The following is a 90,108-nucleotide window of genomic DNA, read 5'->3' on the forward strand; positions in this document are numbered from 1 at the left end:
CGTCGCAAGCAAAGCCCCCAGACGGACTCGCTATATGAGGGCGGTCCGCCTGGGGGCTTTGTCACTCCAGAGGTGGGTCAAAATTAAACGCTGAAACGGGGTCAGTTTTAAACGCTCATTGACATCTATGGCAAAAGCGGACCGTTTGGTGCATCCTCCAAAATCACGATCTTGCAAGTTATTGATTTCAATAATGAATTACCCATGCCTGAAATTCATTGCGGAAAGTTTATGTGGCAGATGTCAGTTGTTGAAACACCCCGGTCGCCCGTCAGCCGCGCCCGCCGCCATCCCATCTGCGCCACGCAAGGTAGGCCAGACCGCCAAGCGCGGCAACGCCGGCGATGAGGGTCAGGTGGCGCGGCCGCACCCCCTGCCCCGAGGTCGACACCTCGCCGGGATGATAGCGCGGATCAAGCAGGCGGGTATCGGCCAGAAACCCGCCGATGATGCCGGGCGCGCGCGGATCAATGGGGCGCAAGCCCCGGCCCTGTCCGGTGTTCAGCCTGTAGATGGCCCCGATCAGCGAGCCTTCTTCTTGCAACTTGTCATTAAAAACCTGTTCCTCAACGCCCAGATGCTCGGACAACAGCCGCACCCGGAAGGCGGTGATCAATGCCTCTGGCCCCTCGATGGCGACATCGCATTCGGTGTCAAACCCCATGGATCTGTCGTTCAGGTTGCTGGACCCGATGCGCAGCACGCTGGCGTCGGCGATCATGATCTTGGCGTGGACATAAATCGGATCACCTTCGGAGGTGACGGGGTAATAGATGCGAAAGCGGTCCTCGTGATCGGCGGCGCGAAGGCTGTCGATCATGCGGGCCCGCAAGACATGCATGGCGTCATCTTCAAATTGCGACAGGGCCGCCTTGGGATTGATCACGATGATCTCGGGACCGCCCTGCTCGCGCAGCCGGGCTTCCAGCGCGGCGCAAACAGTTTCTGACGCAAAGTATTGCGATTCGATGTAAATCGCGTGCTCAGCTGCCTTGATACTGTCAATATAAAGGTGCTCAATCTCGTTGATGAGCGGCGCGCCGTCATAGGGCGGCTCGGTCCGGGCGATGGCGACGTCCACATCGGTGGCATCGACGCCCAGATCATCGGGCCAAATATCCTCGGCCTTTCTGTCCGGACGCTCCAGCGTGTCGCCCGTAGCGCGCTGCCAGCGCATGCGCGACAGCTCGGCCAGCGCGGTCGCAGCGGGTCCGGTCAGCGCGGACGTTGCGTCATGCCACGGCTCGGACGGGGAGCCATCCTTGCGCACGCGGCGCGGGTCACTGGGCAGATGTTCGGACGTATCCCAGCGATCCTCGGTGGCGTCGATCCCGCCGCAAAAGGCCAGCTTGTCATCGGCGACGACGATCTTCTGGTGATGGCACGCGCCAAACGGATGATGCCCGTCGAGCGCGAAGTGAATGCGGTCGGAGCCGAAAACGCTGAGCGCGATGGTCGGCACCCAGCGTCCCGGCGCGGCCAGAGCCGCGCCGTTCCACTTGAGCAGATACACGTTCAGATCCGGCGCCCGCTCGACCGCCGCCTCAAGAAACGCGCCCAGCTGGTTGGGAAACCCATCAGGGGCCAGCCCGTCCTCGTCACTGTCGCCGGGCAGCATTTCGATTTCAAAGTCGAAATCCCAGCCGATCAGCAACAGCTCGTGCTTGACGTTCAGGATGATCTTGCGCAGCACGCGAAAGTAATCCGCCGCATCGACGATCAGCGCCATCTTGTCCGCCCGTGCCACGCGCCAGCAGTTTTCATCGCTGCGAAAGATCGACTTGAGTGACTGTGAACGTTGCATGTGGGTCTGTCCCTGCCTTGTTACGCGCGCCAATAGTGAACTAGGCTTTTATTCCGTCCCTATTGCAATGCGGTATATCCCGGCAGGTTCCGGAAAATCGGCAGCCCGGCGGTTATTTGTGACGCGCGGCGACACTTGGCGCATTTGCAGTGCAGGTGATTTGGGGTGCGGCACTGTCCCATTGGATGCGCCGCTTTTTCGCCCTGCTGAACATGCAGGGGTCATGCAGCGCCGCTTCGGGGTCAGGCGCGCATCTTACGCCTTGCGCAGCAGATAGGTGTCCATGATCCAGCCATGCCGGGCGCGCGCCGCGGTGCGGATTGCCTCGATGGGCTGCGCTGCATCGGCCAGCGGGCCGTCATAAAGCACCTGCTGGGGCATGCCCAGAAAGGCCCCCCACCAGATGGTGACGCCCGCCGGGTCCAGCCTGCGAAAGCTGCATTCGCCGTCCAGCATGACCGCGACAGTTTCGGCGCCCATCGGCCAGCCGTGATCGCGCAGGCGGCGGCCGGTCGTGATCTGAACGGGGCCGTTCACGGTGTTCAGCGGAATGGCGTGGGCCGCCGTCAGCGCCTGAATGGCGGTGATCCCCGGCACAACGCGGATGCGCGGCGGCACGGGCAGGCGCGCCGCAATGCGCAAGGTGCTGTCGTAAAGGGAGGGATCGCCCCACACCAAAAGCGCGACAGGCCCGGCAGAGCCACCTTTGCCCATCGCCGCGTGCCAGCGTTCGGCAATCTGGTCGTGCCAAGCGTCCACGCGCTCCAGATATGGCAGGCCGGGATCGCGCACCGGATAGTCAAACGGAACGATCCGCGCAGTGGTGCCGCTGGCTGCAATGATCCGGCGGCGCAACTCGGCCAGATCATCCTTGCCCGCGCCCTTTTGCGGCACAAGGATCGTTGCGGCATCGCGCAGCGCCTGCATCCCCTCGCCCGTCACATGGACGGGGCTGCCCGTGCCGATCCCGATCAACCACAGATCCTGCATCACTGAAATTCCTGCCTGAATGTCCGGGCCCGATATCGGGCCCGGAACAGTGCCGCGATCAGCTTGCGTGATACAAACGGTGCGTGAACAACCCGCGGAGACCGCCGCCGCGCAGCGCCTTGGCACCCGCCAGGACAGCCAGATCGGCAATCGGCTCGATCACCACGACCAGCATGTAGGCCGCGCCAAATGTCCAGACCGCGTTCAGATTGTCCGCGCCAAAGCCCTGACCATAGAACGCCCAGAACGCGACCCAGGCAACCACGCCGCCCTGATAGGCGACCGACAGCTTGAACACATCCGCATAGGCCAGATCGACATAGGCCCGGTCCTGCGGAATGATGCGCCGCGCCAGCGCGTCGATGGCAAAGAGCGGCACCAGCAGCGTTGTGACATTGACAAAGAACATCGGCATGTCGCTGGGCGCAAAGAACATGCCCTGAATCAGCAGGCCCGCCGCCAACCCGATGGCGGACGGGGCCGCACCCAGTAGCAAAAACAGCGTCGTGCCAAGGATGAAATGCACCTCGGACACGCCGACGGCAAAATGCGGCAGCAGTTCAAAGAAGATGAAAACGCCGATCGTGGCCAGCACGGTACGCACGGCAAAGGAGGCGATATTATGCCCCGCCAGATCATCCACGATCAGCTTGACGGAATAGCCGGCAGCGGCTGCGGCGGTGCCATAGGCAAACACCATCTTGGCGCCGTCAACGACGCCAGGTTCGATATGCATGAGTATAGTCCCTTGTTAAGTCGCCCCTCCGGCGACGCCAGTTATGATGAAGGCACGAACGGCCTTCGGTTTCACGGCAGGTCTCCTGACTTGCGGGTCAATGCGCGCGGGCCCTTCCCAGCCGTTTGGCCAGTGGTTTTGCCTTTGCGCTCACCGCTTACAGTTGCGGGGGCAGTCCGGGTCTTTCACCCGATTCCCTTTGAAGCCACAGATGTGGCACCGTATCCCGACGCTACGTCAAACAGCCGCGGCGCGCAAAGGATTCTTCACCCCTCGGCCAGTGGGCCGTAGAGAATTAGGGCAGGCGCATCGCCGATTCCCGCGCGCAGATGATCGGCCAGATCGGCAACCGTCAGGCGCGTCAGGCGCTGATGCGGGCCGCTCACATCCTCGGCCAGCAGCGCGGGCGTATCACCGGGCAGGCCATGGGCATGCAGCGCCTCGTACAGCTTGGGAAACGTGCGTTTGCCCATGAAAACAACGGTTGACGCCATGGGATCAGCCAGCGCGAGCAGGTTCATATCCTCGGGCAGCTGGCCGCTGATGTCATGCCCGGTGACGAACTGCACCCGCCGCGCGCTCAGCCGCCGGGTCAGCGGAATACCGGCGGCGGCAGCGGCGGCAATGGCCGATGGCACGCCGGGAATGATCTCGTAGGGGATGCCCGCCTCGCGCAGTGCGATCAGCTCCTCCTCCAGCCGGCCAAAGAGGCCGCTATCGCCGGATTTCAGCCGCACAATGCGCTGATTGCTCTGCGCATACTCAACCAGAAGACGACTGACGTGATGCTGGCGCGGCGATGCGCGCCCGGCGCGTTTGCCCACGCCGATCAGGTCCGCACCGCTGCGCGCATGGCCCAGTATCGGGCCTGACGACAGATCGTCAAACAGCACCGCATCGGCGCGGCGCAGACGGTCCACCGCCTTCAGCGTCAACAGCTCCGGGTCGCCTGGGCCGGACCCGACAAAGCTGACGAAGCCGCTCATGCCTCCTGCCCCGTGATCAGATGAAAAAACGTGCCGGTGACGTTGCCGCGCAGCGATCCGGTTTCAGGCACCGCGTTGCCATCGGCATCGGCCACCTTGGCCAGCGGCGCATCGGGCTGCTCCAGAATGGTCGAATAATGGTACTCATGCCCGCGCAGCCGCGCGCCCGGCGCATGCGCCGGCATCGGCGCTCGCAGTTCTGCCTGCCGATAGCCCAGATGAAACTTGCGTTTCTCATAGCTGGTCACAAGGCCCAGCAGCCCGGCCATCGCGTGGCGCTGCCCTTCCTTGTCGATCAGCCCCGCGCCCAGCGCCATGTAGCCGCCGCATTCGCCATGCACGGGCCGCGTTTCGGCATGGCGCCGCAGCCCGGCGCGGAATGTATCCGCCGCCGCCAAACGGCCTGCGTGCAGTTCGGGGTAACCGCCGGGCAGCCAAACCAGATCGGCGGTGGCGTCCGGCGCCTCATCGGCCAGCGGCGAGAACGGCAGCACCTCGGCGCCCGCCGCGCGCCAGCCCTCCACCAGATGCGGATAGGTGAACGAAAACGCCGCATCCTGCGCCAGCGCGATCCGCTGCGCGGGCGGCGCAGGCAGCGCGCCGCCCTGCGCCAGAGGCTTGCCACGCGCCGCCGCCTTGATCGCCTCCAGATCGACATGTGTCCGCAGGAACGCCGCATAGCCGGCGATGGCGGCCTCCAGATCGGGATGCTCGACCGCCTGTATCAGGCCCAGATGCCGCTCCGGCAGGGTCAGATCACCGCGCCGGGGCAGCGCGCCCAGCACCTTCAGCCCTGCCTTTTCCATGCCCAGCGCCGTCAGGCGTTCATGCCGGGGCGATGCGACGCGGTTCAGGATCACGCCCGCAAAGGGTAGATCGGGGTTATACATCCGAAACCCCAGCGCCGCCGCCGCCGCCGATTGCGCCTGTCCGCTGACATCGACCACCAGCACCACAGGCCAGCCCATACGCTGCGCCGTCTCGGCACTGGTGCCAAAACCGCTCTGCCCGCGCGTGGCGACCCCGTCATAAAGGCCCATCGACCCCTCGGCGACGCAGATTTCCGCGCCTTTCGCCTGCGCCGCAATGGCGCTCAGCAGCCCCTCGCCCATCGCCCAGGTGTCAAGGTTGAAGGACGCGCGCCCCGCAGCGGCCAGATGAAAGGCCGGGTCGATGTAATCGGGCCCCGATTTGAACGGCTGCACGCGCATCCCGTCCTCGGCCAGCGCCCGCAGAAGGCCCAGCATAACGGTGGTCTTGCCGGTCCCCGAGGAGGGCGCCGAAATCATGATCCCCGGTGCATTATTCATCCTTGTCACTCCAATCTGCCCAAGGGCTGCCCGCGCTTTGCGGGCGGTAGCGGCGGTCGTAATCCCTGGCATAAAGGCAGCTTTCGTCGAACCCCTCGCCACCCAGCGCAGGCCCGACAAGGATCAGCGCGGTGCGGGTGATCCCCGCGTCCATCCGCCCGGCGATATCGGCCAGCGTGCCGCGAATGATCCGCTCATCGGGCCATGAGGCCCGGAACACGATGGCGACCGGGCAATCGGCGCCATAGGCGGGCGTCAGGGCCGCCGTCACATGATCCAGATTCTGGATCGACAGGTGGATCGCCAGCGTGGCCCCTGTCGCGGCGAAATTCGCCAGCGTCTCGCCCTCCGGCATCGAGGACGCGCGCCCCGGCGTGCGCGTCAGTACCACCGATTGCGCCAGCCCCGGCAGCGTCAGCTCGGCGCCCAGCGACGCGGCGGCGGCGGCAAAGGACGGCACGCCCGGCGTGACAGTCACCGGAATATCCAGATCGCGCAGGCGGCGCATCTGCTCGCCCATCGCGGACCAGACCGACAGATCACCGGAATGGAGCCGCGCAACGTCCTGACCGGCCTCATGCGCGCGCTGCATTTCGGCGATGATCGCGTCCAGATCCATCGGCGCGGTGTTGATGATATGCGCGCCCTCAGGGCAGTGGCGCAGGATCTCCTCCGGCACCAGCGATCCGGCATAAAGGCACACCGGGCAGGCCGCGATCAGATCGCGCCCCCGCAGCGTCAACAGGTCCGGCGCGCCGGGGCCTGCGCCGATGAAGTGAATGGTCATGGTCCGTCTCCTTCTGCCATGGCGCAGGTGGCCATGCGATCGGGTGAAATCTGCCGCGCCGCGATCAGTCGCGCGCCGTGGCCGGCCGCTGCCAGCGCCGCCGCCTCGGCCACGCTGCCGGTGCCGTGGGCGGCTTGTGATGCGGGGGAATGGGTGCAGGTTTCCTGCGCCTTCAATAACGCAGGCGGCACGGCATGGATCGGCACGCCCAGTTCCCCGGCCAAACCTCGCAATCCCGCGCTGTTCTCTTTGCCCGCTGCCGTTGCCAGCAGATCAGGCGCCGCGCCGCAGGCGGCCAGCGCCGCGCGCAGGCTGGCCGCGTCGGCACCTGTGCGAAATCCGAAGCCCGCAACAATCATGAAACCGCGCTCCACTGCACCACCGGATAGCTGGCCCTCCAGCCGGTCCTGCCCCCTAGCGGCGCCGCCTGCGCCAATTCGATCCGCAGCAGATCACCGCCCAGCCGCGCCTGCGCGCGGGTCAGAAGCGCCTCGGATTCCAGCGTGACGGCATTGGCGACGATGCGCGTGCCGGGGGCCAGATGCGCGGCCAGCCAGTCCAGCAGCTCCTGCGATAGCCCGCCGCCGATGAATACCGCATCGGGCGGCGCCAGCCCCGCCAGCGCCTCTGGCGCTGCGCCCTGCACCACCTTCAGCCGGTCCATCCCTAGCCGCGCCGCGTTCTGCAAAATCTGCGCCGCGCGATCCTCGCGCGGCTCGACCGTGGTGGCGCGCATTGTGGGATGGGCCAGCAGCCATTCGATGCCGATCGAGCCGGAGCCGCCGCCGATATCCCACAGATGCTGCCCCGGACAGGGCGCCAGTGCCGACAGGGTCAGCGCGCGCACGGGCCGCTTGGTCATCTGCCCGTCGCTTTCGAACCATGCGTCAGGTCGGCCACTGGCCAGCGGCAGCGCCGCGCCATCGCCTTTGACCTGAACGGCGGCGCAGACGGGATGCGCAAATGCGGCGTCCGGCATAGCGCCGGCCGCGCCGTCGCTGCGCCGCTCAGCCGGGCCGCCCACGGATTCAAACACCGTCACCCGCGACGCGCCGAAACCCGCATCGCGCAGATACTCGGCCAGTCCCCGCACCGCATCGCCATCGCGCAGCAGCACGATCATGCGCCCCCCTGCCGCCAGCGCAGGGCGCAGCCGGGCCAGCGGCGCGGCATGCAGGCCGTGGCACGCCGTATGCTCCAGCGGCCAGCCCATCCGCGCCGCCACCAGCGAAAAGGTCGACGGGCCGGGCAGCGCCGTCCATTCCCCGGCGCGCAGATGGCGCGCGATGCTGGTGCCCGCCCCGAACCAGAACGGATCGCCCGAGGCCAGCATGACCACCCGCCGCCCGCGCAGCGCCAGCAGCCGCGCGATACCATCCGCAAAGGGCACCGGCCATTCCACCAGATCCGCTCCCAGCGGCGGCAGCAGCGCCAGATGCCGCGGCGCGCCCATCACGATTTCCGCCGCCTCCAGCGCGGCGCGGCTTGCGGGGGGCAGGCCCGCCGGTGCATCCTCGCCAATGCCAACGATGGTCAACCACGGAGCGTCAGACATGCACCTGAACCCCCTCATTCTGGGCGGCACGACCGAGGCAACCGCGCTGTGCGCGGCGCTGGACGCGGCAGGGATTTCCGGCACAGTGTCCTTTGCCGGACGGGTGCGGCGCCCGGTGCGCCAGCCGCTGCCGCAGCGTGTCGGCGGGTTTGGCGGTGCGGCCGGGCTGGCCGCGTATCTGGCCGCGCAGCGCATCAGCCACGTGATCGACGCCACCCATCCCTTTGCCGCGCGGATGAGCGCCAATGCCGTGGCCGCGTGCACCGCCGCAAATGTGCCGCTGATCGCGCTGACACGCGCGCCATGGCAGGCCGGGCCGGGCGACGACTGGACCCATGTGCCCGATATCGCGGGCGCGGTGGCGGCGCTGGACCGCCCTGCCCTGCGCGTCATGCTGGCGGTGGGGCGGATGCATCTGGCCGAATTTGCGCCAAATCCGCAGCATTTCTACCTGCTGCGCCTGATTGATGCACCGGATACGCCCCTGCCCCTGCCCGAGTGCACCATCGTGCAGGACCGCGGCCCGTTCAGCGTGGCGGGCGATCTGGCGCTGATGCGGCGCCACCGGATTGATCTGGTGGTGTCCAAGAATTCCGGCGGCACCGGCGCGGCGGCCAAGATTACCGCCGCCCGCCAGCTGGGCCTGCCGGTGCTGATGATAGACCGCCCCGCGATCCCGCCGCGCGCCGAGGCGCACAGCCCTGCCGAAGTGCTGGACTGGTTGCGTCATTCGGGCACCGCGCGCGGCGTATAGACAAACGGCGCGCCATCCCGCGCGATGATCCGCGTTGCCGAATTGCCAACCAGAACAACGGTGCGCATATCGGCCATATCAGGGCGCGCATCGGGCAGCGCAATGACGCGAAGCGACTCTTCCGGGGTGCTGACGGCGCGGGCAAAGATGACGGGGCGCGCGTCACCGCATGCCTCGTTCAGCACGGCCAGAACGCGGGCGAACCCTTCGGGCCGCGCGCGCGAGCGGGGGTTGTAAAAGGCCATCGCAAAATCGGCCTCAGCCGCCAGCCGCAACCGCTTTTCGATCAGCGCCCAGGGTTTCAGATTGTCGCTGAGGTTGATCGCGCAGAAATCATGCCCCAGCGGCGCACCCGCCCGCGCCGCCGCCGCCAGCATGGCGGTGATGCCGGGCAGCACGGCGATATCCAGATCGCGCCAGTGCGGCGGGCCGGCCTCCACCGCCTCGAACACCGCCGAGGCCATGGCGAAAACCCCCGGATCGCCGGACGAGACGATGACAACATGGCGCCCGTCGCAGGCCATTTGCAGCGCGTGGCGGGCGCGGTCCAGCTCGACCCGGTTGTCGCTGGGATGCAGCACCAGACCGGGGCGCGGCGCCACCCGCGCGACATAAGGGATATAGCCGACGATATCGGTGGCGCGGTCCAGCGCGCCGCGCACCTCGGGCGTCTCCATTGCATCCGCGCCCGGCCCCAGCCCGGCAATGACCAGCGATCCGGTCATGGCCGCCGTCCCTGCCCATGCACGATCACGATGGAAAAATAAGGCGTCACGCGCCCCTCTGCCCCGGCCAGCGGTTGTACGGTCTGCCCCTCCATGCTGGCATATTCGACCAGCCATGCGGCGTCATATTTGCCCGCGCTGCGCAGCGCGCGGCGCACCTTTTCGATGTTGCGCCCGATCTTCATCACAACCAGCGCATCGGCAGCGGCCATGTGGCGCGCCAGATCATCCTCGGGCAAGGTGGCCATCAGCACGGACAACACATCATCGCCCCATGTGACCGGCTGGCCCGTCGCCGTCCATGCCGCCGACATGCCGGTAATGGCAGGCACCACCGCGACCGGCACGTCATCCTTCAGCCGCTGATAAAGATGCATGAACGATCCGTAGAAAAACGGATCGCCCTCGCACAAGACCACCACATCGGCGCCGCCGCGCGCCAGATCGCGCAGATGCGCGGTGCAGCCCTCGTAGAACGCCGACAGCGCCGCGTTATAGCCCGGATCGGTCAGCGGGATTTCGGTGGTGACGGGATATTCCATTGCGTATTCCACCGCATCGGGGTGCAGCAGCTCCTCGACAATGGCGCGCGCGCGGCCTGCCCGCCCTTCCTTGCGAAAATAGGCTATATGGCGCGCGCCGGCCAGCAGGCGGTGGGCGCGCACGCTCATCAGATCGGCGTCGCCGGGGCCAAGGCCGACGCCGTGGATCGTGCCGGGCGCCACCGCGGGGCCGGTCATTCCGCGCGGCTCGCGATGGCGTTGATCGCGGCCACGGTGATGGCGCTGCCGCCCAGACGCCCCTCGACAATGCAGCAGGGCACGGGCGGCGCGGCCCACAGCGCGTCCTTGCTTTCGCGCGCCCCGACGAACCCGACGGGGCAGCCGATGATCGCCGCGGGGCGCGGACAATCCGGGTCCGCCAGCATGTTCAGCAGGTGAAACAGCGCGGTCGGCGCGTTGCCGATCGCCACCAGCGCGCCCTCCAGATGCGGGCGCCACAGCTCCAGCGCGGCGGCAGAGCGGGTGTTGGACATTTGCGCCGCCAGCCCCGGCACGGCGGGATCGCGCAGGGTGCAGATCACCTGGTTATCCTTTGGCAGGCGGGTGCGCGTCACGCCTTCGCTGACCATATGCGCGTCGCACAGGATCGGCGCACCGGCGGCCAGCGCGGCGCGGGCGGCGGTGGCAAAACCGGGCGACATGCGGATGTGACGCTCCAGCCCGACCATGCCGGCGGCGTGGATCATGCGCACGGCAATCGGCTCCTCGCTTGCGTCAAAGCGGGCCAGATCGGCCTCGGCGCGGATCATCGCAAAGGATTGCGCATAAATCGCGGCGCCGTTCGTCTCATACGTGTGGATCATGGTGTTTTGCTCAATGTGTTATGCTCAAATTCGGCCAGAATGTCATCGGGGTGACGCCCGCATCGCTCAGGTGTATCGCCAGCACTGCCGCGCCGCAGCATGTCAAACCGGCCATCGCGGCCAATCAGCGTCACATCCGCAGGCGCCTGCCGCGCACAGCCTTTGGCGCAGCCCGACACATGCAGCGTGCCGGATATGTGCGGCGCGAGGGCGCGCGCAAGGACGCGCGTCTCGACACTGGCCGAGGGGCAAAGGGGCGCGCCGGGGCAGGCATCGGCCCGCATCAGCGGATCGTCCGCGTCTGTGACAAACGCCGCGTCACCCGGTGGCGCGCCGCCCTCCAGCAGCAGCATCCGCCACGGTGTCAGGCGGATGCCGGGCAAGTCTTGCGCGGCGATCACGCGGCAGAGGGCGGCGGCATCCACATGCCCGAACGCCGCGCCGATCAGCGCGCCGCCATGATGCGCGCCGATGCGGGGCGCGGGCGCGGGCGCCAGCGCGGGCGCATCGCACCATTCGGGCGGCAAGGGCATCTGCGCAAGGACGCGCGCCATCCGCCGCCGCTCGGACGTGATGCGCGCGGCCAGCCAGTGGGCCATGTCGATCAGCGCCGGAAGGGCGGTTTCTTCGATCACGGCGCGCCCGGCCGCCGCGCCATCCGCGCGCAGGATCAGGCCATGCGCGCTCCGCTCGATCCGTATATCGGCGCTGGCGGCATCCAGGCAGGGCTGCGGCCCGCAATCGACGGCAAAGCCGACCTTGGCGGGCAGATCCGGCAGATCGCCCAGCCGGTCCAGCAGCGCCAGCGATAGGCCGTGCGTCACATCGCCCGCCTGCCAGAACGGCGCCACCAGAATATTGCGCCGCGCCTCCAGCGCCGGGTCCGTGTCCAGCAGGCCCAGCCCCGCCAGCGCGGCCAGCAGCGCGTCGTGATCCCCCGGCGGCACGCCGCGGATCTGCACATTCGCCCGGCTGGTCAGGTCCAGATAGCCCTGCCCGTACCGCTGCGCCAGATCGCATAGGCTAAGAGCCTGCTGCGCGCTCAGCCGCGCCAGCGCCGGGCGGATGCGCACCACCAGACCGTCGGCGGCCATCATCGGGCGATGCGCGCCGGGGCACCAGCCCTTGACCCCGCTCATGCGCCCGCCCCCGGCTGCGCCATCACCGAATTGCGCCGCGTCTGCCACAGCCCCGCCTCCAGCAGCGCGGCAAAGCGGGCGCGCATGGCGCGGTGCGCGTCGGGGTTGGCATCGCGCAGGAACGCATCGGTTTCGGGATCGCCCAGCGTGGCATCATGGTAGAGGTCGAACAGATGCGGCGGCACCGCGCCCGCCAGATGCGCGAAACTGGCCATGTGATCCAGCGTGGCGGCGATTTCGGCGGCGCCGCGAAACCCGTGCTGCTTCATGCCATTGATCCAGCCGGGATTGGCGGCGCGGGCGCGCACGACGCGCCCGATTTCCTCGGGCAGCGCGCGGGCGCGGGGGCGCGCGGGGTCGGTGTTGTCCAGATGATAAAGCGCGGCGCGCCCGCCCGTCACGGCCTGCGCGGCGGCAAAGCCCGCCTCGTGCGCGGCGTAATCGCCCGCCAGCAGCAGATCGGTTTCGGGCAGGTCCTGCGCATGGACGAAACTGCCCGCACCGGCGACGCGGGCGCGAATGCCGGGCGCATCATGTGTGGCCGCCTCGCCGTCCAGCGCCCATGCGCTGGCGTTCAGCCATGCCTGCCCGGCGCGCGCGCGGCCCGCATCGCTATAGTCGTCCAGCGCGGTGCCCATCCCCAGCCCGAAGGACCCCGGCGCGGGGCCGTACACGCGCGCCAGATCGGCCTGCCCGGCATAGGGGTTCCACTCGGGCGCCTCGTCCCGCGCGGCAAGCGCGCGCACGGCTTGCCCGAACAGCGCCGACAGGGTCGGGAACACATCACGAAACAGGCCCGAGACGCGCAAGGTGACGTCGATGCGCGGGCGGTCCAGCTCGGCCAGCGGCAGCACCTCGATACCCGACACCCGCTCGGACCCGGCATCCCAGACGGGCCGCACCCCCAGAAGGTGCAGCGCCATGGCGAAATCCTCGCCCGCTGTGCGCATGGTGGCCGACCCCCACAGATCGACGACCACGCCGCGCGGCCAGTCGCCCTCGTCCTGCAGGTGGCGGCGCGTCAGCTCGGCCGCCAGCCGGATGCCTTGCGCGTGCGCGGCGCGGGTCGGCACCGCGCGCGGATCGGTGGTATAGAGGTTGCGCCCGGTCGGCAGCACATCGCGCCGCCCCCGGTAGGGCGATCCCGAAGGCCCCGCCGCAATGCGCCGCCCGTCCAGCGCATCCAAGAGCGCCTGCCGCTCGCCCGCGACGGAAATAGCGGTGTCAAACGGCGCCGCGGCGCGCGGCGCGCGGCCCCAGATATGCAGCCCCTCGCCGAACTGGCTTTCCTTGATGTCGCAAACGAAACGGTCGATCCGGGTGATCGCCTCGGCGCTACACGCCGCGAGGTCCAGACCCAGATCCTGCTCGACCCCCTGCGCCTGCGCCTCCTCGCGGATATCGCCTTGCAGCCGGTCTCGGCGGCGCGGGTCCAGCCCGTCGGCGTTGGAAAACTCGTCCAAGAGCGCCTCAAGCCGGGCCAGACGGTCGGGCGTGCCGCTGGCGCGCTGGGGCGGCGGGATATGGCCCAGCGTGACCGCGCCGATGCGCCGCTTGGCCTGCGCCGCCTCGCCGGGGTCGTTGACGATGAAGGGGTATATCACCGGCAGCGCGCCGGTCAGAACCTCGGGCCAGCATGTCTCCGACAGGGCCACCGATTTGCCCGGCAGCCATTCCAGCGTGCCATGCGCGCCGATATGCACCATGGCATCCGCGCGGCCTTGCAGCCACAGATAGAACGCCACATAGGCATGGCGCGGCGTGCGGGCCATGTCGTGATAGCTGTCCTCGCGACCCTTGGGCGTATCCCGTTCAGGCTGTAGCGCGATCCATGCGGTGCCGCGCTGGATGGCGGCGAAGTGAAAGGCACCGCCTTGGCAATCGGGGTCATCCTCGGGCGCGCCCCAGACGTCGGCCAGCGTTTTTCGCAATTCTTCGGGCAGATGCGCCAATGCCGCCTTGTACTCCGCCAGCGGCCACGCGGTGCTGCGCTCCGAAAGCGCCTCCTGCAAGGGCGCATCATCCGAACCGATATCATATCCGGCAGCGCCCAGATCATTCAGGATCGCGCCCGCCGATTGCGGCGCGTCAAGGCCGACGGCGTGGCCCATGTTCCAGTCCTTGCCGGGATAGGTGGACAGGATCAGCGCCACGCGCCGCTGCGCGGGCGGGGTCGCGGCCAGCCGGGTCCAGCCCTGAACGCGCCTCGCAATCGCCGCGATCCGGCCCGTATCGGCGCGGTGGGCAAAGCGCGAATATTGCAGATGCGCGTCCTCTTTGCCCGGATCCTTGAAGCTGGCGACGCCGCCCATGATGCGCCCGTCCACCTCGGGCAGGACGACATGCATCGCCAGATCGGCAGGCGACAGCCCCCGCTCGGCCCCCGCCCACGCCTTGCGGGTGGAGGTGGCCAGCGCCACCTGAAACACCGGCACGCCGCCTGCGTCCAGCGGCGACGCGCCGCCCGCCCCCTTGCCGGAGAACGCGGTGGCGTTGACGATGGCGGCAGGCGCCAGATGCGCCACCTGCCGCGCCAGCCAGCCCGCCGCCTCGGGTGCCTTCAGCGACGGGGCAAAGAGCGCGATCACGTCAAAGCCGCGCGCGCGAAAGGCGGCAAACAGCGCCGCGATGGGCGCCAGATCGGCAGCCACAAGGTAGGACCGGTAGAACACCACCGCGATGCGCGGCGCGCCCGCCAGCGCGTCTTCGGCCCCCAGCGCCAGAACCGGGCAACAGGCCCCCTCCTCCGGCGTCCAGGCGCCGACGGCGGGCAGCGATTTGGCGCCGCGCACCGGCCCGGCATAGAGCCCCGCGGCCAGCGCCATCTGCGCCAGCGCGGCCTGCGCCGCCACCGCGCCGCCCGCATCGCATAAATGCGCCAGCCGCCGCAGCGTTGACGTGGGCAATGTCGAGATTTCGTCCAGCCGCGCATCGGGCCGCCCGTCGGCGGGCAGAACGGCCAGCGCGATGCCCTTTTGCTGCGCCAGCGCGCGGATGCTTTGCAGCCCGTAGGGCCAGTAGGGCACGCCGCCGATCAGCCGGATCAGGATGCCGCGCGCGCCGCTCAGCGTCTGTTCGATATAGGTATCGACCGACAGGGGATGTTTCAGCGCCACGATATTGGCCAGCCGCAGCGACGGCATCCGCCCGTCCGGCCCGCCGCCGCGGTGCCAGCCTTCCGCAAAGGCGCCAAGGTCGGAATCCGACAGCGACAGCACCACCAGATCGGCGGCATCCTGCCCAAGATCCATCGGCGTGTCGGCCTCGTCCAGCCCGTGACTTTCGCGGAAGATGACGTGCATGGCGCTACTCGGCGGCCTGCGCGCGCGCGGCGCCCAGTGCGGCGCGGATCACGTCCGCGTTGATGTCGTCATGCTCGGCGATCACCACCAGACGGCCCTGCCGCGCCTCATTCGGCGCCCACGGGCGGTCGAACTGGTGACGCACCCGCGCGCCCACGGCCTGCACCAGCAGGCGCATCGGTTTGCCGGTCACGGCGGCGTGGCCCTTGATGCGCAGGATGTTGTGATCGCGCGCCAGCCCTTCGATGACGCGGACCAGATCGGCGGGATCGGCGAGTTCGGGGATGTCCACGACGATGCTTTCAAAATCGTCATGCTCGTGATCGTCCGCGCCGTCGTGATGGGACGGGCGCGCATCAAGGTCATCCTCGGCGGCCGCCTCAAGCCCCAGAATGATGCGCGGGTCGATCATGCCCTCGGCCACTTCGATCACCGGGATCGGGCGCGGGGATTCGGCGGCGACGATTTCCTTGGCGCGGGCCACGCCCTCCGGTCCGGCCAGATCGGGCTTGGTCAGCAGGATGATGTCGGCGCATGAAATCTGGTCGCCGAACACTTCCGATAGCGGCGTTTCGTGGTCGATGCTGTCATCGGCCAGCCGCTGCGCATCGACGCGGGCGACGTCGGTGGCAAACCGGCCCGCCGCCACGGCCTCGGCATCGGCCAGCGCGATCACGCCGTCCACGGTGATTTTCGAGCGGATGTCGGGCCAGTCGAACGCCTTCAGCAGCGGTTTGGGCAGCGCAAGGCCCGACGTTTCGATCAGGATGTGATCGGGGCGCGGATCCAGCGCCATCAGCGCCTCGATCGTGGGGATGAAATCATCGGCCACGGTGCAGCAGATGCAGCCATTGGCCAGCTCCATGATGTTTTCTGCCGGGCAATCGGGGATCGCGCAGGATTTCAGGATCTCGCCATCGACGCCCACATCGCCGAATTCATTGACGATCACCGCCAGCCGCTTGCCGCCCGGATTCTGCATCAGCTGGCGCACCAGCGTGGTTTTGCCCGACCCGAGAAAGCCGGTGATGACGGTGACGGGAAGTTTTGACAGATCAGACATTTTCAGCCTCCAGTGGGGGAATACGCGCAACGCAGTTACGCTTGAAATGCTCGGGCCGCGCGCGCCAGGGGATCAGCCCATCGGGCTGCGCATGATACTGCGCGGCGCCGTCCATGATCGTGGCGGCGCCTGCCACCTCATCGACATTGCCGAACACATAGGTCCAGCGCGCGCCGCCGCGCAGCGCGACGGTGCAGCCGTGATCGCAGTTTTGCAGACATTCCACCGGCGTCAGGCGCACACCCTCGGGCCGGGGCAGCGCGGCCAGCGCATCGAACAGCACCTGGCCCGGCCAGCGGTCATCGACGCCGGTATCGGCGCGCCCGCGGCGGCATTTGATGCAGACCAGCAATTCGGCAGGCGCGTCAGCGCAATCTTTCATGGCCATCGGCCCCATATATCATGGGACGCGGGCATGAAATGGCGAGAGGATACCGACAGCCGGAATCGCCCCGACACCGACACACCCCGTCCGGTTTCGTCCTTTGCGTGCTGGCAGGTCTCCCGGCTTGCGGATTTCGGGCGCTTGGCCCTGCGGTTGATCGGCCTTCCCGGCGGTTGCCAGTGGCGGTGATCAACCTTTCCGGTCACGGTCGCGGGGGCGGCTGTGCTTGACCGCGACGTCGCGCGGCTGCACATTCCCTTTTCACCTGCCGAGGCAGGCACCAACATCACGTGCAGCTTTCGCCCAAACCCTACAGCCTGTCAAGCCGAAGGAAACCCCATGTCCGATGACCTGAACACCCGCCACAACGAAAAGATGCGCAAGATCAAGGCCGCGCGCGACAAGATGATGCAGACCAAGACCGAGGAAAAGGGCCTGATCATGGTGCATACCGGGTCCGGCAAGGGCAAATCATCGTCCGGTTTCGGTATGATCATGCGCTGCATCGCGCATAAAATGCCCTGCGCCGTGGTGCAGTTCATCAAGGGTAACTGGGAGACGGGCGAAAAGACGTTCCTGCGCGAACGTCATGCCGATGAGTGCCGGTTTTTCGTCTCGGGCGAGGGGTTTACGTGGGAAACGCAGGACCGCGAGCGCGATATTGCCGCCGCGCAAAACGGCTGGAAGATCGCGCAGGAGCAGATCCTTGACCCCGACATCCGGTTCGTGCTGCTGGACGAGATCAACATCGCGCTGCGCTATGATTATCTGGACATTGACGAGGTGGTCGATTTCCTGCTGCACCAGAAACCCCACATGACGCATGTGTGCCTGACGGGCCGCAACGCCAAGCCCGAGCTGATCGAGGCCGCCGATCTGGTCACGGAGATGACCCTGATCAAGCATCCCTTCCGCGACGGCATCAAGGCGCAGAACGGGATCGAGATGTAGCCGACATGGCGCGCGCGCTGATGGTTCAGGGCACAGGCTCGAACGTGGGCAAATCCATGCTGGTGGCGGGACTGTGCCGCGCGGCGCGCCTGCGCGGGCTGTCCGTGGCGCCGTTCAAGCCGCAAAACATGTCCAACAACGCCGCCGTGACGGCGGACGGCGGCGAGATCGGCCGCGCGCAGGCGCTTCAGGCGATGGCCTGCGGGCTGGCAGCCCATACCGATATGAACCCCGTTCTGCTGAAACCCGAATCGGAGCGCGGCGCGCAGGTGGTGGTGCAAGGCAAGCGGCTGACCACCACCCGCGCCGCAGATTACGCGGCGCTGAAGCCTACGCTGATGGGTGCGGTGCTGGACAGCTTCAACCGACTGCGCGCGCAGCATGATCTGGTGATCGTCGAGGGTGCCGGCAGCCCGGCCGAGATTAACCTGCGCCCCGGCGACATCGCCAATATGGGCTTTGCCGAGGCGGCGGATGTGCCGGTGGTATTGTGCGGCGATATCGACCGGGGCGGCGTGATTGCGCAAATCGTCGGTACGCAGGCGGTGATGCCAGCAGCGGATGCGGGCCGGATAAAAGGCTTTGTCATCAACAAGTTTCGCGGCGATCCCGCCCTGTTCGATGATGGTTATGCCGCGATCGCGCGCATGACCGGCTGGCGCGGTTACGGCGTGGCGCCATGGTTCGCCGATGCCTGGCGCCTGCCCGCCGAGGATGCGCTGGATATCGCCAGCGCGCCGGGTGCGGCGGGACATCATATCGTCTGCCTGCGCCTGTCGCGCATCGCCAATTTTGACGATCTCGATCCGCTCAGCCAAGAGCCGGACGTTCGCGTCACCATGCTGCCGCCCGGCCAGCCCATTCCGGCGGATGCGGATCTGGTCATTCTGCCCGGCACGAAATCGACACGCGGCGATCTGGATTTTCTGCGCAGCCAAGGCTGGGATATCGACCTGATCGCGCATCACCGGCGCGGCGGGCGCGTTCTGGGCATCTGCGGCGGATACCAGATGCTGGGTCACTCGGTGTCGGACCCGATGGGGATCGAGGGACCGCCGGGGGACACACAGGGCCTTGGCCTGCTGAATATCCGCACCGTCATGGGCGATGATAAACGTCTGACCGAAACGCGCGCGCAGCACTGCGCGCTGGACCTGCCGTTCACAGGCTACGAAATTCATATCGGCCGCAGCACCGGCCCCGATTGCGCCCGCCCCTTTGCCCGGCTGGACGGGCGCCCGGAGGGGGCCACATCCGCCGACGGGCGCGTTACAGGCAGCTATCTGCACGGAATGTTCGCGGATGACGCGTTTCGCCGCGCGTGGCTGGCCGCGCTGGGTGCGCAGCCGTCGCAGACGGCCTATGCCTCCGGCGTGGACAGCACGCTTGACGCGCTGGCCGCGCATGTGGAGCGGCATCTGGACGTGGCCGGCCTGCTGGCACTGGCCAGTTGAAATTCCCGACCGGGCCGGACTGCATGTCTGTGCGGTCCATTCAACAGGGCAGCATCAAGGTCTGAAGAACGAAGACAGCGGCGATGACGCCGCTGTCAATGTTTGCAAGGCCAAGATGATCCTCAGAACTTCTTGGACAGCTCCAGCGACAAGCTGTGGCTGTTGAAGTCTTTGCCAAAGCTGCCGCCATATTCAACCTGCGCCTGGAAACCAGCGGTATCGGACAGGATCACCCCAAGGCCGATATTCCCAACCCGGTCCGGAATCGGCACCGAGGAAGAGAAGCGCCCGGCACCCGGCGCCCCGGCAAAGCCGGCGCTCACGGTCCAGTCATCATCGCTCAGGAAGCTGACGCCGACATTGGCATACCCATCAAGGTTCCAGCCGTTTTGCAGCTTCATGTTCCCGCCGAACTCAATCGACGGGGTCGCCGCAAAGGATGTCTGCGCCTGGCTGCCGACAGTCAGATCGAACAGGCCGGCCCCCGTTTCGGTATAGCCCGATACATCCGTATGGATAACGGCAAGGTCAAACGCGGGCCGCACATATCCTGCGTCAGAGCCAAACGTATAGGCGGCCCGCACGCGCGCGCCATAGGTCAGCACGTCAGTATCGCCCGTCGCGGCCCGCTGAAAGCCGGGAATGGCTGTCAGGCGGGTCAGGTCGTAATCACCGTAGCTGGCCATCAGCGCGCCCGAGATCTCCAACCGGTCAAAGCTGCGGCCAAGCCCGGCCACGACGTATCCGCTGGTGCCTTCGGCGCTGGATTGGCCGCTGTCCGAATCGTAGTCCCCCTGCCCGATGCCCGCGGCAAAGCCCGCGGCCCAGTCATCGCCGAACCGGAACCGCACACCGCCGCCGATACCGTATTGCGTGCCGTCATATCCGCCCGTGCCGTCCTGATCGATCCGGGTCGCATCGGCCTGCAACCAGCCACAGCTGCCGGGATCGCCAAGGGAAATGACGTTCTTGCCGTTACGGCAGGCCATGACACTGCCCATCCGCGCCTGCGACAGCGCCACCTGCGCGGCCGCGATACCCTGCGCCCCGCCCGGCGTCAGCGAGGACAGCGCCTCGCTGTAGGCCAGCCGCCCCTTTTCGGCGGACAGATTGCTGATCGCGCCCAGGGCCGCGCCATATTCGCGCGTCCCGCTTTGGAAAATGCCGTCCAGATGACGCCCGACCGCGCGCTGATTGGCGTTGAGCGTGCCAAACGCGGCGCCAAAGCGCGTCTTGTTGACGGAAAGCCGCGTGGTGTCGCCCACCCTGTTCAGCTCGAAATCAACCGCCGGCGCATCCTTGACCTTGAATTCGCCCCGGACGACGCCCTCACCGCGGAATACGGCGATGTCGCCGCCCGGCAGCAAGGACAGCACATTCGGCACGATCCAGCCGCGCAGATCGGAGGCCCCCGCGACCACCAGCTGGCTGCCGGTGCCGGTTTCGAAATCAACCGGCGCGATCAGGCGCCCGTCGATACCTTGGGTAAAATCGCCCAGGATGCGCGTTGTTGCCGCAGGGGGCGCGGCCCTCGCAGCCGCAGGTGCCGCAGGCGGCGTGGCAGCCAGAACCAGAGCGCCGGTGTTGACCACGCTCGCGCCAACCAGCGCGCCTGTCTCAAACGTGCCGCCCGACAGGTTGTTGACCGTTCCGGCCGCATCGCCATCGGCATTCTTCAGCGATACATCGCCCACCAGGCGGCCAGCGTTGTTGATGGTCAGCTCCGACTCGCTTCGCGCGTCGTAGTTGGAAAAGTAGGACACAGCCAAGCCGCGGTTCCCCGCCTCTGCCGAACCGCCGGCCATGACGGATGCGCCTGCCGCGATGTCCAGCACGTTTCCGCTGCCTTCCGAAATGTAGACACCTGCGCCCTTGTCGGTGCCGCCGCGCACATTGCCATTCACGGCAACCGATATCTTGCCAGAGTTGGAAAAGGCGATGCTTTGCGCAAAAATGCCGATCGAATTTTTTCCGTTTACGGTAATGCTCTCGCTTTGTGTGATATTCACGGCGCTGCTGATGGTGTCCTTCATGTCGCCAAAATTGCCGGCGTAAAGAACGCCATCTTTGCCATAAAGACCACCGCCACCACCGATGGATTGCGCAATGATGCCGTAGGCGGCATCGCCCGTCGTCAGAATGTTGGCATCGGCGACAACATCGACGCCGCCGCCATTGCCACCGGGTGCATCTGCATTGGAGTTATCCGGAGCAAGCAAGGTCGATATCGCCAGCTCTTCGCCGGACAGATCGCCGGCGATTCCGCCGCCGCCACCGATGGATTGCGCAATGATGCCATGCGCGCCCTTGCCTGCGGTGGTCAGTGCGCCGCTCGCCAGCCTGACCTTGACTGAACCGCCATTACCGGAGGCACCGGCGCCGCCGCCCACCCTGATACTGGCGTGGCTGTCGGTATCGCCGGTTCCGCCAACACCGCCGCCGCCGCCGATCGACTGTGCCAATATGCCAAATGACCGTGCGCCTGACGTCGTCATGTTGATGCCGGTGTCGATGCTGACCGCGCCGCCATTGCCGGTTGCGCCGCCACTGCCGCCAACCGCGATCTCGTAATTCAGATCCAGCAGCTTGTCCGACTGGACCGAGCTGCCGTTGCCGGCAATACCGCCGCCGCCGCCAATCGACTGCGCCATCAGGCCATAGGCATCGTCGCCCTTTGTGGTGACAAAGCTGAAGCTGTACGGATTGATGGTCACGCTGCCGCCATTGCCCGCCGCGCCGCCGCTGCCGCCCATGCCGCCGCCGACAGTGATGCGGCCGCCCGAATTGGTCGATCCGTCGGACGCCTGACCGCCGCCGCCGCCAATGGATTGCAGCAAGGCACCATGCGCGCCGTAACCTTCTGTGTTCAGTGACATCCTGTAATCGTTGCCGAGTAGTGTCGCCTCGACCGCACCGCCGTCACCGCCCGCGCCGCCGCTGCCGCCCAGCGCCAGCGCAACCGTGGCCACCGCCGGCGTGTTTGACGCGGCCGCAGTGCCGCCAATGCCGCCGCCGCCGCCAATGGACTGCGCGACAAATGCGTCGGACCAGTCCCCCTTGGTGGTGATCGGCGCGTTCAGGCTGACCTTGACACCGCCGCCATGCCCGCCTGAGCCACCCTTGCCGCCGATTGCGGCTGACAGGGATACACTGGCATCTGCGTCATTATCGCCGTTGCTGGCGGTGCCTGTGTCCGCGCCGGCAGAGCCTGCCAGACCGCCGCCGCCGCCGATGGATTGCAGCAGGACACCGTCGGCATCACCGCCGAAGGTTGTCACATCGCCGTAGACGGTTGCGTTGACCGCGCCGCCCGAATTGCCCGAACCGCCGCGTGCGCCCACGTCCAGCCGGGTGTTGATCGACACCGATGTCTTGACCGGCTCTTCGCCTTCCGGGACGGAGCCACTGCCGCCGCCGACGGAAAATCCGGCCGCAACCGACACCGTGCCGCCCTGCCCGGTGCCGCCGCCGCCGCCGATGGACTGGGCGATGATGCCCCGCGCGCCCGAGCCGTGAGTGACGAGCTTGGTGCCACCATCCAGCGTCGCCTTGGTCTCGCCCCCGGTTCCGCCGCTGCCACCGCCGCCGCCCAAACCGATGTCAATCGCAACCGTCGTGCCGCCGCCGATCTGCTTGCTATCGGCGTTGCCGATGCCGCCGTCGCCGCCGCCGCCGCCGACCGACTGGATCAACAGGGCGTTCGCACCGTCGCCAAATGTCTCGACCTTTGCTGTGTCCTTCATATTGACCAGCGCCGCGCCGCCCTTTCCGCCCGAGCCACCCTCGGCCCCGATGGAGGTGCCCAGCGTGACGCCGACAGTATTCGAGATGCCGATGGTCCCCGACAGCGTCGACGCCGACCCGCCGTCACCGCCGCCCCCGCCGATGGATTGCACCAGCGCGCCATGCGCGCCGTCCCCGCCCGTGCGCACAACCGACGCGCCGTTCAGGTCCACCTCGGCATTGCCTGCAATGCCGCCCGCGCCCGGCGCGCCGCCCAGCGCAACGGTCGAGGTGATGGCAAAGGATTCGCCCTCGCCCGTCGGTGCCGCCACTGTCAGCGCTTCGGCGGTGGACGATCCCCCGGTGCCGCCGCCGCCCGCGATGGACTGCACCGAAATCCCGTGGGAGGAGGCGCCGGCCTCACTCTCGGGCGCGCCGTCGTCGTCAATTCCGGTTGTGATGACCGTGTCCGAAACCCTGGCCCGTGCTATCGCCGAATTTCCGCCCCCGGCGCCGGAGCCGCCCAGCGCCGTCTCAATCGTCAGCCCGACCGAGGCCGCATAGCCCGCCGCCGATCCGCCCGTGCCGCCGCCGCCGCCGATGGACTGCACCAGCAGGGCGCCCGCATTGGCGCCGCGCGTGGTGACGCGGCTGCCAGCCAGCGTGATGTCCGCCAGCAGGTTCGTCGGGCCAGTCCCGGTTGACGCCCCGGTGCCGCCGCTGCCGCCGATCTGCATCGACACAGGCGACAGGCCAGAGGCGGACACAGCGTTGCCGCCATTGCCGCCACCGCCGCCGATGGACTGCGAAATGATGCCCTTGGCATTGTTGCCGCTGGTGCCCAGCGTCAGATTCTTGAAGTTGACAAAAGCCGCGCCGCTGCCCACGCCGGAGCCTGCCGATCCGCCAATCTGAAGCGATAGCGCGCTGACCACAGATGCGCCCGCGACCGAGCCGCCATTGCCGCCACCGCCGCCAATCGACTGGACCAGCATGCCGTGCGAGAATTCGCCAGAGGTCTTGATGGTGTTGCCACCGCCTTGGGGTGCCTTGGATGCGTCGGTGATGTCAGGCTGGCAACTGCCGTAATAGTTGGTCGCGCAGGCATAGCCGCCGGTGCCACCACCGCTGCCGCTGCCGCCCACGCCCAGACCGGCGCCAACCGATATGTCCAGAACATCGCCGCCATTGCCGCCGCCGCCGCCGATGGATTGCGCAACCAGCCCATAAGAATGACCGCCCGAGGTGCTGACCGTGCCATCCACGACAAAGGCATTGGCCGTGCCGCCATTACCGCCGACATTCCCCTTGCCGCCGACGGCAAACATGCCCGCGGCGCCGCCGCCATTGCCGCCACCGCCGCCGACAGACTGAACGATGATGCCCGCCGCGCCGTTTCCGGTGGTTGTGATCGCGCCGCTGCTGGTGACCTGCGCCGTCGCAGAGTTGTGCCCGATGCCCGCACTGCCGCCAACCGACAAAAGCCCACCGGCCGCGCCGGCCGCGCCGCCACCGCCCGACAGCGATTGCGCCAGAATACCCGTGGAATAATTGCCCGCCGTTTGGATCACGCCGGTATTGTTGATCTCGACATTTGCCGCCGTACCACCGCCACCGCCATCGCCGCCAAGCCCAATCTCCAGCCCGGCGCCGATCCCGCCGGTGCCGCCGCCACCGCCGATGGACTGGCCCAGAACGCCAAAGGAATGGTTGCCCTGCGTGGTGATTGCCGCGCCGGTGGTCAGCGTCACCTTCTTGGCGTTGCCCCCGTCGCCACCATCACCGCCGGCACCGGCCAGAACGCGCACAAAGTCGCCCCCGGTGCCGCCTCCGCCGCCCAGCGAATGGAAGGTCAGGCCGGCGCTGTAATCGCTTTTCGTTTTGATGGATGTGCCTTGCGTTGCATAAACGCCGACATTGCCGGCATCGCCGCCCCGTCCCGCGGTCTTGGCGTTGCTGCCACCAAGGCCGCCGACGGACTGCGCCAGAACCCCATATCCGTCGCGACCGTAGGTTTCGATCCCGGCTCCGTTTTCAAGGTTAACCTGAATACTGCCGCCTGTGCCGCCATTGCCTGCCCTGGATTTGGAGTCTCCGTTGCCATTTCCGCCCCGGCCGCCTTCGCTGCGGGCAACGATGCCGCGCATGTTGTCACCGTTCGTCTTGATAAGACCGCCAAGATGGCCGAGCGTCGTGACAGCCGAGGCGTTGTTTTCGTCAACGCCAGCATTGCCGCCGACGCCCCCGGTATTCCTGTTGGGTGATGTGCCGCCGTCACCGCCGCGCGACAGCGCCAGAATACCGGCCGATTCGCCCGGAATGGCGTTACCGCTTGTGGCGATGGTGATGTCGGCCCGGTTCTGGATCAAGATCTGGCCGCCTGCGGCGCCGCTTCCGCCTTCGTCGCTGTTGTCCTTGGACGCCGAGCCGCTTCCGCCGATGCTTTTGCCGAGGATGCCGTGAACGCCTTCGCTGGCGGTGCCGATTTCCTGATAATAGACGCCCAGTGCGCCGCTGTTGTTGATGTCGATCACACCGCCCCGGCCGCCGTTGCCGTTCTCGTTTCCGCCGGAATTGCCAAAGGATTCCGCGTTGATCGCGCGCCCGGCGTTTGCCGCACGTATCGACGTGCTGCTGTCGCCCAGTTGGATCGCTGCGGTGTTCGTTATCTCTATTTTTCTGGCTGTGCCGCCGTCGCCGCCCTTCTGGTTTCCGACCCCGGTGTTGAATACCCCGCCCGCACCCGAGCTGGCACGCGCATTGATACCGTACGCCTTTGCCGTCCGGCCATCCATGGCAGAGGCCGCTATAATGATCGCTGCATTATTGGTGATGCCGATGGTGCCGGTGTTGCCACCACGCCCGCCGTCGCCTGTCTTTTTGGGCTTGGCCCCGGCGCCGCCGCTGTTTCGGACAAAAATCCCGCCAAGGTCGGCATTCTCCCCCTTGCCGTTCCCCAGTCCGACAAGCTCAAGGCGACTTGCGTTGTTGACGGTGACATCGGCGCCGCTCGACCCGTTCGGCACGCTGCTGCTTCCCGCTTTGCCGTTCAGATCAAGATACAGTGCGTAATTCGTCAGGCCAGAGGACGTGTCCATGACGCGATCACCCGTGCTGCTCAACGCGTATCGGACACCGGAATCCACCGACGCCCAGTAGCCATAGGCAAAATTCCCGTAATCCGAGGTCAGAGCGCAGCTATACGATCCGGCCGATTCAACCCGGTCGCCACACGCTGCTGCCGCAGATCCGGCGATCAGCATTCCCGCCGCGGATAACGGCATCAACAGCGCCAGCGTCGAGACGGACGACCTGAAGTTACGGTTTGATCTCGGGCGGCGCGGCGCAATGGTAGGATGACTGACCATAGTTGAATGTCTCCGGATAAAGGGGATGCACGGCACAGCATGGTTTCGCCGCAAGGGTATTCAAAAAGCTTACGGTGGTGCGACTTTCAGTCAAGAAATGCATGGTCTGGCGTATGAATTAGGGCCAATGACCCCAATATCCTCCACTGATCCATAGACAGCACAAGTGATCGGGCGCCGCCCGGATGACAACGGCACGCCGTTTCACAACGGCACGGCGATAGGAAAGCGCGCCCGGATTGCAGTTGCAGGATCATGCAATTTGCGCCGGCACACTGGCCGCCGACGCAGACCGCGGCGCGCGTCCGGCGGGTGCGCGCCGCCAAGATGCGCTTGCGCTCGCCCCGGCGCCAGAGTAAACTCGGCGGTATTGCGGATGTAGCTCAGGGGTAGAGCTTCTGCTTCCCAAGCAGACGGTCGCGCGTTCGAATCGCGTCATCCGCTCCACCATCCTTCGATAGTCAGGTTTGCCGGCTATTACTGACCAGCAGTGCGGTATCGGGATGTTGTATCAGCGTCGATCAGCTGCCGGGCGCGTCAGCTACCCGCCTTTTCCTCAAGCGTCATCCACTCGGTTTCCGCATCAGTCAGGGCGCTTTGGCGCTGGGTCAGCGCCTCGGTCGCCTTGCGGAATTTCACCGGCTCGCGGGTGAACAGCTCGGGGTCGGCCATCAGCCCTTCCAGCTTGGCAATTTCCGCCTCAAGGCGGGCGATCACGTCGGGCAATTCTTCAAGGCGATGCCGTTCGGTAAAACTGAGCGCGCTGGATTTCTCCTTTTTCGCGCTGCCGCCTGATTTGGGTTTCGCGGCAGGCTTGCGCCCTGCATCGGCCCATTCCGCCGTCGATTTGCGCTGCGAGCGGTAGTCGGTCCAGCCGCCGGCATAGACGGTTGCGCGCCCGTCCCCCTCCATCGCGATGGTGGTGGCGGCGACGCGGTCCAGAAAATCGCGGTCGTGGCTGACCAGAATGATGGTGCCGTCGTAATCGTCCAGCAGCTCCTGAAGCAGGTCCAGCGTTTCGATGTCCAGATCGTTGGTCGGCTCGTCCAGCACCAGAATGTTGGACTCGCGCGCCATCAGCTTGGCCAGCAGCAGCCGCGCCTTTTCCCCGCCCGAGAGCGACCGGACCGGCGCGCGTGCCTGCGCCTCGTCAAACAGGAACTCTTTGAGATAACCGATCACATGGCGCGGCATGCCGCGCACCAGGATCTGGTCGGCCTTGCCCGATACGCGCATATCCGGATCACCGGTCAGGCTGTCCCACAGGGTCATGTCCGGGTCCAGCTGCGCGCGCGACTGATCGAAAATCGCCGGCAGCAGGTTGGTGCCCAATGTGACCGTGCCGCTATCGGGCGCCTCGGTGCCCATCAGCATGTTCAGCAGCGTCGTCTTGCCCACGCCATTGGGGCCGACCAGTGCCACGCGGTCCCCGCGCTGGATGCGGATGGAGAAGTCCGTCAGCAACACCTTGTCGCCATACGCCTTGGAAATGCCGACAGCCTCGATCACCTTCTTGCCGGATTTCGGCCCCGAATCCAGCGCCATCGCGGCGGTACCCTGCCGGGTGATCTGGCTGGAGCGTTCGGCGCGCAATTCCTGAAGCGCGCGCACACGGCCCTGATTGCGCTTGCGGCGGGCGCTGATGCCCTCGACGGCCCAGCGGGCCTCGGACTTGATCTTGCGGTTCAGCTTGTGACGGGCCTGATCCTCGTCTTCCCAAACCTTGTCGCGCCATTCCTCGAAATGGGTGAAACCCTTTTCCTGGCGCCGCACCATTCCCCTGTCAATCCAAAGGGTTGCGCGTGTAAGCTCACGCAGGAATGCGCGGTCGTGGCTGATGAGGACAAAGGCGCTGCGCGTCTCTTTCAGCGTGGTTTCCAGCCAGGCGATCGCCTCGATGTCCAGATGGTTCGTCGGCTCGTCCAGCAGCATCAGCTCGGGCGCCTCGGCCATCAGCTTGGCCAGTGCAGCGCGGCGCCGCTCACCGCCCGATGCCGTTTCCACCGCGCGCGCGGGGTCGAATTTCAGCCCCTCGCCTGCCATTTCCACCCGATAGGCCTCCGACGGGTCCAGCTGGCTGGCGGCAAAGTCGCCCAAGGTGGCGAAACCGGCCATGTCCGGGTCCTGCTCCATATACCCGACCGACGCGGCGGGGGCGAGCGTGCGCGCGCCGCTGTCAGCCTCGACCAGACCGGCCATCACCTTCATCAAGGTGGACTTGCCCGAGCCGTTGCGCCCGACCAGCGCGACGCGGTCGCCCGGCTGAACGACCAGCGACAGGTCGGAAAATATCGGATCGCCCCCGAAAGTCAGGGAGATATCGTTGAGTTGCAAAAGGGGGGGACGTGCTGCCATGGCCGCGAGCTATCCCGCCGCAGGGCTGGCGTCAAGCCTCGCTGTCCGGCGCCCCGGCGGGCATCGCGGCATCCGCGCGCAACACCCGTTTGCGCGCCGCCGGGATGGCCGCGATGTCCACCCCGGTAAACACATGCAGCGTGTTCATCACCGGATCAATCACCGCATGATCGCTGACCTTGCCGCCCATCGCCAGATAGCTGCGCAGCAGCGGCGGCAGCGCCTGCACCGCGCGGCGCGTGTCAATCGCGCCCTGCCCCGGCGCCAGCGTTACCGTGCGCGGCGCCCGGCGCTGCGGCGCCCAGTCCGGCGGCGCAAGGTGGTGCTGTGCCAACAGGGCAAATGCGCCGACATAGGGCGCGGGGTCCGTGCCGCGAAAGGATGTGCAGCCAAACAGCATCTGAACGCCCGTCGCATCGACATGCGCCGTAATCGCGCCCCATGCGGCGCGCAGGATATCAGGATCGCGCGCGCCCGGCTGGACGCAAAAGCGGCCGAGTTCGGTCATCGGCCCGGCGCGGCGGCCCAGCTGCGCAAGGTCGTAAAACGTGGCCGAATAGCTGCGCCCCACCTCTGCACCGCTGGCAAGCGGCAGCATGCGAAAACACCCCACGGCACGTCCGGCGCGCCGGTCCTCGATCAGGATATGTATGCAGGCCGCATCAAACGGGTCGCGATCGGGCGCCGGCAGCCCGAATGCCGCGGCGCGCAGCGCGTGCGCCACCGTCATGTCGGCGGCCCCCCGCGCGATCCGCGCCACATGGCGCCGCGCGCCCGAGGGGGTCATGGTGCGGCCCCGTGGCCTAGAAGAACTGGCTTGGGTCGATATTGCCGAAATTGCTCATGATCGACTGAAGGAATCCTTTGCCCGCAACCGAACTGTCGGTGACACGGCGCGACAGCGGCACCGCGCGCCCGTCGCGCAAACCGAATCGTTCGATATTGGCGATCACGTCCTGCGCGTCAAAGCTGATGGCCAGCACCTGCCGCTCGATCACTTCGGGGCGGCGCATGCCGAATGTTTTGACCCGGCTGCGGACATAGTAATAGTCGCCGCCACTCAGCACACCCGATACCGAGGGCGCGCCGATCACGTCATCCACCGTGGCACGGGTGTCGACGCCCGGAACCAGCTGCATCAGATCCTCTTCGGGGGGGACATACCCGTGATTCTCGTAAAGTGACGTGCAGCCGGCCAATGCCGTCATTACGGCAAGGACAATTGCCATGCAGGCGATTTTAGGCGAATATGCGGTCCCGAACATGACTGTCCTCTTGATATTGGCCCGGCGGACCTTTTATCCCGCTTATATCAACCCACCCCCCTTGTTCAAGAAAGGAAGCGCCCGCCCATGGCCAAGCCGCTGACCCAAGCCGCCGCATTGCGCGTGGCAGACCTGCCCAAGGGGCGCACGCAGTCCTTTGATATTGCGCCCGATGCAGACACCCGCGCCGCAATGGCCGAGGCGCTGGGGATCGTGGCGCTGCGCAAGCTGACCTTTCGCGGCACGCTCGCGCCCCTGGGGCGCCGCGACTGGCGCCTGACCGCCGATCTGGGCGCAACCGCCGTACAGTCCTGCGTGGCCACGCTGGCGCCCGTCACCACGCGCATCGACACAAGCGTCGAGCGGCGCTTCTTGTCGGATATGCCCGCCCCGTCGGACCTGGAGCCGACGCCCGAGGACGGCGTTGAAATGCCCGAGGACGACAGCGAGGAGCCACTGGGCGATATCATCGACCTTGCCCGCGTCCTGCACGAGGCGCTGGCACTGGCGCTGCCCGATTACCCCCGCGCCGAAGGCGCAGGCACGGCCGAGGCGCAGGCGGCCCCGCCCGGCGCGGCGCCGCTTCAGGATGCGGATCTGAAACCGTTTGCCGGGCTGGCCGGGCTCAAGGCCAGGATGGAACAGGGCGACTGAACGCCCGCCCGCCGCACTTGCCCCTGCGGCAACCTGCGGCGGCGGGGTGTTGCGTGCGAAATATAGCTTGCAGCGCCGGTTTTTCGCTGTATTTTCGCGCTTTCACATCATTTGGGGTTGAACCGGCGCCGCAAGGCGGACTAAGAGCCGCGTGACCTCACAGAAACTGGGCCAGTCCGGCCCCACAGGAATCGGGATCGCGACATGGCCGTCCAGCAGAACAAAGTATCTAAATCGCGCCGCAACAACCGCCGCGCACATGACGCCCTCAGCGGCGCCAATCCTAACGAATGCCCCAACTGCGGCGAGTTGAAGCGCCCGCATCACGTATGCTCCGCATGCGGCCACTATGCCGATCGCGAGATCGTCGCGATGGCGGACGAAGTTGACCTGGACGACGACGCGGCCTGACGTTCCTCGGCCCGGTCCATCCAATGGGCCGGGACCACATACAAGGAAAGACAGCCCGCATGACTGCGCGTCCAGATAAAACTCCGGCGGAGGCAGGCCGGCCCGGCCTGCCCGCAGGACAGGCGGGCGCAGCTGCCGCCAGGCGCAGGACGGTGATTTCCGTCGATGCGATGGGCGGCGATATGGGCCCCGCAACCGTCGTTGCGGGCATTGCGGCCAGCGCACAGAAAAACCCCGACATCGCCTTTATCCTGCACGGCCCGAAGGCCGAGTTGCAGCCGCTTGTCGCCCGTCACAAGGCGCTGGCGAATTGCTGCGAATTGCGCGACGCGCCCGGCATCGTCACGATGGATGACAAACCCGGCCACGTGGCCCGCCACGGTAAGGACACGTCGATGTGGTCGGCGCTGGATTCGGTACGCGCCGGGGAGGCGACCGTGTGCGTGTCTTGCGGCAATACCGGCGCGCTGATGCTGATGTCCGTGCTGCGTCTGCGCCGTCTGCCCGGCATCTACCGCCCTGCCATCGCCGTCATGTGGCCCTCGCGCAATCCGCAGGGGTTCAACCTGCTGATGGATGGCGGCGCCGATATCAGCGCCGATGCCAAGGATCTGATGCAATATGCACTCATGGGCGCCTCTTATGCGCGCAGCGGTCTGGGCGTGGCGCGCCCGCGCATCGGCCTGCTGAATGTCGGCACCGAGGAGCACAAGGGCCGGTCCGAACTGCGCGAGGCGCATGACCTGATCCGCGCCCATGCGCGCGGCGCCGATTTCGATTTCGTCGGTTTTGTCGAAGGGCGCGATCTGCCCGGCGATACGGTCGATGTGATCGTCACCGACGGATTTACCGGCAACGTCGCGCTGAAAACCGGCGAAGGCACTGCCAACCTGATCGCCGAATTGCTGCGCGAGGCGTTTCAATATTCGATCCTGTCGCGCATTGCCGCCCTTCTGGCCTACCCGTCCCTGCGCCGACTGAAGAAGCGAATCGATCCGCGCCGCGTCAATGGCGGCGTTTTTCTGGGCCTGAACGGAACGGTCGTCAAATCGCACGGCGCAGCGGATGCCACCGGTGTTTCGGCCGCCGTCAAGCTGGCATTCAAGCTGGCGCAGACCGGATTTTCCGAAAAACTGGCCGACCGCGTTGCCAAGGCAACGCTCATGGCGCAGGACAGCGCCGCCGATGATGATGCACCGGACAAGCCGGGCACGCCGAACGGAGCCAAAACATGACAATACGCGCCGTCCCCCTTGGCATCGGCCATTACCTGCCCGACCGCATCGTGCCGAACTCCTATTTCGAGACGTTGATTGATACGTCCGACGAATGGATTCGCACCCGCTCGGGCATCAAGCGGCGCCATTTTGCCGCCGAGGACCAGACCACGTCGGAGCTGGCGACCAACGCCGCGCGCGCCGCGCTGGACAATGCCGGGATGGGGCCGGACGATCTGGACGCGATCATCGTGGCCACCTCCACCCCCGATCTGACCTTTCCGTCCGTCGGCACGATGGTACAGGCCAATCTGGGCATGACCCAGGGCTTTGCCTATGATGTGCAGGCGGTTTGCGCCGGGTTCATCTTTGCGCTGTGCAATGCCAATGCGATGATCATTTCGGGTCAGGCGCGCCGCGTCATGGTGATCGGCGCCGAGACCTTCAGCCGCATCATGGACTGGACCGACCGCAGCACCTGCGTGCTGTTCGGCGACGGTGCCGGGGCCCTGATCCTGGGGGCTGAGGATGGCGCCGGCACCCCGCAGGATCGCGGCATCCTGGCCACGGATATGCATTCGGACGGGCGTCACCGCGAGATGCTGTATGTCGATGGCGGCGTATCGTCGACCGGCACGGTCGGCAAACTGCGCATGCAGGGCAACCCGCTGTTCCGCCAGGCGGTGGAGAAGCTGGCCTCGACCGCCGACGCGGCGCTGGTCCGGGCCGGGCTGACGGCGGATGACGTCGCGTGGATCGTCCCGCACCAGGCCAATATCCGCATCATCCAAGGCACCGCCAAGAAGATGGGCGTCGGCATGGATCGCGTCATTCTGACGGTTCAGGATCACGGCAATACCTCGGCGGCGTCTATCCCGCTGGCGATGTCCGTCGGCGCCGCTGACGGGCGCATCAAACGCGGCGATCTGCTGCTGAGCGAGGCGATTGGCGGGGGTCTGGCGTGGGGTTCGGTCGCGCTACGCTGGTAAACTGCGGAAATTCTGCCCGGATTCCGCTTAAACCGCCTAATCCAAGTCATTGGAATTGACTCGCAATTTTCTTCCACCCTATTGTTGTCAAAACGCAATCGGGGGATGGCCATGAGTGACAAGACATTGACGCGTATGGATTTGAGCGAGGCGATCTTTCGCGAGGTCGGGCTGTCGCGCAACGATTCTGCCCAGTTGGTCGAAAGCGTGCTGGAGCATATGTCCGACGCGCTGGTGCGCGGCGAGCAGGTAAAAATCTCGTCCTTCGGGACGTTTTCGGTGCGCGAGAAATCGGCGCGCGTGGGCCGCAATCCAAAGACCGGCGAAGAGGTGCCGATCAACCCGCGCCGCGTCCTGACCTTTCGCCCCTCGCATCTGATGAAGGATCGCGTGGCCGCGGGCAACAAACGCTAGGCAGCCCCATGTCAAAATCCGCAGACGCCTTTCGTACCATCAGCGAAGTCGCAGACTGGCTGGGGATCCCCGCCCATGTCCTGCGATTCTGGGAGAGTAAATTCACCCAAGTGAAGCCGGTCAAGCGTGCCGGCGGCCGGCGCTATTACCGGCCCGCGGACATGCGCCTGCTGGGCGGTATTCGCAAGCTGCTGCATGATGACGGCATGACCATCAAGGGCGTGCAAAAGGTAATGCGCGATCATGGCGTGCGCCACGTCGCCGCCATGTCGCCCCCGCTCGACGACGATCTGGAAGAGGTGATCGCCGAAATCGCGCTGGACGTCACCGACACGGAAGAGCCGCGCGGCACCGTCCTGAATTTCGACCGCACCCGCCCCGACCCCGAGCAGCGCACGCAGGATGCGGCGCCGTCCGACATGGCCGCGCCCGAGGCAGAGACAATCCCGCCAGAACCGTCAAGCAGTGCATCGGCACAGGGCGCGCCTGCGCCTGAACAGAACGCAACCGGCACCCCGGAGAAGGCCGCAACGCCGCCCGAGCCGCAAGACGCAGCGCCAGAACCGGAAACTGCCGCCGAGGATCGTCAGCCTCCTGAAACTGCACGTAAAGTTGAGGATACCGAGGATGCGGCAGATGCAACTCCTGCCGCCGACCTCCCGCCAGAGGATGACGCCCCAGACCCCGAAACGCTTGAGGCTGGCGCGGCTGCCTGTGAAACTGGCGACACCTCCCCCCTGCCCATCAACGTTGCGGAGACACCCGATGCCCCGCGCGTGGCCGTGATCAGCGTACCGGACGATCCCGATGATGACGTGCCCGCCGGCACCTCTGCCATGGCCCAGTTGTCTGCGGCAGATCCCACGCACCTCGCCGCGCAGCAACCCGCGCTGACAGGCCTTGCCGACCGCATTTCAGTACTGCGCGCACGCATGACGACGAGTGCAGACTCTTTGTAACGCCGGGTGGCACATATCGGCGGTAAAAAACCGATTTACCTCTTGTCCCTGCTCAGAAAACAGGTATGAGAACCCCATCGTCGGGCTATGGCGCAGTCTGGTAGCGCGTCCGTCTGGGGGACGGAAGGTCGCAGGTTCGAGTCCTGCTAGCCCGACCATATAAACCCTCCCCAGCACATCTTTAGACGCAGCCACCATTTGCAAAACCCGGCCAGCGGGGGTAAATCGGCGCAACTTGCAAAAGGGCGTAGCGATGACCGGAGTTCTTTCCAGCCAGCAAATTCAGGGCCTCATCGACAGCGGCGCCATTGCCGCCGACGATGCCGTCCTGCCCGCCCAGATTCAGCCCGCCAGCCTTGATTTGCGGCTGGGGCATGTCGCCTACCGGGTGCGCGCGTCCTTTCTGGCTGGCGCCGGGCGCAGCGTTGCGGACAGGCTGAGTGAGTTCGAGATGCACCGCATCGACCTGACCGCTGGTGCGGTTCTGGAAAAGGGCTGTGTTTACGTGGTTCCGCTGATGGAATCGCTTGCACTGCCGCCGGGCATCCACGCCACGGCCAATGCCAAATCCTCCACCGGGCGGCTGGACCTGCTGACGCGGGCGGTGACCGATGGTGGCGCCGAATTTGACCGTATTCCGGCAGGCTACACCGGCCCGCTTTATGCCGAAATTTGCCCGCGTTCGTTTTCTGTGCTGGTGCGTCCGGGGATGCGGCTGAACCAGATCCGGTTCGGCACCGGCGACGCGGTATTAACCGACGCCGATCTGGCCGCCCTGCACGCGTCTGACCGGCTGGTGGACTGCGATCCCGTCATCAGCGACGGCCTTGGCTTTTCGGTCGATCTGCGCCCTGCCACGGGCACGCTGGTCGGCTACCGCGCCAAGCCGCATACCGGTGTGATCGATCTGGACAATATCAACCACTACCAGCCGCAGGATTTCTGGGAGGAAGTGCACAGCAGCGCGGGACAGATCATTCTGGACCCCGGCGCGTTCTACATCCTTGTCAGCCGCGAGGCGGTGCATATCCCGCCACAATATGCAGCGGAGATGGCACCCTATCTGGCGATGGTCGGCGAATTTCGCGTGCATTACGCGGGCTTTTTCGATCCGGGTTTCGGCCATGATGCCGCTGGCGGCACCGGCTCTCGCGGCGTTCTGGAGGTTCGCTGCCACGAGGCGCCGTTTGTGCTGGAACACGGCCAGACGGTCGGCCGCCTGATTTACGAGCGGATGGATAAGGTGCCGGACACGCTTTACGGCGCGGGCCTCAGCTCGAACTACCAGGGTCAGGGCCTGAAATTATCCAAACATTTCAAGTCTATCTAGGCATTTCTTCACCCGGATCGCGCATTACATGCGGCCAATGCGGCGCGCGATCTTCATCGTGTCGCGGGCGCGTTTCTGGGTGGCCTTGCTATCGGGCGCAGCCCCGCCGCCTGACCCCTTGCCCGATCGTTTGGACAGCGCGCCGATCCCTGCGTTGACACCGCCGCGCATCATGCGGCGCATGACCATGCGCAGTATCATCGTGACCAATCTGTTGGCGTTCATATCGCGTCTCCCGTGTATGTCTTCAGCCACATATAGCAGCTAATTGCGAAGATTTCAGGGCATCCCTTACTATTCTTCGAAAAGTTCGCTCTGATCGCCGGGTTTGAGCGGCAAATCATCTTCGTCATCATCCTGCGGGGCGGCGCCGGGCATCGACATCGGCGGCAGGCGGTTGTCCAGCAGGCCGGCGGCGCGCAATTCTGCCAGCCCCGGCAGATCGCGCGCCGCCTCCAGCCCGAAATGGCCCAGAAAAATATCGGTGACGACGAACGTGACAGGCCGGCCCGGTGTCATTTTCCGCCTGCCAAAGCGGATCCACTCCATCTCCAACAGCTGGTCCACCGTTCCACGGCTGACCGACACGCCGCGAATCTCCTCGATTTCCGCGCGGGTGACCGGCTGATGATAGGCAATGATGGCCAGCGTCTCGATCGCGGCGCGGCTGAGTTTGCGCGTCTCGACCGTTTCGCGCTGCATCAGGTGGCCCAGATCCGGCGCCGTGCGCAGCGCGTATCCATCCCCGACCCGCACCAGCGTCACCCCGCGCCCCTCGTAGCGGCGGCGCACATGCGCCAGCGCCTCGGCCGCGTCGCAGCCATGCGGCAGGCGCGCCTCCAGCTCGCGCGTGCTGACAGGCTCTGCCGTGGCGAACAAGATCGCCTCCACCATACGTTCCTGTTCCGCCATGGGCGGCACATCAAACAGAGGTTTCATTTCCTTATCAGAAGCTTGCGACACGCTGTTAATCCCGGCTCCGAATTTCTACGGGGGCGAATGCCTCCGATTGGCGCAGCTCGATCCGCCCCTCTTTGGCCAGCTCCAGCGAGGCCGCGAAGGTTGACGCCGTGGCCGAGCGGCGCCGTGCCGGATCAGTGCCGAACCCCTCGGGCAGATAGGCCGAAATATCGGTCCAGCCGCCCGAAAACCCGATCAGGCTGCGCAGCCTGTCCAGCGCCTGCTCCAGCGAGAAGATCGAGTCGCGGTCCATCGCATAGGAGCGAAATTCGTCGCGCGTGCGGGTGCGCGCGTAGGCCTGCATCAGATCCAGCAGGGACGCGGTGTAGATCACCTTGCGCTGCCGCGTCACCGTTTCAGGCTGGCCGCGCGCAAAGAAATCGCGCCCCAGCCGATCGCGTGCCATCAGCCGCGCTGCAACGTCACGCATCGCTGCCAGCCGCTCCAGCTGGAAGGCCAGACGCGCGGCGAGTTCCTCGCCTGTCGGGCCGTCCTCCTCGGGGTCGGGCGGCAATAGCAGGCGGGACTTGAGAAAGGCCAGCCACGCGGCCATGACCAGGTAATCGGCCGCCAGCTCCAGCCGCAGGGCGCGGGCTTCTTCAACGAAATCAAGATATTGGCGCGCCAGTTCCAGCACGCTGATCTTGCGCAGATCCACCTTTTGACTGCGCCCAAGTGTCAATAGCAGATCCAGCGGCCCCTCGAACCCGTCAACGTCGACGATCAGCGCCTCGGCGGCCAGCCTGCCTGCGACGGCGCTTTGCGTGCTGCCAATGTCATCTGCCATAGGTCAGGCCGCCGCACATGGCCGAAAGGCGGGCCTCAAGCGCGGGGATATCGATATCTGTCGGTGTCCGCCGCGCCGCCAGCGCCGAAATCGCGCGGCGCTGGCCCGCGTCATCCAGCCTGCCCGCGGCGGCCGCCACCGCGCGCCGGTCCTCCAGGGACGCGTTGCAAAGCAGCGCAACATCACAGCCCGCCTCAAGCGACGCGCGCGTGATATCCGTCAGGCTGCCCTCGAGCGCCTTCATCGAAATGTCATCGGTCATGATCAGCCCGTCAAAGCCAATCTCGTCCCGGATCAGCCGCATCATGACGGGCGACACGGTGGCCGGGCGCTCGTCAATCGCCGCATATACCAGATGGGCGGTCATACCCATCGGCAGGTCATTCAGCGCCTTGAACGGGGCAAAATCGGTGGCTGTCAGCGCCTCCCTGCCCTCGGCGACAACGGGCAAGTCCAGATGGCTGTCTGCCTGCGCGCGTCCATGGCCGGGAATGTGTTTCAGCACAGGCAGCACGCCGCCATCCAGCAGCCCCTCCGCCACGGCGCGGCCCAGCAGCGCGACGCGCGCGGGGTCCGTGCCATAGCAGCGATCGCGCAGGAAATCATGGGTTTGCGCGCCTGCGACATCGACCAGCGGCGCGCAGTTGCTGTCAATTCCCAGCTCATGCAGCTCTGCTGCGATCAGGCGATACCGCAGATACATCGCCTCGGCGGCCTGTTCCCCGGCCATGTCGACATGGTTCAGTGGCGCGGGCCATTTGCGCCAGAGCGGCGGGCGCAGGCGCTGCACGCGTCCGCCCTCCTGATCGATGGTGATGGGTGCATCGCGGCCAACCGCATCGCGCATGTCGGCGCAAAGGTTGCGCACCTGATCGGCGCTGTCGATATTGCGCGCAAACAGGATGAAGCCAAAGGGATCGGCCGCAGCGAAAAACCGCTTTTCCTCTGCGGTCAGGCGGTGCCCTTCGGCATCCAGTATAGTGGCGCCAAAATGGGTCATGTGATCTTAATCTTATACATCAGGATTATCGCGTAACGACAGGGATACACTCAGCTTTCTCAGATACCAGCGCCGAGCAGAAGCGGCGCGCATCGGCAAGGTCATCAAACCCGACCGCGCGCAAACGGTAGAAGGTGCGCCCGCCACTGGTGGCGCGCTGAATGACGCGGTCCTTGCCGACAAGGTATTCCGAGAACCGCTTGGCAAGGCGGTCCCATTCCTCGCGGGCGATTTCCTCGCTGGAGAAGGCGCCCAGTTGCGCAAGGCGGGTGCCCACGGGGATTGCATCGGGGTCGATATCACGCACGCCTTGCGTGGTCGGCGCCACGGCGACCACCTCGCGGATGTTGCTCAGGTCGGCGGGCCGGGCCTTGGGGCGCAATGATGCCGCGACTGCAATCTCGTTGCTGGCCTCTGGCACGTTGTCGGCCTCCGGTGCCTCGGCGGCGTCTGGCAGATCCTCAAGCGGTGTCAGCCCGTCGCTGATGGCCTCTGCAAGGGCGAGCATATCCGGCTCTGCATCGGGCGCTGGTGTGGTTGGTTCGGTCTCGGCCATCTGGGGCGTGGCAGGTGCGGCGACGCTGTCTGTCAGCGGCTCGATCGGTCCTGCCGCGTCCTCATCGCTCAGGTCCAGCGGGGCGGGCGCAAGGATCAGCTGGTCAGGCGCGGCGGCGGCAGAGCCGACAGCGGCCACGTCATTGACCGACAGGCCCTGATTAAGCGCCTGCCGCCCGCCCGGATCCTCGGGTTGGATACGCATCGGGCCTTCGGCGGCGCGGATGACAGGCACGCCCGACACGTCGCGCACCAGCAGTTTGTAGCCCCAGACCCCCAGACCAATGACCAGACCAACCGACAAGATGGACCCCAGCGCATAGGTGGCACGCGACAGTGGATGCGCCTGCGCAGGCGTCTCCGGCGCGTCCGAAGACCGGGATGTATCCTCTTGGAATCGTGACATTTATTGCCTCTTATGTGCCGATGGGGCGTCGCCCCGCCGACCTGACTGCTCTGCCTCGTATCTGCGCCGGGCTGTGTGCGCTTTAGCGCATCTCTTGGGCCGGGGTGACGCCCAAGATACCCAAACCTGCGGAAATAACAACGCTTGCGGCCTTGACCAGCGCGATTTTCGCCTGTGTCGCGGCCGGATCATCCTCCTGAAGGAAGCGCAGCTCGGGCGCATCATGGCCGCGATTCCACAGCGTATGCACCTCGGACGCCAGATCATAGAGGTAGAAGGCCACGCGGTGCGGCTCGTTCGTGCGGCCAGCGATTTCCACCAGACGCGGCCATTCGGCGATCTTGCGCGCCAGCGTCAGCTCGGCCTCGTGCGCAAGCAGATCCAGATCCGCAGCCGCAAGCGCGGCGTCCGAGACGTCAATGCCCGCGTCGCCCGCCTTGCGCATGACCGAGCAGACGCGCGCATGGGCGTATTGCACGTAGAACACCGGATTGTCCTTGGATTGCTCCAGCACCTTGTCGAAATCGAAATCCAGCGGCGCGTCGTTTTTCCGCGTCAGCATGACAAAGCGGGTGACATCGGCGCCGACCAGTTCGACCACATCGCGCAGCGTGACGAACGTGCCGGCACGTTTGGACATCTTGAACGGCTCGCCATCCTTCCACAGCTTGACCAGCTGGGTCAGCTTTATCTCCAGCGGAACCTTGCCGTCCGACAGGGCAGAAACGGCGGCCTTCATGCGTTTGACATAGCCGCCATGATCGGCGCCGAACACGTCGATCAGCAGATCGAAACCGCGCGTCACCTTGTCGTAATGATAGGCGATATCGGGGGCGAAATAGGTCCAGGCGCCATCGGATTTCTTTACCGGACGGTCCACGTCATCGCCATGCGCGGTGGAGCGGAACAGGGTTTGTTCGCGCGGCTCCCAATCCTCGGGCAGCTTGCCCTTGGGCGGCTCCAGCACGCCCTCGTAGATCAGGCCCTTGTCGTCCAGCGCCTGAATGGATTTCTCAATCAGACCCGTGCCGTAGAAGGATTTTTCCGATGAAAACTTGTCCATCTCGACGCCGAGCGATTTCAGATCGGCGCGGATCAGGTCCATCATGGCGGCGGTGGCGTAGTCGCGCAGCTCTTCCAGCCAGACCTCTTCGGGCTGGCCGACCCAGGCATCGCCGACCTTGTCCTTCAGCGCCTCGCCCACGGCGATCAGGTAGTCGCCCGGATAGGTGCCGTCAGGAAAATCGACAGCGCGGCCATGCGCCTCAAGATAGCGCAGGTAGACGGAGCGCGCCAAGGTATCGACCTGCGCGCCGCCATCGTTGATGTAGTATTCGCGCGTGACGTCATGGCCGGTGAAGTCCAGCAGGCTGGCCAGTGCATCGCCGAAAACCGCGCCGCGTGTGTGGCCCACATGCAAGGGGCCGGTGGGGTTGGCGCTGACATATTCGACGTTGACGCGCCGCCCCTGCCCCATGTCGGAGCGGCCGAAATCAATGCCCTTGGCCAGCACTGTGCCGACCACTGCGCGCCAGCTGGACGGTGCAAGGCGCAGGTTCAAAAATCCCGGTCCAGCCACGTCGGCGCTGGAGATGCGCGGATCAAGGACCAGCTCGGCCGCCAGCGCGTCGGCGATGTCGCGTGGCTTCAACCCCGCGGGCTTTGCCAGGACCATCGCGGCGTTGGTCGCCATGTCGCCATGCGCCGGATCGCGCGGCGGCTCCACCGTGACGTTGGCGCGGTCCAGTTCGGCGGGCAGCGTGCCTGCCCCCTCCATTGCGGTCAAAGCGTCCATTACGGCGGCGCGGATATCGGTAAAAAGGTTCATAGCGTGGCTTCCTTGCATTCCCGGCCCGGTTTAACACCAAGGCGGCGCGCGTCAATCCGCAGCGGCGCTGCCGGGCTTGACCGTTTTCAGATCCGCGCCCCTTTCCCTGGCTTTTTGATCCGCCTCCCGCTCTGCCTGATCGTCGGCGTCTGCCTCGGCCTTGTCGGCGGCCTTTTGCACCGTGTCTGCCTGATCTTCGCTTGCGCCCTTGCGCTCGGCAGCTTCGGCGGCGCGTTCGCGGCGGGCGGACAAGGCCAGAAGACGCATGCCCGGACCGGCCTTGATACTGGCATCACCCGCGATGATGCGCATGCTGCGGCCCGGCGTCAGTTCGGCCAGCGGGATCGAATCGGGGTTGTCGGCGGTCCAATCCTCCACGGTGTATTCTTCGGTGATGTTGGTGGCGCGCACTTCCCACCCCTCTTGCATCAGGCGGGCCAGTTCCAGATAGCGGCGCCCCCCTGCAACGGTGCGCCCGCCCAATGTGGGGGGCAGTGCATGGCGCGTCTGCTCCTGCTTGGCGCGTTTCAGCTGATAGACATGTTCGCGGCCAAATTCGGGGCCAAGGTCGGTAGCCACCAGCGTGTTGTAGGCGTCATTGTCGGACGTCGCCACGATGCGGCCAAAGCTGATGAACTCGACCCCGTGTTCGGCGCCGTCTGACAGGATATCGCCAACATAGATCGGCAATCCCTGCTCTCGCGCCGCGCGAAGCCGCGCGCGGTTGGCATCCGCGATCAGGACGGGGATCTCTTCCTTTTGCAGCGCATCGGCGAAGGCGGCAGAGAATTGCGAGCCGCCGACGAATATCACGCCCGGCACCTGCGCCCCGGCCAGCCCCAGCGCCTGCGCCATGGGCCGCAAGGTGAAGCCGTGCAGCACAACCGTCGCTGCAACCAACGCAAAGGCCAGCGGCGTCAGCAGCGCGGCATCGTCGACACCCGCGCTGACCAGCCGTTCGGAGAACAGCCCCGCCACGGCCACCAGAACCACCCCGCGCGGGCCGGTAAAGGCGACCAGCAGCCGCTCTTTCATCGGAATATTGGTGGAGGCAAGCGACAGCATGACCGTCGCCGGGCGCACGACCAGAATGACCACGACGACGAAGGCAAGCGCAGGCCATCCCAGCAGGCTGAGCCGTTCGATATTCATGGATGCCGCCAGCAGGATGAATACCCCCGACACCAGCAGGATCGTCGCATGTTCCTTGAAACGGCGCAGCTCGGTATAGCTGGGCAGTTTGGCGTTGGCGATGTAGAATCCCATGATCGTCACGGCCAGAAGGCCGCTTTCGTGCAGCACGCTGTCGGCCAGCGCAAAGACCAGAAGCAGCGACGCAAACAGCACCGGCACCTTCATGTATTCCGGCACGCGGCCCCGGCGGAACCCCTCGGACAGCAGCCAGCCTGCGGCGATGCCCATGACGATGGCGCCGATGATGCCCACGCTCATGTCCCAGATCGCGGCGCCCACCTGTTCACTGGCATAGACGACCAGCACGACCTCGAACGCCAGAACGGCGGCCAGCGCGCCGATGGGATCGTTTACGATCGCCTCCCATTGCAGCAGTTGCGCCGGGCGCTTGGCCAGCCGCGCGGTGCGCAGGAGCGGGGCGATCACGGTGGGGCCGGTCACGATCATGATCCCGCCGAACACCGCCGAGCTGGACCAGCTGAGGCCGGCCACATAATGCAGCGCCAGTGCCGAGCCCAGCCAGCCGACAGGCGCACCGATGATCACCAGTCGCCGCACGCCCTTGGCCGCCTCGCGCAGACCGTGCAGGTCCAGTGTCATGCCGCCCTCGAACAGGATAATCGCAACCGCGATACTGATCATCGGTGTCATCAGCGGGCCGATGTCCCGTTCGGGGTCAAAAATGCCCAGCACCGGCCCGATAATCAGGCCCGCAAGCAGCATCAGAACAATGGCAGGCAGGCGCAGCTTCCACGCGACCCATTGCGACCCGACGCCGATAGCCCCTACCAGCGCGAACGCCATGACTGGCGACATCGCGCCCGCTGTCTCAACTGCCATCGCCTATCCTTCTATATCTTCGGGCCAGGACCCGGCGCCGCCGCGTCCGCCCAGATGCCGCGCGTGCTGCGACAGCGCAAACCGGTCGGTCATCCCGGCAATGTAATCGCTGACAAGCCGTGCAAGTTCCGTCGTTGTTTGTGCCGCCTGCACATCGCCCTGCCAGCGGCGCGGCAAATGATCCGGCTGCGCCATGTAGAACGGGAACAATCCATCGACAACTTCGGCCGCTTGCGCACGCTGCACCATAACCATGGGCGCGCGGTACATGCGCGTAAAGAGAAAGTTGCGCACGCCCTTCAGATCCTGCCACAGTTGCGGTGAAAACCGGATGATCGGCCTCCCCAGATGGCGCACGGCCTGCGCATCGGGCAGATCCGCCGCCGAAATCAGCCCGCGCGATGTGTCGATCACATCGCCCACCATCACCCCGAACACCCGGCGCAGCGCCTCGTGGCGGCGCCGGTAGCTGTCAAGACCGGGGTAGAGTCGGCCCACTTCCGCGTAGCACGGGCCGACGATGGGCAGCGCCGCAACCTCGTCTTCGGTGAACAGCCCGGCGCGCAGGCCGTCGTGCAAATCGTGGTTGTTATAGGCAATATCGTCGGCCAGCGCGGCCACCTGCGCCTCGGCGCTGGCATGGGTGTGCAGCTCCAGATCATGGCGGGCATCATACTCGGCCAGCGCATAGGGCAGATCGCCGGTGACGGGGCCGTTATGCTTGGCCAGACCCTCCAGCGTTTCCCAGCTGAGGTTGAGGCCGTCAAACTCGGCGTAATGCCGCTCCAGCGCGGTGACGATACGGATCGCCTGCGCGTTATGATCGAAACCGCCATAGGGCTGCATCAGCCGGTGCAGCGCATCCTCGCCGGTATGGCCAAACGGGGTGTGCCCCAGATCATGCGCCAGCGCGACCGCCTCGGTCAACTCGCCGTTCAGGCCAAGCGCGCCCGATATGGTGCGCGCCACCTGCGCCACCTCGATCGAATGCGACAGGCGGGTGCGGAAATAATCCCCCTCATGGGCGACAAACACCTGCGTCTTATGCTTGAGCCTGCGAAACGCGCTGGAGTGGATGATCCTGTCCCGGTCGCGTTGAAAACACGAACGAAAGGTGCTTTCATCCTCGGGCACCAGCCGCCCGCGCGACTGGTCTGGCTGTGCGGCGATGCAGGATGGCGCGGGCGCAGTGGGCGCAGTCATGGGCAGGCTCCTTGCCGGGTGGACGTGGCGCCCATATATTGCATTTGAAACCGGTGCGAAACTGCCCGCAGAACGACCTTCGGAGATGATGATGAACCTGCCGCCCAAAGTGACCGACCGCGCGTTTGAACGCCTCAGTGAAATTGGTGCCGGGGATCAGGGCCAGGCCCTGCGCGTCGCCGTCGAGGGCGGCGGCTGCTCGGGCTTTCAGTACGAGATCAAGCTGGACAATCCGGCAGGTGACGATCTGGTGCTGGAAGGTCAGGGCCAGAAGGTGGTGATCGACGCGGTATCCCTGCCATTCCTGACCGGCGCCGTCATTGATTTCAGCGAAGAGCTGATCGGCGCGCGGTTCGTGATCGAGAATCCGAACGCCAGCAGCAGCTGCGGCTGCGGTACGTCTTTTTCGATGTAATATAATGCCTTACAGACCGATATTAATGCATCACATTACTCTGCCGGGACCACTTTGCGCGCCGCGGGCGCCGGGAATGCCTGATCGAAAATCAGCCACGCCCCGGCTGTGATCACAAGCGCCGCGCCGAGGTACAGCGCCGCGCCCGGCACCTCGCCGAACACGGCGGCGCCAATGGCGACCATCCACAAGAACTGCAAGTTCATCAGCGGTGTGATCACATAGGCAGGCAGCGCCCGAAACGCCCCCACGAGCAGCCAACGCGCCGCGAATAACAGCGCCGAATAAAGGCACACCCAGCCCAGATCGCCCAGCCCCATCGGCGCCCAGACAAAGGGCAGCACGCAGGCCATGATCCCCGCCAGCGACAGATTGGGCCAGAACACCTGCGCCAAAAGATTGCCATCGCGCGTCCCGATATAGCGCGACGCCATCATCGAAACGGTGCCCAGCATGACCGCGGCCAACGCCACCGCATGCCCCGCGCCAAGGCTGCTGATCCCGCCCGGCGCAAGGCACAGCAACCCGACCAGCCCCAGCATCAGCGCGCCCCATGCCTGCAGGCGCACAGCCTCGCCCAGAACAGGGCCGGACAAAAGCGCGGTAAAGAGCGGTATCATCGCGATGAACAGAAAAACCTCGGCAAAGGGCAGCAGGCGAAACGCATAGAAAAAGGCGGCCGCGCCCAGAACTGTCGCAATGCTGCGGACCGCCATGGCGCGTGGACATGCCGTGCGCAAACCGCGTGGCGCCCCCCTCGCGCGATCCGCCAGCACCGCAAACAGCGCCACGATTCCACCAGACAGCGCAAACAGCTGCGGCGCGGCGTAGCTGGCCGCGAACATCTTGGTAATGGCATCGGCGCCGGATATCAGCGCCGTGTAGCCCACGGTCAGGCTGATCCCCGCCAGAATGGCAGCGCCGCCGGCGCGCAGGGCCGTCATGCGCGCACCGGCATGGCAGGGCGCAATCCGACACGGGCGAACCCCTCGAAAAACGCGCCGAATTGATCGGTCGATGCCTCTGCCGCGATCAGGGCCGCCTGCGCCTCGTCCGACAGCTGGCTGCACACATCGCCGCGCATCGCCTCCCAATCGGCGGAACGGCCCGCGCCCATCGAATAAATGCAATGCGACAGCTCGCGCAGCGGCGCAGAAGTAGGCCGGGTGCGCGCAAAGGTCAGCCGCCCGCCCGGCACATGATCGCCAAAACCGCCCTGCCCCGCGCGGGACATGAACCAGTTCAGCATCAGGTATTCGTGGTAGTCATCCGCCAGCCCGTCGGCATCATCCAGCGTAAAGGTGCGCACCTGCTGCGTCAGCCAGATTTCCCAAACCTGCGGCGGCACCTGCCCGGCAAAGCGCAGGGAAAGGCAGATTTCCGACAACAGATCGGCGTTGAAGTCCAGAAACGCCAGCGTGCCGGCAAACATAAGGCTGGTCCGGGTCGCGGCGCAGATCGCCGGATCCTTGCGGCCATATTCGGACAGGTAGAACACGATATGCGTCAGCTCATACGCCGCCTTTTTATTCGGCAGCGCAAAGGTTTGCGAACGGGCTGCAAAGCGGCGCAGCCGCGCATCCAGACCGTCATCATCGGGCAGCGGGTCAATGCCGCGGCGCGCGCACAGGCGCCGCGCCTCGGCGCGTTGCAAATCCGAAAGCTCGGCTTCCGGCAAACCTTGCTGCGCGACCCATTCAGCCAATGCCGCCCCCTTGGTGCCGGGCATCCCCAGATCCTCCAGATCCAGGCACAGCGACAACAAAAATCTGTAATATTGCGGAAAGAATTCCATCCGCTGTTCGATATCGTCGTAGAAAGCTGCGTACACGTCAAGCGCGCCGGGCATCATCTCGGCGCCCGTCGATTCAAGAATGTTTAAAATCTCGGCGTTTTCCTTCAGCCAAAACACATCTTCTTGTGTGCGGCGCCCGCTTGCGAAGGTTTTGAGCAAGGCCGACTGGCGCGCGGCCTTGCTGTGTTGCCGGAACGGGACGTTGAGCTGGACGATGGTCGTCATGGTGGTGATCTCCATTGGATGGGTCCGGGCCCAAGGCCCCGTTCAGGTGTCTGGCTTAGAGGCTGGACGTAAACATTTCGACAGCGTCGCCCTCGCGAGCCTCAAGTGCGGGTGCCAGCGACGAAGTGAATGCGCCGACCGCATCGCCCGATGTCGCGCGCGGTGCCAGCGATGAGGTGAACATCTGCACGGCATCGCCCGATGTGGCATCAGCCGTAACCGATGGGCTAAGCGAGGAGGTGAACATCTCGACATTGTCGCCGGCGGACGCGTCAGCGCGGGCAGCGGGGCTGAGCGAGGATGTGAACATCTCAAGACCCTCACCCAGGCCGGCGTCGGCGGTGGCGACGGGGCCCAGCGACGATGTGAACGCGCCAGTTGCGGCGCCGTCATGCAGGCTCATCGCGCCGCTTGTGCGAGCGGCGTTGATTGCGATGGATGCTTCTACTTTGCGTTGTGCAGTCATTTTTGAAAATCCCCAGATGTTGTGTTGCAGATGCCTCAAAGCTTGCAGCAGATCCGTGTTCTGCCAAGACATTTTTCAACCTAAAGGAGAGTGCAGAAGGGATATCCACATCAACTTCGCCGTGTAAGCAGTGCAGTGGGAAACCGAAAACATACTGGTAAAAAACTTATCCACAGCCTGCATTTACGGCGATTTTAACGCCGGGATTTCACATAATAGGACGAGGGCGACTGCAACTTTAGCGTGTATGTCGAGAATCATCTGCCCGCCGGTCCGGTAAATGGCGGCGATACTAGATATGCGATTCGCATCAACAGCCGCGCTTTGCTTGCCCCCGCCGCATTGCTGGGCGATAGATGGCGCAGCCCTGCCGCAGCGAGGACCGCACATGAAGATCGCATCATTCAACATCAACGGGATCAAAGCCCGCATAAATGCCCTGCCCGACTGGCTGGACGAGGCGCAGCCGGATGTCGCGCTGCTGCAAGAAATCAAGTCGGTGGACGAGGCTTTCCCGCGCGAGATTTTCGAGGATCGCGGATATACCGTCGAAACCCACGGTCAAAAGGGCTTTAACGGGGTGGCGATCCTGTCCAAGCTGCCGCTGGAGGATGTCACGCGCGGCCTGCCCGGTGACGAGAGTGACGAACAGGCCCGCTGGATCGAGGCGACGGTGATGGGCGACACGGCCATTCGCGTCTGCGGGTTGTACCTGCCCAATGGCAATCCGGCGCCGGGGCCGAAATACGATTACAAGCTGGCGTGGATGGACCGGATGCAGGCCCGCGCCGCCGAGCTGCTGACACTGGAAGAGCCGTTTCTGATGGCCGGCGATTACAACATCATCCCCCAGGACGAGGACGCCAAGCGCCCCGAGGCATGGCAGGACGATGCGCTGGCCCGCCCCGAAAGCCGCGCCGCGTACCGCAGGATCCTGAACATGGGCTTTACCGAGGCGTTCCGCGCGCGTCAAAACGGCCCCGGCCACTATACGTTCTGGGATTATCAGGCCGGCGCGTGGAATCGCAACGACGGGATCCGCATTGACCATTTCCTGCTCAGCCCCGAATGTGCCGATCTGCTGGAGGATTGCCAGATCGACGCCGCGATTCGCGGCCGCGAGAAGCCCTCTGATCACGTTCCTATCTGGGTGCGCCTGCGCGCCTGAGGCTGACCCGGAAAGGGCAAACCCATGGATAACCTGCGCGGCAGCGCGCTGATGGTTCTGGCAATGGCCGGATTCGCGCTGGAAGATTACTTTGTCAAACTGCTGTCGGTGCAGCTGCCGGTCGGGCAGATCCTGATGATGCTGGGCACATCGGGCTGTCTGGTCTTTGCCGTGTTTACCAAGATGGGCCGGGGCAAGCTGTTTACCCGCGTTCTGTGGACCCGCGCCGTCATGCTGCGCAATCTGGGCGAGATCATTGCCGCTGTCTGCTATGTCACCGCGCTGGCGCTGGCGGATCTGTCCACCGTGTCGGCGATCCTTCAGGCCACTCCTCTGGCGGTGACGATCGGCGCGGCGCTGTTCATGGGCGCGCAGGTTGGCTGGCGCCGCTGGTCGGCTATTCTGGTCGGTATGGCGGGCGTCATGATGATCGTGCGGCCCGGTCTGGACGCGTTCGACGCCTCATCCATCTTTGCCATCGTATCGGTCATTGGTCTGGCCATCCGCGATCTGGCAACGCGGGCAATCCCGCCGTCGGTGTCGTCCATCCAGCTGTCCTGCTACGCGTTCGGGACCATGGTGCCGACGGGTGCGATCATGCTGCTGTTTCACGGCGATCTGACCCCGTTGGAGCCGGCCAACTGGGCGCATCTGTTCGGCGCGATGGTATTCGGCGTCGTCGCCTATTACTTCATCGTCGGCGCAATGCGTGTCGGCGAGGTCGCCGCTGTCACACCCTTTCGCTATGCCCGCCTGATTTTTGCGCTGATCCTGGGCATGACATTTCTGGGCGAGCGGCCCGATCTGTGGACGCTGGTTGGCGCGGCGATCATCATCGCCTCGGGCCTGTATACCCTGATCCGCGAGCAGCGTCTGGCGCGGGCGCATCGGCGGGCGCGGCCCGTCGGGCCGCTGTGATCGCGGCAATTCCATTCACCGCGCCGTTTTGATAAGTCGGCGCCAGCATATTTCATCAAAGGGTTCCCCATATGAGCAGCATCATCGAAATCCACGCGCGCGAAATCCTCGACAGTCGCGGCAACCCCACGGTCGAGGTGGACGTTCTGCTGGAGGACGGCACACTGGGCCGCGCCGCCGTTCCTTCGGGTGCGTCCACCGGCGCGCATGAGGCGGTCGAGCGGCGCGATGGCGACAAGGCGCGCTATCTGGGCAAGGGCGTGCTGGACGCGGTCGAGGCGGTGAACGGAGAGATTGCCGATGCGCTGGAAGGGTTCGACGCGACCGAGCAGGTCGCGCTGGACATGGCGATGATCGAAATGGACGGCACCGACAACAAATCGCGCCTTGGCGCCAATGCGATCCTTGGCGTGTCGCTGGCAGCGGCCAAGGCGGCAGCGGATTACACCGGCCAGCCGCTTTACCGCTATGTCGGCGGCACGTCGGCGCGCATCCTGCCGGTGCCGATGATGAATATCATCAACGGCGGCGAGCATGCCGACAACCCCATCGACATTCAGGAATTCATGATCATGCCGGTGGCCGCGGACAACATCCGCGAGGCGGTGCGCATGGGCGCCGAGGTGTTCCACACGCTGAAAGCGGAATTGTCGGCGGCGGGCCTCAGCACCGGGATCGGTGACGAGGGCGGCTTTGCCCCCAATATTGGCAGCTCCCGCGAGGCGCTGGATTTCATTCTGAAAAGCATTGAAAAGGCAGGCTACAAGCCCGGCGAGGATATCTATCTGGCCCTCGATTGCGCCGCGACCGAGTATTTCAAGGGCGGCAAGTATGAGATGACCGGCGAAGGCAAATCGCTGACCTCTGCCGAGAACGCCGATTATCTCACCGCTTTGGTGGCCGATTACCCGATCATCTCGATCGAGGATGGCATGGCCGAGGATGACTGGGACGGCTGGAAAGCGTTGACAGACAAGCTGGGCGGCAAGGTGCAGCTGGTCGGGGACGATCTGTTTGTGACCAACCCCGACCGTCTGGCGACCGGCATCACGCGCGGTTGCGCCAATTCGATGCTGGTCAAGGTCAACCAGATCGGCACGCTGACCGAAACGCTGCGCGCCGTCGATATGGCGCATCGTGCGGGCTTTACCAACGTGATGTCGCACCGCTCGGGCGAGACGGAAGATGCGACCATTGCGGATCTGGCCGTGGCCACGAATTGCGGGCAGATCAAGACCGGATCGCTGGCGCGTTCGGACCGGCTGGCCAAATACAACCAGCTGATCCGGATCGAGGAACTGCTGGGCGAGACGGCGGAATATGCAGGTCGCAGCATCCTGCGCGGCTGACACGGCACGAATTCGGCCCAGCGTGGCCACCAGAACGAAAAAGAGGCGCGGCAAATCTGCCGCGCCTCATTCAATTCGCCGTCACCGCGAACGGTGGGGCGTTGCCTGTTACGGGCAAGGCGCCTCGTAGTAGGTGCCATCACCGCGCGAATACGCGCAAACCTTGCGGTTCTGGTTCTGCGCAACAACCGTACCAGCCGCCGCACCGCCCAGAGCAGAGATCAGGCGCCAGTTGCTGTTTGCGCCCAAGGCTTCGGCGGTCAGCAGACCGGCAGCCGCGCCGCCGGCAACGCCTGCAACGGTACGCTGGTTGGATGTCATGTTATCGCATGCAGACACGCCCAGGATGGCGGTGCAGGCCATTGCGGATATCCATGTTTTCATTCTGATCTCCAATTTCTATCTTTCACTGTCGCCAACGCGCGGCATCCCTCGTGGATGTGCCAATCTTGGAAGGCGCTCATCGTTGAACGCACCGATGCGGCGTTGGTTCCTTAACCTGACACGTGAAATTGAAAAAATGTTAAATAGTTTTCGTCCCGGCGAAACTTTGCCCGGATTGTCTGCGTGTATGCTTGTGCCCGACGCGACAGGGCAGCGGTCAAAGCTACAGGGCGCCCCGGTGGTGCCAGTGGTCAAAAGGGCGGATCACCCACGGTTCGATTGTACGAAGGTTATGAGTTGCCGGGTCGATCCGTCCTTGCCGTTCAGCGGCGCAGTTCCATCCAGCACCGGCTGAAGCGCCTTGGCCAGTTCCTTGCCCAACTCGACCCCCCACTGGTCGAACGAATTGACGCCCAGAATCACGCCCTCGACGAACACGCGGTGTTCATAGAGGGCAATGATCTGCCCCAGACGGTATGGCGACATCATGTCAAAGATCAGCGTTGTGGACGGGCGTGCGCCCGGAAACACCCGGTGGCGCGCCTGCCGCTCCAGTTCGGCGCCGCGATACCCCGCCTCGCGCATCAGGGCGCGCGCCGTTTCCAGATCGCGGCCCCGCATCAATGCCTCGGACTGGGCCAGGCAGTTGGCCACCAGCAGCTCGTGGTGATGGGCCAGATCGTCCTCGTGGCCGCGCGCCGCAACCAGAAATTCGCAGGGGATGACGGCGGTGCCCTGATGGATCAGCTGATAAAACGCATGCTGGCCGTTTGTGCCGGGCTCGCCCCACACCACCGGACCCGACGGATAGGCCAGGCTACGCCCGTCCATCGCCACACTCTTGCCGTTCGATTCCATCTCGAGCTGTTGCAGATACGCGGGCAATCGGCCCAGCCGCTGATCATAGGGCAGCACCGCACGCGTGGCGTGGCCGCAGGCGTGGCTGTGCCACAGACCGACCAGCGCCAGCATCAAGGGCATGTTTTCCGTCGGAGGCGCAGTGCGGAAATGGGTATCCATCGCCTCGGCGCCGCGCAGAAAATCAGTGAACCCGTCTGCGCCGATGGCGATCATCAGCGACAAACCTATCGGCCCCCAGATGGAATACCGCCCGCCAACCCAATCCTCGAACCCGAAAACGCGGCTGGCATCAATGCCCCACTCCGCCGCCTTGTCCGCCTCACATGACAGCGCAACAAACTGTGCGCCGGGTGTATCGACGGCATCTTCCAGCCATCTAAAGGCCGTGGCGGCGTTGGTCATGGTTTCGGTGGTGGTAAAGGTTTTTGACGCGACCAGTATCAGCGTGCGCGCCGGGTCCAGCCGCGCCAGCGTGTCGGCAATATCGGCGCCGTCCACGTTGGAGACGAAATGACACCGCGGCCCGTCCGCATAAGGTGCCAGTGCCCGGACCGCCATTTCCGGTCCCAGATGCGAGCCGCCAATGCCGATATTGATCACATCCGTGAATGCCCCGCCTGCCCCGCGATACGCGCCGCTGCGCACCATCCCGGCAAAGGATTTCATCCGCGCCAAAGTCTCCATCACGCCGGGCATGACGTCCTTCCCGTCAACCATGATCGACCCGCCGGACAGGGTGCGCAGGGCGGTGTGCAGCACCGCGCGCCCTTCGGTTTCATTGATCGGCGCGCCGGTAAACATCGCCTCGCGCCGCTGGAATACGCCGCGCGCCTCGCTCAGCGCGATCAGGGCGGCGCGCGCCTGTGCGTCTATCGTCGTCTTGGAATAATCCAGCAGCAGCCCGTTGGCCTGAACGGAAAAATCCGCCGCCCGTCCCGCGCCAAAAAGCGGCGCAATGCCCTTGGCCCGTGCCTTTTCGGCCATTGCTTTCAAATCGCGCCACACATCAGGGCGCCCAATGCACGGTGGCATCGTCCAGCAGTGCGGCAATCGGCGCGATCAGCGCATCCTGCCCGCGCGCCCGCTCCAGCGCATCGCGCTTTTCCGCGCCGGTGATGACGACATGCAGGTGCATCGCGGATTTCAGCACATGCGCCGCCAACGTGATGCGCGGCTCAGGCTCGCCGTCGATCCGCATGGGCAGGACCAGCGGCGCATCATGCGCCAGCGCCGCCTCCAGCCCCGGCGCGCGCGGAAACAGCGAGGCGGTGTGCATATCCGCGCCCATGCCGACCAAGGCCACATCAATCGGCAGGCGCGGCGCCAGATCGGCGGCCAGCTGCGGCGCCGCCTCCTCCGGCGTCACATCATCCATATACAGCGACAAAAGCGTGGCGGTCGCCGCCCGCTCGCAAATCAGATGCTTGGCAATCAGGCCCGCGTTCGAGCGGATATGCGCCTGCGGGCGCCAGCGTTCGTCACTGGGCAGCACATCGACCCGGTCCCATTCCAGCCGCGCGCCGCACAGCGTGTCAAAGATCGGCCCCGGTGTGGTCCCGCCCGGCACCACAAGCAAGGCGCGCTCGCGTTGGCGCAAGGCTGCGTTCAGCTGGCCCGACAGGACATCGGCAATGCCCATCGCCATGAATTCGGCATCGGGGTATTCTTCGAAAATCATGGCTTTATCTCCCGCCAGCGGCGCCCGTCACGATGGATCAACGCCAATGCGTCATCCGGTCCGGAACTGCCTGTACTATAAAGCGCCGGCGGCGTGCCAGCGGTTTGCCACGCCTCGATGATCGGATCGGTCCAGCCCCATGCGGCCTCCACCTCGTCGCCACGCATGAACAGGGTCTGATCGCCGCGAATGACATCCATGATGAGCCGTTCGTAGGCGTCCGGAATATCCTCTGCCTCGGGCCCCAGCGCCTCGGAAAATGTCATGTCCAGCGGCACATCGACCAGCCGCATACCGCCCGGCCCCGGCTCCTTGATGGTGACGCCCATCTCGATGCCCTCGTTCGGTTGCAGGCGGATCGTCAGGATATTGCGGTGCCGCCCGGCATCGGCGCCAAAGATCGAATGCGGCGCGTCCTTGAAGACCACCGCGATTTCGCTGGCGCGGGCGCGCAGACGCTTGCCGGTACGCAGATAAAACGGCGTGCCGGCCCAGCGCCAGTTGCCGATCCGCGCCTTCAGCGCGACAAAGCTTTCGGTGGTGGTGTCGCGGTTCTCCACCTCGTTGCGATAGCCCGGCAGGGTATCGGTACTCTCGTATTGGCCGCGCACCACATCGTCCGGCGCCACCGGATCCAGCGCGCGGATCACCTTCAGTTTTTCGTCGCGCACCGAATCGGGATCGTATTTTGCCGGCGGCTCCATCGCGGTCAGGCACAATAGTTGCATGATATGGTTCTGCATCATGTCCCGCATGGCGCCGGATTTGTCGTAATAGCCGCCGCGCGTACCGACCCCGCCGGATTCGGCGACAGTGATCTGGATATGATCGACATACTGGCTGTTCCAGAGCGGCTCGAACAGGGTGTTGGCAAAACGGATCGCCATCAGGTTCTGCACTGTCTCCTTGCCCAGATAATGGTCGATGCGATAGATCTGCGTTTCGTTAAAATGCTCGGCCAGCACCGCGTTCAGCGCGCGGGCCGATGCCAGATCGCGGCCAAACGGCTTCTCCACCACGATCCGGCAACCGGGCGAGGCCAGGCCATGCTCATGCACACGCGTGGCAAGCGGTCCGAAAAGCGTCGGACCGACCGAGAAATAAAAGGCGCGAATACGCTCCGGATCAGTCAGCCGCTGCGCCAGCTCGGGCCAGCCGTCATCGCCGGTCGCATCGACGGTAACGTAATCCACCTGCTCCAGAAACCTGCCCAGATGGGCGTTCATCATCGCAATGTCGCCGTCAAATTCCGCAATCGCGTCGCGCGCAAACGCGCGGTAGCCGGCCCCGTCCATTTCGCTGCGGGCGGCGCCGATCACACGCGCGTCCTCGGCCATCTGGCCTGCGCAGAACCGCCGGAAGAGCGCCGGCAGGATCTTGCGCCGGGCCAGATCGCCGGTGCCGCCAAAGATCACCAGATCGAACGGCTGTACAGGAATGACGCGCGATACCATTTGGCTTTCTCCTTGCGATGCGCGCACCTTAACAGGCTCTGAGGCGTTCACAACTCTGTCAGGCACGCCATGGCCGGGTTTCCTCGGCATTCTGCGCACGGTAGGCAGACTGTCATCAGCAGGGGCAAAGACACGATGAAAGACAGCGCAGCCGCAAATGCGGGCAAATTTCAGGATCCCCACTTTACCGCGTCGGGCGAGCGCCGCGCGCATGTGGCGCTGTCGCAGCCGCAAACGCTGTGGTTCAATACCGGGACGCTGTGCAACATCGAATGCGCCAACTGCTATATCGCCTCCTCGCCCACCAACGACGCGCTGGTTTACATCACCGAAGAAGAGGTGGCGGAGTATCTGGACCAGATCGCTGACCGCGCATGGCCGATCCGCGAAATTGCCTTTACCGGCGGCGAGCCATTCATGAACCCGCAGATCATCGACATGACACGCGCCGCACTGGCGCGCGGCTACAAGGTGCTGATCCTGACCAACGCCATGCGGCCGATGATGCGCGCCACCATGCAGGATGGGCTGCGCGCGCTGGAGCGTGACTTTCCCGGCCAGATGACCCTGCGCATCTCCGTCGATCACTGGTCCGAGACGCTGCACGATGTCGAACGCGGCGTCGGCGCCTTTGCCCGTACGATCGAGGGTATGGAGTGGCTGCGCGACGCCGGAATTCGCATGGCCGTGGCCGGGCGCACCGTCTGGGGCGAAACCGAGGCCGACGGGCGCGCCGGATATGCCGCGCTCTATGCACGGCACAGGTTCCAGATAGATGCCGACGATCCCGGCGCAACCGTGCTGTTCCCCGAGATGGACGAAACCGTGGACGTGCCGGAAATCACCACCGCCTGCTGGAGCATTTTGGGCAAGTCCCCGAGCGGTGTGATGTGTGCGTCATCGCGCATGGTGGTCAAGCGCAAGGGCGCCGCCCGCCCTGCGGTGCTGGCCTGCACATTGCTACCTTACGCGCCCGAGTTCGAGCTTGGCCACACTCTGGCCGACGCGGAACGCGACGTGCCGCTGAACCACCCACATTGCGCCAAGTTCTGCGTTCTGGGCGGGGCAAGCTGTTCGGCCTGACCGGTGGTTCCGGGGGCAGCCGGTGCGACGGGGCGCTGCCCCGGACCCCGGGATATTTCAGGCAAAAAGAAAGCAGGGGCGCCGGGTTTCTTCTTGCTCTTAAATATCCCCGCCGGAGGCACAGTTGTCACAGGCGCGCCGCTTGCCTGTGGGCGCCGCGCGCCCCATATTCACAAGCATGTTAAAGTTCACTCCGATCCTGTTGGCGCTGATTTACGCCTTTGTCATGTTCCGCTTTTCAGTGTGGCGCACCTCGCGCGACCTGACTGCACGCTCAAGTGAGCTTGCGGATCCGCGGCTGAAACAACTGACGGACAGGCTGGCCCAGGCGCTGGACCTCGCAAGGGTGCGCGTTCACATATATGAGATTGATCCGGTGAACGGTTTGGCTGCGCCCGACGGGCGCATTTTCATCACGCGCGGATTTTATGCCAAATTCCAATCCGGCGAAGTCAGCGGAGAGGAAATGGCGTCTGTCATCGCGCATGAGCTGGGCCATGTGGCCTTGGGCCATTCGCGGCGGCGCATGATTGATTTTTCCGGGCAAAACGCCCTTCGCACGGCGCTGGCGATGGTCTTGTCGCGATTCTTGCCGGGAATCGGGGTTATGATTGCGGGCGCGCTGACCTCGCTTCTGTCGGCCGGATTGTCGCGGCGGGATGAGTATGAGGCGGATGAATATGCCTCTGCGCTGTTGGTCAAGGCCGGGATCGGCACCGGGCCGCAGAAATCCCTGTTTCAGAAGCTGGAGGCGCTGACCCGGTCCAATTCCGGCGCGGCGCCGGCGTGGCTGATGAGTCATCCCAAGACCGCAGATCGCATCGCCGCCATCGAAAAGAACGAGAAACGCTGGAGCAAAGGGTAACCGCGCTACCCCAGCGCCTTGGCGAGGCGCGGCAGGCGTGCCTTTTTCAGCAGGGCGCGCATGGTCCAGTCCGCGCCGCCGAGGCGGCGGGCATCGGCCAGCACCCCGGCGGCAACATGCTGGATCATTTCGGGCGCTACCTGCCAGAAGCCGTGCAGCAGTGCGTCGGGGTCGGTGCGCGACAGCCCCTCTTCGGCCAGTATCTGGCGCGGGAAATCCTTGGCGTTGAGCGTGACGATGATATCGGCCGATCCCGCAATGGCGGCGGCCAGTACGTGGGTATCGGCCGGGTCCGGCAGCCATAGGCGCGCCTCAAGCGACGGGGGCCATTTCACCTCGGCATCCGGCCATTCGGCGCCGATCAGGGCCGCTTCGGCGCCTGCCTGGGCGACGCCCTCGGGGCCAAGCTTGATCGCGGCGCGCTGCCATTCGCCAATGATGCGCGCCGACCATAGCGGGGTGAACGCGCCCGCGCGCGCAGTCCCCAGCAGCATCTGGCGCATCACCGTGGGGTAGATCACACAGGTATCCAGCAGCGCCTTCACAGCCGGAAAAACAGCGCCTTGAGGTAGCCCGATTCTGCCAGATGCGTATGCATCGGGTGATCCGCGCCGGCCCCGCCGCTGTGGATCAGTTGTGGCGCGGGTCCGGTGCCGCGCCCGGCGCCGTGCAGGCCGCGCCCGATGCCGCGCAGGCTGGCCCGGCGGAACGCGTCCATATCGGCGGCGTGGCTGCACGAGCAAAGCACCAGATAGCCGCCCGGCGCCACCAAGGGCGCCGCAAGCCGCGCCGTCCGCTCGTAGGCGCGCAGGCCAGCCTCAAGCGCCTTTTTCGACGGAGCGAAGGCGGGCGGATCGCAGATGACCACGCCGAATTGCGCGCCCTCGTCCCCGAGCGCGGTCAGCACGTCGAACGCGTCGCCCTTGCGGGTGTCAAAGCGGTCTGCCACGCCCATCGCCGCCGCGCCGCCGCGCGCCAGATCCAGCGCGGGATCCGAGCCATCGACCGCCAGCGCCGACGCGGCGCCATTGGCAAGCGCGGCCAGTGAAAAGCCGCCGACATGGCTGAAGACATCCAGAACGCGCGCGCCATGGCTGAGGCGGGCGGCAAAGGCGTGGTTCGGCCTCTGATCGAAAAAGAGGCCGGTTTTCTGGCCATTGATCAGGTCCGCCATGTAGATCGCGCCGTTCATCGGCACGGGCAGCGGCGCCTCGGGCGCGGCGCCGATCAGAATGGCGGGCGCGTCATCCAGCCCCTCCAGCGCGCGGACGCGCCCTGCGGCGTTTTTCAGCACGCAGGTTGCGCCGGTGACCTCGGCCAGCGCGGTGGCCAGATCGTCCAGCAGGACGTCGGCCCAGGCCGCATTGGGCTGAATCACGCAGGTGTCGCCGAACCGGTCGATCACCACGCCGGGTATACCGTCCGCCTCGGCATGGATCAGACGGTAGTAGGGGGCATCATACAGCCGCTCCCGCAGGGCAAGCGCGCGGCGCAGTCGCGCGGCCAGCCATGCGCGGTCGATGCGCTGCGACACGTCCAGATCCAGCACGCGCGCCATGATGCGCGAGGCCGGGTTGACCGCCACCAGCGCCAGCGGCGCGCGCTCGGCGTCCTCCAGCAGGGCGATGGTGCCGGGCGCAAGCGCCTTGCTGCGCCGGTCTGTGACCAGCTCGTTGTCATAGACCCACGGCACGCCGCGGCGGACCCCGGTGGGGGAGGTTTTCGGTTTCAGGCGGATCACGGGCAATGGATTTTGTGTCATGGCGATCCCTTAGAAGGTTTTCGGCACCGGGCAAAGCGCATTCGGCATCGCGTGGGTGGCCAGAGCCGCAACGACCCTGCCCTAATCCCGTGGCCGCGATTGCCAGCCGCCCCGGCGGCGCGGCGCGCTGGCGCTTTGCTGGCCCTGACGCAGCACATCGGTCATCGGGTGGTCGGGGTAATCCGGCTGGTAGAGCGCCAGATAATGCGCGATGGCTGCCTGTACGTCCTGCCCATCCGGCAGCGACAGCGCCCAGTCCAGAAAGACCGAGCGGCACTCGTCCGCGGTGATGCCATCGATGCGGTACACCTCATACATCAGGGCCTTGCGGTCCATCGGGTCATCGCGGGTTTTCATGGCGCGCCTTCCTGCTCTGCGGTGTTGGGGATGGTCTGCCCTGCCCCGGCCCGTGCCAGAGCGGTGTCGATAATGGCGGCGGCCGCGTTTGATGCTGCGGCCAGGGCGCTGACCAGCGCAGGGATATCGGCCTTGCCCGCCTCGCGCAGCACGAACGCGCGGGCGCCCGCGCCCAGATGGTCCGCATCCAGCGCCGCATCGCCCAACAGCCGCGCCGCCATATGCACCTCGCGGCAGAGCGCGGCGGCCTGCGACAGCTGGCGCGCCTCGTCTGCGGTCCACCAGCCCAGCGCGGTGCCGGCGCCCAGCCCGGCCTGCGTGCCTTGGCGCGCAGTGCCCGATATCAGCGTTGCGGCCTGCGCGATCAGTTGCACATCCTGAAGCCGCCCCGGACCCATCTTGGCGTCCAGCGGGCCGTCCGGCGCCTTGGATGCGGCGATGCGGGCGCGCATATCGGACACGGCGGCGGCCAGACGCGCGGGCGCATCCGTGCGCGCGGCGATACCCGCGATCAGCGAGACGCGGAACGCCTCGATCTCGGCGCCCAGCGCCGGATCGCCAGCGACGCTGCGCGCGCGGGTCAGCGCCAGATGTTCCCAGCCCCATGCGCGGGTCTGCTGGTAGTCGCGGAAGGCCGCCAGCGACGTGGCCACGGGGCCTTGGTTGCCCGAGGGGCGCAGGCGCATGTCCACCTCATAAAGGCGGCCGCCCGCCATCTGCACCGTCAGCGCAGAAATCATCGCCTGTGTCAGCCGCGCGTAATAGGCGCCCGATGCCAACGGACGGCGCCCTTCGGACGCCTCCGCCCCGTCCGCGTCATAAATCACGATCAGATCCAGATCCGATGCCGCATTCAGCGCGCGCACGCCCAGTGATCCCATGCCCAGCAAACAGGCGCCCCGCCCCGGCGGCGGGCCATGCTTGGCGCTGAATTCATGCACCACTTCGGGCCAGAGCGACGACAGAACAGCCTCGGCCAGATCGGCGTAATGGCGGGCCGATGTTGCCGCATCGATCAACCCGCGCAGGTGATGCACGCCGATGCGGAAATGCCATTCGCGGCGCCAGTGCCGGGCGGCGATCAGGCGCGCCTCGTAATCGCCCTCGCGTGCAAGGCGGGCGGTCAGATCGGCGCGCAGGGCCACCCGGCCCGGCCATGCGGCGAAAAAATCGCCGGCAATCACCGCGTCCAGCACGGCAGCATTGCGCGACAGGTAGCGCGCCAGCGCGGGCGCGGTGCCGGCAATATCCACCAGCAGATCCAGCAGCTGCGGATTGGCCTCGAACAGCGAGAACACCTGCACGCCCGCAGGCAATCCGGCAAGGAAGCCGTCGAAGGCCAGCAGCGCCTCTTCGGGATGGGAGGTGCGCGACAGGCGCGACAGGATATCGGGCCGCAGGCGGCGAAAGATCTGCCCGGCCCGGTCCGAGCGCAGCGCCGGATAGGTCGGCCAGCGGGCGATCACCTTTTCATCCAGCCACGCCCCCTGTTCGGCGTCCGCAGCCGCGGCGTCGTCACCTTCGGGTTTGAAAAACCGCTCGATCACGCCGTCAACCGCCGTCAGGCGCGACAGCAGCTCATCCTTCAGATCCGCAGCGTCGCGGCCCATGAAGGCCGCAAGGCGCGCCATCCCCTCGTCTGTTTCGGGCAGGTCGTGCGTCTGTTGGTCGCGCAGCATTTGCAGCCGGTGCTCCACCTCGCGGTGGAACCGGTAATGCGCGGCCAGATCACCCGCGACGCCGGGCGGAATCCAGTCCTTTTCGGCCAGCCCTTCCAGCCCCTCGACCGTGCCGCGCATGCGCAGCGACGGATCGCGCCCGCCGACGATCAGCTGCCGGGTCTGGGTGAAGAACTCGATCTCGCGGATGCCGCCGCGACCCAGCTTCATGTTGTGGCCCATCAGATCCAGCGGGCCGCCCAGATCGGCGCCCAGCCCCTTGTGCGCGCGAATGCGCAGCCGCATGTTGTGGGCGTCCTCGATCGCGGCGAAGTCCAGATGGCGGCGCCAGACAAAGGGCGTCAGCGTATCCAGAAACCTGTGCCCGGCGGCAAAATCACCGGCGCACGGGCGCGCCTTGATGTAGGCGGCCCGCTCCCACGTGCGGCCAAGGCTTTCGTAATAGCGTTCGGCGGCGGCCATCGACATGCAGACCGGGGTGACGCCCGGATCGGGGCGCAGGCGCAGATCGGTTCGAAATACATACCCCTCGGCGGTATTTTCACCCAGGATTGCGGCCATGCGGCGGGTGGCGCGGACAAACCCGGCGCGCGCCTCGTGATTGGCATCCGCATCAAAGCGGGTTTCGTCATACAGGCAGATCAGGTCGATATCCGAGCTGTAGTTCAGCTCGCCCGCGCCCATCTTGCCCATGGCCAGCACGACCATTCCGGCCCCGTCCCGCAGATCATCCTCGGTCATGCCGGGCAATTTGCCGCGCCGTATTTCATTGCCCACGGCATGGCGCAGGGCGGCGGCGCAGGCCAGATCGGCGAAATCCGTCAGCGCCTGCGTCACCATCTCCAGCGGCCAGACACCCGCCAGATCGGCCAGCCCCAGCAGCAGCGCGACGCGCCGCTTGGCCTGCCGCAGCGGGTTTGACGGATCGCCCTCGATCGCGCGCACATCCTGCATCAGCGCAGCCAGCGCATCCTCTGGCGCGTCCAGCGCGCCGGGCAGCCACTCCGCCTCGGACTGCATGAGCTGGCGCAGATAGGGGCTGCACCCGGCGGTATTGCCAATCAATTCGCGCAGGTCGCCGCCAAGGGTGGGAAAGCGCGCCTGCGCCTCCTCGGCGTGGTCGGCCTGATAGGGGCGCGGCAGGCGTGTGATGCGGCGGGCAAACTCCATTCCTTCAGTGATACAAGCCGCGCGCGCCGGGTCAATGGCGCGCGTGGGGCGCATTGCGCCGCACGCTTGAGTGCGATTTCTGCGCCCGCCCTCTTGCAAGCCCGCCTCGCCGTACCGATCTATGTCGATGTAAAGGGCATTCACATAGCCGCCAGCGCCCAATGGCACCCCATATCCACAAAGGATCTCACATGACCGCTTTTGTACAAACCGCCGCCGCCGAAGGCGGCCCCCTGCGCTGGCTGGAGCGCGCCGCGCAATGGCTGGATGCGCGCGGCAAATTCGCCTGGATCGCGACCGTCGTTCTGGCCTTCATCCTGGCGTGGCCCGTTGGCCTGGCTATCCTTGCCTATATGATCTGGAGTAAACGCATGTTCACCAAATGCAGCAACCGCCGCGCGCCCGCGCCGTCGATGTCCATGTCCCGCAGCAGCGGCAACAGCGCGTTTGACGCCTACCGCGACGAAACCCTGAAGCGACTGCAAGACGAGCAGGCCAGCTTTGAAAGCTTCCTTGAGCGTCTGCGCAAGGCCAAGGATCAGGCCGAGTTTGACCAGTTCATGCAAGACCGTGCCGACACCGCGCGCAAGACCCGCGCGCGGCCCGGCGAGGATACCGCGCAAGCCTGACGCGCCGCGCCCGGCGGCCTGCACTCGGCGGGCCGCCGCCCTTGAATTTGCCCGGCGGAGCGCTGACATATCCCAGCAGCCCACCGCCCAACCGAAAGCCGCCGATGACGTATCACGCCGCCCCCCTGTCCCTGCCCGATCCGGATGCAAGCCCGGAATTCTACGCCTCGATCCCGTCCAAGCGGCTGGTGGCGTGGGTTCTGGACACGGCATTGATTCTGGCGTTTTGCGTTGTTGTTCTGGTCCTGACGCTGGGCATTGCGTTCTTCTTTCTGCCGCCGCTCTATCTGGTGGTCAGCTTTGTCTATCGCACCGCCACTTTGGCGCGCGGGTCGGCGACGTGGGGCATGGCCGTGATGGCGATGGAGATCCGGCGACATGATGGTGCGCGGCTGGACTGGCTGACCGCGCTTTTGCACACGCTGGGATATACTGTGTCGGTGGCGTTTTTCCTGCCGCAGGTGATATCCGTGCTGATGATGCTGATCACACCGCGCGCGCAGGGCCTGTCCGATTACGTGCTGGGCACCGCCGCCGTGAACTGCCGCGCCTGATTGCGAAAGCGTTCAGGCCGGGCATCAAGGCAGGTTGCAACTCAAACTCGAAACGAATTAGATTTGAGTTATCACAAATAAAGACGGCCCTGATGCGACATACCAAAACCATCGCCCCACAGTTTTATGTGACCGCTCCGCAGCCCTGCCCCTATCTGGAGGGCCGGATGGAGCGCAAGCTGTTCACCGCGCTGCAGGGCGATGGCGCGCAGCGGCTGAATGACGGACTGTCCAAGCAGGGCTTTCGCCGGTCGCAAAACGTCCTGTATCGCCCGTCCTGCACCGATTGCGCCGCCTGCCTGTCGGCGCGCATCTGCGTCGATGAATTCGCCCCCTCCAAAAGCCAGCGCCGCGTGATCCGCCGCAACGCGGGGCTCAAGCGGCACGCGACCTCGCCCTGGGCGACCGAAGATCAGTATGCCCTGTTCCGCCGCTATCTGGAAAGCCGCCATGCCACTGGCGGGATGGCCGATATGGATGCGTTTGAATTTGCCTCGATGGTCGAGGAAACGCCGATCCGCACCCGCGTCATCGAATATGTCGACGAAGAGACCCGCGCGCTGGTTGCCGTATGCCTGACCGACGTTCTGGATGACGGGGTCAGTATGGTCTATTCCTTCTTCGATCCCGCGCGCGAGCGCGACTCGCTGGGCACGTATATCATTCTTGACCATATCCAGATCGCCCGCGAGGCGGATCTGCCGCATGTCTATCTGGGCTACTGGGTGCCGGGCAGCCCCAAGATGGGCTACAAGGCCGGGTTTTCCGGGGTCGAGCTATATGTCGGCAGCCAGTGGGAGCCGATGCGCGATCCCGATGCGTACGAGGCGCAGGTGCATCCCCTGTCCAACGATTCGATTTCCGAGCAGGTGGCCGATATCACCCTGCCCGACGGCACACCGCTGCGCGCCGGGCGCGGCTGAAAAACCTGCGCTGCGGGCTGATACATGACCGCAAAACAGCGCGCCATGCCGCGCTTGATCATGGATGCGGCGCTGATGACCTTTCCCCGCCGGTTTATTCGCCTAGAGTTTCCCTAACGCCTTCGCAAACAGCCCCCGGATTCCTGTCATGAGTACCGATCCCCTTGTCGTCTTTACCCCCTCTGGCAAGCGCGGACGCTTTGCCGTTGGCACGCCTGTTCTGACAGCCGCGCGGCAGCTGGGCGTCGATCTGGACTCCGTCTGCGGCGGGCGGGGCATCTGCTCGAAATGTCAGATTACGCCCAGCTATGGGGAGTTTTCCAAACATGGCGTGACCGTCGCGCCCGATGCGCTGTCGGACTGGAACGCGGTCGAACAGCGCTATGACGACAAGCGCGGGCTGAAACCGGGCCGCCGCCTGGGTTGCCAGGCCACCGTACAGCGCGACGTGGTGATCGACGTGCCGCCCGAAAGCCAGGTCCACCGGCAGGTGGTGCGCAAGGCGGCATCCGCCCGCGTAATGACCATGGACCCGGCCACGCGCCTTTACATGGTGCAGGTGGACGAGCCGGACATGCACATTCCCACCGGCGATTTCGAGCGTCTCGAACGCGCCCTGCGCGAGCAATGGGACATCCCCGCCCTCCGCGCCGACCTGTCGCTGCTGTCCAAGCTGCAACCGGTGCTGCGCAGGGGCAAATGGCAGGTCACCGTCGCCCTGAACAAGGCGCATGACGATGACGTTGCCCGCGTTTTGGAGATTTGGCCGGGCCTGCACGAGGCGGGACTTTACGGGCTGGCCATCGACCTTGGCTCCACCACCGTGGCCGCGCATCTGACCGATCTGCATGACGGCACGGTGATCGCTTCCTCGGGCATCATGAACCCGCAGATCCGCTTTGGCGAGGATCTGATGAGCCGGGTTTCCTATTCCATGATGAACCCCGGCGGCGACAAGGAAATGACCGCCGCCGTGCGCGAGGCGATCAATACGCTGGCCAAGGAGATCGCCAAGGAGGCAGATATCGCGCCCGAACTGATTGTGGAGGCCGTGATCGTCTGCAACCCCGTCATGCACCACCTCTTGATGGGCATCGACCCGGTTGAGCTGGGCCAGGCGCCCTTTGCGCTGGCGACCTCCGACAGCATCTCGATCGACGCGCGGGAAATGGACATCACCGCGATCAACGACCGCGCCCGCATCTATATCCTCCCCTGCATCGCGGGCCATGTAGGCGCCGATGCGGCCGCCGTGGCGCTGTCCGAACAGCCCGGCAAATCGGGCGATCTGGTGCTGATCATCGACGTCGGCACCAATGCCGAGATCCTTCTGGGCGACAAGGAGGGCGTTCTGGCCTGCTCCTCGCCCACCGGGCCGGCCTTCGAGGGGGCGCAAATCTCCTCCGGCCAGCGCGCGGCCCCCGGCGCCATCGACGCGATCCGCATTGATCGGGTCAGCAAAGAGCCGCGCTTTCGCGTGATCGGCAGCGATCTGTGGTCTGACGATCCCGGCTTTGCCGAGGCTGTGGGAGCGGGCGGCATCACCGGCATCTGCGGCTCCGGTATCATCGAGGCGGTGGCCGAGTTGCGCATGGCGGGACTGCTGGACGAAAACGGGCTGATGGGCTCGGCCGCAGCGACCGGCACGGCGCGCATGGTGCCCGAAGGGCGCACGCACAGCTACCTGATCTGCGACGCCACGGATGAGGGCGGCCCGCGCATCACCGTGACCCAGGGCGACATTCGCGCGATTCAGCTCGCCAAATCAGCGCTTTACGCCGGCGCGCGCCTGCTGATGGACGCGCGCGGCGTCGACAAGGTGGACCGCGTCGTGCTGGCCGGCGCGTTCGGTGCGCATATCTCGAACCTGCACGCGATGGTACTGGGCATGATTCCTGACGCGCCGCTGGACAAGGTCACATCGGCAGGCAATGCCGCAGGCACCGGCGCGCGCATCGCGCTGTGCAGCATCGCCGCGCGCGCGGAAATCGAGCGTATGGTGCGCGAGATCAACAAGATCGAAACCGCCATCGAACCAAAGTTTCAGGAACATTTCGTCGCCGCCAACGCGATCCCGCACAAGACCGATCCCTTCCCTGAACTGGCCAAGATCACCGCCCTGCCCAGCCCGAACTTCAACGCGGGCTCCGGCGGCAGCGAGGGCGATGGCGGCCGGCGACGCCGCCGGCGGGGATAGGCACCTGTGCCCTGCCCGTAACGCTGGGCTGGCAGGGCGGCACAAAAGGGGAACACATTAAAGAAGTCGAAACTTTCCTGCTGTATCCGATGGGTCGAACCCAAAGGATACATCAAAATGACGTCACGTCTGACCCTCGCCGTTGCTGCCCTTCTGCTTTTGACCGCCTGCGCCGGGCGAGAGCCCAATCCCGTTGCGGAGATTCAAAACAGCGACGCGGCGCTGTCCTGCGATCAGCTGCGCAACGAAATCAGCGTAAATTCACAAGCCGTGCGCGGCCTGATGGATGAGAAGCAAGATAAACAGACGCAAAACATCGTTGCCGGTACCGCAGGTGCGATCCTTTTCTTTCCCGCGCTCTTTTTCATGGACCTCAAGGGCGCATCCGGCGAAGAGGCCCGCGCGTATCAGCGCCGCAATCACGGTCTGCTGAACCGATACAATGCGAAGGGATGCCGTCCCGAAATTCGTATCGAAACCAACAACCCGGCAAAGGCCCAGCCCGCCAAGATCAGAGAGTGAAACCGCTTTGCCGGATACCGGGCTGAGATTATTCGCGAATAATCTTGGCCCGCCGCACGCGCAGCGCCTTAGTAATTACCGGCAACATATTTGGCGATGGCACCGCCGCGCGAATTCACGTCCAGCTTTTGGTAGATCGCCTTGAGGTAATATTTCACCGTATTTTCCGACAGACCCAACCGCGCGGAGATCTGGAAATTCGTCAGCCCGTTGACCAAAAGGCCCAAAATCTCGTGCTCGCGCCGCGACAAGGCGTGCGTTGTCTCCGATGTCAGGCGGCGCAGGATATCTGTCGGCACGATGGAGTGGCCCTCCACCAGTTTGCCTAGTATCTTGGGCAGGCTGATCAGGATCTGGCCCATCATGCAGACCGAGTTTGCGCCCGACTTTATTGCGGCGCGGATGAATGCAAATTCGGTATCGTCAGCCACCACCACCACAAGCGCGCTGGGAAATTCGCGCCGCAGCATGTCCAGCGCCGCCGCAACATCGCCGTCGGCCAGACGCACGCCCAGTATGACGATGACGCGCCCCGTTTCTGCCGACAGCAGGCGGCGCAATCCGTCCAGATCGGTCGCAAACTCGCCCAGCTCGGTGCCGGGAATCTGGCCGACCAGCGATCCGATGCCCTGGCAGACAATCAGCTGCCGGTCAGCAACAATAATGCGGGAAATGTCTGCGTCAGCTTTGTTCATGGCGGCATTGCTACATATACCGGCAGTCTTGTCACGCTTTATAATGCAATGTTCAGCGAGAACCTTATGAAAAGGCACGGTTTTTCTGTGTGCATCGGTATGCAGCGACCCACTCACCCCACCGGGTAGCCCCGCCCTACCCGTTCGGCGCCCGGCAGGAACACATGGCGGCCAAGCCCATACTCTCGGGCATTTCGCCGCCGGCAGGCAAATCTCATACAAGGGGCAATCAACAGGAGAGACATCATGCGCGGCACTTCACATCTATTCATCCCCGGCCCCACGAACGTTCCCGAAGAGGTGCGCCGCGCCATGAATATCCCGATGGAGGATATGCGCGCACCTGATTTCGCCGATCTGACACACAGCCTTCTAACCGACTTGAAAAAGGCATACCGGCTGGAAAATGGCCGCGTCTTCATCTTTCCGTCTTCCGGCACCGGCGCGTGGGAATCGGCCATCACCAATACGCTGAGCGAGGGCGACACTGTGCTGATGTCGCGCTTTGGCCAGTTTTCGCTGCTCTGGGTCGACATGGCCGAGCGGCTGGGCCTGAACGTCGATCTGTGCGAGGTCGAGTGGGGCAAGGGCGTTCCGGTCGAAGAATACGCCAAGCGCCTCAAGGCCGACACCGACCACAACATCAAGGCCGTCTTTGCCACCCAGAACGAGACAGCGACAGGTGTGTCCTCCGACATTGAGGGGGTGCGCCGCGCGCTGGATGATGCAAACCACCCGGCGCTGCTGTTTGTCGACGGCGTCAGCTCGATCGGGTCGATTGAATTCGAGATGGAGAAATGGGGCGTCGATCTGGCGGTGTCCGGCTCGCAAAAGGGCTTCATGCTGCCCGCCGGCCTTGGTTTTCTGGCCGCGAGCGACAAGGCCCTGGCCGCCAATGCCTCGAACACCAATAAAATGAACCGTTGCTATTTCAGCTGGGAGGATATGATCAAGCTGAACGATACCGGCTATTTCCCCTACACGCCCGCCACGCAGCTGCTGCGCGGTCTGCGCACGTCGCTGGACATGATGCTGGACGCCGGGCTGGAGACGATCTGGAAGCGGCACCATTTCCACGCCGAGGGCGTGCGCCGTGCCGTTGCGGCCTGGGAGGGCTGCGAATTGGTGGCGCGCGGGCCGGAATGGGCGTCGGACACGGTTTCGGCGATCTATACCCCCGAAGGCGTCGATGCGCGGGACGTGATCGCGCATGCCTATTCCAAGTACCAGACGTCGCTGGGCACCGGCCTGAACAAGCTGGCAGGCAAGGCGTTCCGCATCGGCCACCTTGGCTCGCTCAACCCGGTGATGCTGCTGGGCGCGATTTCCGCCGCCGAAATGGCGCTGGTCGATTCGGGCGCCAAGATCGAGCTGGGCTCGGGTGTGGCCGCGGCGCAGGCGCATTACCGCACAGTCGAGGGCTGATCGGTATGCGCGCCCTCGTGACCCGCGCCTGGCCCAAGGCAACGCAGGACCGCCTCGCACAGCTGTGCGAGGCGACGTTCCGCGATCCCGACACAGCGATGACCGACGCCGAATGGATGGACGCCGCCACGCAGTACAACGTCATACTGCCGACTGTGTCTGACAGCATCCCCGCCGGATTCTATGAGGCAGCCAAGGGCAAGGTGCGCCTGCTGGCCAATTACGGCGTTGGCTACAATCATATCGATGTGGACGCCGCCAAGGCGGCAGGCATCACCGTCACCAACACGCCCGGCGTGCTGACCGATTGCACCGCCGATCTGGCGATGGGCCTGCTTCTGGCCGCCGCCCGCCGTCTGGGCGAAGGCGAGCGCGAATTGCGCGCGGGCCGCTGGGACGGCTGGCGCCCGACGCATATGATCGGGCACAAGGTCGCCGGTGCGACGCTGGGCATCGTCGGTTTTGGCCGGATCGGTCAGGCGATGGCGCAGCGGGCGCATCATGGCTTTGGTATGAAAGTCGTATTTCAGAACCGCAGCCGCGTGGAGCCGGAGATTGCCGCGCGTTACGGCGCGACCCAAATGGCCAGCGTTGCCGAAGTGGCCGAGGTCAGCGATTTTGTGTCCCTGCACTGCCCCGGCGGGGCCGATACCCGGCACCTGATCGACGCCGAGATCTTTGCCGCGATGAAGCCCGGCGCGATCCTGATCAACACCGCGCGCGGTGACGTGGTGGATGAGGACGCCCTCTTTGCCGCGCTGAATACCGGCCATCTGGGCGGTGCCGGCCTTGACGTCTATCAGGGTGAGCCGACTCTGGACCCGCGCTTCCTGAACCACGAAAACCTGGTGCTGGCCCCGCATCTGGGCAGCGCCACTGACGCTACCCGCGCGGCCATGGGCAACAGAGCCATTGATAATCTGGAGGCGTTTCTCAAGGGCGATACGCCGCCCGATGTGATTGTCTGATCGTTCTCAACCAAAGTTTAACCATGCCCCGGCAACAGTCGGGGCATGATGCATTCTCGGATCACCCTTACCCCTCGAACAGTGGACGGCCAAAGCGTTTCGCAAAACTCTGCGCCACAGGTTTTTCGCGAAACGCTTTAGCCGGTTCAGATCGCAATCGGCACAAGGCGGCCGCGTCTTGCGGCGCAAGCTGGCCCATATCGACAAATAGGTTGGACGCGAGGCGTTCATCGCCGAGCTGCGACGGCGCGGCGACCATGCGGTCGAAAACGCCGGTCAGATGATCCTCTTTTGCAACGACGAACCCGTGCGCATCGTGCTGTAACGGGAAACGCATGTTTTCCGCCGCCGGAATGCGCACGCATTCCGCACCCTTCCGCATACCGGAGCGCGGGGCGCGGGTAGCGCATCCTACCCGTTCGCTGCGCTATCCCAACCCCGGCCCTGCTTTGCTACCCATGCGAAAGTGTCTGGGCCGGGGCCTTTGCGGCACGCTCAGGGCAACACCGTATTCCAAGGGAGGAAACACCATGAGCTACACATTGCATCCGCTGAAAAAAGCGCGTCTTCAGCGGTCTGAACTGGCCGTCCCCGGCTCGAACACCGAAATGTTCGAAAAAGCCGCGAACAGCGACGTCGATTACATCTTTCTCGACCTCGAAGATGCCGTGTCGCCCGCAGACAAGGAGCAGGCTCGAAAGAACATCATCGAGGCCCTGAACGATATTGACTGGAAGGGCAAGACAATGTCGGTCCGTATCAACGGGCTGGACACGCATTACATGTATCGCGACGTGGTCGATGTGGTCGAGCAGGCAGGCCAGCATCTGCACACCATCCTGGTGCCCAAAGTGGGCGTTCCCGGCGATCTTTACTGCGTCGAGACGATGGTCAGCCAGATCGAAGTCGCCAAGGGCTTCAAGCATCAGATCGGTCTTGAGGCCTTGATCGAAACCGCCCTTGGCATGGCCAATGTGGAAACGATCGCCGCCGCCCCCGGCCGCCTTGAGGCGATGCATTTCGGTGTTGGCGACTATGCTGCCTTCACCCGCGCGCGCACCGTTGTCATCGGCGGCCTGAACCCCGATTACCCCGGCGATCAGTGGCACTACGCCATCTCGCGCATGAACGGCGCCTGCCGGGCCTACGGCCTGCGCGCCATCGACGGACCCTTTGGCGATTTCAACGATCCGGACGCCTATATCGCGTCGGCAAAGCGCGCAGCAGCCCTGGGGATCGAAGGTAAATGGGCGATCCACCCCAGCCAGATCAAGCTGGCGAACGAGATGTTCTCGCCCCCCGAGGAGGAAGTGACCCGCGCCCGCCGCATTATCGAGGCGCTGCGCGAGGCGGAAAAGCAGGGCAAGGGCGCCGCAAATCTGGATGGCCGCCTGATTGACGCCGCCTCCGAGCGGATGGCGCAGAACGTGCTGACGGTGGCCGATGCCATCGCGGCCAAAGGCTGAAGGAAATCCAATGGATATTCATGAGTATCAGGCCAAGGAACTGCTGAAGAAATTCGGCGTCAACGTGCCGCGCGGCGGCATCGCCTACAGCCCCGAACAGGCGGTGTACCGCGCGCAGGAACTGTCGGGCGAAAAATGCGTCGTCAAGGCACAGATCCACTCGGGCGCCCGCGGCAAGGCCGGCGGCGTGCGGATCTGCAGCAGCGATGACGAGATCGCGGACGCTGCTGCATGGATGCTGGGCCGCAAGCTGGTCACGCATCAGACCGGCCCGCAGGGCAAGCTGGTTGGCCGCCTCTACATTGAGGAAGCCACTGACATCGCGCAGGAAATCTACCTGGGTTTTGTCATGGACCGCACCGAGGAGCGCGTCGTCGTCGTCGCCTCCGCCCAAGGCGGGATGGAGATCGAGGATATTTCCTCGGACGAGCCGGACAGCATCATCCGTTCGGTCGTTGACCCGGCGGTGGGCATGCAGGCCTTTCAGGCGCGCGAAATCGCGTTTCAGCTGGACCTTGACGCCGCGCTGATCCCGCAGGCGGTCAAGCAGATCATCGGCTGCTACAAGGCGATGGACGAGCTGGACGCGTCGATGCTGGAAATCAACCCGCTGGTCGTCACCGGCGGCGGCGAGATTGTCGCGCTCGATGCCAAGCTCAGCTTTGACGATAACGCCCTGTTCCGCCATCCAGAAATCTCGGAGCTGCGCGACAAGAGCCAGGAGGATTCACGCGAAACCTACGCAGAGGATCGCGGCCTCAGCTATATCGGCCTTGAGGGCGAAATCGGCTGCATCGTCAACGGTGCGGGCCTGGCCATGGCGACGCTGGACATGATCAAGATGTCGGGCGGCGAGCCTGCCAACTTCCTCGATGTCGGCGGCGGGGCCAGCCCCGAACGCGTGCTGATGTCGTTCAAGGCGGTCCTGAACGATCCCAATGTCGAGGCGATTCTGGTCAATATCTTTGCCGGGATCAACCGCTGCGACTGGATCGCCGAAGGCGTGGTGCGCGCGGTGCAGGAGCTGAAGCTGACCATGCCGCTGGTCGTGCGCCTGTCGGGCACCAATGTCGAAGAGGGCCGCAAGCTGCTGAACGAAAGCGGGCTGAACATCACCACCGCCGACACGCTGGCCGAAGCGGCGGACAAGGTCGTTGCCGGCTGGAGAAAAGCATCAACCAAGAACGCGGAGGCAATCTGATGGCCATCCTGATCGACAAGAACTCCAAGGTGCTGGTCACCGGCCTGACGGGCCGCATCGGCAGCTTTCACGCGCAGGAAATGCGCGATTACGGCACCAATGTTGTCGGCGGCGTGACCCCCGGCAAGGGCGGCAGCACCCATAACGGCCTGCCGGTGTTCAACACCGTCAAGGGCGCGGTGGCAGAAACCGGCGCCGATCTGGTCATCGCTTTCGTGCCGCCCCCCTTTGCGGCGGACAGCATCATGGAAGCGGCCGATGCGGGCATTGCGACCTGCGTGTGCATCGCCGATGGCATCCCCACGCAGGACATGATCCGCGTCAAACGCTACATGCGCCGCTACAAGGAAGAAAAGCGGATGCGGCTGATCGGGCCGAACTGTGCCGGGATCATCACCCCCGGTCAGGCCTTTGCCGGGCTGATGCCGCCCGCGATCTACCTGCCGGGCCGTGTCGGCATCGTCGGCCGCTCCGGCACGCTGGGCTATGAGGCGGCCAGCCAGATGAAGGCGCTGGGCATCGGCGTCAGCAGCTCGATCGGCATCGGCGGCGATCCGATCAACGGGTCCAGCTTCCGCGACATTCTGGATCTGTTCGAGAATGATCCCGACACTGACGCCGTCGTCATGGTCGGCGAAATCGGTGGCCCGCAGGAGGCTGAGGCCGCGGAATATATCCGCGATCACATGACCAAACCCGTTGCGGCCTATGTGGCTGGCCTCTCGGCGCCCAAGGGGCGGCGCATGGGCCACGCCGGCGCGATTGTGTCGGCCTTCGGCGAGTCGGCGCAGGAAAAGGTGGAAATCCTGTCAGGCGCGGGCGTGACCATCGTCCCAACGCCATCCGCCTTTGGCGAGACAGTGGAAAAAATGCTGTCCTGACAGTGTTTTGGGCGGAACTGTGCCAAGTTCCGCCCATTGCCTCGGGCCTATATTGCCTTTGCCTAAATTTTGTCCCACTTGCACCTCATTCGCGCCGCTGTGCGCCACTATTCTGACGTGGTTCACCGGCGAAGCTGGGCCAGACATCCAGCGCGCGCGTGTCTTTTTGGAGGAGCATAAAAGTGCCCGTCTCGATGCCTACGCCGAAAAAGGCGCAATCACTCAAAACAGCCAGTTCTGCCGAGCCGCAGGCCGCAAGCAGCGCCCCGCGCAAGGCCAAGAAGGCCAAGCCGCAGACGACCCCGCGCCAGATATTCAAGGATTTCGCCAGCATCTGATCTGTCAGGATCAGGTCCCGAAAGTCCAATGCCCACAAAACCAAAGGCCGCATCAATCAGATGCGGCCTTTGGCGCTTTGGATCTATCCGCGGAGGTGTCGGGCGGCCTTGTGGGCCGCCCTTTACGTCTCAGCCGACCAGTTCAAGACCGGCAAAGAAATACGCGATCTCTTCTTTGGCTGTCTCGGGTGCGTCCGAGCCGTGGACCGAGTTTTCGCCAACGCTTTCGGCGAACTCGGCGCGCACGGTGCCGGGGGCCGCGTCCTTGGGGTTGGTTGCGCCCATGACTTCGCGGTTTTTGGCAATGGCGCCTTCGCCCTCCAGAACCTGCACGACGACCGGACCGGAGGCCATGAAGTCGCACAGCTCGCCATAGAACGGACGCTCGGCGTGGACTTCATAGAATTTGCCGGCCTGTGCCGGTGTCAGGTGGATACGCTTCTGCGCGACGATGCGCAGGCCCGCATCCTCGAACTTGGCGTTGATCTTGCCGGTCAGGTTACGCTTGGTTGCGTCGGGTTTGATGATGCTCAGGGTGCGTTCGGTTGCCATGGTCAGCCTCTGTGTTCAGTGAATGTTGATATGGCGGCTGCGGTAGCACGCGCGCCCCGTGGAATAAAGACCTATTCGGGGTGCGACATCATGGCATCATTCGCCGGCTTCCTATTCCGAGCGTTTTAGTCAGATTAAGTGCACGATCCGACTCAACCCAATCAGGACATACAAAGATGCATATCAAACCCCTCGTCGCCGACACCGCACTGATTTTTGCCGCCTCTCCGATCTGGGCCGATACAGCGGCCCCGTTGACATATGAGCAGTTCGAGGCCGCCGTCCCCCATAGCGACTTGGAGACATGCCCCGAGGCGCTGGCGCAGGACAACGTGTTCTGCCGCGCGACCCTGCGGCACGAGGAAATCCACGTCTTTGCCTTCAGCGAAGATGGGGATCAGGTGTTTGTCGGCTTCAAAACCTATCCGGCGGACGGCTTGGGCGCCCTTTTGAAGTAAGACCGGCAGTTGACAAGGGCGGAGCGGCGGGGCATCGCTCCGCCATGCTACGCATTGATGACATATCCTATTCCGTCGCGGGCCGCCCGCTGATCGAAAACGCCTCCGTCAGTATTCCTGACGGGCACAAGGTTGGCATTGTGGGCCGGAACGGCACCGGCAAAACGACGCTGTTCCGCCTGATCCGGGGCGAATTGGCGCTGGAGGGTGGCAGCATTACCCTGCCCCAGCGCGCCCGCATCGGCGGCGTGTCGCAGGAGGTGCCCGGCAACGACGTGTCGCTGATCGACACCGTGCTGGCCGCCGACACCGAACGCGCCGAACTGCTGGCCGAGGCAGAAACCGCGACCGACCCCGCCCGCATTGGCGAGGTGCAGATGCGCCTGTCGGATATCGACGCCTGGGGCGCCGAGGCGCGCGCGGCGTCCATCCTCAAGGGGCTTGGCTTTGACGACGATGCGCAGCGACAGCCCTGCTCGGCCTTCTCGGGCGGCTGGCGGATGCGCGTGGCGCTCGCCGCCGTGCTGTTCGCGCAGCCCGACCTGCTGCTGCTGGACGAGCCGACGAACTATCTGGACCTTGAAGGCGCGCTGTGGCTGGAGACTTATCTGGCGCGCTACCCGCACACCGTGCTGATCGTCAGCCATGACCGCGGGCTGCTGAACCGCGCTGTCGGGTCTATCCTGCATCTGGAAGACAAGAAACTGACGCTCTATAACGGCGCCTACGACACGTTTGCCGAAACCCGCGCCGCGCGTCTGGCCGCGCTGGAGTCGGAGGCGAAAAAGCAGGACGCCCGCCGCGCCCATCTGCAAAGCTTCGTCGATCGCTTCCGCGCCAAGGCATCCAAGGCCGTACAGGCCCAATCGCGCCTGAAAATGATCGCCAAGATGAAGCCGATCACGACCCCGCAAGAGGCCGCGCTGAAACGCTTCACCTTCCCCTCGCCCGAGGAATTGTCGCCCCCGATCATTCATATCGAGGGCGGTTCGGTCGGGTATGACGGCAAGGCGATCCTCCAGCGGCTGAACCTGCGGATTGATCAGGATGACCGCATCGCCCTTCTGGGCAAGAATGGCGAGGGAAAATCAACGCTTTCAAAACTTCTGGCTGGCAAGCTGGAGGCGATGGGCGGCAAGATGACGACGTCCTCCAAGCTGCGCGTCGGGTTCTTCGCGCAGCATCAGGTCGAGGAGTTGCATGTCGATGAAACGCCCATCGACCATATCCGCCGCCTGCGCCCCGGCGAGACGCCCTCGCGCCTGCGCGCGCGGCTGGGGGGCTTTGGCATCGGGTCCGAACAGGCCGAAACGCTGGTGGGCAAGCTGTCGGGCGGGCAAAAGGCGCGGCTGTCACTGATGCTGGCCACCATCGACGCGCCGCATATGCTGATCCTGGACGAGCCGACGAACCACCTGGACATCGAATCGCGCGAGGCGCTGGTCGAGGCGCTGACCGCCTATAGCGGCGCCGTGATCCTGGTCAGCCACGACATGCACCTGCTGAGTCTGGTGGCCGACCGGTTGTGGCTGGTCAAGGATGGCCGCGTCGCCCCCTACGAGGGCGATCTGGAAAGCTACCGCACCATGCTGCTGGCCGGTGACAAACCCGCGCCGAAGGTCAAGGAGCAAAAGCCGAAACGCCCCAGCCGCGATGCGATCACCGCGATAAGGCAAGACGTCAAGAAATGCGAAGAACGCGTTGAAAAGCTGAACACAATGGCCGACAAGCTGGCCAAGAAGCTGGCCGATCCCGCCATGTATGACGAAGACAACAAGGACGAGGCAACCGTCTGGCAAAAGAAATATTCCGAGGTGATGGACGCGCAGGCGCGCGCCGAAACGCTGTGGATGCGCGCACTGGAAAAGCTGGAGCGCGCGGAGGGCGCGTAGCCCCGCGATTGACACAGCGCCGCATCGCGCGCCAAGGATAGACATGGACAGCACCGCCCTTATCACCACCTTTGTCACGCTTTTCATCGTGCTGGACCCGTTCGCGCTGGCGCCGCTGTTCTTGGCGCTGACGCGGGGGATGAGCCCGGCCATGCGCCGCTCGGTCGCGATCCGGTCCTGCCTGATGGGCACCGCGCTGCTGATCGTGTTCGGCGCGTTTGGCGAGGCTGTGCTGGGCTTTATCGGTATCTCGATGCCCGCCTTCCGCATCGCGGGCGGCATCCTGCTGTTCCTGACTGCGCTTGATATGCTGTTCGAGCGGCGCACCAAACGCCGCGAGGATCAGGTGGAGCATGACGATCACGAGGATCCGTCGATCTTCCCGCTCGGCATCCCGCTGATCGCCGGGCCGGGCGCGATCGCCACCGTGATCCTGCTGACGGGCGAACATCAGGGCCTGAGCGGGCTGACATGGGTGCTGGGCACGATGCTGTTCGTGATGCTGCTGGTGTTCGTGTCCTTCCTGAGTGCCGGCATGCTTGAGCGGGCCTTGGGCAAGACGGGGATCAGCGTTGTCACCCGCGTTCTGGGCATGCTGCTGGCCGCGCTTGCGGTTCAGTTCGTGCTGGATGGCCTGCGCGGTTTTGGTCTGGCAGGATAATCACAGCCGTCTGATCTGGCGCCGCGCGGCCCGCGCCCCTATTTATGGACGGCACAAGGGGCACCCGATGACCGATTTTGATACCGCCAACCTGATTTACCTGATCGTGCTGGGCTGCGCGGTGATGATGTGGTTTTTCGCCGTCAATCGCAATTCGATGGGCAAGACGTTGCAACAGGCCGCGATGTGGGGCCTGATTTTCATCGGCGTGATCGCTGCAATCGGCCTGTGGGATGATATCCGCAGCACCGTCGCCCCCGTCCAATCGGTCAGCCGCGATGGCGCGCGGATCGAATTGCCGCGCGCGCCCGACAGCCATTACTATCTGGACGCGGTGGTAAACGGCGCGCCGGTGCGCTTTGTCGTTGATACCGGCGCCAGCGATATCGTCCTCAGCCGCGCTGACGCGATCCGGGTGGGCCTGCACCCCGACGGGCTGGCCTTTACCGGGCAGGCCAACACGGCGAACGGTCTGGTTCGTACCGCGCCCGTGCGGCTGGACAGCTTCGACGTGGGCGGCATCACCGACCGGGGCCTGCGCGCCGTGGTGAACGAGGGCGATTTGAATGAATCCCTGCTGGGAATGCGGTATTTGCAGCGGTTTACAAGCGTTCAGATCACAGACGGCAAGCTGGTGCTGGAGCGCTGACAGCCCCGCCCCTCCGGGCGGATGCGCCGCGTCAGACTGCCACAGGCAAGATTGATCAAAATCAATGCAATGAATATGTTTGCCTGTTACCTTGCCTTGAGACTTATCCCGTTTTCAAGGAGTTATCCCATGCGTATCCTTCCGCTTATCGCCGCTTGCGCCACCGCCGCCGCCATCGCCCTGCCCGCCGTCGCCCAGCAAAAGAAGACCAACATGCAGCAAGGTCCCGACAAGCTCGTCACCGTCATCACCAGCGAAAACCCCCAGACCCAGCTGATGGGCATGGTGCTGACCATGCAATCGGTCAAGGCAGGCGCGTCTGCGCATATGCTGCTTTGCGGCCCCGGCGGTGATCTGGCGCTGAAGGATGCGCCCGCGTCGGCCACTGCCGCGCAGCCGCCGATGGGTATGAGCCCCCAGGGGCTGATGCAGCAGATCATGCAAGCGGGCGGCAAGGTTGAGGTCTGCGCAATCTACCTGCCTGGCAAAGGCGCCGACGCCGGCGTTCTGCTGGACGGCATCACCGCAGCGGCCCCCGATGCGATGGCCGCCGCCCTGATGGCGCCGCAGACCCGCGTCCTGTCGTTCTGATCGGCCCGGACATTCCGCAGACAAGGAGATTTCACGCATGATACGCAAGACAGCCACCGCCGCGATTATCGCGGCGGCTCTTGCCGGGCCGGGCATCGCAGCAGATGCGCCCGACGATTCCGGCAAGCAGACCGAATGGGGCCTCTACCTGACCGCGAAAGAAGCCTATGAGATGAAGCAGGCCGAGGGCGACAAGGTTCTGTTCGTCGATGTGCGCGAGCCGATCGAGATGATGTTCACCGGCTCTACCGATGTGGTGGATGTGAACGTGCCGTTCCTCATGGTCGATCCCACCGCATGGCACCCCGAAAAGCCGGTTCTGGCGATGAATGAAAACCCCGATTTCGCCGCCGGCGTCGCCGCCGCCATGGAGGCGCGCGGTCTGGACAAGGATGCGCCGGTGATCGTCATGTGCCGCTCGGGCGGAGAGCGCGGCGCGCCGTCGGCCAAGGCGCTGCAGCCGCTGGGGCTGACCCAGGTCTATGTCGTGGTTGACGGGTTCGAGGGCAGCACGGTCAAGGACGACCCGCGCGGTCCCTGGCGGCTCAAGAATGGCTGGAAAAACAGTGAGCTGCCCTGGGGTTACGAGATGAACAAGGACAAGATCCCGCTGCGCGGCGAGTGATGTCACCGGTCCGGGCGCAGTTCCGGGCGCATCACGGGGAGGCGGCCGTTTTCTCGGCCTTCTTTTCCCAGCGCCCGGAGGCTTCGGACCAGTATTGCGCGGCGCAGCCTGCGCCTGTCAGGGTTTTCCACTGCACACGCGCCTGGGCGACCGCAGCCTCGTCATTGCCGTTGAACAGCACGCATACCCGGTCGAGGCGCGTCACCTCGGCCGGGTCTACATCTGCGCCATCCACCACCATCAGACAGGTGGCGCCGTTGGGCATGTCCGCCGCCGTCGTCAGCAGGATCGGCTGATCGGCCTCATGCGGCTGGCCCGCGCGGCCATGCGGCAGGAACGCATCGTCGCCCCCGGCCAGCCACAGCGCCTCGTCCAGCGCGTCCAGATGCGCGGCAGTGCTGCCGCGCACCGCCACGCGCCACCCTGCGCCGCGTGCCTTTTCCAGCAGCATGGGCAGGGTCTGCTCCAACGTCGTGTGCGTCAGGTGATAGAAATAGGCTGCGCCCATCAGGCTGTGCCCGCCCCTTCCAGCATGTCCGCCACCAGCCGGTTCAGAGCCAGAACGCCCCAGCCGGTCGCGCCCTTGGGCGCATAGGCCGTGTCGGATTTGACGGACGCGACGCCGGCGATGTCCAGATGGATCCATGGCGTCCCCTCCTGCACGAACCGTTTGAGGAACTGCGCCGCGGTGATGCTGCCCGCCGGGCGCCCGCCGACGTTTTTCATATCCGCGATCTGGCTTTTCAACTCGTCGTCATAGGCCTTGCCCATGGGCAGGCGCCACGCGCCCTCGCCCTCGGCCGCCGCCGCCTTCAGGAAGGCATCGCACAGCGTATCATCGTTGGAGAAAACGCCGGCATTTTCATGCCCCAGCCCGATGATTATGGCGCCCGTCAGCGTGGCCAGATCAATCATCGCGCGCGGTTTGTACGTTTCCTGCGCGTACCACATCACGTCTGCCAGAACCAGCCGGCCTTCGGCGTCGGTGTTGATCACCTCGACCGTGTCGCCCTTCATGGATGTGACCACATCACCGGGGCGCGTGGCGCGGTCCGATGGCATGTTTTCCACCAGCCCGACCAGTCCGACGACGTTGGCCTTTGCGCCGCGCAGCGCCAGCGCGCGCATCACGCCGGCAACAACGCCCGCGCCGCCCATGTCCATGGTCATGTCCTCCATTCCGGCGGCCGGTTTCAGGCTGATCCCGCCGGTGTCGAACACCACGCCCTTGCCGACCAGCGCCAGCGGGGCGTCACCGTCCTTGCCGCCCATCCACTCCATCACCGCCACTTTGGAGGGGCTGGCGCTGCCGTGTCCGACGCTCAGCAGGCAGCCCATGCCCAGCTCGGCCAGCTTGTCCTCTTCCAGCACCGTGACCTTCAAGCCAAGGCTTTCCATATCCTTGATGCGGTTGGCAAATTCGGTGGTGGTCAGGTGGTTGGCCGGCTCGCTGACCAGATCGCGGGTGAAAAACGCGCCTTCGACCACGGCGCTGGCGGATTTCGCGTCGGCCTCGACGGCGCTGGCGTCCTTGACCATCATCGTCACCGCGCCCGGTGTTTTCTGATCGCCGGTCTTGCGCGCGGTAAAGCTGTAGGCGCGCAGCGCGATGCCCTGAAGCAATTCGACCGGGCGCACCTGCGACGCGCCCAGAACGGTCATTCCCTTTTCGCCCAGCAGCTTGCCCAAGGCCGCGCCGCCCTTGCGCGCCTCAATCGCGCTGGCGCGCGGCGACAGGCGCAGGATATCCACCGCCTCGGCCTTCAGCCCCGCGGGCCATGCCAGCGATGTCACCTCGCCGGGTTTCATATCCTCCAGCGCGCCGCCCTCGATCATGCGGGCCAGCGCGCCGCGGGTCAGTTTATTGACGCGTTTGGCGCCTGCATTCAGCTTGCCATCCGGGCCGATCAGCACGGCAATGCGCCCCTCGGCGGTGGCAATCCTGTCCAGATCGGTGTCGATGATGGTGGTCTTGGCGGGGGTCGTCATGGGGCGGCTCCTATGGGGGTCATGCGGTGAATGTCGTCTCTGCGGCGGACTCTGCGCATTTTCACCCCAAGTGCAATGGCACCCCGCCGCCGGGGCCGGGATTAGCAGTTTTACTGCCTGCATATTTGGTTTAGCTTGCCACCAGATATTGTGTCTCGGGGGGGAGTGAATTGGCCAGATTCGACAGATATATGCTGTCGCAATTCATGGTGCTGTTCGGATTCTTCGCGTTGGTGCTAGTGTCGATCTTCTGGATCAACAAGGCGGTGCGCATGTTCGACCGCCTGATCAGCGACGGCCAATCGGCCTGGATCTTCATTGAATTCACCGCGCTGACCCTGCCCGGCGTCATCGGTATCGTGCTGCCCATCGCGGCCTTTGCCGGGGCGGTTTACGTGACCAACCGGCTCAGCACCGAAAGCGAGCTGGTGGTGATGCAGGCAACCGGGTTCTCGCCCTGGCGGCTGGCGCGGCCGGTGGTCTATTACGGGGCAATCGTGGCGCTGATGATGTCGCTGCTGCTGCATCTGCTTATCCCGCTCAGCCTGAAACAGCTGGAGACGCGCCGCGCCGAAGTGTCGGGCAATATCACCGCCAAGCTGCTGACCGAGGGCGAATTTCTGCACCCCGCCTCTGGCGTGACGTTCTACATCCGCGAAATCACGCCCAATGGCGAGCTGCGCAATGTATTCCTGTCCGACCGCCGCCGCGCCGGGGCACCGACCACCTATACATCATCGCAGGCGTATCTCGTGCAGGGTGGCGGCGGGACCAAGCTGGTGATGGTCGCCGGGCTGGCGCAGAACATATCGGCTGACGGCCAGCGGCTGTTTACCACGCATTTCGATGACTTTTCATACGATATCAGCCGATTGGTGGCAAAGAACGCGCTGAACCTTGACCGGATCGCCTTTGCCTCCACGCTGGATCTGATCCGCGATCCGGGCGCGGTGGCCGAGCGGACGAATGTCACGCTGGGCGTGGCTGTCACCGCGCTGCACAACCGGTTTGCACAGGCGATCCTGTGCCTTGTGGCGGCGCTGGTGGGGTTTGCGACGCTGCTCCAGGGCGGATTTAGCCGGTTCGGCGTCTGGCGGCAGATCATCACCGCATTCTTTTTGCTGATCGGTGTCAAACTGATCGAGGCCGCTGTTGCCGGGCCGGTTCTGGCCGCGCCGATGCTGTGGCCGCTGATGTATCTGCCCAGCGCGGCGGGGCTGACCCTGTCGGCGCTGATGCTGCATGCGGCGGCCCATCCGGGGCTGATACGGCGCCTGCGCAGGCGCACGAGGGCGGCGACGTGACACTTTACTATTACTTCGCCCGCAAATTCCTGTGGACCTATCTGGGCATCACCGCCATTTTCGTGGTGATCCTGGGCCTGATCGACATGGTGGACGAGCTTCAGGATTTTCCCGAACTGCACGTCTGGGAGGTGGCGCAGGTGGTGCTGCTGAACCTGCCCCACGCCAATTACGAGATATTGCCGCTGGTGATGATCCTTGCCTCGGTCGCGGTGTTTGTCCGGCTGGCGCGCACCTCCGAGATGGTGGTTGTGCGCGCTTCGGGTCTGTCGGGCTTTCGCGGCATGCTGGCGCCGCTGACCATGGCCGCGTTGATCGGGCTGGTGTCGATCACGGTGCTGAACCCGGTGGTCGCCGCCTCCTCGAAACAGTACAATAATCTGGTCGCCAGCTACGAGGGCGGCGGCACCAGCATCATGGCCCTGTCCTCCGAGGGGCTGTGGCTGCGGCAGGGCAGCGCCATGGGCCAGACGGTGATTCACGCCACCAGCGCCAGCGCGGATGTCAGCACCCTGAACAATGCCACCTTCATCGCCTTTGCACCCGATGGCGAGCCGGTGCGCAGGCTCGCCGCACAGCGCGCGACGCTGGGCACCGGCGAATGGCTGCTGGAGGGGGTCAAGCTGTGGGATCTGTCCGGCGGCGCAAATCCCGAGGCGACAGCACAGCGCATGGCGCAGCTCAGCGTGCCGTCGGCGCTGACGCGCGACGGCATCATCGACAGCTTTGGCAAGCCGGAATACATCGCCATCTGGGACCTGCCCGCATTCATCGCCCAGCTGGAGCAGGCCGGATTTTCGGCCCGCCGCTATGCCGTCTGGTTCCAGATGGAGCTGGCGCGCCCGATCTTTCTGATGGCGCTGGTGCTGGTCGCGGGCGCGCTGACCATGCGGCACGCGCGCACGACGAATACGGGCATTTCGGTGCTGATCGCGCTCATGCTGGGCTTTTCGCTGCATTATGTGCGCAATTTCGCGCAAGTACTGGGCGAAAATGGACAAATTCCGGTTATCCTGGCCGCGTGGGCGCCACCTGCTGCGTCATTGATGCTTGCCATTGGCATTTTGCTGCATATGGAGGACGGATGACCCGCCTGTTACGCCTGCTCGCGATCCTGCTGTGCCTGCTGCCCGCGCCCCTGCTGGCGCAGGACCGCGGCGCGCTGCTGATCGCCGACGAGGTACTGATCGAGGGTGGCGGCACGCTGATCGCCACCGGCAATGTCGAGGCGGTGTATGACGGCCAGCGCCTGAAGGCGCGGCGCATCACCTATGACAAGGCCGCCGACAGGCTGGGCATCGAGGGGCCGATCACGCTGTTTGATGGCAATTACACCACCATTCTGGCCGATGCGGGGCAGCTGGACCGGGATATGCAGAACGGCATACTGACCGGCGCGCGCATCGTGATGGACGATCAGCTGCAACTGGCCGCAAATCAGATCAACCGCACCGAGGGGAGGTATTCGCAGCTCTACAAGGCGGCGGTGACCTCCTGCCAGGTCTGCACGGATGGCGGCACGCCGCTGTGGCAGATCCGCGCCCGCCGCGTCATTCACGATGCCGAAACGCAGCAGCTGTATCTGGACGGCGCGCAGTTTCGCATTGGCACCGTTCCGGTCGCCTATTTTCCACGCCTGCGTCTGCCGGACCCCACCGTCACGCGGGCCAGCGGGTTTCTGACACCGTCGTTTTATAATTCCAGCCTGCTGGGCACGGGCATCAAGGTGCCTTATTTCATCCGTATCGGGGACGACAAGGACCTGACGCTGACGCCCTATTACACTGACAAGACGCGCACGCTGGAATTTCGCTACCGGCAGGCCTTTGCCTCGGGCGGGATCGAATTCGAGGGCGCGTTCAGCCGCGATGATCTGGTGCGCCGCGACGACCGCGCTTATATCTTTGGACGCGGCGTATTTGCCTTGCGCGACGAATATGTGCTGCGCTTTCATATCGAAGCGGTCAAGGACGATGCTTATCTCGTCGATTACGGCTATAGCGACAAGGACCGTCTGGACAGCGAAATTTCGGTCGAGCGGGTGCGCCGCGATGAGTGGCGCCGCGCCGCGCTGACCTATTATCACAGCCTGCGCCCCGGCGAGGACAGCGCGGTCATGCCCACCAGCGTTGCCAATTTCGACTATGAAAAACGGTACTTTCCCACCCGGATCGGCGGGGAGCTGCGCCTTGCCGCCGAGGCGCACAGCCATTACCGCTGGTCGTCGGAGCTTACCGATACCGACCCGACGGACGCCGACCGCTTTTCCGACGGGCGCGACGTGACGCGCCTCATGACCAGCGCCGACTGGCGCCGCACCTGGACGGTGCTGGGCGGCCTGCGCGCCACGACGCAGGCAGGTGTTGCGGTGGATCATATCCGCGTAAACGATGCCGGGACCACCTCGCGCAGTTTGCTCAGTGCCGCGACGCCGAATGCGGCGCTGACGCTGCGCTATCCACTGGCCAAGACCACGTCGCGCGGCGCCACCCACCTGATCGAGCCGATGATGCAGCTGGCCTGGGTTGGCGGCAAGACGCGCAACATCGTCAATGACGAAAGCACACGCACCGAATTCGACGAAGGCAACCTGCTGTCGCTGTCACGCTTTGCCGCCGCCGACCGGCGCGAGCGCGGCATCAGTGCGTCCTATGGCCTCAGCTGGACGCGCTTTGCGCCCGGCGGCCTGCGCAGCACGCTGGCCGTCGGGCAGATCACCCGCGACCGCACACAGCGCGAGGCAACCGGCGCGCAGAGTTTTTCGCCCTCCTCCGGGCTGCGCGGCACCACCTCCGATCTGCTGATCGCGGGGCAGATCGCGACGCAGAACGGCCTGACACTGACCGCGCGCGGCCTGCTGGACGGTGCGTTCGACCCTACCAAGGCCGAGGCGCGCGCAAGTTGGCGCAACGCGGTACTGGACCTGGGCGCAACCTATATCTGGCTGCCCTCCGATGCACAGGAGGAACGGTTCAGCACGGCGTCCGAATGGGCGCTGGACGGATCCTACCGCATTTCGCGGCATTGGACAGGCGACGCCGAATGGCGGTACAACGCGGCAAGTGATCGCAGCGTCCGGGCCGGCCTGGGCGTGACCTATACAAATGAATGTGTCGAAGTCTCTCTTTCGGCCTCGCGCCGCTTCACGTCTTCCACTATCCTCGAGCCGTCGACGGATATCTCTCTCACCGTTGGCCTGCGTGGCTTCAGCGCGCGCGCCGTGGACAAAAGTTACGTTCGGGAATGCAAAAAATGACCTCATCGACCCCTCTCAAAACCACCCTCCGGGGCGCCCTTCTGGCCCTGATGCTGCCCTTGGCCGTGGCGCCTGCCGCGCTGCCGCAAATGGCCGCGGCGCAGGGCCTGTTCGATCCGGTGGTCAAGGTAAACGGCGCCGCCGTCACCCGCTACGAGCTGGAGCAGCGCGCGACGCTGCTGAAACTGCTGCGCGCCCCTGCCGATCCGATCAAGCTGGCGCGCGAACAGTTGATCGAGGACCGGCTGAAAGCCGAGGCTGCCATCGCCAACGGCGTCACCGTTGACGAGACCATGATCCGCGCCGGGATGGAACAGTTCGCATCCCAGGGCAACCTGAGCGTTGAACAGATGGTCGCCCTTCTGGCGCGCGGCGGCGTTGCCGAGGAAACGTTCCGCGAATTCGTGCGCGCCGGCCTGATCTGGCGCGAAGTCACGCAGACCCGGTTCGGCCCGCGCGTGTCCGTCAGCGAAGAGGATCTGGAGCGTGCCCGCGCGGCCACCTCCGGCGCCGCCGGGGTGCGGGTGCTGCTGTCCGAAATCATCATCCCCTTCACGCCCCAGAACGAGGCGCAAGTGCTGGCCAAGGCGCGCCAGATTTCCGAAATCACGTCAACCGGCGCGTTTTCAGCGCAGGCGCAGCAATTCTCCGCCACCCAGACGCGCGATGCCGGCGGGCGCCTGCCTTGGCAGCCGATCACGAAACTGCCCCCCGTTCTGCGCCCGCTGGTTCTGGGCCTTGCCCCCGGCGAGGTGACGGACCCGCTGCCGCTGGACGGTGCGGTTGCGCTGTTCCAGATGCGCGACATTCAGGAAACCCAGACGCCCGATCCGGTCTATTCGGCGATCGAATACGCCGCCTACTACATTCCCGGCGGGCGCAGCCCCGATGCGCTGGCCCGCGCTGCGCAGGTCGATGCGATCACAGACACCTGCGACGATCTTTATGCCGTCGCCAAGGGGCAGCCGCCATCGGTACTGGAACGCGGCACGAAATCCCCTGCCGAGATCCCCGATGACATCGCCATTTCGCTGTCGCGCCTTGATCCGGGCGAGGTGTCGTATGACGTCACGCGCGCAAACGGGCAAACGCTGGTCCTGCTGATGATGTGCGGGCGCAGCCAATCTGTGGCCGAGGCGCCCGGTGCCGGTGCGGACGGCGACGCGCCCGATGAAACCGCGCAACTGTCGCAGCAGATCGCCAGCCGCCGGCTGGAATCCTTCGCCAGCGGCTACCTTGAGCAGTTGAGGTCCGAGGCGCGGATTATCGAATACTGATGCCCGGCTCCATGCCCCCCATCGCGCTCAGCTGCGGGGAACCTTCGGGCATCGGCCCCGAACTGGCGCAAAAGGCGTGGGGGGCGCTGGGCGCGTCCCTGCCGTTCTTCTGGATCGGTGATCCGGCGCACCTGCCCGGCGGCTGCCCGGTGACGTTGATCGACCGGCCGGATCAGGCCATTGGCGCCACTGGCCTGCCGGTTCTGGCGCATGCCATGCCCGGCGCACTGACCCCCGGCACCCCCAATCCCGCCCATGCCCAGGGCGTGATTGATGCCATCGCGCGCGGCGTCGATCTGGCGCTGTCAGGCGCGGCAGGCGCGCTGTGTACCGCGCCCATTCACAAAAAGGCGCTATCGGATGGCGCGGGTTTTGCCCATCCCGGCCATACCGAATATCTGGCGGCGCTGACCGGCACGCCCCGCGTGGTGATGATGCTGGCCAGCGACCAGTTGCGCGTGGTGCCGGCCACCATTCACCTGCCCCTGCGCGATGTTGCGCAGGCGCTGACCCCCGATCTGCTGGGCGATACCATCCGCATCACCCATGCGGGCCTGATCCGTGATTTCGGCATCGCCGCACCGCGCATTGCCATTGCCGGGCTGAACCCCCATGCCGGCGAAGGCGGCAAAATCGGCCGCGAGGAGCTGGACCTGATTGCCCCGGTTCTGGACGCCTTGCGCGCCGAGGGGCTGAACCTGATCGGCCCGCTATCGGCCGATACCATGTTTCACGCCGCCGCGCGCGCGGGCTATGATGCGGCGATTTGCATGTACCACGATCAGGCGCTGATCCCGATCAAGACGCTGGATTTTGACCGCGGCGTCAACGTCACGCTGGGCCTGCCCATCGTGCGCACCTCGCCCGACCATGGCACCGCGCTTGACATCGCCGGGCGCGGCATGGCCAACCCCACATCGCTGATCGACGCGCTGAAAATGGCCGCGCGCATGGCGGCGGCGCGCAGCGGATGAGCATCGACACCCTGCCCCCCCTGCGCGCGGTGATCGCCGCGCATGAGCTGAGCGCGCGCAAGGCGCTGGGCCAGAATTTCCTGCTGGATCTGAACCTGACCGCGAAAATCGCGCGGCAGGCGGGTGATCTTACCGGCTGCGACGTGTTGGAAATCGGCCCCGGTCCCGGCGGTCTGACGCGGGGCCTGCTGGCCGAAGGCGCGCGGCACGTGCTGGCGATTGAAAAAGATCCCCGCTGCATTCCCGCGCTGGAGGAAATCGCTGCCGCCTACCCCGGCAGGCTGACGATCATCGAAGGTGACGCGCTGAAAACGGATCCGCTCCAGCATCTGACGCCGCCGATCCGCGTGGCCGCGAACCTGCCCTATAATGTCGGCACCGAACTGCTGGTGCGCTGGCTGACGCCCGATAGCTGGCCACCCTACTGGCAATCGCTGACCCTGATGTTTCAGCGCGAAGTGGCCGAGCGGATCGTCGCCACCCCCGGCTCCAAGGCCTACGGGCGCCTTGCATTGCTGGCGCAATGGCGCACCGATGCCCGCATCGTCATGCATCTGCCACCCGAGGCATTTTCGCCGCCGCCCAAAGTCTCCAGCGCGGTTGTTCATCTCACCGCCCTGCCCCAGCCGCGCTATCCCGCGCAGCCGAAACTGCTGGAGCGGACCGTTGCAATGGCCTTCAACCAGCGGCGCAAGATGCTGCGCGCGGCGCTCAAGGGGCTGGCCCCCGATATCGAGGACCGGCTGATTGCGTCCGGCATCCAGCCGACAGACCGCGCCGAAACCATCGGGCTGGAGCAGTTTTGCGCCCTTGCGCGCACATTGGAAAGCTAAGCCATGCTGGCCATCCTGCTGCCTGCCGCCGGCGCATCACGGCGGATGGGCGGGCGCGACAAACTGCTGGAGCTGGTAGACGGCGCGCCGCTGCTGGCACGGCAGGCGGCGCGCGCGCGCGCCACCGGCGCGCCTGTCTATGTCACCACGCGCCACGACAGACCTGCGCGCAGCGCGGCGCTGGCGGGGCTGGCGGTACGGCAGGTGGGCGTCGATGACCCGGATCTTGGGCTGTCGGCGTCAATCCGGGCGGGCGTCGCGGCGCTGGCGCCGGACATCACCGCGCTGCTGGTCCTGCTGCCGGATCTGCCCGATATCGAGACTGCCGATATCCGGGCCATGATCGCCGCCCACGCCGCCCATCCCGGCCGCATCCTGCGCGCGGTTGCCGTAAACGGGGCGCCGGGGCATCCGACGGTTTTTCCGATGAAATTCTTCGCGGCCCTGACCCGGCTGACAGGTGACACAGGCGCGCAGACGCTGCTGCGGCAAGAGCGGTTTGTCCCGGTCACGCTGCCGGGATACCGCGCTGTTACCGATCTGGATACCCCCGAAGATTGGGCCACCTGGCGCGCGCAACGCGATTGACTGATCCCTGATACGAAACAATCCCGGCGCAGGCGCCGGGATAGTTCATTTTCATCGCGCTCTTTTCAAAGCAACATCAGCCGCCCTTACTTGGTCAGCAACCGCGCCTCGTGCTTTTTCAGCGAGCGGCGCGCAGCCTTGTGAATCGGCATGCAAAATTGACCCACTTGGGTGGGTTATGAGCGAGTAAAATTGACCCACCTGCGACGTTAGCATCCGCGCCGAATAGCGCGGAGGAATGAGCAGGTGATATTGATGGAAAGTGT

84 protein-coding genes, 2 tRNA genes and 2 riboswitches are annotated in these 90,108 nt (G+C 65.3%); of the genes, 41 read left to right on the plus strand and 45 right to left on the minus strand.

The genetic code is table 11. The annotated features are described in order from the left end of the window. Positions 1–271: 271 nt before the first annotated feature. The 8 genes from DQ230_RS11035 to cbiE all read right to left on the minus strand — a co-directional run bounded on the left by DQ230_RS11035 (position 272) and on the right by cbiE (position 8,168). Positions 272–1,804: a phospholipase D-like domain-containing protein gene (locus tag DQ230_RS11035; RefSeq protein WP_113912658.1), complete on the minus strand. Its 1,533-nt coding sequence runs from the start codon at positions 1,802–1,804 to the stop codon at positions 272–274. Between the two features lie 255 nt (positions 1,805–2,059). Next, on the minus strand, positions 2,060–2,794 hold the full coding sequence (gene cobF / locus DQ230_RS11040) for a precorrin-6A synthase (deacetylating) (RefSeq protein ID WP_113912659.1): 735 nt from the start codon (positions 2,792–2,794) through the stop codon (positions 2,060–2,062). 58 nt (positions 2,795–2,852) lie between these two features. Next, the gene (locus DQ230_RS11045; protein ID WP_113912660.1) at positions 2,853–3,530 is read right to left on the minus strand and encodes an energy-coupling factor ABC transporter permease; all 678 of its coding nucleotides are present in this window, start codon (positions 3,528–3,530) and stop codon (positions 2,853–2,855) included. A gap of 58 nt (positions 3,531–3,588) precedes the next feature. Further along, positions 3,589–3,768, minus strand: a riboswitch (cobalamin riboswitch). Between the two features lie 28 nt (positions 3,769–3,796). Beyond that, positions 3,797–4,516 (minus strand): uroporphyrinogen-III C-methyltransferase, encoded by a 720-nt coding sequence (gene cobA / locus DQ230_RS11050; protein WP_113912661.1) that lies wholly within the window; start codon positions 4,514–4,516, stop codon positions 3,797–3,799. Continuing rightward, the gene (locus tag DQ230_RS11055; RefSeq protein WP_113912662.1) at positions 4,513–5,826 is read right to left on the minus strand and encodes a cobyrinic acid a,c-diamide synthase CobB; all 1,314 of its coding nucleotides are present in this window, start codon (positions 5,824–5,826) and stop codon (positions 4,513–4,515) included. The genes cobA and DQ230_RS11055 overlap by 4 nt, the downstream gene beginning before the upstream one ends. Then, positions 5,819–6,613, minus strand: a complete 795-nt coding sequence (gene cobM / locus DQ230_RS11060; RefSeq protein WP_113912663.1) for a precorrin-4 C(11)-methyltransferase — start codon at positions 6,611–6,613, stop codon at positions 5,819–5,821. Before cobM ends, DQ230_RS11055 begins: the two co-directional genes overlap by 8 nt. After that, on the minus strand, positions 6,610–6,972 hold the full coding sequence (locus DQ230_RS11065) for a cobalamin biosynthesis protein (RefSeq protein ID WP_113912758.1): 363 nt from the start codon (positions 6,970–6,972) through the stop codon (positions 6,610–6,612). The genes cobM and DQ230_RS11065 overlap by 4 nt, the downstream gene beginning before the upstream one ends. After that, the gene (cbiE, locus tag DQ230_RS11070) at positions 6,969–8,168 is read right to left on the minus strand and encodes a precorrin-6y C5,15-methyltransferase (decarboxylating) subunit CbiE (protein ID WP_113912664.1); all 1,200 of its coding nucleotides are present in this window, start codon (positions 8,166–8,168) and stop codon (positions 6,969–6,971) included. Before cbiE ends, DQ230_RS11065 begins: the two co-directional genes overlap by 4 nt. On the opposite strand from cbiE, the gene DQ230_RS11075 reads away from it, so the two are divergent. Continuing rightward, positions 8,167–8,922, plus strand: a complete 756-nt coding sequence (locus DQ230_RS11075) for a cobalt-precorrin-6A reductase (protein WP_113912666.1) — start codon at positions 8,167–8,169, stop codon at positions 8,920–8,922. The genes cbiE and DQ230_RS11075 overlap by 2 nt on opposite strands. Here DQ230_RS11075 and cobJ read toward each other — a convergent pair. The 7 genes from cobJ to DQ230_RS11110 are packed head-to-tail and all read right to left on the minus strand — an operon-like array spanning position 8,895 to position 16,899. Then, positions 8,895–9,647 (minus strand): precorrin-3B C(17)-methyltransferase, encoded by a 753-nt coding sequence (cobJ, locus tag DQ230_RS11080; protein ID WP_113912667.1) that lies wholly within the window; start codon positions 9,645–9,647, stop codon positions 8,895–8,897. The genes DQ230_RS11075 and cobJ overlap by 28 nt on opposite strands. Further along, on the minus strand, positions 9,644–10,387 hold the full coding sequence (gene cobI / locus DQ230_RS11085) for a precorrin-2 C(20)-methyltransferase (RefSeq protein WP_113912668.1): 744 nt from the start codon (positions 10,385–10,387) through the stop codon (positions 9,644–9,646). Before cobI ends, cobJ begins: the two co-directional genes overlap by 4 nt. Then, entirely contained in the window at positions 10,384–11,013 is a 630-nt protein-coding gene (locus DQ230_RS11090) for a precorrin-8X methylmutase (RefSeq protein WP_113912670.1), read from the minus strand. Before DQ230_RS11090 ends, cobI begins: the two co-directional genes overlap by 4 nt. Further along, complete coding sequence (locus DQ230_RS11095; protein ID WP_113912759.1) at positions 11,010–12,152, minus strand: cobalamin biosynthesis protein CobG; 1,143 nt, start codon at positions 12,150–12,152, stop codon at positions 11,010–11,012. The genes DQ230_RS11090 and DQ230_RS11095 overlap by 4 nt, the downstream gene beginning before the upstream one ends. Continuing rightward, positions 12,149–15,454 carry a cobaltochelatase subunit CobN gene (gene cobN / locus DQ230_RS11100; protein WP_113912672.1) on the minus strand — a complete coding sequence of 1,102 codons (3,306 nt, stop codon included), beginning with the start codon at positions 15,452–15,454 and terminating at the stop codon, positions 12,149–12,151. Before cobN ends, DQ230_RS11095 begins: the two co-directional genes overlap by 4 nt. A 4-nt stretch (positions 15,455–15,458) precedes the next feature. Further along, on the minus strand, positions 15,459–16,517 hold the full coding sequence (cobW, locus tag DQ230_RS11105; protein ID WP_113912673.1) for a cobalamin biosynthesis protein CobW: 1,059 nt from the start codon (positions 16,515–16,517) through the stop codon (positions 15,459–15,461). After that, a complete protein-coding gene (locus DQ230_RS11110) occupies positions 16,510–16,899 on the minus strand; it encodes a DUF1636 domain-containing protein (RefSeq protein WP_113912760.1) in 390 nt (129 codons plus the stop codon). The genes cobW and DQ230_RS11110 overlap by 8 nt, the downstream gene beginning before the upstream one ends. Before the next feature lie 95 nt (positions 16,900–16,994). After that, positions 16,995–17,202: riboswitch (cobalamin riboswitch) on the minus strand. Between the two features lie 39 nt (positions 17,203–17,241). Between DQ230_RS11110 and cobO the strand changes: the two genes are divergently transcribed. Together cobO and DQ230_RS11120 are read left to right on the plus strand one after the other, a co-directional pair. Next, complete coding sequence (cobO, locus tag DQ230_RS11115; RefSeq protein WP_113912675.1) at positions 17,242–17,853, plus strand: cob(I)yrinic acid a,c-diamide adenosyltransferase; 612 nt, start codon at positions 17,242–17,244, stop codon at positions 17,851–17,853. Positions 17,854–17,858: 5 nt separating this feature from the next. After that, positions 17,859–19,307: a cobyric acid synthase gene (locus DQ230_RS11120; RefSeq protein ID WP_113912677.1), complete on the plus strand. Its 1,449-nt coding sequence runs from the start codon at positions 17,859–17,861 to the stop codon at positions 19,305–19,307. Positions 19,308–19,429: 122 nt separating this feature from the next. Here the strand turns inward: DQ230_RS11120 and DQ230_RS11125 are convergent, their stop codons facing one another. Continuing rightward, the gene (locus tag DQ230_RS11125) at positions 19,430–26,398 is read right to left on the minus strand and encodes an autotransporter outer membrane beta-barrel domain-containing protein (RefSeq protein WP_162497426.1); all 6,969 of its coding nucleotides are present in this window, start codon (positions 26,396–26,398) and stop codon (positions 19,430–19,432) included. Positions 26,399–26,770: 372 nt separating this feature from the next. Here DQ230_RS11125 and DQ230_RS11130 point away from each other — a divergent pair. Next, positions 26,771–26,845: transfer RNA gene (locus DQ230_RS11130), tRNA-Gly, on the plus strand. 90 nt (positions 26,846–26,935) lie between these two features. Here the strand turns inward: DQ230_RS11130 and DQ230_RS11135 are convergent. The 3 genes from DQ230_RS11135 to DQ230_RS11145 are packed head-to-tail and all read right to left on the minus strand — an operon-like array spanning position 26,936 to position 30,018. Further along, positions 26,936–28,753, minus strand: coding sequence for an ABC-F family ATP-binding cassette domain-containing protein (locus tag DQ230_RS11135; RefSeq protein ID WP_113912679.1), 1,818 nt, complete (start codon positions 28,751–28,753; stop codon positions 26,936–26,938). 31 nt (positions 28,754–28,784) lie between these two features. Continuing rightward, positions 28,785–29,540: a GNAT family N-acetyltransferase gene (locus DQ230_RS11140; RefSeq protein WP_113912680.1), complete on the minus strand. Its 756-nt coding sequence runs from the start codon at positions 29,538–29,540 to the stop codon at positions 28,785–28,787. 16 nt (positions 29,541–29,556) lie between these two features. Then, the gene (locus tag DQ230_RS11145) at positions 29,557–30,018 is read right to left on the minus strand and encodes an outer membrane protein assembly factor BamE (protein ID WP_113912682.1); all 462 of its coding nucleotides are present in this window, start codon (positions 30,016–30,018) and stop codon (positions 29,557–29,559) included. 87 nt (positions 30,019–30,105) lie between these two features. Between DQ230_RS11145 and DQ230_RS11150 the strand changes: the two genes are divergently transcribed. From DQ230_RS11150 to DQ230_RS11185, 8 genes are all read left to right on the plus strand, one after another. Further along, positions 30,106–30,672 carry a YceD family protein gene (locus DQ230_RS11150; RefSeq protein ID WP_238987498.1) on the plus strand — a complete coding sequence of 189 codons (567 nt, stop codon included), beginning with the start codon at positions 30,106–30,108 and terminating at the stop codon, positions 30,670–30,672. 204 nt (positions 30,673–30,876) lie between these two features. Further along, positions 30,877–31,083 carry a 50S ribosomal protein L32 gene (rpmF, locus tag DQ230_RS11155; RefSeq protein ID WP_108690258.1) on the plus strand — a complete coding sequence of 69 codons (207 nt, stop codon included), beginning with the start codon at positions 30,877–30,879 and terminating at the stop codon, positions 31,081–31,083. A 59-nt stretch (positions 31,084–31,142) separates the two neighbouring features. After that, positions 31,143–32,318: a phosphate acyltransferase PlsX gene (gene plsX / locus DQ230_RS11160; protein ID WP_113912683.1), complete on the plus strand. Its 1,176-nt coding sequence runs from the start codon at positions 31,143–31,145 to the stop codon at positions 32,316–32,318. Beyond that, positions 32,315–33,289, plus strand: a complete 975-nt coding sequence (locus DQ230_RS11165) for a beta-ketoacyl-ACP synthase III (protein WP_113912684.1) — start codon at positions 32,315–32,317, stop codon at positions 33,287–33,289. Before plsX ends, DQ230_RS11165 begins: the two co-directional genes overlap by 4 nt. Positions 33,290–33,400: 111 nt before the next feature. Continuing rightward, positions 33,401–33,703, plus strand: coding sequence for an integration host factor subunit alpha (ihfA, locus tag DQ230_RS11170; RefSeq protein WP_113912762.1), 303 nt, complete (start codon positions 33,401–33,403; stop codon positions 33,701–33,703). An 8-nt stretch (positions 33,704–33,711) separates the two neighbouring features. Next, positions 33,712–34,662 carry a MerR family transcriptional regulator gene (locus DQ230_RS17370; protein WP_238987499.1) on the plus strand — a complete coding sequence of 317 codons (951 nt, stop codon included), beginning with the start codon at positions 33,712–33,714 and terminating at the stop codon, positions 34,660–34,662. 81 nt (positions 34,663–34,743) lie between these two features. Next, a tRNA-Pro gene (locus tag DQ230_RS11180) sits at positions 34,744–34,820 on the plus strand. 95 nt (positions 34,821–34,915) lie between these two features. Beyond that, a complete protein-coding gene (locus DQ230_RS11185) occupies positions 34,916–35,992 on the plus strand; it encodes a 2'-deoxycytidine 5'-triphosphate deaminase (protein WP_113912686.1) in 1,077 nt (358 codons plus the stop codon). 24 nt (positions 35,993–36,016) lie between these two features. Here the strand turns inward: DQ230_RS11185 and DQ230_RS11190 are convergent, their stop codons facing one another. The 8 genes from DQ230_RS11190 to DQ230_RS11225 all read right to left on the minus strand — a co-directional run bounded on the left by DQ230_RS11190 (position 36,017) and on the right by DQ230_RS11225 (position 44,765). Next, positions 36,017–36,217 carry a hypothetical protein gene (locus DQ230_RS11190; protein WP_113912687.1) on the minus strand — a complete coding sequence of 67 codons (201 nt, stop codon included), beginning with the start codon at positions 36,215–36,217 and terminating at the stop codon, positions 36,017–36,019. A gap of 69 nt (positions 36,218–36,286) precedes the next feature. Next, positions 36,287–36,931: an SMC-Scp complex subunit ScpB gene (gene scpB, locus DQ230_RS11195; RefSeq protein WP_113912689.1), complete on the minus strand. Its 645-nt coding sequence runs from the start codon at positions 36,929–36,931 to the stop codon at positions 36,287–36,289. Between the two features lie 28 nt (positions 36,932–36,959). Further along, on the minus strand, positions 36,960–37,739 hold the full coding sequence (locus DQ230_RS11200) for a segregation and condensation protein A (protein ID WP_113912690.1): 780 nt from the start codon (positions 37,737–37,739) through the stop codon (positions 36,960–36,962). After that, entirely contained in the window at positions 37,729–38,739 is a 1,011-nt protein-coding gene (gene nagZ / locus DQ230_RS11205) for a beta-N-acetylhexosaminidase (RefSeq protein WP_113912691.1), read from the minus strand. The genes DQ230_RS11200 and nagZ overlap by 11 nt, the downstream gene beginning before the upstream one ends. Positions 38,740–38,764: 25 nt before the next feature. After that, positions 38,765–39,700 carry an SPOR domain-containing protein gene (locus tag DQ230_RS11210; RefSeq protein WP_113912693.1) on the minus strand — a complete coding sequence of 312 codons (936 nt, stop codon included), beginning with the start codon at positions 39,698–39,700 and terminating at the stop codon, positions 38,765–38,767. Positions 39,701–39,782: 82 nt separating this feature from the next. Next, positions 39,783–41,528, minus strand: coding sequence for an arginine--tRNA ligase (argS, locus tag DQ230_RS11215; RefSeq protein WP_113912694.1), 1,746 nt, complete (start codon positions 41,526–41,528; stop codon positions 39,783–39,785). A gap of 51 nt (positions 41,529–41,579) precedes the next feature. Next, positions 41,580–43,562: a cation:proton antiporter gene (locus tag DQ230_RS11220; protein WP_113912696.1), complete on the minus strand. Its 1,983-nt coding sequence runs from the start codon at positions 43,560–43,562 to the stop codon at positions 41,580–41,582. Between the two features lie 3 nt (positions 43,563–43,565). Next, a complete protein-coding gene (locus tag DQ230_RS11225; RefSeq protein WP_113912697.1) occupies positions 43,566–44,765 on the minus strand; it encodes a deoxyguanosinetriphosphate triphosphohydrolase in 1,200 nt (399 codons plus the stop codon). Between the two features lie 91 nt (positions 44,766–44,856). Here DQ230_RS11225 and DQ230_RS11230 point away from each other — a divergent pair, with 91 nt between their 5' ends. Then, positions 44,857–45,180 (plus strand): HesB/IscA family protein, encoded by a 324-nt coding sequence (locus DQ230_RS11230; protein ID WP_113912763.1) that lies wholly within the window; start codon positions 44,857–44,859, stop codon positions 45,178–45,180. Between the two features lie 35 nt (positions 45,181–45,215). On the opposite strand, the gene DQ230_RS11235 is transcribed toward DQ230_RS11230, so the two are convergent. From DQ230_RS11235 to DQ230_RS11245, 3 genes are read right to left on the minus strand one after another with little or no spacing between them, the layout of a single operon-like run. Beyond that, positions 45,216–46,124, minus strand: coding sequence for a DMT family transporter (locus tag DQ230_RS11235; RefSeq protein WP_113912699.1), 909 nt, complete (start codon positions 46,122–46,124; stop codon positions 45,216–45,218). Then, positions 46,121–47,215: a DUF6902 family protein gene (locus tag DQ230_RS11240; RefSeq protein WP_238987500.1), complete on the minus strand. Its 1,095-nt coding sequence runs from the start codon at positions 47,213–47,215 to the stop codon at positions 46,121–46,123. The genes DQ230_RS11235 and DQ230_RS11240 overlap by 4 nt, the downstream gene beginning before the upstream one ends. Before the next feature lie 40 nt (positions 47,216–47,255). Next, a complete protein-coding gene (locus DQ230_RS11245) occupies positions 47,256–47,666 on the minus strand; it encodes a DUF6749 family protein (RefSeq protein WP_162497427.1) in 411 nt (136 codons plus the stop codon). A 388-nt stretch (positions 47,667–48,054) separates the two neighbouring features. Between DQ230_RS11245 and xth the strand changes: the two genes are divergently transcribed. The 3 genes from xth (at position 48,055) to eno (ending at position 51,101) form a co-directional block, all read left to right on the plus strand. Further along, the gene (xth, locus tag DQ230_RS11250; protein WP_113912702.1) at positions 48,055–48,834 is read left to right on the plus strand and encodes an exodeoxyribonuclease III; all 780 of its coding nucleotides are present in this window, start codon (positions 48,055–48,057) and stop codon (positions 48,832–48,834) included. Between the two features lie 24 nt (positions 48,835–48,858). After that, complete coding sequence (locus tag DQ230_RS11255; RefSeq protein WP_113912704.1) at positions 48,859–49,752, plus strand: DMT family transporter; 894 nt, start codon at positions 48,859–48,861, stop codon at positions 49,750–49,752. A 71-nt stretch (positions 49,753–49,823) separates the two neighbouring features. Continuing rightward, a complete protein-coding gene (eno, locus tag DQ230_RS11260; protein ID WP_113912706.1) occupies positions 49,824–51,101 on the plus strand; it encodes a phosphopyruvate hydratase in 1,278 nt (425 codons plus the stop codon). Positions 51,102–51,209: 108 nt separating this feature from the next. Here eno and DQ230_RS11265 read toward each other — a convergent pair whose 3' ends face one another. The 4 genes from DQ230_RS11265 to zwf all read right to left on the minus strand — a co-directional run bounded on the left by DQ230_RS11265 (position 51,210) and on the right by zwf (position 55,478). Further along, positions 51,210–51,485 carry a glycine zipper 2TM domain-containing protein gene (locus tag DQ230_RS11265; protein WP_113912707.1) on the minus strand — a complete coding sequence of 92 codons (276 nt, stop codon included), beginning with the start codon at positions 51,483–51,485 and terminating at the stop codon, positions 51,210–51,212. Positions 51,486–51,749: 264 nt separating this feature from the next. Beyond that, positions 51,750–53,351, minus strand: coding sequence for a glucose-6-phosphate isomerase (gene pgi / locus DQ230_RS11270; protein ID WP_113912765.1), 1,602 nt, complete (start codon positions 53,349–53,351; stop codon positions 51,750–51,752). Position 53,352: 1 nt separating this feature from the next. Continuing rightward, on the minus strand, positions 53,353–54,024 hold the full coding sequence (pgl, locus tag DQ230_RS11275) for a 6-phosphogluconolactonase (RefSeq protein ID WP_113912708.1): 672 nt from the start codon (positions 54,022–54,024) through the stop codon (positions 53,353–53,355). Continuing rightward, positions 54,021–55,478: a glucose-6-phosphate dehydrogenase gene (zwf, locus tag DQ230_RS11280; RefSeq protein ID WP_113912710.1), complete on the minus strand. Its 1,458-nt coding sequence runs from the start codon at positions 55,476–55,478 to the stop codon at positions 54,021–54,023. Before zwf ends, pgl begins: the two co-directional genes overlap by 4 nt. A 135-nt stretch (positions 55,479–55,613) precedes the next feature. On the opposite strand from zwf, the gene DQ230_RS11285 reads away from it, so the two are divergent. After that, positions 55,614–56,561 carry a radical SAM protein gene (locus DQ230_RS11285; RefSeq protein WP_113912711.1) on the plus strand — a complete coding sequence of 316 codons (948 nt, stop codon included), beginning with the start codon at positions 55,614–55,616 and terminating at the stop codon, positions 56,559–56,561. 178 nt (positions 56,562–56,739) lie between these two features. Further along, a complete protein-coding gene (locus tag DQ230_RS11290) occupies positions 56,740–57,426 on the plus strand; it encodes a M48 family metallopeptidase (protein ID WP_113912766.1) in 687 nt (228 codons plus the stop codon). Positions 57,427–57,431: 5 nt separating this feature from the next. On the opposite strand, the gene DQ230_RS11295 is transcribed toward DQ230_RS11290, so the two are convergent. From DQ230_RS11295 to DQ230_RS11310, 4 genes are all read right to left on the minus strand, one after another. Then, on the minus strand, positions 57,432–57,971 hold the full coding sequence (locus DQ230_RS11295; RefSeq protein WP_113912713.1) for an RSP_2648 family PIN domain-containing protein: 540 nt from the start codon (positions 57,969–57,971) through the stop codon (positions 57,432–57,434). Continuing rightward, positions 57,968–59,188, minus strand: a complete 1,221-nt coding sequence (locus DQ230_RS11300) for an RSP_2647 family RNA methyltransferase (protein ID WP_113912714.1) — start codon at positions 59,186–59,188, stop codon at positions 57,968–57,970. Before DQ230_RS11300 ends, DQ230_RS11295 begins: the two co-directional genes overlap by 4 nt. A gap of 81 nt (positions 59,189–59,269) precedes the next feature. Then, positions 59,270–59,545, minus strand: a complete 276-nt coding sequence (locus tag DQ230_RS11305) for a hypothetical protein (RefSeq protein ID WP_113912715.1) — start codon at positions 59,543–59,545, stop codon at positions 59,270–59,272. Continuing rightward, a complete protein-coding gene (locus DQ230_RS11310; protein ID WP_113912716.1) occupies positions 59,542–62,394 on the minus strand; it encodes a bifunctional [glutamine synthetase] adenylyltransferase/[glutamine synthetase]-adenylyl-L-tyrosine phosphorylase in 2,853 nt (950 codons plus the stop codon). The genes DQ230_RS11305 and DQ230_RS11310 overlap by 4 nt, the downstream gene beginning before the upstream one ends. Positions 62,395–62,585: 191 nt before the next feature. On the opposite strand from DQ230_RS11310, the gene DQ230_RS11315 reads away from it, so the two are divergent. The 5 genes from DQ230_RS11315 to DQ230_RS11335 all read left to right on the plus strand — a co-directional run bounded on the left by DQ230_RS11315 (position 62,586) and on the right by DQ230_RS11335 (position 67,219). Beyond that, positions 62,586–63,023, plus strand: coding sequence for a DUF2852 domain-containing protein (locus DQ230_RS11315; RefSeq protein ID WP_113912718.1), 438 nt, complete (start codon positions 62,586–62,588; stop codon positions 63,021–63,023). Between the two features lie 104 nt (positions 63,024–63,127). After that, positions 63,128–63,577, plus strand: a complete 450-nt coding sequence (locus tag DQ230_RS11320) for an RDD family protein (RefSeq protein WP_113912720.1) — start codon at positions 63,128–63,130, stop codon at positions 63,575–63,577. A gap of 92 nt (positions 63,578–63,669) precedes the next feature. After that, entirely contained in the window at positions 63,670–64,500 is an 831-nt protein-coding gene (locus DQ230_RS11325) for an arginyltransferase (RefSeq protein ID WP_113912721.1), read from the plus strand. A gap of 148 nt (positions 64,501–64,648) precedes the next feature. Next, on the plus strand, positions 64,649–66,697 hold the full coding sequence (locus DQ230_RS11330) for an ASKHA domain-containing protein (RefSeq protein ID WP_113912723.1): 2,049 nt from the start codon (positions 64,649–64,651) through the stop codon (positions 66,695–66,697). 117 nt (positions 66,698–66,814) lie between these two features. After that, positions 66,815–67,219, plus strand: coding sequence for a hypothetical protein (locus tag DQ230_RS11335; protein WP_238987501.1), 405 nt, complete (start codon positions 66,815–66,817; stop codon positions 67,217–67,219). Between the two features lie 68 nt (positions 67,220–67,287). On the opposite strand, the gene DQ230_RS11340 is transcribed toward DQ230_RS11335, so the two are convergent. After that, positions 67,288–67,914 (minus strand): response regulator transcription factor, encoded by a 627-nt coding sequence (locus DQ230_RS11340; protein WP_113912725.1) that lies wholly within the window; start codon positions 67,912–67,914, stop codon positions 67,288–67,290. A 246-nt stretch (positions 67,915–68,160) separates the two neighbouring features. Between DQ230_RS11340 and DQ230_RS11345 the strand changes: the two genes are divergently transcribed. Then, a complete protein-coding gene (locus DQ230_RS11345; protein WP_113912726.1) occupies positions 68,161–69,339 on the plus strand; it encodes a pyridoxal-phosphate-dependent aminotransferase family protein in 1,179 nt (392 codons plus the stop codon). A 5-nt stretch (positions 69,340–69,344) separates the two neighbouring features. Next, the gene (locus DQ230_RS11350) at positions 69,345–70,307 is read left to right on the plus strand and encodes a 2-hydroxyacid dehydrogenase (protein ID WP_113912728.1); all 963 of its coding nucleotides are present in this window, start codon (positions 69,345–69,347) and stop codon (positions 70,305–70,307) included. 67 nt (positions 70,308–70,374) lie between these two features. On the opposite strand, the gene DQ230_RS17120 is transcribed toward DQ230_RS11350, so the two are convergent. Beyond that, positions 70,375–70,668 (minus strand): hypothetical protein, encoded by a 294-nt coding sequence (locus tag DQ230_RS17120; protein WP_162497428.1) that lies wholly within the window; start codon positions 70,666–70,668, stop codon positions 70,375–70,377. Between the two features lie 169 nt (positions 70,669–70,837). On the opposite strand from DQ230_RS17120, the gene DQ230_RS11360 reads away from it, so the two are divergent. Genes DQ230_RS11360 through sucD form a run of 3 tightly spaced genes read left to right on the plus strand, consistent with a single transcriptional unit; the run spans position 70,838 to position 73,855 of the window. Beyond that, a complete protein-coding gene (locus tag DQ230_RS11360) occupies positions 70,838–71,773 on the plus strand; it encodes an HpcH/HpaI aldolase/citrate lyase family protein (RefSeq protein WP_113912729.1) in 936 nt (311 codons plus the stop codon). 10 nt (positions 71,774–71,783) lie between these two features. Next, positions 71,784–72,974: a malate--CoA ligase subunit beta gene (locus tag DQ230_RS11365; RefSeq protein ID WP_113912731.1), complete on the plus strand. Its 1,191-nt coding sequence runs from the start codon at positions 71,784–71,786 to the stop codon at positions 72,972–72,974. Continuing rightward, the gene (gene sucD, locus DQ230_RS11370) at positions 72,974–73,855 is read left to right on the plus strand and encodes a succinate--CoA ligase subunit alpha (protein WP_113912740.1); all 882 of its coding nucleotides are present in this window, start codon (positions 72,974–72,976) and stop codon (positions 73,853–73,855) included. The genes DQ230_RS11365 and sucD overlap by 1 nt, the downstream gene beginning before the upstream one ends. Before the next feature lie 85 nt (positions 73,856–73,940). On the opposite strand, the gene DQ230_RS11375 is transcribed toward sucD, so the two are convergent. Both DQ230_RS11375 and ndk read right to left on the minus strand, forming a co-directional pair. After that, complete coding sequence (locus tag DQ230_RS11375) at positions 73,941–74,189, minus strand: hypothetical protein (protein ID WP_162497429.1); 249 nt, start codon at positions 74,187–74,189, stop codon at positions 73,941–73,943. Positions 74,190–74,322: 133 nt separating this feature from the next. After that, a complete protein-coding gene (gene ndk / locus DQ230_RS11380) occupies positions 74,323–74,745 on the minus strand; it encodes a nucleoside-diphosphate kinase (protein ID WP_113912742.1) in 423 nt (140 codons plus the stop codon). A gap of 176 nt (positions 74,746–74,921) precedes the next feature. Between ndk and DQ230_RS11385 the strand changes: the two genes are divergently transcribed. The 6 genes from DQ230_RS11385 to DQ230_RS11410 all read left to right on the plus strand — a co-directional run bounded on the left by DQ230_RS11385 (position 74,922) and on the right by DQ230_RS11410 (position 79,621). Further along, positions 74,922–75,203 (plus strand): hypothetical protein, encoded by a 282-nt coding sequence (locus DQ230_RS11385; RefSeq protein WP_113912743.1) that lies wholly within the window; start codon positions 74,922–74,924, stop codon positions 75,201–75,203. Positions 75,204–75,247: 44 nt separating this feature from the next. Beyond that, a complete protein-coding gene (locus DQ230_RS11390) occupies positions 75,248–77,095 on the plus strand; it encodes an ABC-F family ATP-binding cassette domain-containing protein (RefSeq protein ID WP_113912744.1) in 1,848 nt (615 codons plus the stop codon). A 43-nt stretch (positions 77,096–77,138) separates the two neighbouring features. Further along, positions 77,139–77,756, plus strand: a complete 618-nt coding sequence (locus DQ230_RS11395) for a MarC family protein (RefSeq protein WP_113912745.1) — start codon at positions 77,139–77,141, stop codon at positions 77,754–77,756. A gap of 67 nt (positions 77,757–77,823) precedes the next feature. Further along, positions 77,824–78,405 carry a retropepsin-like aspartic protease family protein gene (locus DQ230_RS11400; RefSeq protein WP_113912746.1) on the plus strand — a complete coding sequence of 194 codons (582 nt, stop codon included), beginning with the start codon at positions 77,824–77,826 and terminating at the stop codon, positions 78,403–78,405. A 129-nt stretch (positions 78,406–78,534) separates the two neighbouring features. Beyond that, complete coding sequence (locus DQ230_RS11405) at positions 78,535–78,996, plus strand: DsrE family protein (protein WP_113912747.1); 462 nt, start codon at positions 78,535–78,537, stop codon at positions 78,994–78,996. Positions 78,997–79,033: 37 nt separating this feature from the next. Further along, positions 79,034–79,621: a rhodanese-like domain-containing protein gene (locus tag DQ230_RS11410; protein WP_113912748.1), complete on the plus strand. Its 588-nt coding sequence runs from the start codon at positions 79,034–79,036 to the stop codon at positions 79,619–79,621. A 31-nt stretch (positions 79,622–79,652) separates the two neighbouring features. On the opposite strand, the gene DQ230_RS11415 is transcribed toward DQ230_RS11410, so the two are convergent. Then, the gene (locus DQ230_RS11415) at positions 79,653–80,129 is read right to left on the minus strand and encodes a DNA polymerase III subunit chi (protein WP_113912749.1); all 477 of its coding nucleotides are present in this window, start codon (positions 80,127–80,129) and stop codon (positions 79,653–79,655) included. After that, positions 80,129–81,610 (minus strand): leucyl aminopeptidase, encoded by a 1,482-nt coding sequence (locus tag DQ230_RS11420; protein ID WP_113912750.1) that lies wholly within the window; start codon positions 81,608–81,610, stop codon positions 80,129–80,131. The genes DQ230_RS11415 and DQ230_RS11420 overlap by 1 nt, the downstream gene beginning before the upstream one ends. Before the next feature lie 191 nt (positions 81,611–81,801). Between DQ230_RS11420 and lptF the strand changes: the two genes are divergently transcribed. The 7 genes from lptF to DQ230_RS11455 are packed head-to-tail and all read left to right on the plus strand — an operon-like array spanning position 81,802 to position 89,842. Then, positions 81,802–82,914, plus strand: a complete 1,113-nt coding sequence (gene lptF / locus DQ230_RS11425; protein ID WP_113912751.1) for an LPS export ABC transporter permease LptF — start codon at positions 81,802–81,804, stop codon at positions 82,912–82,914. After that, positions 82,911–84,002: an LPS export ABC transporter permease LptG gene (gene lptG, locus DQ230_RS11430; RefSeq protein WP_113912752.1), complete on the plus strand. Its 1,092-nt coding sequence runs from the start codon at positions 82,911–82,913 to the stop codon at positions 84,000–84,002. The genes lptF and lptG overlap by 4 nt, the downstream gene beginning before the upstream one ends. Next, the gene (locus DQ230_RS11435; protein ID WP_113912753.1) at positions 83,999–86,170 is read left to right on the plus strand and encodes an LPS-assembly protein LptD; all 2,172 of its coding nucleotides are present in this window, start codon (positions 83,999–84,001) and stop codon (positions 86,168–86,170) included. Before lptG ends, DQ230_RS11435 begins: the two co-directional genes overlap by 4 nt. Continuing rightward, positions 86,167–87,447: a peptidylprolyl isomerase gene (locus DQ230_RS11440; protein ID WP_113912754.1), complete on the plus strand. Its 1,281-nt coding sequence runs from the start codon at positions 86,167–86,169 to the stop codon at positions 87,445–87,447. Before DQ230_RS11435 ends, DQ230_RS11440 begins: the two co-directional genes overlap by 4 nt. 11 nt (positions 87,448–87,458) lie before the next feature. Beyond that, positions 87,459–88,421 (plus strand): 4-hydroxythreonine-4-phosphate dehydrogenase PdxA, encoded by a 963-nt coding sequence (gene pdxA, locus DQ230_RS11445; RefSeq protein ID WP_238987502.1) that lies wholly within the window; start codon positions 87,459–87,461, stop codon positions 88,419–88,421. Continuing rightward, positions 88,418–89,254: a 16S rRNA (adenine(1518)-N(6)/adenine(1519)-N(6))-dimethyltransferase RsmA gene (rsmA, locus tag DQ230_RS11450; protein ID WP_113912756.1), complete on the plus strand. Its 837-nt coding sequence runs from the start codon at positions 88,418–88,420 to the stop codon at positions 89,252–89,254. Before pdxA ends, rsmA begins: the two co-directional genes overlap by 4 nt. 3 nt (positions 89,255–89,257) lie before the next feature. Next, positions 89,258–89,842, plus strand: a complete 585-nt coding sequence (locus tag DQ230_RS11455) for a nucleotidyltransferase family protein (protein WP_113912757.1) — start codon at positions 89,258–89,260, stop codon at positions 89,840–89,842. 51 nt (positions 89,843–89,893) lie between these two features. Here DQ230_RS11455 and DQ230_RS17255 read toward each other — a convergent pair. Further along, positions 89,894–90,108: hypothetical protein (locus DQ230_RS17255; RefSeq protein WP_203228056.1), on the minus strand; the 215-nt coding region annotated here is incomplete at its 5' end.

Source organism: Roseovarius dicentrarchi (assembly GCF_003316635.1).
GTDB classification, from domain to species: Bacteria; Pseudomonadota; Alphaproteobacteria; order Rhodobacterales; family Rhodobacteraceae; genus Roseovarius; species Roseovarius dicentrarchi.

Bases quoted from the DNA above. Each gene is read 5' to 3' on its own strand.
- zwf (WP_113912710.1), bottom strand. From the start codon at position 55,478: ATGGTATCGCGCGTCATTCCTGTACAGCCGTTCGATCTGGTGATCTTT.
- DQ230_RS11095 (WP_113912759.1), bottom strand. From the start codon at position 12,152: ATGAGCGGGGTCAAGGGCTGGTGCCCCGGCGCGCATCGCCCGATGATG.
- DQ230_RS11135 (WP_113912679.1), bottom strand. From the start codon at position 28,753: ATGGCAGCACGTCCCCCCCTTTTGCAACTCAACGATATCTCCCTGACT.
- DQ230_RS11150 (WP_238987498.1), top strand. From the start codon at position 30,106: ATGGCCAAGCCGCTGACCCAAGCCGCCGCATTGCGCGTGGCAGACCTG.
- DQ230_RS11225 (WP_113912697.1), bottom strand. From the start codon at position 44,765: ATGACTGCGCCCACTGCGCCCGCGCCATCCTGCATCGCCGCACAGCCA.
- cobN (WP_113912672.1), bottom strand. From the start codon at position 15,454: ATGCACGTCATCTTCCGCGAAAGTCACGGGCTGGACGAGGCCGACACG.
- DQ230_RS11255 (WP_113912704.1), top strand. From the start codon at position 48,859: ATGGATAACCTGCGCGGCAGCGCGCTGATGGTTCTGGCAATGGCCGGA.
- DQ230_RS11200 (WP_113912690.1), bottom strand. From the start codon at position 37,739: ATGGCAGATGACATTGGCAGCACGCAAAGCGCCGTCGCAGGCAGGCTG.
- DQ230_RS11305 (WP_113912715.1), bottom strand. From the start codon at position 59,545: ATGAAAACCCGCGATGACCCGATGGACCGCAAGGCCCTGATGTATGAG.
- DQ230_RS11265 (WP_113912707.1), bottom strand. From the start codon at position 51,485: ATGAAAACATGGATATCCGCAATGGCCTGCACCGCCATCCTGGGCGTG.
- DQ230_RS11035 (WP_113912658.1), bottom strand. From the start codon at position 1,804: ATGCAACGTTCACAGTCACTCAAGTCGATCTTTCGCAGCGATGAAAAC.
- DQ230_RS11110 (WP_113912760.1), bottom strand. From the start codon at position 16,899: ATGAAAGATTGCGCTGACGCGCCTGCCGAATTGCTGGTCTGCATCAAA.
- scpB (WP_113912689.1), bottom strand. From the start codon at position 36,931: ATGAAACCTCTGTTTGATGTGCCGCCCATGGCGGAACAGGAACGTATG.
- pdxA (WP_238987502.1), top strand. From the start codon at position 87,459: ATGCCCCCCATCGCGCTCAGCTGCGGGGAACCTTCGGGCATCGGCCCC.
- DQ230_RS11090 (WP_113912670.1), bottom strand. From the start codon at position 11,013: ATGATCCACACGTATGAGACGAACGGCGCCGCGATTTATGCGCAATCC.
- DQ230_RS11390 (WP_113912744.1), top strand. From the start codon at position 75,248: ATGCTACGCATTGATGACATATCCTATTCCGTCGCGGGCCGCCCGCTG.
- nagZ (WP_113912691.1), bottom strand. From the start codon at position 38,739: ATGACCCATTTTGGCGCCACTATACTGGATGCCGAAGGGCACCGCCTG.
- DQ230_RS11405 (WP_113912747.1), top strand. From the start codon at position 78,535: ATGCGTATCCTTCCGCTTATCGCCGCTTGCGCCACCGCCGCCGCCATC.
- DQ230_RS11230 (WP_113912763.1), top strand. From the start codon at position 44,857: ATGAACCTGCCGCCCAAAGTGACCGACCGCGCGTTTGAACGCCTCAGT.
- DQ230_RS11385 (WP_113912743.1), top strand. From the start codon at position 74,922: ATGCATATCAAACCCCTCGTCGCCGACACCGCACTGATTTTTGCCGCC.
- DQ230_RS11235 (WP_113912699.1), bottom strand. From the start codon at position 46,124: ATGACGGCCCTGCGCGCCGGCGGCGCTGCCATTCTGGCGGGGATCAGC.
- cobF (WP_113912659.1), bottom strand. From the start codon at position 2,794: ATGCAGGATCTGTGGTTGATCGGGATCGGCACGGGCAGCCCCGTCCAT.
- DQ230_RS11290 (WP_113912766.1), top strand. From the start codon at position 56,740: ATGTTAAAGTTCACTCCGATCCTGTTGGCGCTGATTTACGCCTTTGTC.
- DQ230_RS11395 (WP_113912745.1), top strand. From the start codon at position 77,139: ATGGACAGCACCGCCCTTATCACCACCTTTGTCACGCTTTTCATCGTG.
- DQ230_RS11245 (WP_162497427.1), bottom strand. From the start codon at position 47,666: ATGACTGCACAACGCAAAGTAGAAGCATCCATCGCAATCAACGCCGCT.
- DQ230_RS11320 (WP_113912720.1), top strand. From the start codon at position 63,128: ATGACGTATCACGCCGCCCCCCTGTCCCTGCCCGATCCGGATGCAAGC.
- DQ230_RS11360 (WP_113912729.1), top strand. From the start codon at position 70,838: ATGAGCTACACATTGCATCCGCTGAAAAAAGCGCGTCTTCAGCGGTCT.
- DQ230_RS11440 (WP_113912754.1), top strand. From the start codon at position 86,167: ATGACCTCATCGACCCCTCTCAAAACCACCCTCCGGGGCGCCCTTCTG.
- DQ230_RS11285 (WP_113912711.1), top strand. From the start codon at position 55,614: ATGAAAGACAGCGCAGCCGCAAATGCGGGCAAATTTCAGGATCCCCAC.
- DQ230_RS11220 (WP_113912696.1), bottom strand. From the start codon at position 43,562: ATGGCAGTTGAGACAGCGGGCGCGATGTCGCCAGTCATGGCGTTCGCG.
- lptF (WP_113912751.1), top strand. From the start codon at position 81,802: ATGCTGTCGCAATTCATGGTGCTGTTCGGATTCTTCGCGTTGGTGCTA.
- DQ230_RS11140 (WP_113912680.1), bottom strand. From the start codon at position 29,540: ATGACCCCCTCGGGCGCGCGGCGCCATGTGGCGCGGATCGCGCGGGGG.
- pgl (WP_113912708.1), bottom strand. From the start codon at position 54,024: ATGATTTTCGAAGAATACCCCGATGCCGAATTCATGGCGATGGGCATT.
- DQ230_RS11420 (WP_113912750.1), bottom strand. From the start codon at position 81,610: ATGACGACCCCCGCCAAGACCACCATCATCGACACCGATCTGGACAGG.
- DQ230_RS11210 (WP_113912693.1), bottom strand. From the start codon at position 39,700: ATGTCACGATTCCAAGAGGATACATCCCGGTCTTCGGACGCGCCGGAG.
- DQ230_RS11315 (WP_113912718.1), top strand. From the start codon at position 62,586: ATGACCGCTTTTGTACAAACCGCCGCCGCCGAAGGCGGCCCCCTGCGC.
- DQ230_RS11055 (WP_113912662.1), bottom strand. From the start codon at position 5,826: ATGAATAATGCACCGGGGATCATGATTTCGGCGCCCTCCTCGGGGACC.
- DQ230_RS11410 (WP_113912748.1), top strand. From the start codon at position 79,034: ATGATACGCAAGACAGCCACCGCCGCGATTATCGCGGCGGCTCTTGCC.
- DQ230_RS11345 (WP_113912726.1), top strand. From the start codon at position 68,161: ATGCGCGGCACTTCACATCTATTCATCCCCGGCCCCACGAACGTTCCC.
- DQ230_RS11400 (WP_113912746.1), top strand. From the start codon at position 77,824: ATGACCGATTTTGATACCGCCAACCTGATTTACCTGATCGTGCTGGGC.
- DQ230_RS11335 (WP_238987501.1), top strand. From the start codon at position 66,815: ATGACGTCACGTCTGACCCTCGCCGTTGCTGCCCTTCTGCTTTTGACC.
- cobA (WP_113912661.1), bottom strand. From the start codon at position 4,516: ATGAGCGGCTTCGTCAGCTTTGTCGGGTCCGGCCCAGGCGACCCGGAG.
- DQ230_RS11310 (WP_113912716.1), bottom strand. From the start codon at position 62,394: ATGGAGTTTGCCCGCCGCATCACACGCCTGCCGCGCCCCTATCAGGCC.
- argS (WP_113912694.1), bottom strand. From the start codon at position 41,528: ATGAACCTTTTTACCGATATCCGCGCCGCCGTAATGGACGCTTTGACC.
- cobM (WP_113912663.1), bottom strand. From the start codon at position 6,613: ATGACCATTCACTTCATCGGCGCAGGCCCCGGCGCGCCGGACCTGTTG.
- DQ230_RS11330 (WP_113912723.1), top strand. From the start codon at position 64,649: ATGAGTACCGATCCCCTTGTCGTCTTTACCCCCTCTGGCAAGCGCGGA.
- DQ230_RS11065 (WP_113912758.1), bottom strand. From the start codon at position 6,972: ATGATTGTTGCGGGCTTCGGATTTCGCACAGGTGCCGACGCGGCCAGC.
- DQ230_RS11435 (WP_113912753.1), top strand. From the start codon at position 83,999: ATGACCCGCCTGTTACGCCTGCTCGCGATCCTGCTGTGCCTGCTGCCC.
- DQ230_RS11325 (WP_113912721.1), top strand. From the start codon at position 63,670: ATGCGACATACCAAAACCATCGCCCCACAGTTTTATGTGACCGCTCCG.
- DQ230_RS11240 (WP_238987500.1), bottom strand. From the start codon at position 47,215: ATGGAGATCACCACCATGACGACCATCGTCCAGCTCAACGTCCCGTTC.
- plsX (WP_113912683.1), top strand. From the start codon at position 31,143: ATGACTGCGCGTCCAGATAAAACTCCGGCGGAGGCAGGCCGGCCCGGC.
- rsmA (WP_113912756.1), top strand. From the start codon at position 88,418: ATGAGCATCGACACCCTGCCCCCCCTGCGCGCGGTGATCGCCGCGCAT.
- xth (WP_113912702.1), top strand. From the start codon at position 48,055: ATGAAGATCGCATCATTCAACATCAACGGGATCAAAGCCCGCATAAAT.
- DQ230_RS11365 (WP_113912731.1), top strand. From the start codon at position 71,784: ATGGATATTCATGAGTATCAGGCCAAGGAACTGCTGAAGAAATTCGGC.
- cobJ (WP_113912667.1), bottom strand. From the start codon at position 9,647: ATGACCGGATCGCTGGTCATTGCCGGGCTGGGGCCGGGCGCGGATGCA.
- cbiE (WP_113912664.1), bottom strand. From the start codon at position 8,168: ATGTCTGACGCTCCGTGGTTGACCATCGTTGGCATTGGCGAGGATGCA.
- cobI (WP_113912668.1), bottom strand. From the start codon at position 10,387: ATGACCGGCCCCGCGGTGGCGCCCGGCACGATCCACGGCGTCGGCCTT.
- DQ230_RS11375 (WP_162497429.1), bottom strand. From the start codon at position 74,189: ATGCTGGCGAAATCCTTGAATATCTGGCGCGGGGTCGTCTGCGGCTTG.
- DQ230_RS11120 (WP_113912677.1), top strand. From the start codon at position 17,859: ATGGCGCGCGCGCTGATGGTTCAGGGCACAGGCTCGAACGTGGGCAAA.
- DQ230_RS11300 (WP_113912714.1), bottom strand. From the start codon at position 59,188: ATGACACAAAATCCATTGCCCGTGATCCGCCTGAAACCGAAAACCTCC.
- DQ230_RS17370 (WP_238987499.1), top strand. From the start codon at position 33,712: ATGTCAAAATCCGCAGACGCCTTTCGTACCATCAGCGAAGTCGCAGAC.
- DQ230_RS11415 (WP_113912749.1), bottom strand. From the start codon at position 80,129: ATGGGCGCAGCCTATTTCTATCACCTGACGCACACGACGTTGGAGCAG.
- sucD (WP_113912740.1), top strand. From the start codon at position 72,974: ATGGCCATCCTGATCGACAAGAACTCCAAGGTGCTGGTCACCGGCCTG.
- eno (WP_113912706.1), top strand. From the start codon at position 49,824: ATGAGCAGCATCATCGAAATCCACGCGCGCGAAATCCTCGACAGTCGC.
- DQ230_RS11125 (WP_162497426.1), bottom strand. From the start codon at position 26,398: ATGGTCAGTCATCCTACCATTGCGCCGCGCCGCCCGAGATCAAACCGT.
- DQ230_RS11340 (WP_113912725.1), bottom strand. From the start codon at position 67,914: ATGAACAAAGCTGACGCAGACATTTCCCGCATTATTGTTGCTGACCGG.
- DQ230_RS11165 (WP_113912684.1), top strand. From the start codon at position 32,315: ATGACAATACGCGCCGTCCCCCTTGGCATCGGCCATTACCTGCCCGAC.
- DQ230_RS11185 (WP_113912686.1), top strand. From the start codon at position 34,916: ATGACCGGAGTTCTTTCCAGCCAGCAAATTCAGGGCCTCATCGACAGC.
- DQ230_RS11145 (WP_113912682.1), bottom strand. From the start codon at position 30,018: ATGTTCGGGACCGCATATTCGCCTAAAATCGCCTGCATGGCAATTGTC.
- cobO (WP_113912675.1), top strand. From the start codon at position 17,242: ATGTCCGATGACCTGAACACCCGCCACAACGAAAAGATGCGCAAGATC.
- DQ230_RS11075 (WP_113912666.1), top strand. From the start codon at position 8,167: ATGCACCTGAACCCCCTCATTCTGGGCGGCACGACCGAGGCAACCGCG.
- ihfA (WP_113912762.1), top strand. From the start codon at position 33,401: ATGAGTGACAAGACATTGACGCGTATGGATTTGAGCGAGGCGATCTTT.
- DQ230_RS11190 (WP_113912687.1), bottom strand. From the start codon at position 36,217: ATGAACGCCAACAGATTGGTCACGATGATACTGCGCATGGTCATGCGC.
- DQ230_RS11455 (WP_113912757.1), top strand. From the start codon at position 89,258: ATGCTGGCCATCCTGCTGCCTGCCGCCGGCGCATCACGGCGGATGGGC.
- ndk (WP_113912742.1), bottom strand. From the start codon at position 74,745: ATGGCAACCGAACGCACCCTGAGCATCATCAAACCCGACGCAACCAAG.
- rpmF (WP_108690258.1), top strand. From the start codon at position 30,877: ATGGCCGTCCAGCAGAACAAAGTATCTAAATCGCGCCGCAACAACCGC.
- DQ230_RS11350 (WP_113912728.1), top strand. From the start codon at position 69,345: ATGCGCGCCCTCGTGACCCGCGCCTGGCCCAAGGCAACGCAGGACCGC.
- cobW (WP_113912673.1), bottom strand. From the start codon at position 16,517: ATGTCTGATCTGTCAAAACTTCCCGTCACCGTCATCACCGGCTTTCTC.
- DQ230_RS11045 (WP_113912660.1), bottom strand. From the start codon at position 3,530: ATGCATATCGAACCTGGCGTCGTTGACGGCGCCAAGATGGTGTTTGCC.